The sequence below is a fragment of the Flavobacterium sp. PLA-1-15 genome (assembly GCF_049060005.1).
In the GTDB taxonomy this organism is placed as follows: domain Bacteria; phylum Bacteroidota; class Bacteroidia; order Flavobacteriales; family Flavobacteriaceae; genus Flavobacterium.
Window position 1 is genome coordinate 1 of the sequence record NZ_JBMGQS010000008.1, and the last position, 110,545, is coordinate 110,545.

109 protein-coding genes and 3 tRNA genes are annotated in these 110,545 nt (G+C 37.4%); 41 read left to right on the top strand and 71 right to left on the bottom strand.

Going from position 1 to position 110,545, the window contains the following annotated elements; all coding sequences use genetic code 11:
- Nucleotides 1-962 (top strand): RQC domain-containing protein (locus tag ACI6PS_RS07060; protein ID WP_421011850.1); only part of this gene is annotated, 962 nt, incomplete at its 5' end.
- Between the two features lie 70 nt (nucleotides 963-1,032).
- On the opposite strand, the gene ACI6PS_RS07065 is transcribed toward ACI6PS_RS07060, so the two are convergent.
- Nucleotides 1,033-1,272, bottom strand: a complete 240-nt coding sequence (locus ACI6PS_RS07065; protein ID WP_421011851.1) for a hypothetical protein — start codon at nucleotides 1,270-1,272, stop codon at nucleotides 1,033-1,035.
- Nucleotides 1,273-1,377: 105 nt separating this feature from the next.
- Here ACI6PS_RS07065 and ACI6PS_RS07070 point away from each other — a divergent pair, with 105 nt between their 5' ends.
- Together ACI6PS_RS07070 and ACI6PS_RS07075 are read left to right on the top strand one after the other, a co-directional pair.
- Complete coding sequence (locus ACI6PS_RS07070; RefSeq protein ID WP_421011852.1) at nucleotides 1,378-2,430, top strand: DUF2891 domain-containing protein; 1,053 nt, start codon at nucleotides 1,378-1,380, stop codon at nucleotides 2,428-2,430.
- 51 nt (nucleotides 2,431-2,481) lie between these two features.
- Nucleotides 2,482-4,041 carry an NAD(P)/FAD-dependent oxidoreductase gene (locus ACI6PS_RS07075; protein ID WP_421011853.1) on the top strand — a complete coding sequence of 520 codons (1,560 nt, stop codon included), beginning with the start codon at nucleotides 2,482-2,484 and terminating at the stop codon, nucleotides 4,039-4,041.
- Between the two features lie 17 nt (nucleotides 4,042-4,058).
- Here ACI6PS_RS07075 and ACI6PS_RS07080 read toward each other — a convergent pair whose 3' ends face one another.
- The gene (locus ACI6PS_RS07080) at nucleotides 4,059-4,847 is read right to left on the bottom strand and encodes a hypothetical protein (RefSeq protein ID WP_421011854.1); all 789 of its coding nucleotides are present in this window, start codon (nucleotides 4,845-4,847) and stop codon (nucleotides 4,059-4,061) included.
- 167 nt (nucleotides 4,848-5,014) lie between these two features.
- Here ACI6PS_RS07080 and idi point away from each other — a divergent pair, with 167 nt between their 5' ends.
- From idi to ACI6PS_RS07110, 6 genes are all read left to right on the top strand, one after another.
- Nucleotides 5,015-5,542, top strand: coding sequence for an isopentenyl-diphosphate Delta-isomerase (idi, locus tag ACI6PS_RS07085; RefSeq protein WP_421011855.1), 528 nt, complete (start codon nucleotides 5,015-5,017; stop codon nucleotides 5,540-5,542).
- Nucleotides 5,543-5,545: 3 nt separating this feature from the next.
- On the top strand, nucleotides 5,546-5,956 hold the full coding sequence (locus ACI6PS_RS07090) for a 6-pyruvoyl trahydropterin synthase family protein (protein WP_421011856.1): 411 nt from the start codon (nucleotides 5,546-5,548) through the stop codon (nucleotides 5,954-5,956).
- A 235-nt stretch (nucleotides 5,957-6,191) separates the two neighbouring features.
- Nucleotides 6,192-7,160 carry a type I phosphomannose isomerase catalytic subunit gene (locus tag ACI6PS_RS07095; protein ID WP_421011857.1) on the top strand — a complete coding sequence of 323 codons (969 nt, stop codon included), beginning with the start codon at nucleotides 6,192-6,194 and terminating at the stop codon, nucleotides 7,158-7,160.
- A gap of 57 nt (nucleotides 7,161-7,217) precedes the next feature.
- Nucleotides 7,218-7,487, top strand: coding sequence for a hypothetical protein (locus ACI6PS_RS07100; RefSeq protein WP_421011858.1), 270 nt, complete (start codon nucleotides 7,218-7,220; stop codon nucleotides 7,485-7,487).
- Nucleotides 7,488-7,563: 76 nt separating this feature from the next.
- Nucleotides 7,564-7,637, top strand: a tRNA-Thr gene (locus tag ACI6PS_RS07105).
- 145 nt (nucleotides 7,638-7,782) lie between these two features.
- Nucleotides 7,783-7,856 (top strand) — tRNA-Thr (locus ACI6PS_RS07110).
- A 117-nt stretch (nucleotides 7,857-7,973) separates the two neighbouring features.
- Here ACI6PS_RS07110 and ACI6PS_RS07115 read toward each other — a convergent pair.
- The 12 genes from ACI6PS_RS07115 to ACI6PS_RS07170 all read right to left on the bottom strand — a co-directional run bounded on the left by ACI6PS_RS07115 (nucleotide 7,974) and on the right by ACI6PS_RS07170 (nucleotide 18,876).
- Nucleotides 7,974-8,696 carry a DUF4369 domain-containing protein gene (locus ACI6PS_RS07115; RefSeq protein WP_421011859.1) on the bottom strand — a complete coding sequence of 241 codons (723 nt, stop codon included), beginning with the start codon at nucleotides 8,694-8,696 and terminating at the stop codon, nucleotides 7,974-7,976.
- A gap of 233 nt (nucleotides 8,697-8,929) precedes the next feature.
- On the bottom strand, nucleotides 8,930-10,789 hold the full coding sequence (locus ACI6PS_RS07120) for a peptidase M61 (protein WP_421011860.1): 1,860 nt from the start codon (nucleotides 10,787-10,789) through the stop codon (nucleotides 8,930-8,932).
- Between the two features lie 179 nt (nucleotides 10,790-10,968).
- Complete coding sequence (locus ACI6PS_RS07125) at nucleotides 10,969-12,345, bottom strand: alpha/beta hydrolase family protein (protein WP_421011861.1); 1,377 nt, start codon at nucleotides 12,343-12,345, stop codon at nucleotides 10,969-10,971.
- A gap of 6 nt (nucleotides 12,346-12,351) precedes the next feature.
- The gene (locus ACI6PS_RS07130) at nucleotides 12,352-12,939 is read right to left on the bottom strand and encodes a hypothetical protein (protein ID WP_421011862.1); all 588 of its coding nucleotides are present in this window, start codon (nucleotides 12,937-12,939) and stop codon (nucleotides 12,352-12,354) included.
- A complete protein-coding gene (locus tag ACI6PS_RS07135) occupies nucleotides 12,920-13,216 on the bottom strand; it encodes a DUF2089 family protein (protein ID WP_421011863.1) in 297 nt (98 codons plus the stop codon). Before ACI6PS_RS07135 ends, ACI6PS_RS07130 begins: the two co-directional genes overlap by 20 nt.
- A 168-nt stretch (nucleotides 13,217-13,384) precedes the next feature.
- The gene (locus ACI6PS_RS07140) at nucleotides 13,385-13,663 is read right to left on the bottom strand and encodes a DUF2805 domain-containing protein (RefSeq protein WP_421011864.1); all 279 of its coding nucleotides are present in this window, start codon (nucleotides 13,661-13,663) and stop codon (nucleotides 13,385-13,387) included.
- Between the two features lie 117 nt (nucleotides 13,664-13,780).
- Nucleotides 13,781-14,602, bottom strand: a complete 822-nt coding sequence (locus ACI6PS_RS07145) for a sterol desaturase family protein (RefSeq protein WP_421011865.1) — start codon at nucleotides 14,600-14,602, stop codon at nucleotides 13,781-13,783.
- 12 nt (nucleotides 14,603-14,614) lie between these two features.
- Nucleotides 14,615-15,955, bottom strand: a complete 1,341-nt coding sequence (locus ACI6PS_RS07150; protein WP_421011866.1) for a CHASE3 domain-containing protein — start codon at nucleotides 15,953-15,955, stop codon at nucleotides 14,615-14,617.
- A gap of 89 nt (nucleotides 15,956-16,044) precedes the next feature.
- The gene (locus tag ACI6PS_RS07155) at nucleotides 16,045-16,647 is read right to left on the bottom strand and encodes an alpha-ketoglutarate-dependent dioxygenase AlkB family protein (protein WP_421011867.1); all 603 of its coding nucleotides are present in this window, start codon (nucleotides 16,645-16,647) and stop codon (nucleotides 16,045-16,047) included.
- Between the two features lie 74 nt (nucleotides 16,648-16,721).
- Entirely contained in the window at nucleotides 16,722-17,438 is a 717-nt protein-coding gene (aqpZ, locus tag ACI6PS_RS07160) for an aquaporin Z (protein ID WP_421011868.1), read from the bottom strand.
- A 41-nt stretch (nucleotides 17,439-17,479) separates the two neighbouring features.
- Nucleotides 17,480-17,842, bottom strand: a complete 363-nt coding sequence (locus tag ACI6PS_RS07165) for a DoxX family membrane protein (protein ID WP_421011869.1) — start codon at nucleotides 17,840-17,842, stop codon at nucleotides 17,480-17,482.
- Between the two features lie 77 nt (nucleotides 17,843-17,919).
- Nucleotides 17,920-18,876: an EamA family transporter gene (locus tag ACI6PS_RS07170; RefSeq protein WP_421011870.1), complete on the bottom strand. Its 957-nt coding sequence runs from the start codon at nucleotides 18,874-18,876 to the stop codon at nucleotides 17,920-17,922.
- A 161-nt stretch (nucleotides 18,877-19,037) separates the two neighbouring features.
- On the opposite strand from ACI6PS_RS07170, the gene ACI6PS_RS07175 reads away from it, so the two are divergent.
- Complete coding sequence (locus ACI6PS_RS07175) at nucleotides 19,038-19,655, top strand: murein L,D-transpeptidase catalytic domain-containing protein (RefSeq protein WP_421011871.1); 618 nt, start codon at nucleotides 19,038-19,040, stop codon at nucleotides 19,653-19,655.
- A gap of 2 nt (nucleotides 19,656-19,657) precedes the next feature.
- Here ACI6PS_RS07175 and ACI6PS_RS07180 read toward each other — a convergent pair whose 3' ends face one another.
- Complete coding sequence (locus ACI6PS_RS07180) at nucleotides 19,658-20,068, bottom strand: response regulator (RefSeq protein WP_421011872.1); 411 nt, start codon at nucleotides 20,066-20,068, stop codon at nucleotides 19,658-19,660.
- A 195-nt stretch (nucleotides 20,069-20,263) separates the two neighbouring features.
- Between ACI6PS_RS07180 and ACI6PS_RS07185 the strand changes: the two genes are divergently transcribed.
- Nucleotides 20,264-23,434, top strand: a complete 3,171-nt coding sequence (locus tag ACI6PS_RS07185; RefSeq protein WP_421011873.1) for a PAS domain-containing protein — start codon at nucleotides 20,264-20,266, stop codon at nucleotides 23,432-23,434.
- Here ACI6PS_RS07185 and ACI6PS_RS07190 read toward each other — a convergent pair.
- Nucleotides 23,431-23,865 (bottom strand): response regulator, encoded by a 435-nt coding sequence (locus ACI6PS_RS07190; protein ID WP_421011874.1) that lies wholly within the window; start codon nucleotides 23,863-23,865, stop codon nucleotides 23,431-23,433. The genes ACI6PS_RS07185 and ACI6PS_RS07190 overlap by 4 nt on opposite strands.
- Before the next feature lie 166 nt (nucleotides 23,866-24,031).
- Here ACI6PS_RS07190 and ACI6PS_RS07195 point away from each other — a divergent pair, with 166 nt between their 5' ends.
- Complete coding sequence (locus tag ACI6PS_RS07195; protein WP_421011875.1) at nucleotides 24,032-24,328, top strand: SemiSWEET family sugar transporter; 297 nt, start codon at nucleotides 24,032-24,034, stop codon at nucleotides 24,326-24,328.
- A gap of 7 nt (nucleotides 24,329-24,335) precedes the next feature.
- Here ACI6PS_RS07195 and ACI6PS_RS07200 read toward each other — a convergent pair whose 3' ends face one another.
- The 5 genes from ACI6PS_RS07200 to htpG form a co-directional block, all read right to left on the bottom strand.
- Nucleotides 24,336-24,947 (bottom strand): response regulator, encoded by a 612-nt coding sequence (locus ACI6PS_RS07200; protein ID WP_421011876.1) that lies wholly within the window; start codon nucleotides 24,945-24,947, stop codon nucleotides 24,336-24,338.
- Nucleotides 24,944-26,728, bottom strand: coding sequence for a tetratricopeptide repeat-containing sensor histidine kinase (locus ACI6PS_RS07205; protein ID WP_421011877.1), 1,785 nt, complete (start codon nucleotides 26,726-26,728; stop codon nucleotides 24,944-24,946). Before ACI6PS_RS07205 ends, ACI6PS_RS07200 begins: the two co-directional genes overlap by 4 nt.
- Nucleotides 26,728-27,198, bottom strand: a complete 471-nt coding sequence (locus tag ACI6PS_RS07210; RefSeq protein WP_421011878.1) for a hypothetical protein — start codon at nucleotides 27,196-27,198, stop codon at nucleotides 26,728-26,730. Before ACI6PS_RS07210 ends, ACI6PS_RS07205 begins: the two co-directional genes overlap by 1 nt.
- Before the next feature lie 88 nt (nucleotides 27,199-27,286).
- The gene (locus ACI6PS_RS07215) at nucleotides 27,287-27,679 is read right to left on the bottom strand and encodes a DUF2721 domain-containing protein (protein WP_421011879.1); all 393 of its coding nucleotides are present in this window, start codon (nucleotides 27,677-27,679) and stop codon (nucleotides 27,287-27,289) included.
- A gap of 149 nt (nucleotides 27,680-27,828) precedes the next feature.
- Complete coding sequence (htpG, locus tag ACI6PS_RS07220; RefSeq protein WP_421011880.1) at nucleotides 27,829-29,715, bottom strand: molecular chaperone HtpG; 1,887 nt, start codon at nucleotides 29,713-29,715, stop codon at nucleotides 27,829-27,831.
- Between the two features lie 176 nt (nucleotides 29,716-29,891).
- On the opposite strand from htpG, the gene ACI6PS_RS07225 reads away from it, so the two are divergent.
- The 7 genes from ACI6PS_RS07225 (at nucleotide 29,892) to ACI6PS_RS07255 (ending at nucleotide 41,438) form a co-directional block, all read left to right on the top strand.
- On the top strand, nucleotides 29,892-30,368 hold the full coding sequence (locus tag ACI6PS_RS07225) for a lipocalin family protein (protein ID WP_421011881.1): 477 nt from the start codon (nucleotides 29,892-29,894) through the stop codon (nucleotides 30,366-30,368).
- Nucleotides 30,369-30,385: 17 nt separating this feature from the next.
- A complete protein-coding gene (locus tag ACI6PS_RS07230) occupies nucleotides 30,386-31,081 on the top strand; it encodes an OmpA family protein (RefSeq protein ID WP_421011882.1) in 696 nt (231 codons plus the stop codon).
- Between the two features lie 254 nt (nucleotides 31,082-31,335).
- On the top strand, nucleotides 31,336-32,007 hold the full coding sequence (locus tag ACI6PS_RS07235) for a TetR family transcriptional regulator C-terminal domain-containing protein (RefSeq protein ID WP_421011883.1): 672 nt from the start codon (nucleotides 31,336-31,338) through the stop codon (nucleotides 32,005-32,007).
- Nucleotides 32,008-32,113: 106 nt separating this feature from the next.
- Nucleotides 32,114-33,421, top strand: a complete 1,308-nt coding sequence (locus ACI6PS_RS07240; RefSeq protein WP_421011884.1) for an ABC1 kinase family protein — start codon at nucleotides 32,114-32,116, stop codon at nucleotides 33,419-33,421.
- Between the two features lie 333 nt (nucleotides 33,422-33,754).
- Nucleotides 33,755-37,417 (top strand): hypothetical protein, encoded by a 3,663-nt coding sequence (locus ACI6PS_RS07245; protein ID WP_421011885.1) that lies wholly within the window; start codon nucleotides 33,755-33,757, stop codon nucleotides 37,415-37,417.
- 216 nt (nucleotides 37,418-37,633) lie between these two features.
- Nucleotides 37,634-40,072, top strand: coding sequence for a T9SS sorting signal type C domain-containing protein (locus tag ACI6PS_RS07250; protein ID WP_421011886.1), 2,439 nt, complete (start codon nucleotides 37,634-37,636; stop codon nucleotides 40,070-40,072).
- Nucleotides 40,073-40,469: 397 nt separating this feature from the next.
- Nucleotides 40,470-41,438, top strand: a complete 969-nt coding sequence (locus ACI6PS_RS07255) for an ABC transporter ATP-binding protein (protein ID WP_421011887.1) — start codon at nucleotides 40,470-40,472, stop codon at nucleotides 41,436-41,438.
- Nucleotides 41,439-41,587: 149 nt separating this feature from the next.
- Here the strand turns inward: ACI6PS_RS07255 and ACI6PS_RS07260 are convergent, their stop codons facing one another.
- Complete coding sequence (locus ACI6PS_RS07260) at nucleotides 41,588-43,999, bottom strand: prolyl oligopeptidase family serine peptidase (protein WP_421011888.1); 2,412 nt, start codon at nucleotides 43,997-43,999, stop codon at nucleotides 41,588-41,590.
- Nucleotides 44,000-44,331: 332 nt separating this feature from the next.
- On the opposite strand from ACI6PS_RS07260, the gene ACI6PS_RS07265 reads away from it, so the two are divergent.
- On the top strand, nucleotides 44,332-45,342 hold the full coding sequence (locus ACI6PS_RS07265) for a 3-oxoacyl-ACP synthase III family protein (protein WP_421011889.1): 1,011 nt from the start codon (nucleotides 44,332-44,334) through the stop codon (nucleotides 45,340-45,342).
- A gap of 87 nt (nucleotides 45,343-45,429) precedes the next feature.
- On the opposite strand, the gene ACI6PS_RS07270 is transcribed toward ACI6PS_RS07265, so the two are convergent.
- The 9 genes from ACI6PS_RS07270 to ACI6PS_RS07310 all read right to left on the bottom strand — a co-directional run bounded on the left by ACI6PS_RS07270 (nucleotide 45,430) and on the right by ACI6PS_RS07310 (nucleotide 53,676).
- Nucleotides 45,430-47,079 carry an aryl-sulfate sulfotransferase gene (locus ACI6PS_RS07270; protein WP_421011890.1) on the bottom strand — a complete coding sequence of 550 codons (1,650 nt, stop codon included), beginning with the start codon at nucleotides 47,077-47,079 and terminating at the stop codon, nucleotides 45,430-45,432.
- Between the two features lie 144 nt (nucleotides 47,080-47,223).
- Nucleotides 47,224-47,763: a hypothetical protein gene (locus ACI6PS_RS07275; RefSeq protein ID WP_421011891.1), complete on the bottom strand. Its 540-nt coding sequence runs from the start codon at nucleotides 47,761-47,763 to the stop codon at nucleotides 47,224-47,226.
- Nucleotides 47,764-47,956: 193 nt separating this feature from the next.
- The gene (locus ACI6PS_RS07280) at nucleotides 47,957-48,535 is read right to left on the bottom strand and encodes a DUF6705 family protein (RefSeq protein WP_421011892.1); all 579 of its coding nucleotides are present in this window, start codon (nucleotides 48,533-48,535) and stop codon (nucleotides 47,957-47,959) included.
- A gap of 19 nt (nucleotides 48,536-48,554) precedes the next feature.
- Nucleotides 48,555-50,228 carry a hypothetical protein gene (locus ACI6PS_RS07285; protein WP_421011893.1) on the bottom strand — a complete coding sequence of 558 codons (1,674 nt, stop codon included), beginning with the start codon at nucleotides 50,226-50,228 and terminating at the stop codon, nucleotides 48,555-48,557.
- 260 nt (nucleotides 50,229-50,488) lie between these two features.
- Nucleotides 50,489-51,175, bottom strand: a complete 687-nt coding sequence (locus ACI6PS_RS07290) for a hypothetical protein (RefSeq protein ID WP_421011894.1) — start codon at nucleotides 51,173-51,175, stop codon at nucleotides 50,489-50,491.
- Between the two features lie 682 nt (nucleotides 51,176-51,857).
- Complete coding sequence (locus tag ACI6PS_RS07295; RefSeq protein ID WP_421011895.1) at nucleotides 51,858-52,259, bottom strand: hypothetical protein; 402 nt, start codon at nucleotides 52,257-52,259, stop codon at nucleotides 51,858-51,860.
- A 23-nt stretch (nucleotides 52,260-52,282) separates the two neighbouring features.
- Nucleotides 52,283-52,693: an SRPBCC domain-containing protein gene (locus ACI6PS_RS07300; protein WP_421011896.1), complete on the bottom strand. Its 411-nt coding sequence runs from the start codon at nucleotides 52,691-52,693 to the stop codon at nucleotides 52,283-52,285.
- A 66-nt stretch (nucleotides 52,694-52,759) separates the two neighbouring features.
- The gene (locus ACI6PS_RS07305; protein ID WP_421011897.1) at nucleotides 52,760-53,299 is read right to left on the bottom strand and encodes a YceI family protein; all 540 of its coding nucleotides are present in this window, start codon (nucleotides 53,297-53,299) and stop codon (nucleotides 52,760-52,762) included.
- Between the two features lie 14 nt (nucleotides 53,300-53,313).
- On the bottom strand, nucleotides 53,314-53,676 hold the full coding sequence (locus tag ACI6PS_RS07310; protein ID WP_421011898.1) for a hypothetical protein: 363 nt from the start codon (nucleotides 53,674-53,676) through the stop codon (nucleotides 53,314-53,316).
- Between the two features lie 94 nt (nucleotides 53,677-53,770).
- Here ACI6PS_RS07310 and ACI6PS_RS07315 point away from each other — a divergent pair, with 94 nt between their 5' ends.
- Both ACI6PS_RS07315 and ACI6PS_RS07320 read left to right on the top strand, forming a co-directional pair.
- On the top strand, nucleotides 53,771-54,160 hold the full coding sequence (locus ACI6PS_RS07315; RefSeq protein WP_421011899.1) for an OB-fold protein: 390 nt from the start codon (nucleotides 53,771-53,773) through the stop codon (nucleotides 54,158-54,160).
- 52 nt (nucleotides 54,161-54,212) lie between these two features.
- Complete coding sequence (locus tag ACI6PS_RS07320; protein WP_421011900.1) at nucleotides 54,213-55,052, top strand: DUF5777 family beta-barrel protein; 840 nt, start codon at nucleotides 54,213-54,215, stop codon at nucleotides 55,050-55,052.
- Nucleotides 55,053-55,118: 66 nt separating this feature from the next.
- On the opposite strand, the gene ACI6PS_RS07325 is transcribed toward ACI6PS_RS07320, so the two are convergent.
- The 5 genes from ACI6PS_RS07325 to ACI6PS_RS07345 all read right to left on the bottom strand — a co-directional run bounded on the left by ACI6PS_RS07325 (nucleotide 55,119) and on the right by ACI6PS_RS07345 (nucleotide 60,716).
- Nucleotides 55,119-57,125, bottom strand: a complete 2,007-nt coding sequence (locus ACI6PS_RS07325; RefSeq protein ID WP_421011901.1) for an FG-GAP-like repeat-containing protein — start codon at nucleotides 57,123-57,125, stop codon at nucleotides 55,119-55,121.
- Between the two features lie 30 nt (nucleotides 57,126-57,155).
- A complete protein-coding gene (locus ACI6PS_RS07330; protein WP_421011902.1) occupies nucleotides 57,156-58,265 on the bottom strand; it encodes a hypothetical protein in 1,110 nt (369 codons plus the stop codon).
- 126 nt (nucleotides 58,266-58,391) lie between these two features.
- Entirely contained in the window at nucleotides 58,392-58,937 is a 546-nt protein-coding gene (locus ACI6PS_RS07335; RefSeq protein ID WP_421011903.1) for an acyl-CoA thioesterase, read from the bottom strand.
- A gap of 11 nt (nucleotides 58,938-58,948) precedes the next feature.
- Nucleotides 58,949-60,322: a DNA recombination protein RmuC gene (rmuC, locus tag ACI6PS_RS07340; RefSeq protein ID WP_421011904.1), complete on the bottom strand. Its 1,374-nt coding sequence runs from the start codon at nucleotides 60,320-60,322 to the stop codon at nucleotides 58,949-58,951.
- 124 nt (nucleotides 60,323-60,446) lie between these two features.
- The gene (locus ACI6PS_RS07345) at nucleotides 60,447-60,716 is read right to left on the bottom strand and encodes a hypothetical protein (RefSeq protein WP_421011905.1); all 270 of its coding nucleotides are present in this window, start codon (nucleotides 60,714-60,716) and stop codon (nucleotides 60,447-60,449) included.
- Nucleotides 60,717-60,902: 186 nt separating this feature from the next.
- Between ACI6PS_RS07345 and ACI6PS_RS07350 the strand changes: the two genes are divergently transcribed.
- Nucleotides 60,903-63,290, top strand: coding sequence for a DUF5686 family protein (locus ACI6PS_RS07350; RefSeq protein WP_421011906.1), 2,388 nt, complete (start codon nucleotides 60,903-60,905; stop codon nucleotides 63,288-63,290).
- A 30-nt stretch (nucleotides 63,291-63,320) separates the two neighbouring features.
- Here ACI6PS_RS07350 and ACI6PS_RS07355 read toward each other — a convergent pair whose 3' ends face one another.
- The 4 genes from ACI6PS_RS07355 to ACI6PS_RS07370 form a co-directional block, all read right to left on the bottom strand.
- Nucleotides 63,321-63,782 carry a hypothetical protein gene (locus ACI6PS_RS07355; RefSeq protein WP_421011907.1) on the bottom strand — a complete coding sequence of 154 codons (462 nt, stop codon included), beginning with the start codon at nucleotides 63,780-63,782 and terminating at the stop codon, nucleotides 63,321-63,323.
- 3 nt (nucleotides 63,783-63,785) lie between these two features.
- Nucleotides 63,786-63,980: a hypothetical protein gene (locus tag ACI6PS_RS07360; RefSeq protein WP_421011908.1), complete on the bottom strand. Its 195-nt coding sequence runs from the start codon at nucleotides 63,978-63,980 to the stop codon at nucleotides 63,786-63,788.
- An 11-nt stretch (nucleotides 63,981-63,991) separates the two neighbouring features.
- On the bottom strand, nucleotides 63,992-64,555 hold the full coding sequence (locus tag ACI6PS_RS07365; protein ID WP_421011909.1) for a tetratricopeptide repeat protein: 564 nt from the start codon (nucleotides 64,553-64,555) through the stop codon (nucleotides 63,992-63,994).
- 258 nt (nucleotides 64,556-64,813) lie between these two features.
- Entirely contained in the window at nucleotides 64,814-65,242 is a 429-nt protein-coding gene (locus ACI6PS_RS07370; RefSeq protein ID WP_421011910.1) for a hypothetical protein, read from the bottom strand.
- 298 nt (nucleotides 65,243-65,540) lie between these two features.
- Between ACI6PS_RS07370 and ACI6PS_RS07375 the strand changes: the two genes are divergently transcribed.
- Nucleotides 65,541-66,206: a hypothetical protein gene (locus ACI6PS_RS07375; protein WP_421011911.1), complete on the top strand. Its 666-nt coding sequence runs from the start codon at nucleotides 65,541-65,543 to the stop codon at nucleotides 66,204-66,206.
- A gap of 399 nt (nucleotides 66,207-66,605) precedes the next feature.
- Here ACI6PS_RS07375 and ACI6PS_RS07380 read toward each other — a convergent pair whose 3' ends face one another.
- Nucleotides 66,606-68,030, bottom strand: a complete 1,425-nt coding sequence (locus tag ACI6PS_RS07380) for an MATE family efflux transporter (protein ID WP_421011912.1) — start codon at nucleotides 68,028-68,030, stop codon at nucleotides 66,606-66,608.
- A gap of 268 nt (nucleotides 68,031-68,298) precedes the next feature.
- On the opposite strand from ACI6PS_RS07380, the gene ACI6PS_RS07385 reads away from it, so the two are divergent.
- Nucleotides 68,299-69,708 (top strand): APC family permease, encoded by a 1,410-nt coding sequence (locus tag ACI6PS_RS07385; RefSeq protein WP_421011913.1) that lies wholly within the window; start codon nucleotides 68,299-68,301, stop codon nucleotides 69,706-69,708.
- Nucleotides 69,709-69,755: 47 nt separating this feature from the next.
- On the opposite strand, the gene ACI6PS_RS07390 is transcribed toward ACI6PS_RS07385, so the two are convergent.
- The 3 genes from ACI6PS_RS07390 to ACI6PS_RS07400 form a co-directional block, all read right to left on the bottom strand.
- On the bottom strand, nucleotides 69,756-70,118 hold the full coding sequence (locus ACI6PS_RS07390; protein ID WP_421011914.1) for a hypothetical protein: 363 nt from the start codon (nucleotides 70,116-70,118) through the stop codon (nucleotides 69,756-69,758).
- A 142-nt stretch (nucleotides 70,119-70,260) separates the two neighbouring features.
- Nucleotides 70,261-71,712 (bottom strand): glyceraldehyde-3-phosphate dehydrogenase, encoded by a 1,452-nt coding sequence (locus tag ACI6PS_RS07395; RefSeq protein WP_421011915.1) that lies wholly within the window; start codon nucleotides 71,710-71,712, stop codon nucleotides 70,261-70,263.
- 220 nt (nucleotides 71,713-71,932) lie between these two features.
- Nucleotides 71,933-73,327, bottom strand: a complete 1,395-nt coding sequence (locus ACI6PS_RS07400; protein WP_421011916.1) for a trypsin-like peptidase domain-containing protein — start codon at nucleotides 73,325-73,327, stop codon at nucleotides 71,933-71,935.
- 309 nt (nucleotides 73,328-73,636) lie between these two features.
- Here ACI6PS_RS07400 and dapF point away from each other — a divergent pair, with 309 nt between their 5' ends.
- The 5 genes from dapF (at nucleotide 73,637) to ACI6PS_RS07425 (ending at nucleotide 77,668) form a co-directional block, all read left to right on the top strand.
- Entirely contained in the window at nucleotides 73,637-74,419 is a 783-nt protein-coding gene (dapF, locus tag ACI6PS_RS07405) for a diaminopimelate epimerase (protein WP_421011917.1), read from the top strand.
- A 7-nt stretch (nucleotides 74,420-74,426) separates the two neighbouring features.
- The gene (locus ACI6PS_RS07410) at nucleotides 74,427-74,960 is read left to right on the top strand and encodes a GNAT family N-acetyltransferase (RefSeq protein WP_421011918.1); all 534 of its coding nucleotides are present in this window, start codon (nucleotides 74,427-74,429) and stop codon (nucleotides 74,958-74,960) included.
- 12 nt (nucleotides 74,961-74,972) lie between these two features.
- The gene (gene mltG, locus ACI6PS_RS07415) at nucleotides 74,973-76,013 is read left to right on the top strand and encodes an endolytic transglycosylase MltG (protein WP_421011919.1); all 1,041 of its coding nucleotides are present in this window, start codon (nucleotides 74,973-74,975) and stop codon (nucleotides 76,011-76,013) included.
- 1 nt (nucleotide 76,014) lies between these two features.
- On the top strand, nucleotides 76,015-76,932 hold the full coding sequence (locus tag ACI6PS_RS07420; RefSeq protein ID WP_421011920.1) for a DUF2279 domain-containing protein: 918 nt from the start codon (nucleotides 76,015-76,017) through the stop codon (nucleotides 76,930-76,932).
- Nucleotides 76,933-77,029: 97 nt separating this feature from the next.
- On the top strand, nucleotides 77,030-77,668 hold the full coding sequence (locus ACI6PS_RS07425) for a peptidoglycan-binding protein LysM (RefSeq protein ID WP_421011921.1): 639 nt from the start codon (nucleotides 77,030-77,032) through the stop codon (nucleotides 77,666-77,668).
- Between the two features lie 338 nt (nucleotides 77,669-78,006).
- On the opposite strand, the gene ACI6PS_RS07430 is transcribed toward ACI6PS_RS07425, so the two are convergent.
- From ACI6PS_RS07430 to dnaA, 4 genes are read right to left on the bottom strand one after another with little or no spacing between them, the layout of a single operon-like run.
- The gene (locus ACI6PS_RS07430) at nucleotides 78,007-78,243 is read right to left on the bottom strand and encodes an addiction module protein (protein WP_421011922.1); all 237 of its coding nucleotides are present in this window, start codon (nucleotides 78,241-78,243) and stop codon (nucleotides 78,007-78,009) included.
- Between the two features lie 45 nt (nucleotides 78,244-78,288).
- Nucleotides 78,289-79,038 carry an SAM-dependent methyltransferase gene (locus ACI6PS_RS07435; protein WP_421011923.1) on the bottom strand — a complete coding sequence of 250 codons (750 nt, stop codon included), beginning with the start codon at nucleotides 79,036-79,038 and terminating at the stop codon, nucleotides 78,289-78,291.
- Nucleotides 79,039-79,064: 26 nt separating this feature from the next.
- Entirely contained in the window at nucleotides 79,065-79,538 is a 474-nt protein-coding gene (locus ACI6PS_RS07440; protein WP_421011924.1) for a low molecular weight protein-tyrosine-phosphatase, read from the bottom strand.
- A 1-nt stretch (nucleotide 79,539) separates the two neighbouring features.
- A complete protein-coding gene (dnaA, locus tag ACI6PS_RS07445) occupies nucleotides 79,540-80,967 on the bottom strand; it encodes a chromosomal replication initiator protein DnaA (protein ID WP_421011925.1) in 1,428 nt (475 codons plus the stop codon).
- Nucleotides 80,968-81,154: 187 nt separating this feature from the next.
- On the opposite strand from dnaA, the gene ACI6PS_RS07450 reads away from it, so the two are divergent.
- Complete coding sequence (locus tag ACI6PS_RS07450; protein ID WP_421011926.1) at nucleotides 81,155-81,562, top strand: acyl-CoA thioesterase; 408 nt, start codon at nucleotides 81,155-81,157, stop codon at nucleotides 81,560-81,562.
- A 16-nt stretch (nucleotides 81,563-81,578) separates the two neighbouring features.
- On the opposite strand, the gene ACI6PS_RS07455 is transcribed toward ACI6PS_RS07450, so the two are convergent.
- Genes ACI6PS_RS07455 through ribD form a run of 3 tightly spaced genes read right to left on the bottom strand, consistent with a single transcriptional unit; the run spans nucleotide 81,579 to nucleotide 83,838 of the window.
- A complete protein-coding gene (locus ACI6PS_RS07455) occupies nucleotides 81,579-82,190 on the bottom strand; it encodes an IMPACT family protein (RefSeq protein WP_421011927.1) in 612 nt (203 codons plus the stop codon).
- A gap of 9 nt (nucleotides 82,191-82,199) precedes the next feature.
- Nucleotides 82,200-82,802, bottom strand: a complete 603-nt coding sequence (locus ACI6PS_RS07460) for an HAD family hydrolase (RefSeq protein WP_421011928.1) — start codon at nucleotides 82,800-82,802, stop codon at nucleotides 82,200-82,202.
- Nucleotides 82,795-83,838, bottom strand: coding sequence for a bifunctional diaminohydroxyphosphoribosylaminopyrimidine deaminase/5-amino-6-(5-phosphoribosylamino)uracil reductase RibD (gene ribD / locus ACI6PS_RS07465; RefSeq protein WP_421011957.1), 1,044 nt, complete (start codon nucleotides 83,836-83,838; stop codon nucleotides 82,795-82,797). The genes ACI6PS_RS07460 and ribD overlap by 8 nt, the downstream gene beginning before the upstream one ends.
- A gap of 27 nt (nucleotides 83,839-83,865) precedes the next feature.
- On the opposite strand from ribD, the gene ACI6PS_RS07470 reads away from it, so the two are divergent.
- From ACI6PS_RS07470 to ACI6PS_RS07485, 4 genes are all read left to right on the top strand, one after another.
- Nucleotides 83,866-84,351, top strand: coding sequence for a GNAT family N-acetyltransferase (locus ACI6PS_RS07470; RefSeq protein WP_421011929.1), 486 nt, complete (start codon nucleotides 83,866-83,868; stop codon nucleotides 84,349-84,351).
- Nucleotides 84,352-84,354: 3 nt separating this feature from the next.
- Nucleotides 84,355-85,221 (top strand): peptide chain release factor N(5)-glutamine methyltransferase, encoded by an 867-nt coding sequence (gene prmC, locus ACI6PS_RS07475; protein WP_421011930.1) that lies wholly within the window; start codon nucleotides 84,355-84,357, stop codon nucleotides 85,219-85,221.
- 110 nt (nucleotides 85,222-85,331) lie between these two features.
- Nucleotides 85,332-86,696, top strand: a complete 1,365-nt coding sequence (gene hisS, locus ACI6PS_RS07480; protein ID WP_421011931.1) for a histidine--tRNA ligase — start codon at nucleotides 85,332-85,334, stop codon at nucleotides 86,694-86,696.
- Between the two features lie 445 nt (nucleotides 86,697-87,141).
- Nucleotides 87,142-88,086, top strand: coding sequence for a hypothetical protein (locus ACI6PS_RS07485; protein ID WP_421011932.1), 945 nt, complete (start codon nucleotides 87,142-87,144; stop codon nucleotides 88,084-88,086).
- Here ACI6PS_RS07485 and ACI6PS_RS07490 read toward each other — a convergent pair.
- The 7 genes from ACI6PS_RS07490 to ACI6PS_RS07520 form a co-directional block, all read right to left on the bottom strand.
- The gene (locus ACI6PS_RS07490; RefSeq protein ID WP_421011933.1) at nucleotides 88,071-89,150 is read right to left on the bottom strand and encodes a hypothetical protein; all 1,080 of its coding nucleotides are present in this window, start codon (nucleotides 89,148-89,150) and stop codon (nucleotides 88,071-88,073) included. The two genes, ACI6PS_RS07485 and ACI6PS_RS07490, sit on opposite strands and share 16 nt — an antisense overlap.
- Entirely contained in the window at nucleotides 89,137-89,817 is a 681-nt protein-coding gene (locus tag ACI6PS_RS07495) for a hypothetical protein (protein WP_421011934.1), read from the bottom strand. Before ACI6PS_RS07495 ends, ACI6PS_RS07490 begins: the two co-directional genes overlap by 14 nt.
- Before the next feature lie 97 nt (nucleotides 89,818-89,914).
- Nucleotides 89,915-90,115 carry a hypothetical protein gene (locus ACI6PS_RS07500; protein ID WP_421011935.1) on the bottom strand — a complete coding sequence of 67 codons (201 nt, stop codon included), beginning with the start codon at nucleotides 90,113-90,115 and terminating at the stop codon, nucleotides 89,915-89,917.
- A gap of 16 nt (nucleotides 90,116-90,131) precedes the next feature.
- The gene (locus ACI6PS_RS07505) at nucleotides 90,132-90,740 is read right to left on the bottom strand and encodes a recombinase family protein (protein WP_421011936.1); all 609 of its coding nucleotides are present in this window, start codon (nucleotides 90,738-90,740) and stop codon (nucleotides 90,132-90,134) included.
- A 351-nt stretch (nucleotides 90,741-91,091) separates the two neighbouring features.
- Nucleotides 91,092-91,391, bottom strand: a complete 300-nt coding sequence (locus tag ACI6PS_RS07510) for a hypothetical protein (protein WP_421011937.1) — start codon at nucleotides 91,389-91,391, stop codon at nucleotides 91,092-91,094.
- Nucleotide 91,392: 1 nt separating this feature from the next.
- A complete protein-coding gene (locus tag ACI6PS_RS07515) occupies nucleotides 91,393-91,545 on the bottom strand; it encodes a hypothetical protein (RefSeq protein ID WP_421011938.1) in 153 nt (50 codons plus the stop codon).
- A gap of 2 nt (nucleotides 91,546-91,547) precedes the next feature.
- Nucleotides 91,548-92,324, bottom strand: coding sequence for a lipocalin family protein (locus ACI6PS_RS07520; RefSeq protein WP_421011939.1), 777 nt, complete (start codon nucleotides 92,322-92,324; stop codon nucleotides 91,548-91,550).
- Nucleotides 92,325-92,439: 115 nt separating this feature from the next.
- On the opposite strand from ACI6PS_RS07520, the gene ACI6PS_RS07525 reads away from it, so the two are divergent.
- Nucleotides 92,440-92,694, top strand: coding sequence for a helix-turn-helix domain-containing protein (locus tag ACI6PS_RS07525; protein WP_421011940.1), 255 nt, complete (start codon nucleotides 92,440-92,442; stop codon nucleotides 92,692-92,694).
- Nucleotides 92,695-92,732: 38 nt separating this feature from the next.
- Here ACI6PS_RS07525 and ACI6PS_RS07530 read toward each other — a convergent pair whose 3' ends face one another.
- Nucleotides 92,733-92,879 (bottom strand): hypothetical protein, encoded by a 147-nt coding sequence (locus ACI6PS_RS07530; protein WP_421011941.1) that lies wholly within the window; start codon nucleotides 92,877-92,879, stop codon nucleotides 92,733-92,735.
- A gap of 774 nt (nucleotides 92,880-93,653) precedes the next feature.
- Here ACI6PS_RS07530 and ACI6PS_RS07535 point away from each other — a divergent pair.
- Nucleotides 93,654-95,147 (top strand): hypothetical protein, encoded by a 1,494-nt coding sequence (locus ACI6PS_RS07535; RefSeq protein ID WP_421011942.1) that lies wholly within the window; start codon nucleotides 93,654-93,656, stop codon nucleotides 95,145-95,147.
- A 43-nt stretch (nucleotides 95,148-95,190) separates the two neighbouring features.
- Here the strand turns inward: ACI6PS_RS07535 and arsB are convergent, their stop codons facing one another.
- The 5 genes from arsB to ACI6PS_RS07560 form a co-directional block, all read right to left on the bottom strand.
- Nucleotides 95,191-96,249, bottom strand: a complete 1,059-nt coding sequence (arsB, locus tag ACI6PS_RS07540) for an ACR3 family arsenite efflux transporter (RefSeq protein ID WP_421011943.1) — start codon at nucleotides 96,247-96,249, stop codon at nucleotides 95,191-95,193.
- Nucleotides 96,242-96,661: an arsenate reductase ArsC gene (locus ACI6PS_RS07545; protein ID WP_421011944.1), complete on the bottom strand. Its 420-nt coding sequence runs from the start codon at nucleotides 96,659-96,661 to the stop codon at nucleotides 96,242-96,244. The genes arsB and ACI6PS_RS07545 overlap by 8 nt, the downstream gene beginning before the upstream one ends.
- A 30-nt stretch (nucleotides 96,662-96,691) precedes the next feature.
- Nucleotides 96,692-97,159: a DUF6428 family protein gene (locus ACI6PS_RS07550; protein WP_421011945.1), complete on the bottom strand. Its 468-nt coding sequence runs from the start codon at nucleotides 97,157-97,159 to the stop codon at nucleotides 96,692-96,694.
- 13 nt (nucleotides 97,160-97,172) lie between these two features.
- Complete coding sequence (locus ACI6PS_RS07555) at nucleotides 97,173-97,505, bottom strand: ArsR/SmtB family transcription factor (RefSeq protein ID WP_421011946.1); 333 nt, start codon at nucleotides 97,503-97,505, stop codon at nucleotides 97,173-97,175.
- A gap of 102 nt (nucleotides 97,506-97,607) precedes the next feature.
- Nucleotides 97,608-99,767: a TonB-dependent receptor gene (locus ACI6PS_RS07560; RefSeq protein ID WP_421011947.1), complete on the bottom strand. Its 2,160-nt coding sequence runs from the start codon at nucleotides 99,765-99,767 to the stop codon at nucleotides 97,608-97,610.
- Between the two features lie 530 nt (nucleotides 99,768-100,297).
- Between ACI6PS_RS07560 and ACI6PS_RS07565 the strand changes: the two genes are divergently transcribed.
- Nucleotides 100,298-100,666 carry a hypothetical protein gene (locus ACI6PS_RS07565; protein WP_421011948.1) on the top strand — a complete coding sequence of 123 codons (369 nt, stop codon included), beginning with the start codon at nucleotides 100,298-100,300 and terminating at the stop codon, nucleotides 100,664-100,666.
- 110 nt (nucleotides 100,667-100,776) lie between these two features.
- Nucleotides 100,777-101,937: a tyrosine-type recombinase/integrase gene (locus ACI6PS_RS07570; protein ID WP_421011949.1), complete on the top strand. Its 1,161-nt coding sequence runs from the start codon at nucleotides 100,777-100,779 to the stop codon at nucleotides 101,935-101,937.
- 89 nt (nucleotides 101,938-102,026) lie between these two features.
- Here the strand turns inward: ACI6PS_RS07570 and ACI6PS_RS07575 are convergent.
- Nucleotides 102,027-102,103: transfer RNA gene (locus ACI6PS_RS07575), tRNA-Met, on the bottom strand.
- A 172-nt stretch (nucleotides 102,104-102,275) separates the two neighbouring features.
- On the opposite strand from ACI6PS_RS07575, the gene ACI6PS_RS07580 reads away from it, so the two are divergent.
- Nucleotides 102,276-102,668: an START-like domain-containing protein gene (locus tag ACI6PS_RS07580; RefSeq protein ID WP_421011950.1), complete on the top strand. Its 393-nt coding sequence runs from the start codon at nucleotides 102,276-102,278 to the stop codon at nucleotides 102,666-102,668.
- A gap of 52 nt (nucleotides 102,669-102,720) precedes the next feature.
- A complete protein-coding gene (locus ACI6PS_RS07585; protein WP_421011951.1) occupies nucleotides 102,721-103,560 on the top strand; it encodes an aminotransferase class IV in 840 nt (279 codons plus the stop codon).
- Here ACI6PS_RS07585 and ACI6PS_RS07590 read toward each other — a convergent pair.
- The 6 genes from ACI6PS_RS07590 to ACI6PS_RS07615 all read right to left on the bottom strand — a co-directional run bounded on the left by ACI6PS_RS07590 (nucleotide 103,557) and on the right by ACI6PS_RS07615 (nucleotide 109,747).
- Nucleotides 103,557-104,117 carry a YqgE/AlgH family protein gene (locus ACI6PS_RS07590; RefSeq protein WP_421011952.1) on the bottom strand — a complete coding sequence of 187 codons (561 nt, stop codon included), beginning with the start codon at nucleotides 104,115-104,117 and terminating at the stop codon, nucleotides 103,557-103,559. The genes ACI6PS_RS07585 and ACI6PS_RS07590 overlap by 4 nt on opposite strands.
- A 120-nt stretch (nucleotides 104,118-104,237) precedes the next feature.
- On the bottom strand, nucleotides 104,238-104,510 hold the full coding sequence (locus tag ACI6PS_RS07595) for an HU family DNA-binding protein (protein WP_026706350.1): 273 nt from the start codon (nucleotides 104,508-104,510) through the stop codon (nucleotides 104,238-104,240).
- A 178-nt stretch (nucleotides 104,511-104,688) separates the two neighbouring features.
- A complete protein-coding gene (gene fmt, locus ACI6PS_RS07600; protein ID WP_421011953.1) occupies nucleotides 104,689-105,636 on the bottom strand; it encodes a methionyl-tRNA formyltransferase in 948 nt (315 codons plus the stop codon).
- Nucleotides 105,636-107,528 (bottom strand): RecQ family ATP-dependent DNA helicase, encoded by a 1,893-nt coding sequence (locus ACI6PS_RS07605; protein ID WP_421011954.1) that lies wholly within the window; start codon nucleotides 107,526-107,528, stop codon nucleotides 105,636-105,638. The genes fmt and ACI6PS_RS07605 overlap by 1 nt, the downstream gene beginning before the upstream one ends.
- A gap of 92 nt (nucleotides 107,529-107,620) precedes the next feature.
- On the bottom strand, nucleotides 107,621-108,166 hold the full coding sequence (locus ACI6PS_RS07610) for an AAA family ATPase (protein ID WP_421011955.1): 546 nt from the start codon (nucleotides 108,164-108,166) through the stop codon (nucleotides 107,621-107,623).
- Nucleotides 108,167-108,610: 444 nt separating this feature from the next.
- Entirely contained in the window at nucleotides 108,611-109,747 is a 1,137-nt protein-coding gene (locus tag ACI6PS_RS07615) for a T9SS type A sorting domain-containing protein (protein ID WP_421011956.1), read from the bottom strand.
- Nucleotides 109,748-110,545: the final 798 nt, after the last annotated feature.

The window sequence follows — 110,545 nt, forward strand, 5'->3', positions numbered from 1 at the left end:
TTGAAGCCAAAGACCAAGTGGTTAAATTGCTCCAAGTGGTTCGCGATACCAAGCATTTGTACAAATCAAAAGAAATTGTTTATACCTTAATTGGCAAAGTAAACGCGACTATAAAAGCACATAGAACCGATTCGCAGTCGTTTTTTGGCTCAGGTGCTTCTTTCGAAGAAAGGCATTGGATGGCATTGATCCGCCAGGTGCTTGTAGAAGGCTATTTATCAAAAGATATTGAAACGTATGGCATTTTAAAGATAACGGACAAAGGTTTGGATTTTATCCAAAACCCTACTTCGTTTATGATGTCAGAAGACCATGAATATAATGAAACTGAAGACGAAGCCATTGTAACTGCTTCAAAATCATCTGGTACTGCCGATGAGGTTTTGATGGGGATGTTAAAGGATTTGCGTAAAAAAGTGGCCAAGAAATTGGGAGTTCCGCCGTTTGTTGTTTTCCAAGACCCATCGTTGGAAGATATGGCCTTGAAATATCCCATTTCGATATCAGAATTAGGGAATATTCACGGAGTTGGTGAAGGAAAAGCCAAGAAATACGGTAAAGATTTTGCGGAATTGATCAATCGTTATGTGGAAGATAATGACATCATCCGACCTGACGATTTGGTGGTAAAATCTACCGGAGCCAATTCTGCCAATAAATTATACATCATTCAAAACATTGATAGAAAATTATCCTTGAAAGATATTGCTTCTGCCAAAGGCTTGGATATGGATGCCTTGTTAAAGGAAATGGAGATGATTGTCTATTCTGGTACCAAGCTGAACATTAAGTATTGGATAGATGATATTCTTGATGATGATCAGCAGGAAGAAATCTTCGATTATTTTATGGAAGCCGAATCGGATAATATTAAGAATGCCTTGAAGGAATTTGACGGCGATTATGATACCGAAGAACTTCGATTGATGCGTATTAAGTTTATCAGTGAAGTGGCGAATTAATTTCAAGTCAAAAGTTTAAAAGTCGAAAGTCTGAAAGTATGTTTGCCTTTCAGACTTTCGATTTTTTATTTTATGGCTCATAAAGTTCTCCGCGATGTGGTTTTAAAGCATCTCGAACCGGAATCATAAAATCATCGGTCACTACCATAAATGCGATGGCATGCATTTCGTTGAAAACTTCAAAACCTGTAATATTTAAGGGGAGTTTTTCAATCTGGATATATTCTTTAAGGTGAATTTCGTGGTGCTCTGCGGTTTTTGCGGAAGCTGGTCCACGGAAATCCCAAATCAGTTTTATTTGTCTGGACATTGTTTTGTTTTTTTTGCAAAGATATTGAATTGAAAGACTAAAAGATTTAAGGATAGAAGGATTTAAAGATTTGCTTTTACTATTTTTGGAAGTAAATATTTTTCTATGAAATACCTTCGCTATACTTTGTTTCTTTTTTCTTCTGTTGTTTTTTCTCAGGAACTTACGCTCGAAAAAGCCAATCATTTGGCAACATTACCTGTGAAATGTCTTCAGCAGGAATATCCGAATAAATTAAGTCAATTATTGATTGACAGTTCTGAAATCCAATCTCCAAAATCGCTTCATCCGGCTTTTTACGGCTGTTTCGATTGGCATTCTTCGGTTCACGGACATTGGAGTTTGGTGTATCTGTTGAATCATTATCCCAATCTTGACAAGAAAAAGGAAATCATCGATAAACTGAAAATCAATCTTTCAAAGGAAAATATTCAAGTTGAAGTAGCCTATCTCTCCAAAGCACACGAAAAGTCGTTCGAAAGGACGTATGGCTGGGTTTGGTTATTGAAATTGCAGTTGGAACTGGAAACTTCAAACGAGCCTTTTGCAAAAGAATTGGCTCAAAATTTAAAGCCGTTATCGGATTTGGTCATAGAAAGGTACATTGAATTCTTGCCAAAATTATTATATCCAATTCGTGTGGGAACCCATTCCAATACCGCATTCGGATTGACATTTGCTTGGGATTATGCTGTCTATTCCAAAAATATTCCATTTCAGAAAAGTATAAAAGAAAACGCTGTTCGATTGTTTCAAAACGATGAAAATTGTCCGTTCAATTGGGAGCCAAGCGGAACCGATTTCCTTTCTCCCTGTATGGAAGAAATCGGAATCATGAAGAGAGTTTTGCCTGAAAAGGAATTTTTAAATTGGTTGCGAAAATTTGCTCCTTCGCTTTTCGACAAGAAATTTTCGTGGGAAGTTGCCAAAGTTTCCGATAGAACCGATGGCCATTTGGTGCATCTCGACGGATTGAATTTCAGTCGGGCCTGGAATTTATATTTTCTAATCAATCAATATCCAAAACAATTTTCACACTTGAAGCCATTGGCGGATACACATTTGAATTTTTCGTTGCCTTCGGTTGTGGATGGAAATTATGAAGGGGAACATTGGTTGGCATCGTTTGCTTTACGAGCTTATGAGGTTAGAAAATAGCGATATGCTGTTTTATGATTTCAAATCCTTATTTTTGCCAAAAATTCCACTATGTCAAAAGAATTCCTTATTCAAGTTTCACCCGAAGTAGCTGTTAACGAACAATTGCTGAAGGAACATATTGGGAAATTAATTCAGACTTCTGTCAAGGAAATCCAGCACATCACGATTCTGAAACGCTCAATTGATGCACGACAAAAAGCTATCAAAATCAATCTCAAAGTTTTGATTTTCTTCCAAGGAGAAGAAATTGTACAGCGCAAAATTGAGCTACCCGATTATAAAGATGTTTCCAAAGCCCAAGAAGTATTGGTGGTTGGAGCCGGACCTGCCGGACTTTTCGCAGCCCTTCAGTTAATAGAGTTAGGCTTAAAGCCAATTGTACTCGAACGCGGAAAAGATGTTCAGGAACGACGACGCGACTTGAAAGCCATCAACCGCGACCATATTGTTGATGAAGATTCTAATTATTGCTATGGCGAAGGTGGGGCAGGAACTTATTCTGATGGAAAATTATATACCCGTTCTAAAAAACGTGGAGATGTGGACAGGATTCTCGAACTTTTCGTGGCTTTCGGAGCTTCCGAAGATATCTTGATAGAAGCTCATCCTCATATCGGAACCAATAAATTACCCAAAATCATAAAATCCATTCGGGAGAAAATCATTGAATTTGGTGGTCAGGTTTTGTTTGAAACCCGAGTCGTTGATATTCTCATAAAGAATAATGAAGTTCAAGGTGTTGTCACTCAAAAAGGTGAAACCATCAATGCCAGCAAATTAATACTTGCCACTGGACATTCTGCCCGAGATATCTTTGAATTATTGGATAGAAAAAAAATATTCATAGAAGCCAAGCCATTTGCTTTGGGAGTCCGAGCGGAGCATCCTCAAGAACTGATTGATAAGATACAATATTCGTGTGATTATCGAGGAGAATATCTTCCTCCAGCGCCTTATTCCATCGTCAAGCAAGTAAATGGACGTGGGATGTATTCCTTTTGTATGTGTCCTGGTGGAGTAATTGCTCCTTGTGCGACAAGTCCGGGTGAAGTGGTAACCAATGGATGGTCGCCGTCAAAAAGAGACCAAGTTACTGCCAATTCAGGAATTGTAGTGGAGTTGAAGCTGGAAGATTTCAAACCCTTTGCAAAATTCGGAGCCTTGGCCGGAATGGAATTCCAAAAAAGCATCGAACAGAAAGCGTGGCATCTTGCAGGACAAACCCAAAGAGTTCCCGCTCAACGAATGGTCGATTTTACACAGACAAAATTTTCGGCTGATATTCCAAAAACATCTTACGTTCCAGGAACAACTTCTGTGGAATTAGGGCAAGTTTTTCCGGGATTTCTTACTCAGATTTTACGTCAAGGATTTACTGAATTTGGCAAATCCATGCGAGGTTACCATACCAACGAAGCCATACTTCACGCTCCAGAATCGAGAACTTCATCACCTGTCCGAATTCCAAGAGACCCATTTTCATTGGAGCATGTTCAAATCAAGGGACTGTATCCTTGTGCAGAAGGTGCGGGTTATGCTGGTGGAATTATTTCTGCCGCAATTGATGGTGAAAAATGTGCCTTGAAGATTGGGGAAAGCTTGAACTGAGTTGTTTGAATCGTAAATTAATTGCAAGACTCAATAAATTCGTCCATAAAAATGGAAATGTCATTATAGGCAATTTTTAATGCATTGTCTATTGTCCTGTAGTTGTTTGAGTTTTGATAATAATTATAATGTTGGGCTTCCGATCTGAATCGCTCTTTTTTTTCTTCCATTGTAAAATCATTATAAATAACCTTTCTAAATCTTTCAGTATTACTTTCATAAAATTCAGGACAAGAGCTAAATAAATAATGATAAAATGCAGTTTGAATTCTATTGTTTGCTTTTCTGTTGAAAATGGTCGTTTTCTCGTAAGGTAAAATGGCGAATTCATCATTTTGATTTTGAAAATAAAATCGTGAGTGGTGAATAGTACCCATAACACCTTTGTGGCGTACAAAATACTGAAAGCCATATAAATTAATTTTGCCTCTTTTGACCAAAGGGAGCCAAAGAATCATCTTTAAATCTATAATCTCTCCTTTTTTATTAAACGTTTTTATAGACAAGGGAACATATATTGCCCTTGTACCATCTGTGTAATCAAAACGTACTTCCTTTATATCGGTAATTTTGTAGCTTATTGATTCTCCATTTTCAGTTAGCTTAAATTTTATAGTTTCATCATCCATGTTGAACTTCTTTTCAATCTTTGACGAAAGGTTAAGATCAATAATATCCTTTTCCATGAATGATTTTATGAATCCTTCTTGAACTCGGCCATCTTTGAATGTTATTGTTCCAAACATGTACTTAGCATTGCAATTAAAACTTACAAAAAGGATAATAAGAAGAAATTTAAGTTTCATTTTTTTTTAGTTTATTTAGTACGCAAAATTAAATTTTAATTTATATAAAGTAAGCTAAAAAAGATTAATCATTCTATGTTGAACACTCGTTAAACTTTCCGAAAATCTAAAATTCATTCGGAAAAAGCTAAGTTTTTAGTACCTTTGAGCGAGCTATACCCACTTAAATGACCAAAGAAAAAGTAATATTAGTAAACGAAAATGACGAGCAAATTGGTTTGATGCCAAAACTTGAAGCACACGAGAAAGCGGTATTGCACCGTGCCTTTTCTGTTTTTATCCTTAACGAAAAAAACGAAATAATGCTCCAGCAAAGAGCCTCGCATAAATATCATTCTCCATTATTGTGGACCAATACTTGTTGCAGTCACCAGCGCGAAGGCGAAACCAATATCCAAGCCGGAACCCGCCGTTTGTTTGAAGAAATGGGTTTCAAAACTGAGTTGAAAGAACTTTTTCATTTTATTTATAAAGCGCCTTTCGATAATGGTTTGACCGAGCATGAACTCGACCACGTTATGATTGGGTACTACAATGAAGCTCCAGAAATCAATCCAGAAGAGGTCGAAAGTTGGAAATGGATGTGCATCGAAGACGTAAAAAACGACATGCAACTTCATCCCGAAATCTATACGGTTTGGTTCAAGATTATTTTTGACGAATTTTATCACTACCTTGAGGATCACAAATTATAAGCTATGAAAGTCACTATCTCCAGAAAAGCCCATTTCAATGCCGCACACCGATTGTACAGAAAAGATTGGTCGTTTGAAAAGAACGATGCCGTTTTCGGAAAATGCAACAGTCCCAACTTTCACGGTCATAATTATGACCTGACCGTTAGTGTGACCGGAAAAATTGATGAGGAAACCGGTTATGTGATGGATATAAAAGATTTGAGTGATTTGATTTATTCAGAAGTCGAAGTGCCATTCGACCATAAAAATCTAAATCTTGATGTTCCAGAATTCGAAAATCTAAACCCCACTGCCGAAAATATCGTGGTGGTAATCTGGAACAAGCTCCGTAAAAAAATCAATACCGATTTCGATTTGGAAGTGGTGCTTTACGAAACACCAAGAAATTTCGTTACCTATCGCGGAGAATAACTAGGAGCGAAACGCTTGGGTATTTTTGGAAACCATTTTCCCGCTGCAGCAACTCGCTTTAAAACTGTTGGTCACAGTTTTAAGAGCTCAAACAATTGCAGCATCGGGGCTATATGAAAATCCATATACTTTTTGAATCTTCAGTACCAAAAATGCGAATTAGTGTAAACAATTGACAAAATAGTGTAATGAAAAAAGGCAGTAATTTCCCAACTTTGTAGAAACAAAACTCACTATGAACGCATCATTATATCCACTACAGTTCAACCCAATTTTGAAAGAAAGAATCTGGGGAGGCGAAAAATTAAAAACAGTTTTACATAAAGACATCACTTCAAAAATCACAGGCGAAAGTTGGGAACTTTCTACAGTTCCGGGCGATGTGAGTATCATTTCAAATGGCGAACATAAAGGCATCTCATTACAAGCATTCATCGACAAATATCCCGATGAAGTTTTGGGAACAGAAGTGCATAAACGTTTCGGAAAACAATTCCCATTGCTATTCAAATTCATCGATGCCAGGGAAGATCTTTCGATACAAGTCCATCCAAATGATGAATTGGCTAAAGAGCGCCACAATTCTTTCGGTAAGACAGAAATGTGGTACATCATGCAAGCCGACCCAGGCTCAAGAATCATTGTAGGTTTCAAAGAAAAATCCAATCAGGAAGAATACCTTGAAAGTTTAAAGAATAAAAATCTGCTTTCGATTTTGGAACAAGTTCCAACAAAAGCGGGAGATGTTTTCTTTTTAGAAACCGGAACCGTTCATGCCATCGGAGCCGGAGTTTTGTTGGCGGAAATTCAGCAAACTTCTGATATCACCTATAGAATCTATGATTTTGACAGGGTAGATGCTGCCGGGAACACTAGGGAATTGCACGTAGATTTGGCTTTGGATGCCATCAATTATGATGTTGTAGAAACTCAAAAAAAATACAAAACCCAAGAAAATGTGTTCAATGATGTAGTTGATTGTCCGTATTTTACAACCAACTTGCTTCCGCTTCAAGGTACAATAGAAATTGATAAAACATTTGAGTCTTTTACAGTTTATATGTGTGTGGAAGGATATTTTGAAATTGAATATTACAATGAAAAATTCACTTACGAAAAAGGGGCCACTGTTTTGATTCCAGCAGGGATGAACATGTTTAAAATCAGCGGAAATGCTTCAATTTTAGAAATTTACATTTCATAGTGGGTTATAAGAAGAATATGTGTACTTTTGCAAGCGCAAATTAAAATTAAAAATAAAATGGCAAACATTAAGAATTTAAAGAAAGACATCAACTACGTTTTAGGAGATATTATTGAAGCGGTTTACTTATATGAACTTACAAGTACAGGACAACCAACTGCTGAAACGAATGCATTGATTGACGAAGCGATTGCTGCTTTTGATGGTTTGATTGCAAAAGTGAACGCTAAAAACGTTGAAAACAAAAAAGCACACTTCAAACAAATAAATGTGGAATTAGAACAAGTTGCGAATCAATTGGTTACTAAAATCAATGATTTTCAATAAAAAAAATCAATAAAAAAGTGCCAATTTAGTTTGGAAAATTAAATTTCAAGCTTATATTTGCACCCGTATTGAAGTCGCCAGCGTAGCTCAGTTGGCTAGAGCAGCTGATTTGTAATCAGCAGGTCGTGGGTTCGAGTCCCTCCGCCGGCTCAATAAAAAAACCATCACAGTAATGTGGTGGTTTTTTGGTTTTAGGATATTTGTCTGCTATACTTTGTATGTTATGGCTAAAATATCAATCATTTTTTTTTGGAAAATAAAAATACAGTCTTATATTTGCACCCGTATTGAAGTCGCCAGCGTAGCTCAGTTGGCTAGAGCAGCTGATTTGTAATCAGCAGGTCGTGGGTTCGAGTCCCTCCGCCGGCTCAATAAAAAAACCATCACAGTAATGTGGTGGTTTTTTGGTTTATAGTGTTTTCTAAAATTAGGGTATAAAAAAACCATCCGTTGAGGCGAATGGTTTTTTGTGTTTTATATTGATTCTTATTGGTTATTGGCTTCCAATTTTTTTGTGTCTTCAATATGTTTGGAAAGTAGCTTGCCGTATTTTGCTTTTGCTATTTTCTCAGGCAATGAATTGTTGATCGTGTCGAGATACTTCACGTTGGCATTACTGATCTCGGATAATGCGATGAAAGGTGCCACATCGAAATCTTTGTTTGTGATGGCAAAGTTAATGGCATAAAGGTATTTTCTCTTTAGATTGTTTGCTATCTTTTCTTCAATAGCTGGAATATCTGCAGGGCGGTTGAAGCGTATGGCATCAAAACGTTCTTTTGAGAGTTCGAGGTTTCTGTTTATAAATCCTGTATTTACTTTTTTGAAGTCTTCGTAGCGTTTATGGTTTTCAGAACCTGTAATCTTGGCATCGGCGAAGAAACGTTTTAAATCGGTTTCGATGTTGATGGTTCCTGGTTCTGCAAAGATAGGGAGGTTGCTGTCTACGGAGTTGGTTACGCCTCGGTCCAGGAAGAGGTAGAACATTTCTGGAGATTCGATGTCGAGGTGCCACTCGAAAGTGGATTTTCCGTCGAGAATTACTGAGTCGATGGCGACAAGGTTTGTGTCTACAATTTTTTGAAGGTATAGTTTTCCTTCCTGCAATCCTTTGATGTTTCCTGTTATGTGAAGGTTTTTGTCGGCTTCTTTTTTGCTACAGCTTGTGATGAGGAGTACAGAGAAGAGTGCAATGACTGCGTTTTTCATATTGATTTTGATTGTTTTTTTACGTGTGGCAAAATAATAAAAAAATCCCCAATTTAGATTTTAAATTGGGGATTAATATGATTCTTTTCTGCGTCTTGTGGGTTTTATGGTTTTCCTTTTAGCCCTGATGGTTGCAAATATCCTTTTGTTCTGGTGTTCAGAACAAAAGATATTGCATCCAGCAGGAATATGTCCCGAAGCTTCGGGATGAAAATGCCCTAACGATTCGCTCCTTATCCTTTTAGCCAAGCTTCTTTTAGTTTTGCTTTTGATGCATCTGTTGCTTGGTATCCTTCGGCATGTTCTGTTGGGATTTTTGTGGTTCCTTTTAGGATAAGCTCTTTTCCGTCGCGTTTTACTTTGAAGGAGATTGGGTCGCCGTCTTTTAGACCCATGCTCATCATGATGAGGTCGTTTACGTTGTCGAGGTTGTATTTTACTTGGTTTACTTCGAGCAGAACGTCGCCGGCTTTGATGCCGATTGTGTTCATGAACTCGTTTAATTCAGCTCCAGGTATGATGATGAGTTCTTTTGTTGTAGGATCCATAACGGTTAGGACGGGTGCCTGGTTGTGGATGAAGATGTTTGTAGGCACTTCCATTGTTCCTTTTGTTACGCCCATCTTGGCGAAGTATTTCTCATACGGAATTGGTGTTGGTCCGGCAACATAGGTGTTGAGGAATTGTCCTACTTCTGGATAGGTGAGTTGTGTAATTTTGGCAAAGAGGTCCTTGTCGTCGAAGGCTTTCTTGGTTCCGTATTCTTGTGACAATTTTTGCATTAGGTCTAAGATGCCACGTTGTCCGTTGCTTCTTTCGCGTATTTCGATGTCGATGCACATGGCGATCAGGGCTCCTTTTTCGTATACGTTTAGGTATTGGTCTTTATAGGGTTTCTTCAACACTTCGGCGCTCATCTTGGTGAATGGCATGGTGTCGTCCATGGTGAGTGAGTTGGCGATTTTTCCTGACATTCTTTGGTAGAATTCGGTTTCGGTAATCAGGCCTTGGTTGACTTGAAATAAATTAGCGAAATATTCGGTTACGCCTTCGTACATCCAAAGGTGCTGTGACATCTTCGGGCTGTTGTAGTCGAAGTTTTGGATTTCTTTGGAATGGATGGTTAGTGGTGTAACGATGTGGAAGAATTCGTGTGAAACGACGTCTTTTAGTTGTTCTGCCAATTGTTCCTTTGGCATCATCTCTGGCATTACGACTGTTGTAGAGGTTGGATGCTCTAGGGCTCCGAAACCTTTTGCATCGGGTCTGTTGGCGATGTCTGAAAGGTAAAGAAGGACAGCATATTTCTTAGTGGAATTGAATTTTCCTAGGAAATTCTTTTGTGCCGTCATCATGGTTTTCATCTCAGGCGTGATGCTTTGGGCAGTGATTAATCCGTTTGGAGAATATACTGCGATGATGATCTCCATTCCGTCTACGGTAAAGGTTGTGTAGTCTGGTTTGGCATACATTATTGGGTTTTCTACCAATTCGGCATAGCGGGAAGTGGTGAAGGTGTCTTTGGTGTCGCTTGCATTGGTATCGATCATTGCGGTTGCTCCCCAAAGGGTGGCTGGGTGTGTGATGTTTACTTTATACGGAAGTTCTATCAGTCCTGAAAAATAGCCTACGAAAGCGTGGGTGTTGATCATGAAGTTCTTGCCTTCCTCGATGTTGGTTCCTGCGGGAGAGAAGATGTCGTGTTCGTCCTCGATATCATAGGTATCGTTGACCAGATAGGTGATCTTGCTTAGTTTTTTTGCGTCGCGTATGGTCCATGTGTTCTCTTCCATCTTGGCGACTATAAGCGGATTTCCTTTTGCATCGAAGGCTTTTAGGTTGTCTATGAACTTGCCGTAATCGTCTTCAGAATAAGTTCCTGGGATGATTTTGGGGATGTGGTAGGTGACTTCGTTGCTGGTAATTTTTGGTGGGGTAACGGTTACGAGTACCTTATCCTCTTTGATGACATTCAAATCGATGTCGACTTGGATTTGTTTTTCCTTTGATTGTGCATTGGCATTGATGCTTATCATTGACATTGCTACTGCCAAGAAATAAAAAATTTTGATGTTTAGAACCCTTAATTTCATCTTTTTTAGATTTGATTTGAATGTAAGACTGCGGTTTAACCTTTTTGTTACACTATGCAAAGAACGCTAATTATAAAAGTGATGGGAGTTATAGAGTTGTTAATTTATAGGGAAGGATTTACCATAAAAAAGACGACTCTAAAGCCGTCTTTTTGTTTTTTGATATTTTTATAGTATTGTTATTTCACTTGAATTGCTATCCAATCTGAAATTTGCTTTAAAGCGATAGGAGAAAAAGTCTGTTCTATTTTTTCGTATTCATCGATCGTACAAGTGGTGCATTCTTGAAAAAGATGGTTCATGTTTGGAAATTCAACAACTGTTACTTTTTTGTTGCCTCCTTTTTCCAAAGCGTTCTTGATGGCCTGGGTGTTTGCCTTGGAAGGAACTTGAACGTCCTTTTCTCCGTTTAAAACCAGGACAGGGCATTTGACATCTTTTAGGATCAGTGCGGGATCGTAGGTGATAAAATGATGGAACCAGGGTGATGTTGCCATGCCTACTTGCTGGTTGATAACGATATTGATTTCTTCCTGGGAGGGTTTTTGATCGGCTGGAAGCTTGTCAAAGCTTTCTTGAACGATGGCGGTAAGCTTTTGTTTTACGATGTCGGGGTTCTTTTCTGTCTTGATGATGCTGTATACCTTTGTATTTTCATCGGCTGCCTGTTTTAGTTCTTCTTCGCTCATACCACTTGCTTTTCCTATCAGATAGGTCTGCTGCATTAGAAGTTCGTCGCCGGGAATTCCTGTTCCAGCCAATAAAACGATGTAACTGATGTCCTTTGTGCCTGCGGCAACCATCGGGGCAATTACCCCGCCTTCGCTATGGCCGATGAGTCCGATCTTCTTCAGGTTTGTTTCTTTTCTTGTTTTCAGGTATTCTACTGCGGCTGAAACGTCAGTGGCGAAATCCTTGATTGTAGAGGTATTCCTGTCGCCACCAGATTCGCCTACGCCACGGTCGTCAAAACGAAGGACTCCGATTCCTTTCTTGGTCAGATAATCGGCAATCAATAGGAACGGCTTGTGTCCTAAAAGTTCTGAATCCCTGTTTTGTGCGCCGCTTCCGCTGATGAGCACTACAACTGGAAATTTACCTTCCTTGCTCGGAAGGGTGAGTGTTCCGCCTAAAGTGATGTTGTCTTTCTTGTTCTGGAAGGTTACATTTTCTACATAATAATTAAACTCAGTTGGCTCCTGTGGTTTCTTTTTTTTCCTGCTTAAATTAAGTGGAAAAGTAGCGCCTGATTGGCTGAAAGTCCCGATGATTTCATTGAAAGCATTTAGGGTTCCGTTGTATCCAATCCCAGCTACTTCAATAGTCATCTTTACATTTGGCTTTTGAAAGGATACCGTGTTGATTGGTATTCCTTGAACATTCTGCTCCGGACTGTCCATTGTTGCGGTATAGCTTTCGCCTGATTTTTCGATATTGAAAATAAGGTTCAGCTTGTTTCCTTGAATGTCGATTCCGCCGACCCATTGGCCTGTTATGTCTTGGGAAAAAGACGCAAGGGAAACTAATAGCAAAAGAGTAGAGAAAAGTTTTGTCATAGTGTGTTATATCAAGTTGAAAATGATTTTAGAAAGTATCTCGGCCAAAATGATGGCTCCGGCAAAAAGCAGGTTGTTTTTTATTCCTCTGGAATTGCTGGCTATCTTGAAACCGTTGAAAAGCAGGATTACGAACCATATAATGAATAGGATTGTAACTCCGGTGAATAACGCCAGAAAGAATATTTCAGAGGTCTCGAGGTTGAGACCGTTTTGTGGATTGCTTACATCAAATGAAGTTAGTATTTTTTTTCCCAATTCTGAATTGTAGTTCTGGTAATTGGAAAATGTCAGCAAATAAATCGGAATCCTTGCAATCATTACCGTTGTGAGGATGTCTATCAGTCGGGTTTTTGGATTGATGTATTTTCCGAGCAGGAATAAAAGTATTGTCAGTGAAAGGATGTTTACCAGATTGTCCACGAACGGTTGTATCAATTCTACTGCATCTGGAAAATGAAGGTCCATGATGCCGTCGTATCTTCCTTGGAATGCATAGCCAAGGTAGCTTCCGACAAGGGTAAAGGCTAATCCGAAAATCAGCAATTTGTTTTCGTCGTATTTCTCGAAAGGATTAAAGAGGATTGTTTTCATTGGTTTTGGTTTTTAGTTGGTTGATTTTTTCGATGATGTCGTCTAGTTTGTTTCTAACGGTTGGGTAGCTTTTTCCCATTTGATTAGCCATTTCTTTTAAGCTGCCACTGCTGAGGAAAAATTGAAGGATAAAGTTTTGCTCTTCCTCGGGCATCTGAAGTAGGAGTGGCAAGGCATAGTTTCCCGAAACCAAGGTTTTGCAATTTCCGCAGGCAAGTTGTGATACAGCAAGCTGGCTTTCGCAACTTGGACAATTAATGGGAAGTTTTGGATTCATACTTGAATATTGTTTAGTCAAATATAAATAAAATTTAATATAAAATAAATAATGTTTATTATTTTTTAAATAAAATTGAATCTTGGTTTGATGTTGTTTTATTATTTATGGCTATTATTTAATTTTTGTCAAGCGCATAAAAAAAGCTCCTGTAAAGGAGCTTTTGGTTTAATCGAACTTGTTTTTGATGTAGTATTTTCCGTCTAGATCATCATCAAATTCATCTATTTTTGGTGGTTTTGGTTTGGGCTTACTGGCCATGGCTTTCTTTTTCCATAGCTCGAACTTATCGGCAGTGAGTTTCTTCTTCATGATTTCGATTACCTCTTTCTCGGCAAATCCAAATTCTTTCTTGATTATCTCAAACGGGTTTCTTTCTTCCAAAGCCAAAGTAATCAGCTTTTCGTTTTGTTCCCAGGTTAATTCGATACGTTTACTCTTTTTCATTACTTGAAAATTAATTCAGATAAATTTTTGTTTTTTAGGGTTAAAATTATAATTCAATATTAGTAAAAAAAGTAATCACTTTATCGAGAGTAAGAAATTTTTTTAATGAAAATGATACTAATTAAGTTTTTTTGGCTTTTGGAATGGAATTTTCAATAGATTTTTTAGGTTGTTGTTTTCTTCCGGCTTCATGTGGGTATCAACACCATAGACGATTTGATCGTTTTTCAAAGTGGTAAATGTCCCGAAAAGACGGTCCCAAATCGAGAAGATGTTACCGTAATTGGAATCGGTATAAGGCAGGACGTAATGATGGTGCACTTTATGCATGTCGGGCGAAACAATAACATAGCTTATGAGTGTGTCGAGTTTTTTGGGCAATGAAATATTGGCGTGGTTGAACTGCGAAAATACAACCGACATGGATTGGTAGAGAAAAACGAGCCACATTGGGCTTCCTACAATCAAAACTCCGAGGGTTGTGAAGATAAAGCGAATGACACTTTCTCCGGGATGGTGACGGTTTGCAGTTGTAGTATCAATCCAAGTATCAGTGTGGTGGATGAGGTGAAAACGCCACATCCATTTGGTCCTGTGCTGTACGAGATGCGCCAGATAGGCACCGATCAAATCAAGCAGTAATAATCCGATAATGGTGAAAACCCAAATATTGATTTGGGGCAGCCATTGGAGGACTCCGAATTTATTTTGAACGGCCCATTGGGCTGCCATCAGTAAGATAAAAGCCATTACAAAGTTTACAATGATGGTTGTAATGGTAAAAAAGATGTTTATTCCAGCATGGTTCCATTTTTTATAGTCAAACACAAATAAAGGCTTGACACTTTCCAAGAGCCAAAAAAAGGCAATTCCACCTGCTAGAATCAAACCTCTGTGAAGAGATGGAATTGTAGTGAAATAATCAATTATTGCCTCCATAATTTATTAAGTTTAATTGAATACTACTGTAAATGTGGTACCAGAATCGACTTCACTTTTAACGGTTATTTTTCCGCCCAGGCTTTCGATCTGAGCCTTTGTCATGAAAAGCCCTATACCATTTGCATCGGGATGCTTGTGGAAAACCTTATGCATGCCAAACATCTTGCTGCCGTGCTTGACCAGGTCTATTCCGAGTCCGTTGTCTTTAACACTCAACAAAATCTGATTTTCCTTAACTTCCGTTCTTACCGTGATTTTTGGTTTTCTGTCAGGAGAACGGTATTTTAAGGCATTGCTGATGAGGTTGTGGAAAATACTTTCGATGTAGATCCTTGGAAATTCAATCTGAGGAGCTGTTTTAAAATCGGCCTCTATTTCTGCTTCAGAAATTAAAATTTCACCCTGTAATGTTTCAGTAGTTTTTATAAAAATTTCATCTAATATAATTATTTCCTTTTCAATAATTTTGTTCTTTTTGATGCTTAGAATTTCCAATAGATGGTTCAGCGTTTCATTTAGATTGATGGACACTTTCTTGAGCATTTCAAAAATCTTCTTGTAGTCTTCGAGCTTGCTGTTTTCATCTACCATAGAAACAAGTGAGGTGATATTTGCCGCTGGCGAACGTAAGTTGTGTGATGTGATGCTCGCAAAATCGTTCATTTGATTGTTCTGTATGCTCAATTCCGTAATCAAATCGGCTTGGATTTCTTCTTTTTGAATGGTCTTATCGGCTGTTTTTCGGATGACTTTGTAAGCGACAAAGATGATCACTACGGTCAAAAATACAAATACAAGAAAAACAAAGTTTCGCTTTTTTATATTTTCATCTGTTTCTATTAATTTCTGCGAAAGCAGGTTGATTTGTGTCTGTTGGAAATCGGCTACAATCTTTCGAATTGAATCCATGACTTCTTTTCCGCGGCCTATTTCTACGAGTTTTGAGGCTTCGACCAGACCGAGATTCTTTCTCGTGTCAATCGTGAGCTGGCTGATTCTCTTCTTTGAATTAATGAGATGCTCAATGGAGTCCAATTTTTTTAATTGTTCCTGATTTGTATCGTTCATGGAGCGCAAGGAATCCATCCATACATCGATTTTCTTGGAGCCACTTGTAAATGCTTCCAGATAGTTCTCCTTTCCGGTAATGGCATAGCCACGGGTTCCTGTTTCAATGTCGATAGAGCTGGTTAAAACTTTCTCGAGAATATTGTTTACACTACTTGTGTGGTAGATAATTTCCCGGTTTTCCTTTACCAGCTGTGCCCTGGTGTAGGTGGAATAGATTAAGAATATAAAAACGAGACTCACGACAAAAAACGCAATATCTATTTTATTTCTCAGGGTCATTTTTTTTGATGTTCTCACTAAGGGGGTGGTTTTTGAGGTAAAAAACAGTTTTCCAGCAATTTACTTAATTTCTGTTAACTTTTATCTTTTTATTTGATAATCCTAAAGGTCAGGTTTATTCGGGGTTCAATGGGTTTTGCTGTTTTGGGGATCTGGTGCAACCAGTGGTGCTGGGTGGTGCCTTTCATGATTAAAAGGCTTCCATTTTGCAACAGTATTTTTTGTTTTAAATTGTTGTCGGATTTATGCCTTAAATGGAAATACCTTTCTGCGCCAAAACTCAACGATGCAATAATTGGATTTTGTCCTAATTCCTTTTCATCATCGGCATGCCAGCCGTTACTGTCTTTCCCGTCACGGTAGAGGTTCAATAGTACTGTTGAAAAGTTGGCTTCTACAATTTCTTCAACCTTAAATTTTATTTTCTGAAGTAAAATGTTCCAAGGATGGGGATGCATAGTAATATTGGAATAGGAGTAGGATTTTCCGTCGTTTCCATAAAGTGCAGTCAATCGGGGTTGCTGGTGCATTTTTCCGTAGACTTTTATTTCATCCTGTTGCCACGGAATTGTCATTAAAAGCTCCTTAAAGATGGCATCTGATTCTACGGCGTCAAAAAAAGACGGATAGTAACTGATATCTGCATCCGGCAAATTGAAAATAATTTTGTCCTGAGGAAAAAGAGAATTCATCGTACAAAAATAAAGAGAAAAACTATAAATCAATGTTATAGTTTTTCTCTTTGAAGTGTAAAAAAGTATTAAAACTAGGCTATTTCAGCGGTTTCTCTTTTTTGTAATAACGTTTTGTAGATATATCCTGCTGCAATTGCTCCTGAGATTGGTGCAGCCCAAAACATCCAAAGCTGTGTCAATGGTTCACCCAAAGCAATCAAGGCTTGTGATGTTGATCTTGCGGGATTGACTGAGGTATTGGTAATGGGAATACTGATCAGGTGAATCAAAGTCAGCCCCAATCCTATTGCAATTCCGGCAAATTTTCCGTTTGCAAATTTATCTGTTGCACCCAGGATGATCAGAAGGAAAAACATAGTCAGTAAAAACTCAACCGCAAAGGCGGCTTCCAAGGAATATCCATTTGGAGAGAATTCCCCGTATCCATTTGATGCGAATGCTCCTGCCTCGGTATTATCGATTATAAAATCGCTGTTCCCGGAAGCAATAAAATACAAAGCGGCACCAGCGACTATTGCACCAATGGTTTGTGATACGATATAAGGTAAAAGATCCTTAGCGGGAAATCGGCCACCTGCCCAAAGTCCGAAAGAAACGGCGGGATTAAAATGTCCCCCCGAAATATGTCCGACGGCATAGGCCATTGTCAATACAGTTAGACCAAAAGCTAGAGCAACTCCAGCGAATCCAATTCCTAAGTCGGGAATTCCGGCTGCAAAAATAGCACTTCCGCAACCTCCGAAAACGAGCCAAAAGGTCCCGAAAAATTCTGCGAATAATTTTTTCATGATGAATGTGTTTGTTCAGTAAATGGTTTAAATTTTTCATTTTAGCGTATATATAAACAGGCCCAAATCATTAGAAGTGCTTGGAGGGGTAGCCTTAAGAAGAGCATATACTTAGGGAGTCCAAAACCCGCTTTTGGGTTTTGGTACATATATAAATTGGCTGGGAACACTGCGATTAACAACACAATTATTCCACAAGCAGCAAATTTAGTAAAGGCTGGTAAGCATAAAAGAATGCCTAAAATAATCTCTGCAAAGCCAGAAATTTTATTCAATAATGCTGGTTTTGGGAAACTAGGAGGTATGATTTTTATATACATTCGAGGCTTTACAAAATGATTGACTCCTGCCAGTATGTATAGCAGGGCCATCAAATACAGATGCCAAGGAAGCGGTAAAATCATTTTCGAACTTTATAAAAGCTAATGTAGTTTTAAAATATAAAAATTCAAAGGCTAAAAGTTGTATTTCAAAAAAAATATTATGCCTTGTTCGATTTGAATCGGATATTCATAATGACTATTGCCAGAATAATGAGCACGATTCCGATCCATTGAACCAAGATTACTTTTTCGTTCAAAAGGAAGAAAGCCATCAATACTGAAACGGGCAGTTCAAGTGAAGAAACAATACTTCCTAATCCGATTCCCGTATGTGGAAAACCAGCATTCAAAAGCATTGGCGGAATTATGGTTCCGAAAAGTGAAAGTACAATTCCCCATTTTAAGAATATTGTAAAATTGAAATCTTGGGCGGTTGAAAAAACACCCAGGGCATCTGCCATTGTTTCGGATTGATTGGGAAGAATTTGTGTAATTAGGGCAAAAAGTAACACCATCGTTCCGCCTCCCAAGAGCATGTATAGGCTTCGTTGGGCCGAAGAAATTTCTGTTGCCACACTGTTTGCAGTGAACATTGTGGTTGTAAATGAAGCGGCAGCGAGCATTCCGAAAAAGATTCCCAACGGATTCAGGTTTACTTCTGAGTTCATTAGGTTTGTAGCAAGGGCAGTTCCAATCAAAACAATTACAACGGCCACAACCTTGATTAATGAAGGAAGTTTTTTCTCCAGAAACATTTCCAATAGCACACCCATCCAGACTGTCTGCATTAAAAGCACGATTGCAATAGATACTGGAATATCAAACTTGACAGCGAGATAATAAAAAATACTGGTCAGTCCGGTAGAAGTTCCAGCAACCATCAGTTGTGTGATGTTTTTTCGAGATGCCTTAACAGCTGTATTGTTGTTTTTCTTTCTTTGGAAAGCATTTATGAGCAATATTCCGATGATGCCAAAAAGGAATTGAGATACAGTAACTTCGGCAGTTGTAAAGCCTTCTCCATAGGCCATCTTTACAAAAGTAGCCAACATTCCATAACTTGTAGCGCCAAGACCTACTAAAACAACTCCCTTTAAAACATTATTATTTGTCATTTTTTCAAAATTAAAAAGCCGGCAAATATAGGCTTTAGTTGTTTCTTAATCATCTTCAAATTGAAAAAATTTAAATATTTTCGATGTTTAACATACTTTTTTTAACAAGATTAAAGTTATTGTTAGAACAAAAAACATTTTTACCCAATTCTTATAACTGTATGAAGATGATTCAAAAATTGATGCTTCTTTTTGTCTTGATTTTTTGGAGCTGTACTATAAATGGAAAAAAATCTGATGTTGAAGCTGAAGAAAAGAGGGATTATCAGCACTTCCATAAAGAAGCAAGAGCATTCTGCAAGGCTCAGAATTTTAATGAGGACTATTATTTCTTGGTTGATTTTAATGTACATTCGGGCAAGGATCGTTTTTTTATTTACGATTTTAAAACCAATAAAATAAGTAATACCAACTTGGTTACTCATGGAAGCTGTGATAAATTTGAAGCCAATGAAACAAAATGGGAGAAGGTAAAATTCAGCAACGAGAACAACAGCCATTGTTCTTCAAAAGGGAAATATAAAATCGGAAAGAGGGATTATAGTTCCTGGGGAATCAAAATCAAGTACTGGCTTCACGGTTTGGAAGCTACCAATTCAAATGCTGTTGAAAGAGTGGTGGTACTGCACTCTTGGGAAGCTGTCGGAAATAAAGAAATCTACCCAGAATACAGTCCGTTGAGCTGGGGTTGTCCTGCTGTTTCAGATGCGTTCATGGAGCTATTGGATGCTAAATTAAGGCAAACGCAAAAACCAGTTTTGTTATGGATTATAGAATAGGTCTAGGTTTGTAAAGAGTTTATTACTTCCATGATTTTATACGGGATTCTTTCGAATTCACCAATCACTCCCGGCTTTATGATAAAAGCTTTAGCTCCATACTGCAAGCATTTTTTTTGATACAATATGTTTATAGAAGTCGAATAGGCAAAAGAGATGATTTGGCTCATTTCTGAATTTCTAGAAATTTCTTTCAAAGCCTCAATCCCATTGACAACCGGCATGTTGATATCCGTAAGGATTACATCAGGTTTTTCTTCGTCGCTATTGAGGAAATCAATGAGTTCCTTACCGTTTTTTACGAGGCTGATTTTCGTAAATGAAGAATGTCTGGAAAATGATTCCAGAATTATTTCAGTATCGTCAGTATCATCTTCGGCAATAACTATATGTAAATTATTGGTTCTTATCATTTTTATACTTTTCGTATATCAGGAGACTTCCAGATATATCAAGGGGTAAGGTTTCTGGATAGGGCTTGTAAAATTAAGCAAAAATTATCTTCACAAGGTAATGATAAAATAGATTGCAACATATTTGAAATGTTATAACATTTCGGTCCGCATTTATAACTAAAATTGAGTAACTTTCAGCTCAAATTTAGTTAAATGAATTCTTCAGATTTTTTGTCCGATGGTGGAGAAATGGGAACTATTATTCGTTCCTATGATTGGTCTTCGACACCTTTAGGCTCTATAGATACCTGGCCACAAAGTTTGCTTACTACGTTAAGTATAATCTTAAATTCAAACTTCCCGATGTTTCTCTTTTGGGGCGAACACCATATTTGCTTTTACAACAGTGCCTATCGTCCAAGTCTTGGAAACAATGGTAAACATCCCTCGGCTGTAGGGAAGCCTGGTAAAGAGGTTTTTCCAGAAATTTGGAACGATATTGTTCCTTTGATCGATGAGGTAATGGCTGGAGGAAAGGCAAGCTGGAGTGAAGACCAATTGCTTCCTAGTTACAGGAACGGTCTTTTAGACGATATTTATTGGACTTACAGCTATAGTCCGGTTAAGGCAGAATCGGGAAAAGTGGGAGGCGTTTTCGTTACCTGTATCGAGACTACCGAAAAAGTGAAGAGCTTTCAGACCCTCGAAGAAAAAGAAAATCTTTTGCGATTTGCCATCGATGCTACAGAACTAGGGACTTGGGATTATAATCCGAAAACGGATAAGTTTACTGGAAACGATCGACTCAAAGAATGGTTTGGGCTTCCGCCAGAATCAGAAATTGCACTTTCATTAGCGATTGATGTCATTGCAGATAACGATAAGTTTAAAATTGCAAATGCTATTCAAGAAGCTTTGGAGTATGAATCAGGAGGAAATTATGACGTGGAATATACCATTATTCATCCCATTACAAAAGTACAAAGAATAGTTAGGGCAAAAGGAAAAGCGTGGTTTAATGATCAAAAAGTAGCCTATAGATTTAATGGAACGCTACAAGACATTACTCAGCAATCTATTGGAAGGAAAGAATTAGAAAGCAGTAAAAACCGTCTCAATCTCCTGATAGATGAATCTCCTGTAAGGATCATATTTTTAACAGGCAGGGATATGAGAATCGAGCTTGCCAACGATGTTGTTTTGAAAAGCTGGCAAAAAGACAAATCCGTAATCGGTAAAACCATAAAGGAAGTTCTGCCTGAAATGGAAGGCCAGCCGTTTTTAGAATTGTTGGATAAAGTATATACCAGCGGTGAAAATCTCTCAATGAAAGGAGCACCAGTAAAGTATTGGAACAATGGTGAGTTGGTGCAGTATTATTATGATTTTTGGTACAAGCCGATGATCAATTCTGCTGGTGAAGTTTACGGAATCCTTTCTACGGCAGTAGATGTTACCGAAAAAATTATTGCCCAGCAACGAATAGAGCAAAGCCAAAGAAAATTGAGAAGCGTGGTAGAAAGCGCTCCTTTTCCTATTGGCGTTTATGTAGGTAGGGAAATGAAAATTCAGTTGGCCAATCAATCCATAATAGATGTTTGGGGAAAAGGAAACGACGTGATAGGAAAATTATATTCCAACATTTTGCCCGAACTGGAAAACCAAAAGATATTTGAACAGTTGAGGGAAGTTTACGATACAGGAATTCCTTTCCATAGCAAAAACACGAAGCTTCTCCTGGTTATGAACGGCAAAAAGAAAAGCTTTTATTTCAATTACAGTTTTACACCACTTTTTGATGCCGATGGAAAGGTTTACGGTGTAATGAACACCGCTGCCGATGTAACGGAACTAAATGTTGCCAAGGACAAATTACAGAAAAGGGAGCAAAACCTTCGAAATGTGATACTCCAAGCTCCTGTTGCTATGTGTATTTTCAGAGGTACAGATTATACGGTAGAAATTGCAAACGATTTGATGCTTGAATTTTGGGGCAGACCTTATGAGCAAATCGTGGGCAAACCGATATTTGAAGGCCTTCCTGAAGTAAAAGAGCAAGGATTTGAAGATTTATTGAACAAGGTTTATCAAACTGGAAAAACCCAAAAAGCATTGGAAGTTCCTATTTCGGTGCCACGAAACGGCGGCATTGAAACGGTTTTCATTGATTTTGTTTATGAAGCTTTCCGGGACGAAAATGGTGCAATTTCAGGCGTAATGGCTGTTGTGATAGATGTTACAGAACAAGTTTTAAGCAGAAAAGAAATCGAAGAAGCACAGCAAAAGGCAAATCTTGCAGTAGAATCGGCAGATTTAGGGCCTTATGAGGTAGATTTGATTTCTAATAATATCAAGACAAGCGACAGATTCAATGAAATTTGGGGAGTAAAAGGCAATGTAACACGTGAAAAACTTATAAAATTTATTCATAAAGATGATCTGGAGCTAAGGGATAATGCGCATCGTGAATCTTTGATAACTGGAAATCTCCATTATGAGACCCGAATTATTCAAGACGATCATTCAGAACATTGGGTTAAAATCAAAGGTAGGGTCATTTTTGATGAAAATCATAAACCAATAACGTTATTAGGTGTTATACAGGATATTACCGAGCAAAAACGTTTTGCAGAAGAACTTACCCGGCAGGTTAGAGAACGAACTCAACAACTTCAACGTTCAAATGATGATTTGTTGCAGTTTGCCCACGTTGCGAGTCATGATTTGAAAGAGCCTATTCGTAAAATTAAGATTTTTACCAACATGATCGAAAACGAATATGCCGAAAATATCCCACCAAAAGGGATGGTATATTTGGAAAAAGTGCAAAATGCTACCGACCGGATGTTCTCAATGGTGGAGGGTGTCTTGGCGTACTCTACTATAAATTCTGCCGAAAGGCCAATCGAAACAGTAGATTTGAATACCATTTTTGATCATATAGAAACTGATTTGGAAGTGGTAATGGCGCAAAAGCAAGCCGTTATTGAAAGGTCAGTACTTCCAGAAATACAAGGCGCATCTGTTTTACTGCATCAATTGTTTTATAATTTGATCAATAATGCTTTGAAGTTTTCGAAGAAAGAAGAATTGCCTCGTATAAAAATCACTTCCAAGTCTGTAAACAGGGACGGCATTGAATTCTTAAAAGTAGAGATCAGCGATAATGGAATTGGATTTGATCCTGATTTTTTAGACAAAATATTCGATGCGTTCACACGTCTTAATGCAAAGGACAAGTATGAAGGCACCGGGTTAGGACTGGCTTTGTGCAAGAAGATTGTAGAACGTCATCATGGCAGCATATCTGCAATAGGCGAACTACAAAAAGGGGCAACTTTTACAATTGAATTGCCTTTTAAACAAAATCAGGAAATCATCTAGCAGCTGTAGCAGAAACTCTCTAATGAAGGTTTAAATACATCCCAATTGATGCTCAAGGTGTGCTCGATTGATTTTCTGAATTTGGCAAATGAATTTGGCTTTGTGATGTAAAGATTGGCTCCCAATTCCTTACTTCGTAGGATATTTTTCTGATCGTTAGAAGTTGAAAATATCACTACTGGAATATTTTTATATTCTTCGGAAGTCTTTAATTCTCTTAAAACTTCAAAACCATCTTTTCCCGGCATATTCAAATCCAAAAAAATGATATGAGGAGAAGGTGGAGGATTTTTTACCGCAACCAATAATTGATTGCCATTATCATGGGTAAATACCTCAATGTTTTTGTCGATTGCCTCTGTTACATCTCTGAAAAAGTCCAGATCATCAGCATCATCATCAGCATAAAAAAGAGTAACGTTTTTTTTCATATTTGCAGGAACCCGGGGTTGAGTTTTGGGAAATCAAAATTACAAATTATATTGGATGAACAAGCTTTTTTATTTAGTATTCGATTGTTTGTATTTTATAAAAAAATAAAATCAGAATATAAGTTGGTAGCTAGCCAATTAGCTACTTTAATGCAAAAATATATTTATGGATACTATTCAAATCATCGGACTTTTGGCAGCAGTTTTAACAACAGCGGCGAATATTCCTCAAACTTATAAAATTATTAAAACCAGATCAACGAAAGACATTTCCATAGTAACGTATTCCATGCTTATGATTGGCTTTGTTCTATGGGTTGTGTATGGCTTTAGTCGCAATGATTATCCGGTTTTAATTGCAAATAGCATCTCGGCCCTAGTGTGTGCAACTATTTTATTCTTAAAACTGATTCCTAAGAAAGCATTGAATAAAATCAACGAAAAAGTAACACCAGATAAGTAGTATTTTTCTAAAAGTCATATTTCCGTTCTACGGCAAATCGAATGAGATCTGTTTTTCCATGAATGTTAAGCTTGCGAAGAATATTTTTTCGGTGTGTATCTACTGTAGTTTTGCCAATAAACAAGAGTTCGGAGATTTCCAAGGAAGACTTGCCTTCTCCAATTAATCGCAAGATTTCTTTTTCGCGCGAACTCAAGACAATTTCCTCTTTTGTCTCTCCATCTTTTGATGTGATAGCGTCATCAAAAAATAATTCATTTTTTGCAACAATCCTGATAGCATCCAAGACTTTCTTGAGTGATGAATTTTTCATTATGTATCCCGAAGCGCCTGCCGTTTTCATCTGCTCTACTGCTTCTCCTTGGTCAAACATGCTGAATGCAATTACCTTTATTTGAGGAAATTCCTTTTTGATGATTCGCGTTGCGGAAATCCCGTCGCATTTTGGCATTCTTATATCGGTGATGACCACATCGGGTTGCTTTTTTCGAACTAATTCTACCAGCATTTCGCCATCATTGGCTTCGCCTATGACTTGTATGTCGTCTTCATATTCAATCGAAAGTTTGATGCCGTCTATCAATGCCTGATGGTCTTCGGCTATAATTACTGTAATCATAATGGTAAGTCTATGATGATGGTTGTTCCTTTTGTAGGTATAGAATCGATTGTAAAAGTGCCTCCCATCTGTTCTACTTTTTTCTCAATATTTTTTAACCCGATGCCACTTTTGGGTTTTACTTTTTTTGTATCAAATCCGTTTCCATTGTCTTCGATGATAATGTTTATTTCTTTTGGATTAGGTTGCGTCAAGTAAATATTCACTTCGTTTGCTGCAGAATGCTTAATGATATTAGTGCACAATTCCTGTATCATCCTGAAAAGCGAAACCTCAGTCTGATTGTCGAGTCTTTCGGTCAAGCCAAATGGAATGACGTTGATTTTTAGCCGATCAAGGACGCTCATTTTCTCAGCCATTTTTTTTACGGCTACAAGCAATCCCTGACTTCCTACGACTCCAAGGTTTTTTAAATGCGAAATATTTCGAACTTTCTGATAGGCTTCTTCAATCAAATTGTCTGTCTTGTCAAACAAGTTTATTTCATTTTTCTCCGAATTTGCATTTCGTTTCAAGTTTTGAAAATTCAATTTCAGTGTTGCCAGCATACTTCCTAGCTCGTCATGAAGCTCGTTAGCAATTTGCTGTCTTTCTTTTTCCTGACTTTCTAGCATTAAATCGATGTCGCGAAGCTCTTGGTCTTTCAAGGTTTTTTCGAGTTTCTGGGTCTCGATAAGCTTTTCCTGTTCAGCTATCTTTTTCTTTTTAGAAATGTTTTTATAAGCCAAAATTCCGATAGTTAAAATCACAAGTAGTAATCCTATAAAAGCATAAACAATGATTTTGTTGGTTTGCAGTTTGTTTTTTAGGTTGAGGTTTTCAATTTCTTTTTCCTGGCTTTTGTATTTGGTGTGAAAATCCAAAATTTTTATATTCTGTTTTTCCAAATCAAGTTCTTCTTGTACCGTTACATACTCGCTCAAGTACTTATAAGCGCTTTTATGATCGCCAAGTGCTTCATAATTTAGGGAAAGAAAATTATTGATATAGCTTTTTATGTTTTTGCTATTCTTTGTTATTTTGATGGTGTTGGCTTCATTTAAAAGCGCAATGGCTTTTTGGAATTCTTCTTTATAATAATAGCATCCTGCTTTGTTGATGAGATTTAAGCAAAGGTCATTGATGTTATTGTTCTTTTTTGCAATCTGGGTTGATCTTTCAATGTAAACCAAGGCAGAGTCGGGTTGGTGCAACTTTTCGTTAAACAAAACTGCCAGATTACTGTATATTTGGGAATAAATCTTCTCGTCCTTGACTTGACTGTTATAACGCATTGCTTCTCGGAAATACTTCAAGCTTTGTTCCGGATTGTCATTGATGAGGAGTGATGCCCAACTGCTGTAGCCTTTTGCGGTAAGACTGCTTTTGTTGTTTTTCTTCGTAAATGCTAAATATTCCTTGATATAGCTTTCGGCCGATTTCTGATTGTTTTGTTGCATGCTCAATAGATAAGCAATATCTAAATTGATGCTCATTGCTTTGTCTATACTGTCTACTGCCAAAAAAGCTTTTTTTGATTGTATGTATAGTTCAAATGCTTGGTTGCTCGAATTTTCATTATCATAGGCTTTTGCTTTATAGAGGTAAATCTGAGCCAATTGGTTTTTGGGAGGTTTTTGGGCTTCTAATGAATCAAGGATTTTTAGTGCGCCATTATTCCTTCCTTCTCCAATATACTCCTCAACTTTTTTATTGTTTGTATTTTGTGCAAAACACAAACCACCCGTAAGCAATAGTAGGAGTGGGATAATTTTTAAGATATTGATTTTGACAGTAAGCATTACTTTCTTATGATGCTTACTCCTAATCGCCTTGGATTTTTGTCGGAACTTTTCTCTAGCTCACCACGTCGCGGACAATCACCCTCATTCAATTTGTCAATCAGTTCTAGTAATCTATCATAAGCTTCCTTTACTGCTTTCATTTTGAATTCATCATTGTGATACAGCAAAATATAAGTATCTCGGCTTTTGTCGAAAGGTATTTCTCCCAGACCAGGTTGTATTAATGATTGAATTTCAAAATTGTGACCAAATGTTTGGTTTGCATCTTCTGGCAAAGAATCATTTTTACCCTCAGTTTGCATAAAAACAAAAACGGCGTTTACTTCATTCAGCTCTCCACCAACGTTTTTAGAAATATTTATTCCTGTACTAAATTTATACGTTTTGTTTGATAGTACGGGTAAGTGAATCTTTAAATTGATATTTGCACTATCAAAATTTCCAGTAACTAAGTAAGTTTTGCTCATTTTGTTTTGTTTTTAAGGTTAGGGTAAAATTCGGACATTAAAGTATAAAAAAAATCCCTAACAATAGGGATTTGAAATTTTCAATATTTTAATTTTCAGCTAAATCGCTCAAATGAAGTTGCAATGCCTTAACTGAAATGCTGATTTCCCAAAATGAAATTCCCAACGAAATTAATAAGGAAAGCAAGCTCAAACCAAAAAGATAAATGCCGATGATTTCCTGTTCTACAAATAACAACAGCATTGCAAAAACAGAGAGGAACAAGCTCAAAACGCCAAAAAGTTGCATATACCGTATGAGTGTGATGCGCAAGTTTAGGTTTTTAATCTGCAGTAAAATTGTCTTACTGCTTTGCTCTTCATAATTTTTCTTTAAGCCTCTCACAATTTGTGCAATGGTCAAAAAACGATTAGTGTAGGCCAATAAAATCAAAGAAGTTGCAGAGAAAAGTAAAGCGGGAGTTTCTATATTTAGGGTCATTTCAGATTTTTTAATTTTTAATTTTTAATTTTTTTCAATCTCAAAGTTCGTGAATGTAAAGTGATTTTCAATTTTTTGCATAAAAAAACCTGCAAGTTAAACTTACAGGTTTCTTTTGAATTAACGGTTAACCAAATAACCAAATCAACTTATTTAATCAATTCGAAGCTTCTTTTTACAAAAGCCGTCAAGTCTTCTCCTTTTAATAGATTTTGAGACAATTTTGCCAAGTCCAACGCTTGTTTTACCAAATGTTCTTGGTGCGTTTTATCGGATGTATTTAAAATGTTGGTTGCCAATTCAGAATTGGTATTTACCACCAAATTGTACATTTCCGGCATATTGCCCATTCCGAACATTCCGCCACCTCCGGATTGGCTCATTTCCTTCATTCTTCGCATAAATTCAGGTTGCGTGATGATAAAAGGCGAAGCAGTGCTGTCCATCGCTTCCAATTGAACCGAATACGTCTGCTTCGGAACAAAACCTTCCAAAACCGTTTTCAAGCTTTCTTTTTCTTCATCTGATAATTTAGAAATCGTGTTTTCGTCTTTCTTGATTAAATTATCGATATGATCTGAGTCCACTCGGACGAAAGTCAAATTTTGATTGTCGGACTCTAATTTCTGAATCAAGTGCGAAATAATTGGCGAATCCAGCAACAAGACTTCATAACCTTTATCTTTTGCGGTTTGGATATAAGAATGTTGCGCATCCTTGTTTCCAGCATATAGGATAACCTGTTTTCCGTCTTTATCGGTTTGATTTTCTTTTGTTTTTTCTTTTAATTCTTCCAGTGTAAAATACTTGCCATCAACGGTTGGATACAAAACAAAAGCTCCTGCCTTTTCGTAGAATTTATCTTCAGAAAGCATTCCGTATTCCAAAACAATTTTGATATCGTTCCATTTTTGTTCGAAATCTTCACGGTTTTCTGTAAACAATGCTTTCAATTTATCAGCAACCTTACGTGTGATGTAGTTGGAGATTTTTTTCACAGCACCATCAGCCTGCAAGCCAGAACGCGAAACGTTCAACGGAATATCCGGAGAATCAATCACACCTTTTAACATCGTCAAAAATTCAGGTACAATTCCTTCTACATTATCGGTAACGTAAACCTGATTTTGGTACAATTGAATTTTGTCTTTTTGAATCTGTAAATCAGCACCCAATTTAGGGAAGTATAAAATTCCAGTCAGGTTGAACGGATAATCCACATTCAAATGGATGTTGAAAAGCGGTTCTTCGAATTGCATCGGATACAATTCTCTGTAAAACGACTTGTAATCTTCTTCTTTTAATTCAGTTGGAGCCTTTGTCCAAGCCGGATTTGGATTGTTGATGATCTTGTCAACCTCTGTATATTCTGTTTTATAGTCTTCTGGAGCATCCTCTGGTTTTGGCAAGGCTTCTTGCTTAGTTCCGAATTTAATCGGAATAGGCATGAACTTGTTGTATTTTTGAAGCAAGCCAGAAATTTTGCTTTCCTCTAAAAACTCCAAAGAATCTTCTGCAATGTGCAAGATGATTTCAGTTCCTCTCGTCGTTTTGTCAGATGGAACCAATGTAAATTCAGGGCTTCCATCACACGTCCAATGTGCGGCAGGTTCGTCTTTGAATGATTTTGTGATGATTTCCACCTTTTCCGCCACCATAAAAGCAGAGTAGAATCCTAAACCAAAATGACCGATAATTCCTGAATCTTTAGCTGAATCCTTGTATTTTTCAAGGAATTCTTCGGCTCCAGAAAAAGCGACTTGGTTGATGTATTTCTCAACTTCATCCGCCGTCATTCCCAAACCTTGATCGATGATGTGGAGTTTTTTACCTTCTTTATCGATTTTTACTTCAATAATCGGATTGCCATATTCTGTTTTGGCTTCGCCGATACTAATTAGGTGTTTTAATTTAAGTGTTGCATCAGTCCCGTTTGAAACCAATTCGCGCAAGAAAATCTCGTGGTCGCTGTATAAAAATTTCTTAATTAAGGGAAAGATGTTTTCTACTGAAACATTGATTTTTCCTGTTGTCATAATTATTTGGGTTTATTTATGTTAAATTATTCCTGCTCACGTTTCTTCAAATAGAGTACCAAAAACAACAAAATGACAAATTGTCGGAATTGTTAATTTTAAGATAAAGAAGAAAAAAATTTTAACATTTAAAACCGAATGATTGTATATTTGTACTTAAATTAAAATACCAAACTATGAAAAAATTATTTTTAATGGCTGTACTTGCGGTAACGTTTACGTCTTGCAAGTCAACATCAGCAACAAACACAAAGGTTGACAACAAAACCGAGCGTTTGATGAAAGGAAACTGGGTGATCAGTTCAGTTTCTTATCCGGGTTCAGAGGTTATCAAAGTAACTTCGTTCCAATTGGCAGATTCTAAATGCTTTGAAGGAAGTACTTGGAAATTTGTATCCAACAACAACAAAGGCGATATGGCCTTGACAAATCCTAGTTGTGCTGGTTTCAGTTCTCCAATCACTTGGTTTGTCAACAAAGATGGACAATTCGTTTTGAAAGTGTTAAGTGCTGGAGAAAAAGCGAAAAAAGTTAGAGACGGTTATGTGTTGAATGTAGCCAATCAAACTGAAAGTTCTTTTCAATTGGTTGATAAAATCAACGTTGGAGGGAAAATGACAGACGTTGTGTATCAATTCCAAAAAGTAGACTAATTCAAAACTAAAACAAGATGAAAAAAATTTCAATAGTAGCCTTGGCTGCATTAATGATGATAGGTTCGGTTCTTACAGGTTGTGAGGCTGCGAAAAATACAAACAAAACGCAAAGAGGTGCTGGTATCGGTGCCGCTGCAGGTGCAATTATCGGTGGAGTTTTAGGTAACAATATCGGAAAAGGCGGAAACACTGCTCTTGGAGCTGTAATTGGTGGAGTTGTTGGTGGAGTTGCCGGTGGTGTTATCGGAAACAAAATGGACAAACAAGCGAGAGAAATTGACCAAGCCATTCCAGGTGCCGACGTCGAAAGAGTTGGAGAAGGTATCAAATTGGTGTTGAATGAAAATGCAGTGCGTTTTGATACAAGCAAATCTACTTTGACAGCTACAGCTAAAGGAAACTTGGATAAATTGGTTACGGTTTTCAATCAATATCCTGATACTGATATCGTAATCTTTGGTTACACAGACAGTACTGGTAAAGTTGAATTCAACCAAACTTTGTCTGAGCAAAGAGCAGCTTCAGTAAAATCATATTTAGTTTCTAAAGGGATTTCTGCCGCACGTTTTACGACAAAGGGTATGGGAATTGCTGATCCAATTGCATCTAACGAAACTGTTGAAGGTAGAAGCCAAAACAGAAGAGTTGAGTTCGCTATTACGGCTAACCAAAAAATGATTCAGGATGCTGAAAAAGAAGCTAAGCAATAAGCTTTAAGGCAACAATATTTAAAAGCCGTTTTGAAAGAAACGGCTTTTTTTTGCTCTGTTGTTAGTTTTGACCACAGATTCACAGATTAAATTGCTTTGATAATCTGTGAATCTGTGGCTTTTTTTTAAACTTAAAATATGTTATTGAATTGACTTCAAGAAGCCTACATTTTTTTTGAAAGACTTTTAACAAATGTTTTTATGTTTCAGAAATATTTGAAAGTAAATTTACATAAGATTTAAAACCACTCGTTATGGCAACAACAAAAAGACCGAATGCTAAGAAGAAATTACTCGATGACAATCAAATCATTACTTTGTATATGAACGATGTTCTGGAGCAAAACAAAGCTCCTGAGAGCGTTTATCAGTTTTGTAAACGACACGGAATTGAGGAATCGGAATTCTATACTTTTTTTGGTTCTCTTGATGCCATCAAGGAGGATATCTGGGTGAAGTTTTTTGAGAATGCAATCGTTACGATTAACCTTGAAGAAGCGTATGCAGGTTATTCAGAGAAGAATAAAATGCTAACGTTGTATTTTACCTTGTTTGAGATTTTTATCTTAAACAGAAGCTACATTGTTTATTCATTGAAAGAAAATAAGGAAGGTTTGAAGAATCTGCAAGCCTTGAAAACATTCCGCAAACAGTTCAAGGATTTTGTGGGCGGAATAATGAACCCGAATACGGAAGAGAAAGAAAATAAGGTGAAGAAAATCACCAAGCCTGTTTTTTCGGAAGGTGCTTGGATTCAGTTTTTGTTTATCTTGAAATTCTGGTTGGACGACACTTCGAAAGGTTTTGAAAAGACGGATATCTTGATTGAGAAATCAGTAAACACTTCTGCAGACTTGATGAATACCAAGCCTTTGGAAAGCTTGTTGGACTTGGGGAAGTTCATTTGGAAAGAAAAATTTAATTAGAAGCACAGACTGCGTTAGGGATAGGAGTGGAAATCCTTTTTCTCGCTTCTTTAGCGAGGAAAAGATTGGAGTGGATAGCCCGTTAAAACGCCCAAAAAAATGTAACATGAAAACTTTAGATAAAATTCCGACTACGAAGATTGAACGTGCTGGCCAATTGGTGAAAACGGGTTTCAAGATTGGAGGAAATTATATGGCGTATTATGGCGAGAAAATAGTGAATCCGTCGCTTTCGAAGGACAAGCTGAACGAAAATAATGCGGAGGATATTTATGATGGTTTGAAGAATTTGAAGGGTAGTGCCTTGAAAGTGGCACAGATGTTGAGTATGGACAAGAACATTATGCCGAGAGCTTACGTTGAGAAGTTTTCGCTGGCACAATTTTCGGTTCCGCCTTTGTCGGCGCCTTTGGTTCGAAAAACGTTCAAAAAATATCTGGGAGAATTCCCTGAAGCCATATACGATTCGTTCACTCCGGACTCCGTTAACGCTGCTAGTATTGGTCAGGTGCACCAGGCTAGCAAAGATGGGAAAAAACTTGCTGTGAAAATCCAATATCCCGGAGTGGCCGAAAGTATAAGTTCTGATTTGGCGATTGTAAAGCCTTTTGCCATCAAGATGTTTAATCTGCAAGGCAAAGATTCTGAAAAGTATTTCAAGGAAGTAGAGCATAAATTGCTCGAAGAAACCGATTATGATTTAGAGTTGAAGCAGGGAACTGAAATTGCTGAGGCTTGTAGCAAGATTCCAAATTTAAAATTTCCAAAATATTACCCTGAATTGTCTTCCAAAAAAATCCTGACGATGGATTGGATGGATGGTGAGCATTTGTCTGAGTTTACCGCTCTTAATACCGATAGAGCAAAAGGCGACAAACTCGGTCAGGCCTTGTGGGATTTTTATATGTTTCAAATCCACGAGCTCCGACAAGTGCACGCCGACCCACATCCTGGAAATTTCTTGATTGATACAGAAGCGAATTTGATTGCGATTGATTTTGGTTGCATCAAGCAGGTTCCAGAAGATTTTTATATTCCTTATTTTGAATTGGCTAGCCCATCCATTATTGACAATTCGAAACTTTTCAATGAAAAATTATACGAGCTTGAAATATTGAGAACGGATGATACAAAGGAAGAAGTGGAATATTTTACAGCATTGTTTCATCAATTGTTGAGCTTGTTTACATTACCTTTTCATGGGGATAGTTTTGATTTTTCGGATGAAGAATTCTTCGGAAATATTGCCAAGATGGGAGAGGAGTTTTCCAAAGACACCCAGCTTAGAAAAATGAATGGGAATAGGGGTTCGAAGCACTTTCTATACATTAACCGAACCTTCTTCGGATTGTATAATTTACTACACGACTTAAAAGCGAGGATTGAAACAAAATCCTACGAAAAATATAGATAGATCATAGTTTTGGTTTTTTGGTTGGTGAGAGCACGTTTTTTTAAATAAAAGCGTGCTCTTATTTTTTTTAAGTTTTTCACAGCTATATTAGTTTGATTTCGGAGGATGATATTGCGCCTTTTAAATCAAGTCATTATTAAAAACCCAATAAACAGAAAAAAAAATAAATTATTTTTATTTTTTTAAGATAAATACATTTACATAATTATTGGGTTTTTGCGGTTAGTCGATTTTTTTGAACATTTTGTCGAAAACACGTATAAAAGTCTTGTAAATTATTTTTCAAATTCGCTGGTTATCATAAGTTTGGAGAAACAAAACCGCCCCCAAATTATGAAAAACCCTACAACTGCACTAGGCACGTCCATGTGCCTGCAAATTCGTTTTGCTAATTTTCAACTAGAGAATTTTGTACAATTTCTTAAGATTTTTCTCTTTTTGCTCCTTGCTTGTCCATTAAGTGCCTATTCTCAAACTTCTGTTCTTTTACCCAATAATTCCACTACTTGGACTGTGCCTTGTGGTGTTACTTCTATTACCGTCGAGGTATGGGGTGCTGGAGGTGGAGGTGCCAGGGTTGCTGGAAACCCGTCTGCTGGAGGTGGAGGATCAGGAGGTGGCTATGTGAGGAATTCTTTTGCAGTAACACCCAATCAAAGTATATCTTATTCTGTTGGAGTTGGTGGATCTGGTGGAACAGCAACCAAATCAGGTGGTTCTTCTTGGTTCATGTCCAACACGACGCTTTTGGCAGTTGGTGGTAATGGAGCTGCCAATTTGACTTCAAATAATAGTTATGGACAGGGAGCTAATGCTCCTACCGCAGGAAATATTGGAGGTACAATCAGTACATATGGAGGTAATGGAGCTGCCGCAAGTAATAATATTAGCGGTGGAGGAGGCTCTAGTGCCGGTACGACTGTTGCAGGAAATGCTAATGGTATGGCAGGAGGAATTGCTCCTACAAATGGTTATGCTGGAGCAATTGGTAGAAATGCTACTAATGATGGTGTCGCTGGAGGCATTGGTGCTGGAGGTTCTGGAGGAAGGGCTGGAAATGGTAACGACAGGATTGGAGGTAATGGAGGTGCTGGTCAAATCCGTATTACCTACACTGTTGGCGATGTTCCAGCCTCTTCGCTTGCCTATGGTGATAATGTCTGGAACGTATATGCCTGGAATGGTGGCGATATCTCTGGTGGTTCCGGAGCTTGGAGTGCAGAGTACAGAGGTTATTATGTAAACTCAAACCTTGATTTTAATGCCACTACACATTGGGCCGCAGGAGGTTCTCCAAGTTCTGCAACAGGTTGGATAGGTTGCTCCGTAGATGCAAATGATAGTTCTTTGTCGGCTAAACGACAAGGTTTTCCTTGCGGATTGTATCGTATTGATGTAGTTAGAAATGATGACCTTGCCCAATTATATGTAAACGATGTGATGGTTTGGTCCAGAGCCGATTGGAGTGGAGAAGGAGCCACCCCTCCTGAAAATTTAAATGCATGGCAAGGGACATTGGGGGCTAATGATCGTGTTGAATTTAGGGTAAGTGAAGGTCCTGGTGACTGGTACGGACATATTACATTTACAATAGTTGCTCCAACTGCGCCAACGGTTGCAGGTCCTCCTTCAAATATTATTTGTTCGGGTACTAGTGCTACTCTGACTGCTTCAGGAAGCAATGTATCGACAGACACATCAACGCTTTGGTTTCTGGGCGCAAATTGCCCAACAGTTGGGTTTGTTCATGAGTTTCAAACATTTCCTTACAGTACAATACAAACAACTGTCAATAGCGTTAGTTCTGGAATTCTTAATGTAACTTCTGCAAATATCAATCCCGCTGATGCTAGTTTCAGTATGGAGAATATATTTTCTTCCATAACACCTTCAGTTCAGCGCTATATTTCAATGCGTTACAGGGTTGTTTCAGGAACAGCAATAATGACGGAGGTTTATTTTAAGAAAGGAGCATTAGCTCTAGCTGAAGATAAAGTTGTAAGAGGAAATTTGATCAGTGATGGGAATTGGCACGTACTTTCAATAGATATGTTAACGAATTCAAATTGGAACAATACAGGCGGTAACATAACAGGTTGGCGTTTTGATTACACCACTGGAGCCAATGTAAGAATGGAAATAGATTACATTGTCCTGGCTTCTGCACCGGTAATCGAAAATACGGCAGCCAATGATTCGAGTATAGTTGTTAGTCCTACAGTTAGTCCAACCAGCTACACGGTCTTGAAAGTTACCGAATCTCCTTGCCATACCATAAGTGCTTGCGCAACCACTCAAATATATGTGAATAAAACGTGGATTGGTGGCACGGGTAACTGGAATGTAGCCTCGAATTGGTCGCCATCAGGAGTTCCTACAAGCGAACATTGTGTTGTTGGTACATCAGGGACTATTACAGTCAATGCTAACGGAAACGCAAAAAGCGTAAATCTTACGAATACCTCCGGAATAAATATTCCTTCAAATAATACCTTAACTGTAGAAAATGCAGTCACCGTTGGAGCTAATGCAAGTTTTACTATTCAAAATAATGGTAGTTTACTTCAAACAAATAACGTTGCAAATACAGGAAGCATTACAATGATTCGTAATGCAAAGCCAATGAAACGCTATGATTTTACCTATTGGTCTTCGCCAGTAGCCAAGCAAAATTTGGATGCCGTTTCTCCAATGACTTTGTTTGATAAATATTTCAGCTGGAATCCAACCGCCGGAACCTGGATCACACACTCTGTGGATACAATAACAATGAAAGTAGGAAGGGGATACATCATCCGAGCGCCTCAAAATTTTTCGGTAACCACTCCGGCAAATTTTACAACTAGTTTTATTGGTACGCCAAACAATGGCGAAATATCATATACTGATTTTGAAGGCAGTAACACTTCACAGATGTGGAATCTAATAGGAAACCCTTATCCTTCGGCTATCGATATTGATTTGTTCATCAATGATCCGGATAATACAGAAGTAGGCGGTTCCATCTATTTGTGGACACATAATACTCCTGCGCTAGACAACGGTTCGGGAACTATCAGTTATACGTCAAATGATTACGCGGTTTACAATAGTACCGGAGGCACTGCAACCGCGGCACCAAGCGATCCGAATGATACAACTGATGCTGATGACAACAATAATGCGCCTGTAAATGGTCACGTAGCCGCCGGACAATCGTTTTTTATAAGAGGCCTTGCTACCGGAACGGTTAAGTTTAAAAACTCCATGCGTATCGCAGGAAACAATTCTAATTTCTACCGTCCAGGACCACAAGATCCGTCAGAGAATTGGGAAACCACAGGAAAGCACCGTTATTGGTTGAATCTTAGCAATAGCCAAGGAGCCTTTAACCAAGCCTTGATTGGTTATATACAAGGAGCCACAAATGATATGGATCGTTTGTATGATGCCGAGCTTTTAGGAGGTAATTACGTTACCATTTATTCCTTGATTAATCAGCATAAAATGACCATCCAAGGAAAAGCGTTACCTTTTAATAATACAGATGTCGTGCCGTTGGGATATAAAGTAACAATTGTCGGAACATTCAATATAGGTTTGGGAAGTTTTGATGGATTGTTTGAAGGTCAGGATGTGTTCCTTAAAGATAAACTACTGAATACAATCCATAATCTAAAGGATGGTGCTTATAGTTTTACTTCAGCCATCGGAACATTTGACAACCGATTTGAAATCGTTTATCAAAATGAAACTCTAAGTGTCGAAACTCCAGGAATCAATCCAGAGAGCATAATTATCTATAAGAATACAAATTCCACAATAGCAGTGAATGCAGGTTTCTTAGTCATAAAAGAAGTAAAAGTATATGACATAGCAGGAAGAATGCTTTCGCATACAAAAGACATTGATAGTAGTGATGTGATCATCAAAAATATTCCAGAAACGCATCAAGTAATAATCGTAGAGGTATTAACTGTCGAAGGTTGTAAACTGGTCAAAAAGATTGTTTTTTAAGCAATCATAATTATCGTTTTTTTATTAAAACCATCTGTTTTGCAGATGGTTTTTTATTTTTTTAAAGTTGCAGCAAAAATGAGTGAATACTTTTATCTTTTGGGAACTTTTACACTAGGACTACAAAAAAAATGTTTTAATAATAGTTAAAATGCTGTTTTTGTGGGTATTGTGTTTTTATATTTAGTAAATTTATGTTATTAAATCTTACAAAATATGAAAGAAAATCACCCAAGACAAGCTTCCAACTGGTTAGTTGGGACTTGTGCGAGCAAGGTTGTATTTTTTTGTTGCTTAATCTTAGGCACAGAAGATGCAATACATGCTCAAGAGACAGTTATTACTTTTACAACATCAACCACTTTTACGGTCCCTAATGGCGTTTCTTCCCTCAAGATCGAATGTTGGGGCGCTGGAGGAAAAGGCAGTAATGTGTCTTCAACAGCAACCGGTACAAGTGGTGGCGGTGGCGGTGGTGCCTATGCAAGCTCTCAGTTATGTGTCACAGCTGGACAAAATTTTGCCATCAGTATTGGAGCTGGAGGAGCCGGATCAACCCTTGATGGTGGCGATACTTTTTTTGGAAATGCAACTACTGTTATGGCCAAAGGTGGTAAAGGCCTAGCGGGTGATGTAATTACCGGTGGTGTTGGTGGTTCGTCCGCTGCTTCCGTTGGGACAATCAAGTACAATGGCGGTAATGGTGGCAATAGAACCACGTATAATATTGCTGTAGCATTGGGCTATCGTTCCGGTGGCGGGGGCGGCGGTGCCGGTAGTACAGGTGCAGGAAATAATGCCAACGGTCTAACACCAGGCGCTGCAAGGATAGATAACGGAGGAGCAGGTGGAGCAGGTCAAGATGGTTTTCTGTTAAGTGCTTTAGCAGGATTTTCAGGAAACCCAGGCAATAATTATGGAGCTGGTGGAAGTGGTGCAGGAAAAGGTCTCCTCTTTTCACAGCCCACTTATCTGGGCGGAAACGGTGCTCCGGGAATTGTCCGCATCACTTATGAGGCCTATTCGTGTAACGCTTCTGCAAACACCACTTGGAACGGAACCTCATGGTCTAACGGAATACCAGATAATTGTAAAAAAGCCATCATCAATGGTAATTATAATACAGCAATTCATGGAAGTATCTCTATGTGTTCGCTTCAAATAAATGCAGGACACACAGTAACCATTGCCGGGTCAACATATATCAAGACCTTTAATGAAATCATCAATAACGGAACATTAGTTGTAGCTAACAATGCAAGTCTTGTTCAGGAATACAGTTCCAAACCAAATGTAGGAATGGCAAGCATTTACCGCAATACACAGCCCATGTACCGCTATGACTTTACCTATTGGTCCTCACCCGTAGCCGAAACCACCCTCGATGACCTCTCACCCGGCACTTTTTTCGACAAATATGCTTCTTGGGATGCCACAACGCAAACATGGGTCTATAATCCTTACGGAACCGAAACGATGATCCCCGGAAAAGGCTACATCATCAGAGCGCCTCAAAGCTATTCTGTCAATCCTGCCATAAAAACCATATTCGAAGGAGTATTCGTAGGAACTCCAAACAACGGAACCATCACCTATCCTGTCTCGGGAGATTCCACTGGAAACAAATACAATCTCATCGGAAATCCCTATCCTTCTGCGATCAATGCCTTGAGCTTTTTGACGGCAAACAATACCACACTCGATGGTACCATCTATTTATGGACACATGATGCAACCCCCGTAAATTCTGGTGGCACCCTCAGCTACCTCCAGTCGGATTATGCCACCTACAATTTCTCAGGCGGTACAGCTCCCGGTTCCAGCCCAATACCCGGAAATAAGATCGGTTCAGGTCAATCCTTTTTTGTAGCAGGAATTGCCAACGGAAACGCAACCTTCAACAACTCCATGCGCCTCCTCAACGACAACAGCCAATTCTACCGACCTGCAGGCGGGGAAGGAGTAGAATCAGTAACCGATGAAAAGCACCGCTTTTGGCTCAATTTCTCAGGCGCAGAAGGAGTTTTCAGTCAAATTCTTTTGGGATATTTAGAAAACGCAACCAATGGCCTTGATTGGGGATACGACGGAAAAACGCTAAGCAGCAACCAAATAAGCCTATACTCACTTCTTGATCAGGAAAAGCTTGCCATACAGGCAAAAGCACTTCCTTTTTCAGATACTGATGCAATCCCTTTAGGGTATAAAACCACAAAAGCAGGCACCTTCAGCATAAGCCTCGACCAATTCGAGGGGTTGTTTTATGATCAGGATATTTTCCTAAAAGACAATCTCCTGGATGATGTTCATAATCTAAAAGAAGAAGCCTACACCTTTACTTCCACCATCGGAACATTTCACAACAGGTTTGAAATCATCTACAACAATTCAATGCCGAGCCTCAAAAAGAACCATAACCTGTCGGATAACATCATCATCTACAAAACCACCGATGATGTACTTGTAATAAATACCAATTCAGAAATTATACACCAAATAAAACTCTATGACATAGCCGGCCGATTGATTCATCTGGAAGATGGCATAAACAACTCAGAAGCATACGTTCAGAACTTGCCACAACAACAGCAACTACTTATCATAGAGATTCTAACCAACAGCAATCAAAAGACCATAAAAAAAATAATCCACTAACAAAATTTCAAACCACCCTATGAATTTTATAATAAGCCCAACAAAATAACTTTTACAGTACGGACACAAAATCAAAAATCCTTACTGTAAAAGTTATTATCATTTTAATACAACTGCAAAATTCCCCATCCTATTCCACTGAAATCCCGCATAATTACCTTTCAGATTACTATTTATTTATGTTAATGATAAGTTTTTATAGAGTAATAATAATTTAATGTAGTGTAATCAGAAATATACTTAGTGTAATCATACATTTTAGTATTCCTAAGATATCCTAATAATCATCTTCAAAGGATAATTATACAATAAGCGGCAACATTCAAGTCCTCAAATTGATTGTATTGTTTTCATCCCATCATCATTCTTCGTAAGTTTGCGACTCATAAAACGCATAATGCTTCAAGTCAATAACATCTCATTTTCATACGACACACAAACGGTCATCAACAACGTTTCGTTCCAACTCCAAAAAGGACAAAACCTCTCCATCATCGGCGAAAGCGGTTGCGGAAAAAGCACGCTCCTCAAACTCATTTATGGTCTTTATGATCTCAATGAAGGCGAAATATTTTGGAGCCAAAACCAAATCCTAGGTCCAAAATTCCATCTTGTTCCCGGAGCAGATGAAATGAAATACCTTGCCCAGGATTTCGACTTGATGCCCTATACAACCGTCGAAGAAAACGTAGGCAAGTACCTGTCTAATATTTATCAGGACGAAAAAAAAGCAAGGGTAAACGAGCTTCTCGAAATGGTAGAGATGAAGGCTTTCGCCAATACTAAAGCAAAATATCTAAGCGGAGGACAGCAACAGCGTGTAGCCTTGGCAAGGGTTTTGGCGCTAGAGCCCGAAGTTTTGTTGCTTGATGAACCCTTCAGTAATATCGATAGTTTTAGGAAAGGTGCCTTGCGCAGAAATCTATTTGCCTATCTAAAACACAAAGGAATCACCTGCATTATCGCCACACACGACAGCATCGACGCACTTTCTTTTTCAGACGATACAATTGTAATGAAAAACGGTGAAATCGTCCGAAATGATTTGTCCAAAAAGGTCTATCTTGAACCTAAAGATAAATATGTAGCTTCGCTTTTTGGAGAAGTAAACGAAGTAAAGTTGCACAACCTTATCGAAACCGAAGACAAGGAAAAAACAATCCTTCTTTACGCCAGCGAGTTATTCCTAACCGATATTTCAGACTTGATTGTCACCATAAAACATTGCTATTTCAAAGGCGATGGTTATCTTATAAAAGCTGTTTTCGACCGAAAAGTTATCTTTTTCGAGAATCCCTTCGTGCTACCAGAAAACGAAGTGGTCTGCATTACAGCCGATGAGGAAATTATTTCGATTAGAAGATAGAGAAAAGAAGCAAGAAGAAAGAAGCAAGAAGAAAGAAGAAAGAAACAAGAAGAAAGAGACAATAAGCAATAAATACATAAAAAAAGAGGAAAGACATTCAGCATATCTTTCCTCTTCCTTCTTGCTTCTTTCTTCATTTCTCTAGAAACTTAGTTCTTCAAATGCTTCTCTAAAAACTGATCTTGTTCCCAAAGCAGATGCAAGATGTTTTCCTTAGCTACATAACCGTGGCTTTCCTTTGGCAGAATTACCATTCTAACTGGAGCTCCCAAACCTTTCAAAGCTTGGAAATAACGTTCCGTTTGAAGTGTGAAAGTTCCCGGATTGTTATCGGCTTCACCGTGTGTCAATAGAAGAGGCGTTTTCATTTTTTCCGCATTCATAAACGGCGACATAGTGTTGTAAATCTGTGGCGATTCCCAATAGTTTCTTTGCTCGCTTTGGAAACCAAAAGGTGTCAACGTTCTGTTATAAGCACCGCTTCTTGCAATTCCGCATGCAAATAAGTTAGAATGCGTCAACAAGTTTGCCGTCATAAAAGCACCATAAGAATGTCCTCCAACAGCCACTTTCTTTGGGTTGATATATCCCAATTTATCTACCGCATTGATGGCCGCTTCAGCATTGTCCACCAACTGTTGGATAAAAGTATCGTTAGGTTCCGTTTCGCCTTCACCCACAATTGGGAACGAAGCATCATCTAAAACCGCATATCCTTTTGCCGCCCAGTAAATAAACGATCCGTAGTAAGGAAACGTAAATTCGTTTGCGTTTTGAGAGCTTTGTCCCGCACTGTTCTTATCCTTGTATTCTTCTGGATACGCCCAAATCAACAAAGGCAATTTCTCTTTCTTTGTTTTGTCGTAAGCCGCTGGCAAATACAAAGTTCCAGAAAGCTCCACGCCGTCTTTTCTTTTGTATTTAATCACTTCCTTCTGCACATTCTTGAAGCTTTCAAAAGGATTCTTGAAGTTGGTAATCTGCTTCAAGCTGTTTTTCTTCTTGATGTTTCTGAAATAGTAGTTAGGATATTCTGTTTTTGATTGAATCTGAACCAAAACATCGCCTTTTTTGAAATCTTCAATAGAGAAAATATTTTCTATCTTATCCTTGTAAGTCGATTGGTACAATCTTTTTGTTTTCAAAGTCTTGATGTTGAACTCGTCCACAAACGGAAACTGTCCGTCCTTTGTGTGTCCTTCGCCAAGCAAAAAGGCATTGTCTCCTTCAAGTGCCAAAACCTGTCTTCCGTATTGGTTTTTTACGGTTTCAAAACCTCCTGGATCGGAATAAATGTCCTGCGAATTTCTGTCCCAAACCAATCTCGGTTTTTCATTCGGTTTTGATGGATTGATTAAGAAAGTCCTTTCGTTTCTAGTATCATACCATTGATCGTATAAAAAGGCTGTAGTGGCATTACCCCAAGTAATACCTCCATAGCGCTGACCCGTTTTTACCAAAGAAGTCGGATTGCCAGAAAAAGGCGCTTCCCACAAGAAAACCTCGTCTCTGAATTCTACCTTGTTTGCAGGATCACCTTCGTCCAAAGCTTCAACAAACGATAGCGTAGCAGGCACATCGGCTCTCCAACCCATGCTTCTTTTTCCTTTTCTAACGGCCATAAATCCTTTTGGCATGATTTCGTTCAAAGGTACTTCGTTCACTGTTTTTATTGCTTTTCCGTTCAAATCATAAACGATAGTTTTAGAGGGAAAACGGTTCAAGGGAACGATATATGAGAATGGTTTTTGAATAGTCGAAACCATCAAATAATTTCCGTCTGGCGAAAAGCTTTCTCCTGCATATAAGTCGGCTGGCATGAACAATGTCTTTGTTCCATTCAACGTCACTTTGTATAATTCAGAACTCACAAGCGATTCAAAATTGGCTTCATCGGTTTTGTTTTTCAACAAATCCTGATACGTTCTGTTTTGCGATTTCGATCCGTCGGCAGTAGAAATAATCGGACCTGTCGGAATATCTTTTGCAGCGTTGATCAAGGCTGGACGGTTCTTTGGAAGCATCTTTACCAAGATTGTTTCGTTGTCCTTGAACCAGCTGAACGGGCTTCCCAAGTTTGCGTTTACCGTAGCGTCCGTTAATTTTGTGGCTTTCGCCGAAGCGATGTCAAGCACCCAAAGTTCAACTCCTGTGGCGGTTGTGTTCGAGAACGACATTTTCTTTTCGTTTGGCGACCAAGAAATGTTGCTGATCTTTGCATTTGCAGGCAATCCGGAAACCTGAATTTCCTCCTTGCCCGAAATCTTTCTAACTTTTAGATTGTTGATGTACGTCACCGTACTCGAAATGTTCGTAATCGGGTTGATGCGCAATCCTCCCAATTTCATTTCCTCCTGATTCAAATCGTCAAGTGTCTTGTAAGTATTTCTATAGGAAAGCAGCATGTATTCCTTTTTGGTATCCATTGATACTGTAGGTGCTCTTTCATAATCCACCAAGTCCAAAATTTCTTTGGAAGGCTTCTGATAGGTAACGTTTTCCTGGGCAATTCCAGAAAAACCGATGAGCAAGAACGAAAAAAGTGTGAATTTCAATTTCATTGTTCGTTTGTTTTGATTAATATAATTGTATGTCGAAGATAAGGGTAGGTTGTTACAATTGAAAGCTAAAACTTGATTTTAACGCAATTCCCTAGCCCAGATAGCAGCGGAAAACCCGGAAACCAAGAAAGCTAGTTATTCCTGCCAGAAAAGAGCGACCGAAGGAAGCTCCTTTTATGGCTTGGAAAAACAGCTTTCTTGGTTGAGGATTTGTAGCGGATAGCTGGAAAAAGCTTCTAAAAATTGCTAATTAGCAAAAAAGCACTAACTTGTCGTAGCTTTTTTAAAGCATCAGCAATTTAGATAATTCATTTTTAACGAACTACCAAAATATGTACAATTCGAAGATAACGGGATTGGGTTATTATGTCCCAGATAATATTGTGACGAATGATGATTTGAGCAAGATCATCGATACGAATGACGAATGGATTCAGGAACGAACGGGGATTCAGGAGCGAAGACACATCATTAGGGGAGAAGATACCACGACAAGCATGGGCGTGAAGGCGGCGAAGATTGCTATCGAACGTTCGGGAGTGTCAAAGGAAGATATCGATTTTATCATATTTGCTACGCTTAGTCCAGATTATTATTTTCCAGGGCCGGGTGTTTTGGTGCAAAGGGATTTGGGATTGAAAACCGTTGGTGCACTCGATGTCCGCAACCAATGTTCGGGGTTTGTGTATGCCGTTTCAATTGCCGACCAATACATCAAAACCGGAATGTACAAGAATGTTTTGGTGATAGGTTCCGAAGTGCATTCGGTAGGGTTGGACATGACCACGCGTGGCCGAGGCGTTTCGGTTATTTTTGGTGATGGAGCAGGGGCGGCGGTTTTGAGCCGTGAAGAGGATAATACAAAAGGCATCCTTTCGACCCATTTGCATTCGGAAGGACAGCATGCTGAGGAACTTATTGTAAAGGCGCCCGGTATGGGAGGCCGATGGGTGACGGATATTTTGGAAGATAAAGACCCGGAAAACGACGAAAGCTACTTGCCGTATATGAACGGGCAATTTGTTTTTAAGAATGCGGTAGTCCGATTTGCAGAAGTCATCAACGAAGGGCTTCAGGCGAATAACCTGCAAGTATCGGACATTGATATGCTGATTCCGCATCAGGCGAATTTGAGGATATCGCAATTCATCCAACAGAAATTCAAACTTACGGATGATAAGGTATATAACAATATCCAGAAATATGGCAACACTACGGCGGCGTCTATTCCGATTGCCTTGACCGAAGCTTGGGAACAAGGAAAAATCAAATCGGGCGATACGGTAGTTTTGGCGGCTTTTGGTAGTGGCTTTACTTGGGGCAGTGTGATTATGAAGTGGTAAGGTTTTAAAATTATAAAATCCACATTCCAAATAAATGCTTATTTGGAATGTGGATTTTTTGTTTTTGGACCTTTCTAATTTAGTTATCTATTGTTTGATGACTTTCTTAGTCACCACTGCTTCCTCAGAAAACATTTTAATCAAATAAATGCCACTCTCAAGACCAGACAAGTCCACAGTTTTAGAATTTATAATGGTGTTCATTTTTGATCCTAGAATGTTATATACTTCTATTTTGTGAATTTCCGATTTGGTTTCAATTCTTACAATACTTGAAGTTGGGTTTGGGCTTAATTTAAAATCACTTAATGTATGTTCAATAGTATTTAAATCTGAACAGGCTACGTTTGCAGCCGAGTTTAATTCTATCGGACTTCCCGCAATTAGATTCTTGCCTTCAAGACCAATATAATCAGGAGCATATTTTGTAGCTCTAAACACCTGCGGTCCTGCGGGAGGGTTGCCTCCTTGGCTTGCAATAGTTCCGTTGATGCTGTTTACTGGCGACAAATATCTCCAAACAATATTTTCTTCACTGTCAATTTCAAAGAAATTTCCCTTAATTCCTTCACATATTAAAATATTTCCGTTCGGCAATCGTTGTGCACTGCTTAAAATACTTGAATTGAAAACCGAAGGATTACTGCTTGTGTCAGAATAGATATAATCTGGAGCAACCGGTCCGTAGGTAGTTGTGGTTCCAGGCTCTAAAATATATTCACCAGGAGCAGTACTTGGCGGTGTCATGATGTATACTTCAGAAAATTGGGGCTCCCTGCCGTTTCCGTTATTAAAAAGGATGATCTTCCCTTCATCCTGCAAACCTTGATCTATCCAATCTACATAGTGCTGACCGAACAATTTTCGATCGGCTTCTGTGCCTCGTTTATATGCCTGCGGATTTCCCCATCGGTATAATATATCCCCACCTTTGTTGTAATTACCGCCCGCTGAAGTTGCTGCTTCCGCTGTAGTGGTAGAATGATCGATGATCCAAAACTCACTCAAGTTGCGGGAGCTTAAAACAATCTGATCCAAAACGGGATTGTATTGAATAGAATTGACATGCAACCAATTTGAATTTCCCGCCATACCATTGGTAAAATTAATGTCTAGCTTGTTTGGATTATCGGAGACAATCCCATAATTACTTTTAGATGCGTCAAAATCCTGCACAAGATGATTCTTGATGTCCCAAGACCATACTATGTTGCCAGTACTTGTTCCCGTAGGTTCAATTTCAAAAACTTCCTCAGAATATAAGGTTCCCTGAAGCAACATTGCCGGATTTCTACCTGCCTGAATTGCCTCTGCATTTGACATTACTTTTGCGGCAAGAATCAGGATGTTTCCATTTGGCATCGGATAGATGTCGTGGTGCTGGCGGTATTGTGGTGTGTCATAGAAAAACTGCCAAATCAGATTTCCTTCCCAGTTAAATATTTCTACAACACCGCCCTGTCCTCCAAAAAAAATGTCGGTAGTTCCTGTATTTCCAGCCCTTAAGAGGTTTCCGTTTTCTAATAAGTAAACTGAATTGCCATAAGTATAGGCGCTGTTCCATTGCTTGATGACTTCGCCGCAATTGTTTATCAAAAAAGTTTTGGTGTGTGCCGTAAAAAGGGTGTAGCCTTCTGCGGCATATTCTGAGTTGAGCATTACCCCTACGGTATTTTGTGCTTTTACTGTCAGCGAAAACAAAAATAGGCAACTATAAAGTAGTAGTTTTTTAATCATTATTTTTTTCTTTCAAAACTACTATAATATTTATTGTTTGCTTTACTAAACTATTATTTTAACAAAAAATGTACAGTGATTTTTGTGCGTATTGAGCTCTTGAAATGAATCTAAATCTGGAGGAATATTCAATAAATGAGGTTTCTATTCATGATCATAAATAAGCGATTTAAGTTTGTATGTTTTTGTTGTTCCAGGGATAATTCCATACGTTCTAAAGCAATTAATGTAAACATCAATTTTGTAGTGTTGAGCAGTTTCCAATACCAGCTTTTCAGAATAATTGATTTTTAGTCTCAGCGGAAATCTGTCGGGAGTGATGGTTTGAGAAAAAAAATCTTCAAAAACAGAGAAAAGTACAACGGTGTTGTTTTCATCGGTAGCAGTAATATCAATTCCACCAGCAGCCTTATAATTATAATGCTTTTCAAGTGTCAGGTTAACTGAATCACTAATCTTCTCACTTGGTAAAACACTTACAATTATACTGTCAATTTGTGAAGCCGATCGGGGGTTATTAAAAGTAAGGATTAAAGAATCATTTTGTATTTTATAGATGCCTGATCCATTTTCATTTACAGCAAATCCTCTAATGCCACACTGGTTTTTTGCAATAACATCATCTTTATGCAAATAGGGAGAATCATTTATATATCGAGTATATCCAAAAGTATTGTTTTTCATAATGTAAATACTTTCTAACTTGTTTTCAGAAACATACATACCCTTTGTAATCTCATCTTGAGCATAAATGAAATGAAAGGAAAAAAAGCCTAAAACAATAAATAAAAATTTTTTATACATTTCATTGCGGTATTAGTTTGTTCAGAATAATAAAACGGCTGATTTTATTATTTAAAACCAGCCGTTTCAATTTCTAAGGCTGTCGTGTCAAAGTCAAAGTCACTTTTGGTAAAAACATAGGAATGTTTTGTTGTTGATAAGGACAAGTATCGGCTTCAAGGAGCTGATAGTACTCAAATCCTGTGTAGGTAATTTGGTTGGAGTTGGAAGAACTTTTCAATAATACGAACCCTGTAAAGTTATCACAATGTGCTTCATCGTCGCGGTAATAAAAACGATACCCAATGTTGGTGCCATAAGCTGATAGTCCAATCTTATAATCCTCAAAATTGGTTACCATCATATCATTATATAAAACCTGATTGGTTGTTAGATCGACTACTTTGAATTTGCCTTTAAGCTCGTCAATATAATAATAGTCTCCATTTGAAAAAGAGTTTAAATGATGTGGAAAGCTGGTAAACTGAAAGGTATATTCTCTGTTCCCAGAAACACCTTTCCAAGTCCCCACCCAATACGGTAGTTCATTATCTAGGTCTTTTAAGTACGCTCCGGTTGAAATATCAAAACTGGGAGTTAATAAAGGTAATGTCTGGCAACTGGCTTCCAATGTTAGTAGAAGCAAGCAAATTATTTTAAATAGATTTTTCATATCTCTAAATTTTTAATGATTAATTACATGGTTCTGATATTACATTATATCCAAAAGTCACCGATTTTAAAGTCTTCCTGGTCCAATTTATTTTATAGTTGTTAATGTTTGTATCTGTTCCAGTTTCAACTACTCCTTCAAATAAGCCTATCTTGTTGTTCAAGCCAGCATCTTTCAGACCTTTCAGGAACAATTTTGTCAGGAAGTTTTTTCTAGAAGTAGCATTATAACCATTATAATTAGTTATAAAAAGATCAACATCTTTTTTATAATTTTTCTCAAAAGTTTCTAATTTTTTTCTTAGTTCTGGATTCCATTCAATTGGTTCTAAAATTGTTATGGCAAATATCCCCTCATTTGACAGCATAGCCACAAAGGTATCCTTGGCATCAGCGTTTTGTGGTTGCATGGTTCTAATCATTGAGCGTAAATCAATAATAGAAAGCATTTTTATTGCACCATCATAAGCTTGACCATTACTAATATACGTTTTTGGCTGGTTATTATGAACATGTGTTCCATTTTTTGCATTTTGAGGAATTATTATAGAATGATTTGTAGGATTTGGTACACCATCAACATAGGAACTGCCTACCTTGAAAAAACCTGTTTCGTGATTCTTATTATAATTTGCAGGTGTGTTCAAGGCCCTAAATTTCTGTTTGTAGGTTACATCGTCACTCGTGTTTTTCTTAAGAGTGATACACGGAGGCGAAGAGCTTGGTGTTGTATTGTTTGGCGGTATAGGAGCCGTCAAAGAAGGATTGTTTCCAGCCGGTGAAGTTGTAGAAGGTGGGTTGCCAGCAGAACCACCACTACTAGGAGGAGTAGGAGTGCTTGGAACACCTCCTGGAGGATTTGTAAATGGATTGCCATTAGGTGGTGGGGAGTTTGGAATACATTCATAAACAAATTTATAGTCATAGTAGGGGAAATAAGGAGGGATATTACATCCAGTACAATTGTCTGCCATACCATCTCCGCAGCCACATCGAACTTCTTCTATTACAAGAGTCGCTACAACTGTTCCATCGCAATCAGTAGGATAGGTCATCATGCCTCCACCTTCGGTACCACTCATAATGGGCGTGTCAATCCTGTCGAGAGCAGTTTGCAAATCATTAATCCTGAAAGTGGTAATTTGTCCTTCAAAGCGCATGTTGTTGTTTTGAAGCCAAGCATCAGTAGGGTCGTATTTAGTGATAAACAGTTTGGTAACACCCTTTTCCTCCTCGATAGTCAGGTTATAGAAGATATTGCTTGCTATATCCTTTGGTTCAATCAGCATGGTATAGGAGGTATAGTCGCCTCGTTTTATTTCTTTTACTTCTTCAGAAATAATGACAATACCGCCAGAGGAATTGCTTTTTTCGATACCTGCATAAGAAAATAACTTTTTATGGCTTTCTAAGTTATGGCTTCTTGCAATTTGGTTAAATTTCTCTCCTGCTTCTGCAAATGTAGTGTTCACTACTGTTATGTCAAGCTCTTGGCTAATGACGGGTGTTGTTTTTTCTTCAATCAAAATTTCATCATTCTCGCAGGAGAAAATAAATGTTCCGAAGAGAAACATCATCAACAGTAATAAGTGTTTTTGTAATTGTTTTGGTTTTTTTGTCATGTCATAATACCGCTCTACTTTATGTGATTCCTCCTTCGTCGGAATGACAATAGGACCGTTAGTAGAGATCACAGCACAATAGTTTGGATGCTTATTTTACCGCTCTACTTTATGTGATTCCTCCTTCGTCGGAATGACGATAGGACCGTTAGTAGAGATCACAGCACAATAGTTTGGATGTTTATTTTACCGCTCTACTTTATGTGATTCCTCCTTCGTCGGAATGACAATAGGATGGTTGCAAACTTGACATTCTTTTTTTGTTTGAAAGATAAAAGAAGCGGGTTTTAGCAAGGATTAAAATAAAAAAGCCCTTTCGGGCTTTTTTAAAATCAATACTTTTCTTTCTGGAAACCCCAACTGCGAAGTTCATGCTTGTAGGTATCGGGATAATTGGATTTGATTACGCCAATAAGCGCGTTCAATACTTTTTTTACCTCCTTTTTCAAGATGTTTTTGTCGCCTACTTTCAAGGAAACGGTTCCGTCTGTACTGGAAGCCAGTTCCAAAAGGCTGTCAAATCTGTCTTTTACGTCTTCCCAATAGCCGGTTCCATACTCCTTGGATTTAAAATCGTTTTCAACACACGCCTCAATCATCATCTTCAATGCTTTCGAACGGCTGTTCTGGTCCCTCGGCAGGATATAGCCTTTTCCCTTGACCACCATCCCAAAAGAAGGAAAATAACTTTTTGCGGTTTCTTTCTTGTGCTTTTCAATGATATAATTCTTGACATAGGTCAAAGAATCTTCTATCTCACGGTTAAGAAGCCTCAAGGACTTGGTAATTTGCGGACGTGTAGAGCCTGTAACTCTACGCGAATCTACCGTTGTTTCAAACAAGGCCACCTTAGTGGCAAAGTCTGGAGCCTTCATCCAAAGCAGGGTGAGCCACGGTGAGTCGAGCCATTTTTTGCTAGCGCTACTGGCAACAGTGCCTAAATCAATCTCCGTAGTAGGCAATACAGCCGTTTTTTTGTGGTTTACATTTTCGTTTTGTTCTGTTTTTGAATTTTCCATGTCAATTTTTTTTAAAATTTATTAAGATGAAATTAATAAAAAAAACATTATATACTTAAAATAGATATTAAAATATTTTTATATCAACATTTAATTTCAATAATGCTTTTTTGGTTTTTATAAAACGGATTCAACGGTATTGTTTTTAAATGCAACATAAAATATATAAACGATAATATAGGTTGTGTTTGAATATTTATTTAAAGGTACTGCCTTGTTTTTTTAAATAATTATTTTAAAAAGGAAGCTTGAAAAGGTTTTGAATCTTTACATCTAAAAAAGTGAATACAGATAATTTGTTTTTGAGTATTTGAAAAATGAATCAAGCACTGGAAAAGTTCCAACGTTCATTTTGAAAAAAATATAAGCTTTGGAACTGTTCCAATGTCCATTCTGAAAAAATTATGAATAATGGAACAGTTCCTGCATCCATTATTGAAAAAATATAAGCATTGGAATAGTTCCAACGTTCATTCTAAAAAAAATATAGGCATTGGAACAGTTCCGTTATTTTTTTAAATGATGAAGAGAATGAAGAAAAAAAACCAAAATGAGGAATGATGAAAATAAAAAAAAGACAAAAAAAATAACGCAGTGCTTTTGATGTTTATAAAAACTGCCGTTATTCTATTTGTCTTTTCTATAAAGCCTTACATGCGTAGAAAAATAAGACGATGATAGGCTATGCTTTTTTAGAAGCCAATCGATGTCCTAAATGTGCCAAAGGTATCCAGAGCAAGAGTGCTATTATCCAGAACCAAATTGGTGTCTCGATCATGGATAGGTTGATTATTGTGGATATAATAAACAAGGACGCGCAGATGGTAGCATAGATTTTCTTTCCATCTTTCGCAATAATTGTTGCAACGAAGCCCGCTGTAATGGCGCCAAGCGCATATCCCACTAGGATTGCAATTTGTGCCGAAAGGGGAGCCTTGCTGGCGTGCTCTGCCAATGCGGCAAAGTCGTCCATTTTTATTCCTTCTGGAAACGGGTGCAGCTGTCGGGCAACCATTTCTACCAATGTAATCACTATACCGCCTGCAACGAGTCCGCCAATAACGGCCAGAATTTTTCTAATCATGTCTTTGGTTTTAGGGGTGAGTATTAAATGCTTTCGGCATGATTTTTAAAGCTGTCCATGATGGCCTGCCATCCTGCCTTTTGCATCTCGATTGGGTTTATGCCTTCTGGATCAAAGGTTTCGGTTATCTTGACGCGGTCGCCCAAATCATCAAACCAGATGGTCACTTCACGTCCGTCGGCTATTTTATAGGCAATTTTTTCCAGTGTATCTATAGCGGTATAAACACCTTCAAAATCAAAACTCATGCTACCGTCCTTGGCCGCCATAGTCGATTTGAATTGTCCGCCCACAGTCAAATTATTTTCGGCAAAGGTAGTGTGCCAATCTTCCGACGGTGTGTTCCAGACGATAATGTGCTCGGGATTTGTCCAAATGTTCCAAACCTTTTCTATTGAGGCATTGACCGTAGTGCTAACAGTAATTTTTTCCATGTTTTTTAATTTGGTTTATAATGATTGTAAAAGCGAAACATTGCTGTTTGCAATATGCTTTGAGTATTATTTAACGGTAAATTCCGATTTGATATCGATCTTGTTTGATACTTTATTTTTGACCACATTTGGAATGCTTATGTCAAAATCGCTCGCATTTACGCTAAAGTTCGAAATGATTTCAATTCCGGCATCGGTCTTTCTGATCTTGGCGGTTGAAGTAATATCTTTAGATTTTCCGTGTAATTCCAGCTTTCCCTTTATGGTAAAATCCTTTGGCTTGTCCGTAAGTAATTTTACATCAAAGTTCTCAATTTTTCCTTTAAAAGTAGCTTTTGGAAACTTGTCGCTCTCCACATAATTTTCATTAAAGTGCTCCTCCATCAAGGCAATTTTGAACCTAAAACCCTTCATTAGGGCAAGACTCGCCACCTCTCCCGTTTTTGCATTTAATATAAAAGTTGCACCGTCGTTCTTGGCTTTTACTTCTTCAAACGATGGGACAGTGGCCTCAAAGGTGATTTTCCCCGTTTTGGTAATCATTTTTTCCTGTGCAAAGAGGGTTGTTGCACACAATAGGAAACTAAGTAATACTATTTTTTTCATGATGTGTTTGTTTATTATTCTTGAAACCCGTCTGCTTGCCATTTGATGACCAAGTCAATTGTAGTTTGAGGCAGTCTTGGTCCGCCTTCCGGCATAAGGCCATCGCCACCATTCTCTACAGACATTCTTCCTATTAAGTCGCTTTCGAGTATGGCAGTCTTTACATCGTTATAGGTAACAAGTGAGTTAGGAGCACCACTAGTAGGTGTCGCGCCGTGGCAAGAGGTGCAATTTGACTGCATAATGGTTCTTACTCTGCTAAAAGTTATGGTTTCATCGGCAGGAATTGCTTCGGTCAAATCACTGGTGCTGTCGTTTGTGCAACTTGTGAAAACCAAAGCAAGCGAAACGAGAAGCAGGGGGTTTTTTAAATTCATATAGGTATTATTTTTCCTCAAAATTAGATAATAAACTTAAGATAATAAGCATAGGTAAATAATTTAATTAAATTTGTGCCAAAAAAATAATAAAATGAAAAACAAGATATTGATCTTCATTGGAATTGTTCTCGTTGCAAGTGCCGCCGTATATTTTTATGCCTATAAAGGCCATCGAGATATTGCTTCGGAAAGTGCTGATTTTAAGATGTCTGTTTCTGGTTTGTCAAAAGAGTTTTCTGAAAACGATAGTTTGGCAAATTCAAAATATGCAGACAAGACTGTTGAGATATACGGGAAAGTGAGCAATTTGGATGCTTCGTCGCATACGATCATTGTTGATGAAAAATTATCGGTAGTTTTTTTAGATTCGATCCTTCCAAAAATAAATGCCAATGATTCCATAAAAGTAAAAGGAAGATTTGTAGGTTATGATGACTTGTTGGAAGAATTTAAAGTAGATCAGGCCACACTTTCTAACTAAACCCAAATCCAAATTATTACGTAAGTTTTACAAAAACCATTAATTTCTATTTATGAAAAAACATTTACTACTACTGTTGCTTTTTCCAATGATGTCATTTGCTCAGGACGATCTTTTGGCCGAAATCGATTCAACAACTACCAATGAAAAAGTGGAATCGGCTTTTAAAGCTTTAAAAATAATCAACCTCGAATCAACGAAGTTGGCGGCAAAGGGCGATATGTATTTTATAGTAGCCCACCGTTTTGGTTCGGTAAAGGATGGATTTGAAGGTTTTTATGGTTTGGACAATGCCAATACGCAAATTAAGTTTTTATATGGAGTAAAGGAATGGCTAACGTTGAGCGCCGCAAGAAGCGAATTGGCCTATGACTTTTCAGTAAAATACAGGTTGCAGAACCAGATCAAGGATGGTTTTCCGTTTACAATCGTAGGGTTTAATAGTGTTGCCATCAATAATACGTTAAAGGAAAGCAATTATCCAAACATGTCATTTGAAAACAGGCTGACCTATGTAACGCAGGTATTGGTGTCCCGAAAATTCTCAGATAAGTTATCGTTAGAATTGGCGCCTACTTATTTCCATGAAAATTTTGTAGAGAATGATTTGCAGGACAACAGCCAATACGCAATAGGAATAGGAGGAAGATACAAGGTTGCCAGCAGATGGTCCATCAATGTAGATTATGCGGCACACTTAAATAGGACAAGCAGTTCCATATATAAAAACCCTCTTTCAATTGGTGTAGATTTAGAAACAGGGGGCCACGTTTTTCAAATGCATTTCACGAGTTCGCAAGGCATACATGAAGCAGGATATCTAGGTCAAACTACTGGAGATTGGACAAAAGGAGATGTTTTCTTTGGATTTAATTTATCAAGAGTTTTCTAAAAGCAAATCATAGCACAAAAAAAAGAGTCCCGTTGAGGACTCTTTTTTTATGAAAGATTATATCATTTAGTTCTTAATGAATTTCTGAGTATGGCTTTTGCCTTCAGTATCCGTCAACGAAAGGATGTATGTTCCCGCAGCTAATGTGTGAACATCAATGCTATTGTTGTTTGCTTTCGAAATGATCACGATCCTTCCCGTAATGTCATAAACCGTTGCCGATTTAATTTCAAATAGATCCGATTGAATGTTCAGGATATTCTTTGTTGGGTTTGGATATATCGAGAATTTGCTATCCATAGAAGGATTAATTCCAAGAGTGCTGCTTTCTACAACCAAAATCCTTTCGTTGATGTTGGGATTCAAAATTTCATCAATTATTCCAGAAGGCCATTTGATTACAAGTTTTGTAATTGCATCGGCTTCGCCAATACCAAAATGAGTGTTCAACGTGCTCATGTGTCTAAAACCATCACCGCTTCTTACATCACGGATTTGTTTTCCCCAAGCTCCGTATAGCTCCACTCGTGCTCCAATTCCGTTTCTGTTACTTGTTACTCCTTCTAGGTTTACAGTCAGCCAGTTGTTGTCATTACCGTTATTGAAGTAAATATTGTCTCCTAATTGAATGTCAAGAAAACCATCATTATTCAAATCTCCAATAGATCCTACATCTGTATTGATAGGATTTGGAGTAAAGGTCATATTTCCATTATTGATCATGATTGTGTTTCCGCCCATAAAAAGATCTACCCAGCCATCATTGTTGAAGTCATGTGCTACGTTTTCGATATTTGTTGGGGTAAAAACATCAAGTCCAGAACCTAAAGTGATGTCGGTAAATGTTCCATCACCGTTGTTGCGTCTCAATTTGTGTCCGCCGCTAAAATTATTACTGGCTCCAATCATTGCATCCATATCTCCATCGTTATCAAAATCGGCCCATGCAGACGACCATGATTGAGAAGGTTCTGCCATTCCTGCTGCGATACTCACATCTGTAAAAGTTCCATCGCCGTTGTTTCGGTGAAGCTCGTCAATAGGTCCGCTACCACATTTGGCAATAAATAAATCCATATCGCCATCGTTGTCATAATCTACAAAGATAGAACCATAATTTCCTCCAGGCTCATAGTCACCCATTCCTCCTTGAAAGAATGTGAAATTGCCATTTCCGTCATTCATGTATCTAACATTTGGATCTACGTCATGGCATACAAATGCATCTAAATGTCCGTCGTTGTTGATGTCTACAAAATTCGAACGTTGAGAGAAAACATATTCAGGTGTTGACTGCATGTTGAAACCTGTCTGAGTGCTGTTTTGCAACATAAATGCCACTCCTTGACCTGCTCCATATAATAAATCATTAAATCCGTCTTTGTTAATATCGCCCGCGGCAATACTCCAGGATGGTTGAAAATTAGTTGTAGGAGTAGTACGGTTTATAGATTGGAATGTGCCACTTGTTGTTTGAAGCAACATATGGACCTGACCATTGCTAACCGAAACGATATCGTCTAGGTAGTCTCCATTCATGTCAACCACACAGTCTTTGTAGAAACCTTGAATTGAAATAGGCTGTTGTGTGAATGAAACTACAGAAAGTGGCTGTGGGATGTATTCGTTTTCGATTAATTTAAAAGTGATTCCGTTTGAATCCCATTTGTCGTCAAAGGCGATGTAGTATGAGTTTCCGGATAAAGCATCAAATGTTACAACACAAAGTGCATCAGGATTTCCAAGAATTCCGCTGTCATCATCACCTGTAACACAAATAAGATTTTCGCAAGATCCTTTGTATATGTGCACGCGTGGATCATCACCGATATTGATATTCAGATCAGTAGTTACGGTTACTGTATGATTTCCAACAGGAGTATAAACATACCATTCTCCTGCTGTGGCAACAGTTCCGCCACTTATGCATACTGGAGAAGGCGCTTGACTGCCGTTTATAGCATCAATAACAGTAATACCTGCTGTTACCGGCAATGCAGTGGCGCAGGTATTTTGTCCGTTAACGACAAAAGAGGTTATTGATAATAAAAATAAAAGTAAAATTTTTTTCATATTGACATTTGATTTTAGGGATTAAAAGTGTTATTCACAACCTTCAAGTTGTGTGATCCATTGATTTATCATTTCTGCGGCTTCTTCGTGCACTAATGTTCTGCCTAATAAAGGCATTCTTGTAGCCTCATCGGTAGAATTAATTCTATAATCTAAAACAGATCGCTGAGGTCTTCCAGGAAAAACGATCTGGGTTAAACCGTTACCAAGATTTTGATCTGGCGTAATACAGATTCCTAGATTTGCAGGGTTTGTCGTTTCGCTAAAAGCAAATCGCATAGGCCTGTAATCGCAGTAGCTTCCTTCCTGATGGCAATGTGCACAGTTTATATCAAGGTAGGAACGTACTCTTAATCCTATATCCAAAGAAGTGTCTTTCCAGTTTACTACTGTAGTGATGTCGGCAGGATAGTCACTGTTCAAGTAACCCATTTCAACCCATTTAGCTAATTGGTTTTTAACGCCATCAGCGAAAGCAAAAGTGCTGTTTAAGTTTTGTGGTTTTGTACCAATAGGAACAATATTTAATCCCGATTTGTGGCAAGTAAAACATTCGGCTTCAGAAGGTATTCTATAAGTTGTACTTTTCTGAATATTGCCTTCCATCCATTCTAAGTCAACATAGCTTCCTGTTGTTTGTAGGGTAGCTTCTGTCTGGTTTTCATTCCAAACATATTCGCCAAAAACCCATCCATCTGCTTTTTTTATCAGCAAACGGGTTTCAATTATTTTTGTGGTATTGGAAGGAAGAACATTATCATAGTAAAACGTTTTTACTAAAACAGTTCCAGTAGGGAAATCAAGAATTTTTCCATCGCTAGTATAGGTGGCTTTTACATCTTTTGGCATCCAAACAAAGCGTTTCTTATGGGCATAATCTGTAAAAAGCTGGCTGATGGGTTCGTAAGGCAAAACCCCAAGCGAAGGATCTTGATTTTTCATTTCTCCTTCAAAAAGCTTGTATTCTGACAATGTTTGATAAGGAACTCTTGATAAATCAAGAACTACAGGAGATTCTTCAATTGGCTCTTCTTCAATAGGTTCTTCAATTGGAGTGTATTCGTCGTCTTTATCTGAACAAGAAGTTAGACCAATAGCGAATAAAAAAAAGATAGAAATAATTAGGTAATTATGTTTCATTGGAAATTTTAATAATCCCACCAAAAATAATAATTATTTCGTAACATTAATAAAAAATAGCTACTATATGCTCAATAGTTTTCAGAATATAGTAAGGTATCAATGAATATAAGGTCTTGCGAAGGTTTATTCCTTTATTTGAAGCTTAACATTATAATTCTCAAGCCCTTTAAGAGCTCTATCTGATTTGTAATCAAATACTTCCTCATGATGATTTTTTCGTTTTTTGAGTGAGATTTGCTTGATGCAATTATAAAAGCGCCTAATTTCCTCATCGTCGGAAAGTATAAGTCCGGGAACCGCCGCCGTTTTACCTTCGTTGTCTTTTGCGACCATTGTAAAATAGGACGAATTGCAATGCTTCACTTTTCCGGTTTGGATATTCTCTGAATCTACCCGAATGCCCACAATCATTGAACTTCTTCCCACATAATTCACAGTTGCTTTCAACGTGACCAACTCGCCAATTTCTATCGGATTCAAAAAATCAACCGTATCAACAGAAGCCGTAACACAATAAAAACCAGAATATTTGGAAGCGCTTGCAAACGCAATTTGGTCCATCAAAGACAAAATATAACCGCCGTGAATTTTTCCACTGAAGTTGGAATGCGAAGGCAGCATCAATTCCGAGAGCGTAACTTTTGAGGATTCTACCGTTTTGAATTCCATAAGCAAAGGATTTAGTTTTCTAGAAGTTCGTTTTCGTCGTCCGAAGCTCTTTTTAAGATATTTTCGGGTAAGGCTTTCTTGGCTTTTGCCCCCATTTTCTTAAGCTTTTCGACACTTGTAATCAGGTTTCCTTTTCCGTCCACAAGCTTGTTCATTGCGTTGCCATATTCGGTTTTGGCCTCTTCCATTTTCTTGCCGATTTTCACTAAATCAGATATAAAACCTTCAAATTTATCATACAACGCTCCCGCCTGACGCGCAATTTCATAAGCGTTTTCCTGTTGCTTTTGGTTGGCCCACATGCTGTCGATTGTTCTCAAGGTTGCCAATAGGGTGGAAGGGGTCACAATCACTACATTCTTTTCGAAAGCACGGTTGTATAATGTCGTGTCTTCGTTCAATGCACTCGCAAAAGCCGGCTCAATCGGGATAAAAAGCAACACAAAATCCGGGCTTTCTATCTGGTATAGGTCGTGGTAATTTTTTTCGCCCAATTGCTCCACGTGGCGTTTTATAGAACTTACATGTTCTTTCAAATAGGTAATTTTCAACAAGTCACTTTCTTCATTGATGTATTTTTCATACGCCGTGAGCGAAACTTTTGAGTCGATAATCATCTTTTTGCCATCTGGGAGATTCACCACTACATCTGGAAAAACACGCTGTCCATCAGTATTGGTGAAACTTTGCTGTACATCGTATTCGCGTCCTTTCTCCAATCCCGATTTTTCCAAAACGCGTTCCAAAACAAGTTCGCCCCAGTTTCCCTGCATCTTGCTGTCTCCTTTCAAAGCCTTGGTAAGGTTGATGGTTTCCTTGCTCATCTGCTCGTTCATTTCGCGTAAGCCTAAAATCTGCTGACGCAAAGCCGCATGATAATCGATGCTTTCCTTGTGGGTGTCTTCTACTTTTTTCTCAAACAAATGAATCTTGTCCTGCAAAGGCGAAAGGATATTTTTCATATTCTCACGATTCTGTTCGGTAAACTTATTGGTTTTTTCTTCCAGTATCTTGTTCGCAAGGTTTTCAAATTCCTTGGTAAATTTCTCCTGAAGTTTTTCTACTTCCTGCTTCTGCTCAGCATTTCGTTCCCACAGATTTTCAAAATCGACTTCTTTTTTAGATAATTGAATGGCTAAGGAATCTTTTTCGGTACGGATGTTTTCTTTCTCTTCGGCCAATTGCAACAATTGTTTTTCAGCCGAAATCTTTTCGTTTACCAATTGTTCTTTCAGGATATTATGTTGGGCGGTCAAGCCGATAAGTTTCTCTTCCAAACCAATTTTCTCCGATTGAAAGCGTGCTGAAAATAATAGTTTTCCAAGGTAGATGCCTATAGCCAAGGCAATAATAAAAACGATAATCGTAAGGATGGTGCTGTTCATTCTGGCTTATTTTAAGGAAAGTAAAAGTAAGCAAACTGTACAAATCAGCATAAAAAAAACGGCCCAAATAATAGAGCCGTTTTTTCAATCAAGTTGGTCAAAGGTTGGTTTAGTGATATTATGGTTAAGAAATTCCGAACTGTCGGTCGAACTCTCTGTTTTGGATTCTTTTCTTAGAGTAGCTGTTGTAAATCAGTACTTTCATTTTGCGTCTTTCTCTCAAAATCATCGGCAGATTGATCAATACGCCTACCACGCAGATCAACATTAGGATGACAAGAAGCGCCATATAAATTAAATAATTCGTTTCGGTTGAGGCAGTAAAGTCAACAACAAAAAAGTAACCGGATGCAAAGAATACAACGATTGATAATATTAGAGATAGGGTTTTCATAGCTTTCGATTTTTGGGGTTATTAATCTGATACTAAATTACTCTAACTCATTCTCAACGGCTTATGTAATTTTATAATTATTTTATAGAATTTCATTATGATTATTTTAACGTATTAAAATTCTTAAAAAATACCCAAATCAATTTTTCTTTTATATTTGTAAAACCAAAAAACAAACCCCTACAAATGAATAACTTATTACGAATTTTGTTCGTTTTGCTCTTGTGCATGCAGGTTTCCTATGCCCAAACCATTTCAGGAAAAGTGCTCGATGCCGAAACGAAAGAACCGCTTGCCTTTGCCAATTTTATTTTCAACAACAACCAGAAGCTCTACGCATCTTCGGATATCGACGGTAGGTTCAGCTTTACTTCCACGCAGGAATTAACCACTGCGACGGTTACCTACATCGGGTACGAAACCCAAACGTTAAAACTTCAAAAAGGCAAGAGTCTTACCGTTTATCTTAAGGCTTCCGCCGATGCATTAGACGAAGTAGTCATCAGGCCGGGCGAAAATCCTGCCAACCGCATCATCCGAAACGTCATTGCCAACAAATACAAAAACAATCCCGAGAACATCGCCACCTTCAAATATACTTCCTATAATAAGGTAGTGTACGATATCAAAACCGATGGCACGACCAAAAGCGACAGCCTCAACAGAAAGATGAAAGGAAAACTCCTCAAGGACAGTCCGCTTTTTATGATGGAATCCGTTTCCGAACGCAAATTCATCGCGCCCGATATCAGTGAGGAAATCGTCACAGCCACCAAAGTATCGGGCTTTCAAAATCCGTCGTTTGCTTCCCTGGCAACCGATTTGCAACCGTTTTCTTTTTACAAGGACAACATCAAACTCTTCGACATCCAATACCTGAATCCCATCAGCAAGGGAAGTTTGAACAAATACCGCTTCAAGATCGAAGATACGATTTATCAAAACCGCGATACGGTGTATGTGATTTCGTTCCAACCCCAAAAGAACAAGAACTTCGAAGGATTAAAAGGAACGCTGTCCATCAATACGAATCAATATGCGGTGCAGAATGTCATCGCAACTCCTTTCGAAAAAGGAAAGATCGAAATCAAGATCCAGCAGCAATACAACTTTGTCAACAACAAATACTGGTTTCCAGAACAGCTCAATTATGCCCTCATTTTTCCAGAACTAAAAATGGTCGTGGACGGAAGAAGCTACATCAGCGAAGTGCAAACCGACATCCCGTTGCGCAGGAAAGAATTTGCAATAGAATCCGTAAGTATCGACAAGTTGGCCACCAAACGCGACAGCCTTTTTTGGGAGAAGTACCGCATCGAAAAGCTGTCGGATACCGAAAAGATAACCTACCGCGTGGTCGATAGTGTAGGGAAGAAGCACAATTTTGACAGGATACTCACCACGATGGAAAAACTCACCCAGTTCAAATTAGGTGTCGGGATTTTCGACCTCGATCTTGCCAAGACCATCGTCTATAACAAATACGAAGGCTACCGTTTGGGACTTGGCGTTTATACCAACGAAAAGCTCTTTGAAAACCTTACCCTCGGCGGATTCTTTGGCTACGGAACCAAAGACTACGAATGGAAATACGGCGGAGAAGTCCTCTATACCTTTTCTAAGAAATACGAATTCAAGATGGGCGCAAAATACCAGGACAATCTTGTGGAAGCAGGCAATTACGGGCTGAATTATTCCATCCAGAACATGCTCAACTTTCGGAATTTTCAGGCCTTTTTGATGGACAACATCAGGCAGGCGAGTTTCAACATCGAAGCCCGATCGTTCCGCTATTTGAAGTGGAAAGTCACCTTTGCTCAATCTGAAACGACACCTACTTACCTCACAGAATTCCACGATAACGGACAAATCTATACTGATTACAAGGACAGTAATGTGCGTGTTGATTTGCGTTTTGCCTTTAGGGAAAAGCTCGTCACGTCCTTCAACCAGCGCCTTTCGCTGGGCACTACCTATCCTGTCCTGTCGCTTTCCTACTCAAAGGGAATCAAGGACGTTATGAACAGTGATTTCAATTACGACAAGATCGAAGCCCGAATCGAGCAAACGTTCTTTACCAAGAATTTCGGAAACACAAAATACCGCCTGGACCTTGGTTACATCGACAATCCGTTGCCATACGGACTGCTCTTCACGGGCGAAGGAAGCTATGACAAGGAGTATCCGTACATGATTCCGAATTATTTCCAAACGATGCGTCCCTACGAATTCCTTTCCGATCGATATGCCAACCTGTTCCTCTCGCACAACTTTGGTGGATTGCTCATCAAGACCGGAAAGTTCCAGCCGGGTATCACGCTCCATAACAATTTTGGCTGGGGCGATCTATCCGATAAAAACAAAATCAGCAACCAGCTGACGCCCTATAAAACCAAAAACAAGATCTTTATGGAAAGCGGTCTCCAAGTAGACAATCTTCTAAAGATGAATTATATGAACGTAGGCTATATTGGTCTTGGTGCCGGAATCTATTACCGTTATGGAGAATATGAATTGCCAGAATCAAAGGATAATTTGGTGTATAAATTGAGTTTGAGCTTTTCGGTTAAATAAAAAAAAACACTGTCGAAAGGCAGTGTTTTTTTATACAGATGTATTTCTCACATCCAGTAAATAATTGAAAAGAAAGGCAAAACTAATAAGGACAGGAAGCGCAAGCCATCCATTAAAAACCAATTCCAATCCATTTTGGCCATCACTGCCATGACAAAGCATTTTTACGTCTGAAGAAAAATGACCAAGACCTATTTGTATAAAAAAATATTCCAAAGCATTGAATAGGATGATTTTCAAGAGCAGTCCATTTTTATGAGGCAGATGTTTTATATGAAGGCAAAAAAGTACAGGTAGAAGAATTGCCAACAGACCCGAAAACAAAAAAGAGTTGTACCAAAAAGCAGTACAGCCAACACCACTTCTCTCTAGAGCAATTTGAAGTAAAATCATAAAGAAAAGTGTAAAACCGGACATAAATAAGCCGGCAATAGAAAAGTATAAGGTAGGTTTTACAAAGTTAAAATCAATGTGTTCGTCTGTTGTAGCCATTTTTTAGATTCTAAAATTGATTAGGGAAGTGGTTATGATGATTTCATTTTGATTTATGTTTTTATTTTGCCCACGCGAAGGGATTCGCGCGGGAGCGGGGGGGGTCTGATTAATTTCATTACGTGCTTCCTTCATTTCTTTCAAGCTGATAGAATTTTGCATTTTTTGAATGAGATCTTCTATTTTTTGTTTCTCCATAATTGATTTATTTATTCGTAAGAATTTTTATTTGTACAAAATTTAGCAACACCTTCACAAGCTTTTGGATCTCCTAAGTTACAAGCCTGATGTAGATAGTAGCAAGATGAAAATTTAGTCTCAGTTTTGCTTGCAAGAATTGCACATTTCATAATTGCATCAATATGATTAGGATTAAGTTCAATAGCACGTGTATAACTTTTATATGCTTCGTCATATTTAACCATTTTTTCTTCTATGTTTCCTAAAATATAAAGAGCATCTGCATCTTGAGGATTATACATTATCGATTGATATATTTTGCTTTGCGCATTACGTAGGTTGCCGTTGTTTATTAAAAGATCCAGTGCAGTATTTTTGAGTTCAATAGCTTTGACTGTATCACGCTCATAGATAATTGGTTTTACAACCATTCCTCTATTTTCAATAACTGTGTCTGTGATTGGTTTTTCTTTTGGTAAGTTTTCTAAACTATCAGTTTCTACATATATATCATTTATATCATAGTCAGGCTTTACGGAATTCTGACAAGAAGTAAAAGAGAAAAAAACAATAAAGGCAAATAAAATTTTCATAATAAATTTTTTTTGAGATTTTTAATAACCGTTAGTTCAAGTCAACAGTTTGAAACTTCCCGCAATGTAATAATAATTTCAAATGCAAAATTATGGTTTTCCGTAACTCGATAGCATGGATTTACAATCCGTGCCCATCATCAAAATCACAATTACTATTAATTTCTTTGTCGGCACGGATTGTAAATCCACGCTAACTGTTGGGTGTTCAATTTGCCGAAAAATCCACAATTTCAGTACTGGCTGTTAGCACAAGCTTTAATGGTTCTTAGTTGAAATCTCTTTTGGAATAACTCCTCGATAGCCTATATTCGAAATTTCATATTCATTATTACATGTATAACTTGACTTTTTATTGATATTTTGGATAGGTTGTAATTCAAATATAATGCAACTTTCAATATCTTCAATCATGTGTCTAGTAACAGGTTTTCCAATAGGAAATTCTCCAAAACGGATATACTTTTCTCCACGATAATTTCCCATCCAGTTTTTGTGATGTTGAAGAACTCTATTAATGAAGTTTTGATTTAAAGTTAATCCAATGTAAAGGAGGGTTTCTTTGTTGCCAAACTTTCTGCTAATGTAATAGATTCCAAAACTTTGTATGCATCTTTCTTTTGTCAATGCGGAATCAACTTTAATTGGATAACTCCATTCAATTTGGATTTTTCTTGTTCTTCCCATTTATTTAATCGTTGAGTGTGATTTTAAAAAGTTCCTGCTAAATTTTTTAGTTTCCCAAATATACCAAAAAAACCTACAAAACATCTCAAAATAAATAATTCTTAAACTATAATTTTAACACAAATCTCCATTATCAAAAAAAAATTAAAAAAAAATAAAAACAATCCGTAATCATAAAGTTAAATTTATTATTTTCGAATTAGTAGATGAAACAATAGAAAAGAGAAAAAAACAGAAACAAGAGCGCTTTCACACCCCTTAACAAAGCCATAAAAATAAATTTTAAAACCATTAAATTATGTATTACAGATTGAGGAATGATGAAGTTGCCACGGGGGCGGCTTTTGTGAAGATTAGATTTGCTAGCGACCGAGAGGCTATTGCAGCGGTTTTTGAGGAGTTTGACAAGGAGTTTTTGAAGGATTTTGTTGATCAGATTGTAATTGTGGAACAGCTTGACAGGAAGTATCCGAAGACGCTGGAGCAGATGGATGCGACGAAGAGGCTTTATCTTTGTGCGGATGAAACGAATACTGAGATGAACACGTTGTCGTTTAAGTTTAAAAGTGCTGGTGTTGATGCATCACTGATTACGAAGGTGAAATCTAAGTTGAACAAGCTTGATATTGAAGGGGCCCGTGAGGGTTTGAAAGATTTGGCGGTTGTGACGAAGAATAATCTTGCGACTCTTGCTGTTAAGGGTGTGAAGGCTGAGTATCCGGATTCTTTAGTGGATACTGCTGAAAAGCTTCATTTTCTTAATGAAAGACAGAATGAGTTGATGGATGATGGTGTGAAACTGACGGCGGCTAATGAGAAGGAATATAAGAAGCTTCGAAAAATGGTACAGCATATTATGAAGGCGGGCAAGATTGTTTTTGCGAAGGAGAAAAGAAAAGATTTGTATTCGATGCCGAAGCTGATTATGAGAATGAGATCGGGTAATCAGGGTGGGGAGGATTAATATAAAATGAAAAAGGTCTGGCTGTAGAGCTGGACCTTTTTTTTGAGTTGTACTGTACTTTATTTTAATTCCAGTAAAGGGATTTTAGGATTACTGTTTGGAATTTCAATTTCAGTAACGGTGTTTTAGTTTCGGTAACGGTATTTTAGGATTACGATTTGGCATTTCAGAGCCAGTAACGGTGTTTTAGTTCCAGTAACAGCATTTTAGGATTACTATTTGGTATTTCAGATTCAGTAACGGTGTTTCAATTCCAGTAACGGCGTTTCAAATTCAGTAACGGCATTTCAATCCCAGTAGCGGTATTTTAATTCCAGTAATGATGTTTCAAATTCAGTAATGGCATTTCAATTCCAGTAACGGCATTTCAATTTTTTAGAAAACACTTTTTTAGTGTTTCTAAACCTGCACCTTCTTCCATTTCCCTCTCTTAAACAAAATAAAACTCGCAATGGTAATCGCTGTTTCTGCTACCGGAATCGCCACAAAAACCCCCATCGGGCCCATCTTTAAATATTTTGCCAAGAAATAAGCAAGCGGAATCTGGAACAGCCAAAACCCGATAAAGTTTACCCACGTAGGCGTCCAGGTATCGCCGGCACCATTAAACGCATTGATCAAAACCATCCCGATTCCGTAGAAAATATAACCCAGTGCGATTACCCGAACCGCTTTCACGGCATAGACCTGCACTTCAGGATCGTTGGTGAAAAACGCCACCAAGAGTTCTGCACCCAAAAGCGAAATCAGCATCACGCTTGCCATATAAATCACGTTGTATTTTACAGTTTTCAGCACCGCCTCTTCGGCACGCTGTACTTGGTTGGCACCCAGATTCTGCCCCACCAAAGTCGCCGCCGCATTGCTCAAACCCCATGCCGGTAGAAGGAAAAACATCATCAGTCGCATTGCCGTTTGATACCCCGCCGAACCGTTGTCGCCTCCTGTTGTGGCGACCAACTGTGCGAGGAAAATCCAACTGCAGGATGCAATTACAAACTGCAAAACCGCCGGAGAAGCAATCTTTACCAAGGCTTTTATTTGTTCCCAATTCGGTTTTAAATACGCCAGCGTAATCTTCAACAGGTTCTTTCCGTTAAACAGATGATACAGCTGGTAGGTCACCCCAATGCTTCGCCCGATGGTAGTGGCAATCGCCGCACCAGTCAAGCCAAAGGCAGGAACAGGCCCGAAACCATTAATCAAAACCGGACAAAGAATGATATTGGCAATATTTGCAATCCAAAGACTCTTCATCGCAATGGCCGCGTTTCCGGCACCCCTAAAGATTCCGTTGATCAAGAACAGTAGCATAATCACGATACTGCCGCCCATCATGATGCGGATAAAAGGCGTTCCGTGTTCGGCCGCTTCTTGCGAAGCCCCCATCAGCAATAATATCTCCGTTCCGAAAATAACACCTAATACACTAATGACCGACGTGATGGAAAACGCAATCAAGATGGCCTGCATACCAGCTTTTGCAGCGGCAACAGGATCTTTCTCGCCAATTCTTCGCGCCACGACAGCCGTTGCCGCCATACTGATCCCGATGGCGAGCGAGTAGATAATCGTCAATACCGATTCGGTCAAGCCAACGGTTTGAATCGCAAAACTGCTGTTCTCCAAATGACCGACGAAATACAAATCGACCAACGCAAAAACCGATTCCATTGCCATTTCGAGCATCATCGGTATGGCCAATAAAATTACCGAAAGCCTGATGCTTCCTGTTGTATAATCGAGTTCTTCCCCTTTGAGGGATTTTTTAATAACCGATAAAATAGTAGAAAATATATTCCTAGGTTGTCCTGTTTTCGACATAGTAAATAAATGTAGAGTAATGAAATAAGGGAAGCCTGTTTAGAGAAACGGTCCCAGTTTGTTGTTTTCTAGAAGTAATTGTCCTGTTTTAGAAAGTGAGGACGGCTGAAACAATCATATTTCCTGAAGTTTAGTGAGGCAAATATATTCTTTTTTGAAATAAATTCAGCCAATTGCAGTATTATTAAGGATTAAAGCCAAGTTTAAATAATAAAGAATCAAAAAAATAGCGAAATAATAATATCTTTAACCAACCAAAAACCAAATTATGGAAAACCACGACCAAGAACATTTTAAAAGAGAACTCGGATTACTAGACGGCACCATGCTCGTGGTTGGCTCTATGATCGGATCTGGAATATTCATCGTAAGCTCAGATATTGCAAGACAAGTAGGATCGGCCGGATGGCTCACCCTTATCTGGGTCATCTCCGGATTGATCACCGTGATTGCGGCAGTAAGTTACGGCGAACTTAGTGCGATGTTTCCAAAAGCCGGCGGACAATACGTCTATCTTAAGGAAGCCTACGGAAAGTTGATTGCTTTTTTATACGGTTGGAGCTTCTTTGCCGTTATCCAAACAGGCACTATTGCGGCAGTGGGAGTCGCCTTTTCAAAGTTTGCCGCCTACCTCTACGAACCTTTTAGTGATCAAAACATATTGTTGGAACTGGGATTCTTTACTTTAAATGCGGCCCAAATTGTTTCCATCATTACCATTGTTTTCCTGACTTACCTTAATAGTAGAGGGGTCAAGAACAGCAAGATTCTGCAAACGGTGCTCACCATCATCAAGATTGCTTCTTTATTGGGACTGATTATCTTCGGATTTCTACTTGCTGCCAAAGGCGAAGTCTGGGATGCGAATTGGGTAGATGCTTGGAATCCGAAAGTGTTCAATACTGTTGACGGTTCGTGGTTGCCTATCGGTGGAACTGCTTTGATCACTGGAATTTCTGCAGCTATGGTAGGTTCATTATTTTCAAGCGATGCTTGGAATGGCGTTACCTTTATAGCTGGAGAAATCAAAAAGCCAGAGCGCAATGTAGGATTGAGTTTGTTTCTAGGAACGTTGATTGTTACGGTAATTTATATCTTGGCCAATTTGATGTACTTGGCCGTTATTCCGCTTGACGAAATTGCAACCGCAAAATCCGATAGGGTAGCAGTAGTGGCTTCAGAATATATTTTCGGAAACATTGGTACGCTGATTATTGCGATCATGATCATGATTTCCACCTTTGCCTGTAACAACGGATTGATCATGGCGGGAGCAAGGGTATATTATACGATGGCAAAGGACGGATTGTTCTTTAAGAAAGCAGCAAATTTAAATATGGCAAGTGTGCCGGCTTGGGCGTTATGGGCACAATGCATCTGGGCTTCGGCTTTATGCCTAACAGGAAAATACGGCGCTCTTTTGGATTTTGTAATGATCATCGTCATCATTTTTTACATCCTTACCATCTACGGAATCTTTATCCTAAGGAAAAAACGCCCTGACGCTGACAGACCTTATAAAGCTTTTGGATATCCAGTTTTACCTTTTATGTATATAATAGTAGCATCGGCATTTTGTGTGTCGTTGCTTTTTACCCGATTGTCCACTTGCGGCTGGGGTGTAGCGATAATGTTATTGGGAATTCCAATCTATTATTTGACTAAGCCAAAAGAATAAAGTAGATATAAAAAAAAAAGAGCCATAAATACTATGGCTCTATTTTTTTATGGTTTTTTATAGACTTCTGTCAATCCGGAATTCCATTCCACTTTTTCATAATAGAAATTAACAGAAGTTAGCTTGTCTTTCTTCTGGATAATGATTTTGCCATTTACTTTTGCTTCATCTCCAATGACCGTAATATCTGTATCGGTAATCAAGCCATTAGCGTTGTATAAATCGAGTAATTTCTCGGCAATATCTTCGCGGATGGTCATCTTTGCATTAAAGTTATTGATGATGACGGTCTCGTTGCTTTTTGTGGCAACTAATTCCATTCCGTTATGACCGTAGTCGTAGGTTGCTGTGTTCTGTTGTGAAAACATTGAACCATAGCTAAATAGAAGTAGGGTAATGATTTTGGACATAATAACAGATTTTGGGGAAAATTATTATACCATGTAAAAATATAAAATTATTTTATAAAATTATTTTTTTTATAAAATAAAAAAACCGTCCTGAATCCAGGACGGTTTTTCGTTGGTTTGGTTGGTTTTTGGTGTTTATCTATTAATAGTAAGCAAATCTTCTTACTTTAGAAATATATTTTGCAAGTCGGATAACTTGGTGGCTGTAGCCATATTCGTTATCATACCAGATATATAGTACAATGTTTTTTCCATCTGCAGAAACGATAGTTGCGTTGCTGTCATAAATCGATGGAGCAGAAGTTCCTACAATATCCGAAGAAACCAATTCATTATTGATTGAATATTTAATTTGTTCTACCAATTCGCCTTCTAATGCATATTTTTTCATAATCGCATTGATTTCGGCAACAGAAGTTTCTTTGTTAACCTCAAGATTTAAAACTACAAGAGAACCGTTTGGCACCGGAACACGGATAGCGTTTGAAGTCAATTTACCAGCCAAAGAAGGCAATGCTTTTGCAACCGCACTTCCAGCACCTGTTTCAGTAATAACCATGTTCAAGGCAGCTGCTCTACCACGACGGTATTTCTTGTGCATATTATCCACAAGATTTTGGTCGTTTGTATAAGCGTGGATGGTTTCCAAGTGGCCTTTTACAACGCCCAATGTATCTTCGATTGCTTTCAAAACCGGTGTGATTGCATTTGTTGTACAAGAAGCGGCAGAGAAAATATTCACTTCGTCTGGATTGTATTCGGTGTGGTTTACACCGTGAACGATGTTTGGGATACCTTTTCCTGGAGCAGTCAATAAAACTTTGTCAACGCCTTTGCAAGTCAAGTGTCTTGCCAAAGCTTCTTGCGTTGTGAAAACACCTGTGTTGTCTATAACTAAGGCATCGTCGATACCAAATGCAGTATAGTCAATTTCTTCTGGAGCATTTGCTGTAATGATATGAACGGTTGTCCCGTTGATAATCAAGGCATTGTTTTCTGGATCAGCAATTACCGAACCTTGGAAATCTCCATGGATCGAGTCATAACGCAACAATGAAGCTCTTTTCTCTAAAGTAGTAGCATCATTTTTGTCACGTGTTACAATCGCTCGCAAACGCAATTGATCTCCTTTTCCAGCTTTTGACATCAACTCACGCGCCAATAAACGTCCGATACGTCCAAAACCGTACAATACTACGTTTTTAGGATTGATGTTCTTGAACTCTTTTGCGTTTTTAAGCTTGTCAATTACGAATGATTTAGAATCGTTGTATTTGTCGTCTTCCAAGTGAAACTCATACGTAAGTTTTCCGATATCCAATTTTGAAGGCGGTAAATCAAGGGAAAGGATTGCTCTTGCGATTTCAACAGAATCAAAAACAGAGATAGGTTTTTCTACAAATCCACCAGCATATTCGTGTAGGTTGATGATTTCGCTTACGTTTCTGTCGATCAATTGGTTTCTAAAAAAAACCAATTCAATTGATTTGTCATACCATAAATCGCTGATGATTTTAATAAATTCTACACCAGCACGTCTTCTGTCTGCCTGAAAAGAAAGCTCTTTTTCGTAGGATGCCCTTTTGTTGTCCATTCGTTTAAATTATAAATAGTTAGTGTTGTCGATTTTTAATTCGGTGCAAAAGTAATCAACTATAACGTTTTCGTGAAATGTTTTAAGGAATTATTTTTACAAATGTTTTGAATCAGTTATTTAGAACTATGAAATGCTTTTCTAAATACATAAAACAGATCTTTATAAAATAAAAAGCCGATAGAAACTATCGGCTTGATCTAAAAATTTGGGAAACATATTATATAATCATTCGAACAATCTGTCCTGAAGTTGTGATCAATTCAATCTGAACTCCTTCTTCTTCCTCTTTGTTCGACATAATTTTAGAAACGGTTTCAACATCAACAGCTTTGATGTTGTCTACTTTAAGGATGATAGCACCAGAAAGCTCATCAGCATAACGCGCCAATCTTGGATTTTCAATTTCTTGGATTTTTACACCATATCCAATTCTGAATTTCTTCTTGTCGGCAGTACCAATATTTTCAATCTTAATACCTTTAAATTCGGTGTTGATGATGTCATTTTTCGATAATGAAACAGAAGTCGTCATCAATTTTTCATCTCTTAAAAAAGTAACTTGCACCTTATCGTTAGGTCGTTTCGTATTGATGTAACTGTTCAAATCCGCCGCAGACGAGATATTTTGGTTGTCTAATTTTACGATGATATCACCTTTGGTCAACCCCGATTTTTCAGCACCGGAATTTTTGTTCACACGGTTTATAAAGAAACCTTCTGTCTGATTTATACCAAATTCCTTCGACATTGTTGCATTCAATTCAGCACCTTCAACACCAAGCATACCACGTTGAACATTTCCAAACTCCATGATATCTTCAATAATTTTTCGGGTAATATTAGAAGGAACCGCAAAAGAATAACCCACATACGAACCTGTCATCGACGAAATCATCGTATTGATTCCCACCAATTCGCCTCTAGTATTTACCAAAGCACCACCACTGTTTCCAGGATTTACAGCGGCATCGGTTTGGATAAAGGATTGGATTCCGTTCGTATCTAAATTTCTGGCTTTCGCCGAAACGATACCCGCCGTAACAGTCGAAGTCAAGTTATAAGGATTTCCAACCGCTAAAACCCATTCTCCAACTTTTACGTTATCAGAATCAGCAAAAGTAGAATAGGATAGTTTGACATCGGCATCAATTTTCAACAACGCGATGTCCATTTTAGCATCCGTTCCTATCAATTTTGCCTTGTATGATTTTCTGTTGTTTAGCGTAATTTCAATGTCCTGGGCATCTTTAATCACGTGATTGTTCGTCACGATATAACCATCTTCCGAAATAATCACACCAGAACCTGTACCCACTTGTTCTTGCTGTTGACCACCTTTGTAGCCGTAAAAAAACTCCATAATCGGGTTTGAAACCGTTCGGTACGAAACGTTCTTCACGTGAACCACCGAATGAACCGCCTTGTCCGCCGCATCCGTAAAATCAACCGTTTCGGCTCCAAGCCCTACATTTCTTGAAAAATTATTGGGCGCCATCGTCACAACCGATTTCGATTCTAACACGCCACCGTCATCAAACAGCACTTTATAAGCACCAAGAGTCGTCGCCCCACTTAACAAGGCCACCAAGAATAAATTTCCAAATCTTTTCATTGTTTGATAATAATTAAGTTATTTAACAGTAAAATTAATTGATTGATTCCTCACCTAAAATCAGTTTAACGCTCGATTAACAATGATTAACTTTTCATTAATATTCGTAACTTTGTGTTGCTATTTTTTATTAGGAGCAAGTCGCTCGGGCATTTGTTTAAACCCTATTCCCGCCTTCCTTCCAAATCTTTTTGTTTTTAAAGAAAAAACAAAAAGGATTTTCCCTCCAGTCGGGGCTATATAAAAACGAATAGCATCCTTTAAACGCCATATCCAAAACCTTAAATCCAGAACCTTAAACCCAAAAAAGTGCAAATCAAATTCTACAAATACCAAGGAACGGGCAACGATTTTGTGATGATAGACAATCGTGATGACCAATTTCCCAAAAATAATACCAAATTAATCGAGCAATTATGCGATCGAAGATTTGGCATTGGAGCCGATGGTTTGATCCTTTTAGAAAATGACAATTCGACAGATTTCCGAATGGTGTATTATAATTCCGATGGAAACCAGAGCTCTATGTGCGGAAACGGCGGAAGATGCTTGGTCGCTTTCGCAAAAAGTTTAGAGGTCATCGAAAAAGAAACCACTTTCATCGCAACCGATGGTTTGCACCACGCTACAATCTTCGAGGACGGAATTGTTTCCCTTCAAATGAAAGATGTTGCCGATATAAAAATCACACCAGAATATGTTTTCCTCGATACCGGTTCGCCTCATCACGTCGAAATCGTAGACGATTTGAAAAATTTGGATGTAAAATCCAGAGGTTCACAAATTCGTTACGGAGCATTGTATGGCGAAAAAGGAAGCAACGTCAATTTTGTAAAACAAGTGGACGATTCTACGTTTTCACTTCGAACGTATGAAAGAGGAGTAGAGGATGAAACTTTTTCTTGCGGAACCGGTGCAACGGCAACTGCAATCGCAATGAAAGTGCTAGGAAAAACAAATTCCGATACAATTCAATTAAATGTAGAAGGCGGAAAATTGGAAGTTTCTTTTCATTCAAATGACAACAAGTTTACAGACGTTTTCTTAAAAGGACCGGCTACATTTGTTTTCTCTGGAACAATCGAAATATAAATTCCAAATGATAACATTAAAAGGACAAAACATTTATCTAAGAGCAATCGAACCCGAAGACCTCGAGTTTGTGTATGCCATAGAAAATGACGAATCCATTTGGAATGTCAGCAATACCCAAACACCTTACAGTCGTTTTCTGATTCGTCAGTACTTGGAAAATGCCCATCAGGATATTTACGAAGCCAAGCAATTGCGATTGGCCATTTGCCAAAATGACAATTTTTCAGCCATCGGTTTGATTGATTTATTCGATTATGACCCAAGAAATAACCGTGCTGGAATTGGTATTCTGATTCAAAATAAAGAAAATAGAGGCAATGGTAATGGTTCAGAAGCTTTGCAACTCTTAATCAGCTATGCTTTTACGCATTTAAATTTACACCAGCTTTATGCAAATATTGATGGCAATAATGAAGCAAGTTTAAAGCTTTTTACTAATTTTGGATTTCAATTAATCGGAACAAAAAAGCAATGGAATTTGGTCAACGGCCAATATCTTGATGAATCCCTTTTTCAATTAATCAATCAATCATTTTAAAATATAAATACTTTGAAAGTAAAAAAAATCCTCGTTTATTTTTCGCTTGTTGTAGTGGTAATCGCTTCGATTTACGGTTATCTTACGTATAGAAAAATCTTTTCTGCCAATACAAAATTTAGCGAAAAAGAAGTTTTTGTTTATATTCCAACCGATGCGAATTACAATCAGGTTGTGGAAATCATCAAGCCTTATGTAGAAGATATTGGTAAGTTTAATATGGTTGCCGAGAAGAAATCGTATGTGGCGAACGTAAAATCGGGTAAATTTTTGTTGAAAAACGGAATGAACAGCAACGATATCGTGAACAGCCTTCGTCAGGAAGTTCCGGTAAATCTTGCCTTCAACAATCAAGAACGATTGGAAGATTTCGCTGGAAGAATTGCAACCCAAATTGAAGCCGATAGCTTGAGTTTGCTGAATGCTTTCAAAGATGAAAAATTCTTAAAAGATAACGGTTTTACAGAGGAAAATGTTTTGAGCATGTTCATTCCAAATTCGTATGAATTTTTCTGGGACGTTAATGCCGAGAAATTCCGCGAAAGAATGGCAAAGGAATACCGTAAATTCTGGACACCGGAAAGACTAGCAAAAGCCGAAGCTCAAAATTTAACACCGCTTCAAGTTTCTGCTTTAGCTTCTATTGTACACAAAGAAACCGTAAAAAAGGATGAACGTCCAAGAGTAGCAGGAGTTTACTTGAACAGATTAAACACTGGAATGAAACTCGAAGCTGATCCAACGGTTATTTATGCGGTAAAGAAAACTTCAGGAGATTGGGACCAAGTTATCAAACGTGTTTTGTATAAAGATTTGGAAACCGTTTCTCCTTATAATACCTATAGAAATGAAGGTCTGCCTCCCGGACCGATCGCTATGCCTGATATTACGGCTCTTGATGCAGTTTTGAATCCAGAAAAGCACAACTATATTTATTTCTGTGCAAGCGTGACGAACTTTGGTTACCACGAATTTGCGCTAACGCCAGCCCAACACGAAGTAAATCGTCAAAAATATGTGGCTTGGGTAAGCAAACAAGGTATAAAACGATAGTTTGAAATTTTCGAAGCACATACTTTTACTTTTTTTAATCGGCTCTTTTTCGAATTTTTTCGGACAAAGCAAATTGGATAGTTTCCTCAAGCCCGCTGATACTTTAAATGTTCAACGAAGAAATGCGGTTGTCATTTCGGAAGCTGTTGTATTAACGGGAACCTTAGTTGCTTTGAACCAAGTTTGGTACAGCGATTATGCAAAATCCAGTTTTCATCTAAAAAATGACAATGCCCAATGGCTTCAAATGGACAAGGCTGGACATGTATTTTCCTCCTATCAGATGGGAAGATTTGGAGCGGAATTGCTCGAATGGAGTGGAGCCAGTCAGAAAAGCCAACTGATTTATGGCTCAACACTTGGACTGGGTTTTCTTACAGCCGTTGAGATCTTCGACGGACATTCGTCTGAATGGGGTTTTTCCTGGGGCGACATGGTGGCAAATGCTTCCGGAACGGCTTTATATGTTTCGCAAGAATTGCTTTGGAACGAACAACGTATTGTTCCGAAATTTTCATTCCACACCACACCTTATGCTTCTGCTCGTCCGAATGTTTTAGGAGAATCGCTAAACGAACAGATTTTAAAAGATTACAACGGTCAAACCTATTGGCTTTCGGGTAATATCCATTCTTTTTTTAAAGATTCAAAAATTCCAAAATGGTTGAACGTTGCCGTTGGTTATGGAGCCGAAGGCATGATTACGGGAGATGATGTCTTGGTAAACACCGTTTTCTTTCCAGAGAAGACCAGAATACGTCAATTTTACCTGAGTTTGGATGTTGATTTGACTAGAGTTGAAACAAAATCACATACTTTAAAAACACTTTTTTCCATTTTCAACACCATCAAAATTCCCGCTCCGACGTTTGAAATCAATAGCTTAGGAAAGTCAAAATTCCATGTTCTTTACTTTTAGAAAATATTAACATGCTGATTTTCAGCTTTATATTTTTTGTCGTATATTTGCCCCGTAGAAATTTCTCGGTGTGACAGGTTGAGAAGAAAAACAAAGTATGACTAAAAAATGGATCTATTACACTAGTATTGCAATTGTTGTAGCTTTTATAAGCTTAAGTTTTAAACCATCTGAACAACAAAATAAAGATTGGTTTTATGTTTCAGAAAATGAAGAATTACTTCATTTATTTCCCTCACTTGAGGAAGAAGAATACTCAGATTTTAATTTTCCATTCACAGGAAAATCCTTCACAGGCTTCAAAGAAGCACTCGCATTCAAAGAATCACAAGGAAGATATCGCTTAATCAATACCCTAGGTTATATGGGTAAATACCAATTTGGTGTTGCTGCCTTGCGAGCCATCGGAATTCACAATACCTCTGAATTTTTAAACAATCCTCGTTTGCAAGAAAAAGCATTCAAAGCATTGCTTGCCAAAAATAAATGGGAATTGAGGGAAGAAATCGAACAATACGAAGGTAAGGTCGTAAACGGAATCAAAGTTACCGAATCGGGAATTTTAGCGGCTGCTCATCTGGGTGGAGCTGGTTCTGTGAAAAAGTATTTCAGAAATGAAGGGAAGAAGTCAATCAAGGATAATTACGGAACTTCATTAAAAAGCTATATGAAAGCATTTGGTGGCTTTGATACTTCTTTTATTGTAGCCGATAGTAATGCTAAAGTGAAAAGGTAATCACCTTTCCTTCATTTATAAAATAAAAAAAAACTGCTGGAAGGCAGTTTTTTTGTTTTTATAGATGAAGTGGTTTTCTGCTTGTGTGAAGTATTGCTAAAATTAAAACCGTATTAGTTTCTTCGAAAATAATGTAGTAAATGGCAAACGGAAAAATCTTCAAATAGGAAACTTTGGTTGATTTGTATTTATTAGCAAATAGATAAGGATTTTTAGAAATAATTGAAATCTGATTCTGATGGTTTTTATAAAATCGGAAACCTAAACCTTTTGAGGTAGAATTGTACCAATCAATTTGGTCGGTTATTTCTAAATTTACGTTTGGCTCAAATATAATATTATAAGCGATATTTCTTTTTAATTTCTTCTTGAACTGTATCCCAAGTAGTTATGTTTTCAGGATATTTTTGAATATTTTCAAGTCGCTGGTCAAGAATTTCTTTATGCCATGTCGGTATATCATCTGTAATCTCTTCAATATCAGGAAAAGAGTTTTTAATGGTTTCCCAATCTTTTAAAGATAAAACGACATCAGTAGTTTTGCCTTTTTGATCTTTGATATATTTTATCTTCATTGCAATTTATTTAGTATCTCAAATATAGCAATTTTCAAGAAGTCCTTACATCCTATGAATGATAAAAATAGTCGGTCGGTTATGCAAATCAATCTTTGCTTTTTTCCAATCCGAAGCCCGCATTGTTTTGATGTATTCTGTTGGTAAAGTGATGTCACAAGCAATACATAAATAAGTCGTAGGATTAATCGCTTGCAAAATATCTTCCAACATTTTATTGTTCCGATAAGGTGTTTCTATAAAAATCTGTGACTGATTTTTATCACCCGAAAGTTTTTCCAAATTTTTTAAAGCCGATTTTTTTTCTGATTTATCAATTGGCAAATATCCATTAAATGCAAAACTCTGACCGTTCATTCCTGAAGCCATGATTGCCAATAAAATTGAAGATGGACCAACCAAAGGAACGACTTGGATTCCGTTTTCATGAGCCAATTTTACAATTACTGCTCCTGGATCGGCAACTCCGGGACAACCCGCTTCTGACATCAAACCCACATTATGGCCATCTAGACAAGGCTTTATCATCGAAAAATGCTCTGATTTTTCGGTATGTTTGTTTAAAGCGCTGAGTTTTAAACTGGATTGCACCTTTTCAGGATGAATGCTTTTAATAAACCTCCTTGCTGTTTTTTCGTTTTCAACAATATAAGTGTCAATGAAATCAATTGCTCTTTTTACCGTTTGCGGTAATACATCCATAGGTTCAGTTTGCTTCGACAAGTCGCTATTGTTTGTGTCGCCTAAGGTTGTTGGAATTAAATACAATTTTCCTTTGAGTAAGGTTGGTTTCATGAAATTTTATATTAGAAAAGAGAAAATTATGAAGTAGTATGTTCTTTGATGAGCTTTTCAGCAATCACATCACAAACTTCATCGAGCATTTCATAAACAGTTGCAAAGCCATTCTCTAGCCCAAAATAAGGGTCTGGAACATCTACATTTTCGTTGGGAAAAAGCTCGTTTAAAATTAGGGAAACTTTTTTCTTCGAATTTTCATCGGGAGCCAAATCAATTACGTTGCTGTAATTGGAACCATCCATCACATAAATATAATCGTATTCCTTGTAATCTCGTGCAGTAAATTGTCTAGCTTTCTGACAAGAAATATCAATTCCTTTGCGTTTTGCAATGCCAATAGAACGATTATCAGGCTTTTTGCCAATATGGTAATTGCCTGTTCCTGCAGAATCTACAAAGAATTTATCTTTTGGAAGTTTCGATGCCAAGATGCCTTCTGCCAAAGGAGAACGGCAAATATTGCCAAGGCACACCATCAAAATCCTCACTGGCATTTTAAAGGGAAAGTTTCTTGTGGATGTCTTCCACAAATTTCTTGAATTGTTTATCGGTAGAAACCAAGTTGTCAACCGTTTTGCAAGCGTGCAAAACCGTAGCGTGATCGCGGTCTCCAATTTGCGAACCAATATTTGCCAATGAGGCTTTTGTAAATTTCTTCGCAAAAAACATTGCCAATTGCCTTGCTTGAACCACGTGGCGTTTTCTAGTTTTAGATTGCAAAGTATCTACATCCAATTGAAAATAATCCGAAACCACTTTCTGGATGTAATCAATGGATATTTCACGTTTTACATTCTTAACAAACTTCTCAACTACTTGTTTAGCCAAATCAATAGTCACTTCTTTTTTATTGAAAGAAGATTGTGCGATTAGAGAGATGATGGCACCCTCAAGTTCACGAACATTTGATTTGATGTTTCTGGCCACATATTCGATGATTTCTTCTGGCATTTCAACACCATCACGATACAAGATGTTCTTTAAGATGGAAATCCTTGTTTCGTAATCCGGTTGGTGCAATTCGGCAGAAAGTCCCCATTTGAAACGGGATAACAATCTTTGCTCTATGTCCTGCATGTCAACTGGAGCCTTATCAGAAGTCAGTATTACCTGTTTACCGTTTTGGTGCAAATAGTTGAAAATGTGAAAGAATACGTCTTGAGTACCTGTTTTTCCTGAAAGAAATTGAACGTCATCGATAATCAAAATATCAATCAATTGATAGAAATGAATGAAATCGTTACGGTTGTTTTTCTTTACAGAATCAATATATTGTTGTGTGAAAATTTCGGCAGAGATGTACAAAACCGTTTTTTCAGGATATTTATCTTTAATTTCAACCCCAATAGCGTGGGCCAAATGGGTTTTTCCTAAACCAACTCCACCAAAAATCAACAGAGGATTAAAGGAAGTTCCTCCAGGTTTGTTGGCAACAGCCATACCTGCAGAACGCGCCAATCTATTAGAATCTCCCTCCAAGAAATTGTCAAAGCTGTAATTAGCATTAAGCTGAGATTCAATCTTAAGGTTTCTGATTCCCGGAATTACAAAAGGATTTTTAAGTTCTGGATTCAAATTCTTGAACGGAGCATCCACTTCTTGAGCTTTCATCGGAGCTCTGTGAGCACTCGGCAATTGTTCCGTAAAAGGTTGTTTGTTTCCGTAAGTGTTCTCCATTTTAATTTTATAGAGTAACTTTGCGTTTTTCCCAAGTTCTTTGGTAAGGGCAACTTTTAATAATTTCACATAGTGTTCCTCGAGCCATTCGTAGAAGAATTTACTTGGAACTTGAATATACAAAGCATTGTCGGTTAGCTCAACTGACTTAATCGGTTCGAACCAAGTTTTATAAGCTTGATCCTGGATATTATCTTTTATAAATAGAAGACAGTTTTCCCATACTGATTGAGCAGTTTTGTTCATATATTCTATTAGTTTTGCTTTTGTTATTAATGGTTTATCTTACTAAAAATGTAGTGGTTTTTCCGCTTTTATTCGGGAGAACAAATATGTGAACAAATTTCTTTAAAAAAAAATAAATAGGGTTTGAATTTGTAAAAATAAAGTTGTAAGTAATAGAAAATTTAATATTTAATAACCTAAAATATATATGAGAGAACACGAATTTACAGTACGTGTACGATATGCCGAAACCGACCAAATGGGGGTAGTTTATCACGGAAATTACGCACAATATTTTGAGATGGGTCGCGTGGAATGGCTAAGAAATATGGGGGTTTCTTATAAATGGATGGAACAAAACGGAATTATGCTTCCCGTGGTTTCATTAAGTATGAACTACAAAAAGCCAGCACGTTACGACGACCTTTTAAGGGTAAAAACTATTTATAAAAATCAGACTTCTGTTAAGATTGAATTCGATTATGAAATTTATAACGAAGCAGATGAGTTATTAACAATTGGCAACTCAATTTTAGTTTTTGTGGATATGAAAACGGGTCGTCCGACACTTCCTCCAGAGTATATAAAAGTCAAACTTTTAGAAATTGACAGTTAAACAAATTGGATGTTGATTATTCTTTAATTTTGATGTCAATTTCAAACATAGAATTGAAAATGTCGAATACCATTTCGGCATTTTTTTTTCGTGTCGAAATCACAATCTCACAACTCATTTCCATTTTTTGAGAAATGATGTCGAGATTTTTTTCTTTTATAACACGCATCACTTTGTTCATGTTTTTATAATCGAATGAAACAATATATTGGACGTCAATCGTTTTTTCGGTAATATCTGATGCTTCCAAGCTCATTTGAGCAGAAGTTCGATAAGCAGAAATCAATCCTCCAACACCTAATTTGACACCTCCATAATACCGAATAACTACAATCAATACATTCGTAAGTCCAAAAGATTGAATTTGTCCATAAATGGGCATTCCAGCCGAATTGCTTGGCTCGCCATCATCATTGGCACGAAAAGAAATTTTATCGGTTCCAATTTGATACGCATAACAAAAATGTCCCGCTCCAGAATGTTGTTTTTTTAAAGTTTCCAGAATTTCCTTGACTTCTTCTTCGCTTTCAATCGGAAAAGCATAGCCAAAGAACTTGCTGTTTTTTTCTTTCAGTAATGTTTCTTCAGATGGCTCGGCTAATGTTTTATAAGTGTCCTTGATTTCCAAAAGTAAAATTTAAAGTAGTTTTTTGTCGAATAAATCTACGACATCTTCTTTTCCAACTTGCAAATTCCAAACTTGAATGCCCAATTTTGAAGCCGAATCTGTGTTTTCGGTTTTATCATCTACAAATAAAGTGCGTTTTGGAGAAAGATTGTTTTGCTCTAAAACATATTTATAAATTTCGTCATCAGGTTTTCGCATTCCCAATTCAAACGAAAAATAAACCTTTTCAAAACACTGATAAAATGTGCTGTAAAACGATTCGCCGACTGTTTCTTGAAAATGTTGAATGTGAATGGCATCGGTATTACTCAAAAGGAACAGTCGGTATTTCTGCGAAAGCAGTTGCAAGAATTCCAATCGATAGAGCGGAAAGTCCATTAAAATCGTGTTCCAATTTTCCTTGATAATTTTAAGAGATGCATTCGGAACGTGTTTTTGCATTCCAGAAAGAAATTCGGTTTCTGAAATTTTTCCAACTTCAAAACTCTTGTTCAATTTCCGTATATCATCGTTCCATTCTTCGAGTTCCAAAGTATGGAAGGCGTTTTTCATCGCATCTTTGTTCAGATTGATGAAAATATCTCCAAAATCAAAAATTATGGCATCAATCATGGTTTCGAAAAATTAAAAGTTCGTCGTCAAGAATAGTTTGCTTTCCTATTAATTTGGAATGCAAACTTGGTGCTTTTATTCCCTCTCCAAAGGAAATAGAACCTTTAAAAACGCGGGCTTCATCCCAAATATAGGCACCAATAAAAGTTTGAAGCATTTGTCTTCCGCCTTCAATTATTACCGATTGGATGTTGTGTTTGAATAAAACCTTTGTAATTTCTTCAGCAATATTTCCATCAAAATCAATCGTTTCAAAAATCAAATTAGAATCTTCAGAAGTATTTTTTTCTTCAGAAATCACAATCGTTTTGGCATCGTTATTAAAGACAGAACTTTCTTTTGGAATTCTATTTTTTTTATCTAAAACAATTCGAATTGGATTATTTCCAGTCCAATCCCGAACATTCAAAGTAGGATTGTCGTCAATTACCGTTTGGGTTCCCACCAAAATAGCATGTTCTTCGCTTCTCCATTTATGCACCAATTGTCTGGAATATTGATTGGTGATCCAAACTGGTTTCTGTTCAGTTCTTTTTTCTGGAGCGATAAAACCATCGGCACTTTCAGCCCATTTCAGAATAATGTAAGGTCGTTGTTTTTGATGAAAAGTAAAAAATCGCTTGTTGAGTTCGTTACATTCCTCTTCCAAGATGCCGACTGTGACGTTCTTCCCAGCTTCAATCAATTTTTTGATGCCTTTTCCTGCTACTTTCTCATTTGGGTCAACCGTCCCAATTACTACATTTGGAATATTATTAGCAATAATCAAATCGCAACACGGTGGCGTTTTTCCGAAATGACTGCAAGGTTCCAAACTCACATAAATCGTTGATTTTGAAAGCAAGGATTTGTCTTTTACGGAATTTACAGCGTTCACTTCCGCATGGGCTTTGCCTGATTTTTTATGCCAGCCTTCACCAATAATTTCATTATTATACACAATTACACTCCCCACCAAAGGGTTAGGATAGGTGGTTCCTAGTCCATTTTTGGCCAGCTCGATGCAACGTTTTATGTATTTTTCGTGTATCTTCACCTCACAAAAATAAGACATTGTTTCGGAATGCAACACATAAATATACGACCAATACAACCCGAAGACAACCAGGCAATTGAACAAGTTATAAGGGATGTTTTTATTGAATTGGATATCCCAAAAGTAGGAACTGCTTATGCTGACCCTCAATTAAAGCTGATGTTTGAAGCTTATGACAAGTCAAGAGCAATTTATTTTGTAGTGGAAAATAATGGCAAAATAGTAGGTGGAGCAGGAGTGAGCCAGCTTGAAAATGAAGATGAAAGCATTTGCGAATTGCAGAAAATGTATTTCCTGCCCGAAGCCAGAGGTTTGGGATTGGGGATTGCCTTGATGGAGAAATGTTTGGCGAAAGCCACGGAATTCGGATTTGAAAGTTGCTACTTGGAAACGATGCCTTATATGGAATCGGCTCAAAAGCTTTACAAAAAAATGGGTTTTGAATATTTAGATAAACCTTTGGGAAATACAGGACATACTTCTTGTCCGGTTTGGATGTTGAAAAAATTTTAATTTATGAAAGCCAAAGAATATAGAACCTATTTTATCGAACAACTTCAATCTATTTATGATGTGATGGAAGCCGAAAGTTTTTTTCATTTGATTTTGGAAGAAAAGCATCAGATGAAAAGGATTGATTTGGCTTTGAATCCTGATTTTTCTTTTTCTGAAGAGCAAATTGAAGATTGGGATTTGATTTTAGCCGAATTGAAAAAGGAAATACCTATTCAATATATATTAGGAAATACCGAATTTTTTGGATTGAAATTCAAGGTTAATGGGAACGTGCTGATTCCTAGGCCTGAAACCGAAGAATTGGTCGAGTGGATTATTCAGGAAGATTTAAAGATTCAAAGATTTAAAGATTTAAAGATTTTGGATATCGGAACAGGAAGCGGTTGTATTGCAATTTCATTGGCTAAAAATATCCCAAATGCTAAAGTGTATGCGATTGATGTTTCTCCGAACGCATTGAAAACAGCCACAGAAAATGCTGAAATCAATCAGGTAGAAGTTGTTTTTTTAGAGAAAAATATTCTAGAAACCAATGATTTGGAAATGCAATTTGATATTATTGTTTCCAATCCGCCTTACGTGCGAAATTTAGAAAAGGAAGAAATCAAGAAGAATGTCTTGGATAATGAACCGCATCTGGCACTTTTTGTAGAAGATAGCGATGCATTGATTTTCTACCGAAAAATTGCGGAATTGGCGACTAAAAACCTCAATGAAGAGGGAAGATTGTATTTTGAAATCAACCAATATTTAGGAGAAGAAATGATAGAATTGCTTCACAACAAAGGTTTTCAGGATATCGAACTCAGAAAGGATATCTATGATAACGACCGAATGACAAAGGCGACCTTTAGAATTACGAATTGAAAATTACGAATTACGATTGGGCAAAGACGCAATAAAGTCAGATATTTGCAAAGAATTACGAACTATGGGAAAACTCATAATTCCTAATTCATAACTCATAATTTTAAAGAATGAAACCAAGCATACCAAAAGGAACAAGAGATTTTTCGCCTACGGAAGTGGCCAAAAGACAATACATTATCCAAATCATCAAAACCAATTTCGAAAAATTTGGCTTCCAACCGATTGAAACGCCTTCGTTTGAAAATTCAGAAACGTTGATGGGAAAATATGGCGAAGAAGGCGACCGATTGATTTTTAAGATATTGAATTCTGGAGATTATTTGGCGAAAGCCGATGGAACTTTATTGGAAAACAGAGACAGTTTAAAATTAACGAGTTCTATTTCCGAAAAAGCCCTTCGCTACGATTTAACCGTTCCTTTTGCAAGATATGTGGTGCAACATCAAAATGATATTGAGTTTCCCTTTAAAAGATATCAAATCCAACCGGTTTGGAGAGCCGATCGTCCTCAAAAAGGGCGTTTCAGAGAGTTTTATCAATGTGATGCCGATGTCGTAGGTTCTACTTCATTATGGCAGGAAGTGGAGTTGGTACAATTGTATGATGGTGTTTTTTCAGATTTAGGTCTGGAAGGTGTGAAGATTAAAATCAACAACCGAAAAATACTATCCGGAATAGCAGAAGTGATTGGTGCAAAGGACAAACTGATTGATTTTACGGTGGCTTTGGACAAGCTGGATAAAATAGGCGAGGATGGCGTAAAGAAAGAAATGCTTGAGAAAGGTATTTCGGAAACGGCAATCGAAAAAGTACAGCCGTTGTTCAATTTTACAGGAACAATTACTGAAAAGATAGAAAAATTAGCAACACTTTTGGCATCTTCAGAAGAAGGATTGAAAGGTGTGGAAGAATTGAAATTCATATGTGAGAACGTTGTAAATCTAGGAATGCAGAAATCGATTTTAGATTTGGATGTGACGCTTGCACGAGGATTGAATTATTATACAGGTGCTATTTTTGAAGTGGCTCCACCAGCTTCCGTTTCGATGGGGTCTATCGGTGGTGGCGGTAGATATGATGATTTGACTGGTATTTTCGGACTCAAAAATATGAGCGGTGTTGGAATTTCTTTTGGATTGGATCGAATTTATTTGGTTGTCGAAGAGTTAAATTTATTTCCCGAAACCGTTACTACCACTACAAAAGCATTGTTCATCAATTACGGAAATACCGAAGCTTTTTATGCTATGAAAGCTATTGCAGAGTTGCGAAAAGCAGGAATCAAAGTAGAATTGTATCCTGATAATGTAAAAGTAGGAAAGCAATTTACCCACGCCGATAAAAGAAACATCCCTTTTGCGGTGATTATTGGAGAAACAGAAATGAAAGAAAATAAATTTGCTTTGAAAAATCTTGTGTCGGGAGAGCAAGTGCTTTTAAGTTTTGACGGATTGAAAGAAGCTTTGGTCTAAACAATACGTTTTAATAAATGCAAAAGGACAATCTTTACTTCAAGATTGTCCTTTTTTTATTTAGTTAGGGGTAAAAAAATCATAACTACCTATTTGATTTCCATCAAATGAATCCCGGCTAAGTTATATTATTTAAAGTTGTGTGAAGTTTTTTATCGTTTAACTGATTGATTTTTACGATGTAGAGCGTAAAAAGGTATTTTCTATAGCGAGCAAAAAAAAACGGACTAATTAATTAGTCCGTTTTGTGGTAGCGAAGACGGGAGTTGAACCCGTGACCTCAGGGTTATGAATCTTTAAATAAATCTGGAATCATCAGTAAATCCAGCATTGTAAAATTTAGTCTTTCGGTTTTCGACCGCTTTTAACAGGTATTCCCGACAACTTTCCCGACACTTGTACCCGACAACAATTTGTTGAGGTTTTTTAGATTATATTTGTTTTTATGAAAGCGCAAAACATTACCGAGATTATTAATCTATTATCCGACGACAGTCAATCACTGGTTAGTGCATTCTTGAAAGCTCAAATATTTGCTAAACGTATCGGAAACGAAGGACTCTACAATTGGGTAATTCAAGAACTCAATGGATATGATACGGGAGCTGTACTTCCAATGTATAGATATGCAAAGTGCACAAATTTCGCTATCTTAAAACAACGAGGGAATTTTTTGCCTGAACAAACATTACCATTTCAATCTTTTTCAGAAGTTGTGCGAGAAATACTTCTTAAATACCGAGTATTTAGCAGTATAAGAGCATTAGAGGAAATAATTGTGACCGACCCAAAAGGTTCTGTGGTTCAACCTCATTCTGCTGATTTTTGCCAAATGTTGACCGAAGACCTCAGGCAACAAGGTCGTACCTTTGGAGTCCATTCGTTAAGAACCAATATTCAGGTATTTGAATTCACCGAGGTGCTTATGAATATCCGTTCAAAGTTGTTGGAACTTATGCTCGAATTGGAAGAAGACTTTCCCAACATTGACGCGGAAATGGAAACTCGTGTTATAGATAAACAAGCAGTTAATCAAACAATAAACTATTATATGAATAAGATTAAAATAACAACGACAGGAGACGGTAATACGATTAATACAGGAGACAATTCTACGGTTACAAATAATGCCGTTATCACAAAAGGGAATAAAGAGGAATTGAAGAAATTCCTTAACGAAAAAGGAGTTTCAGATGAAGACGTGGCGCAATTAGTGGAGATAATTGATGACGAAGTTTCTTTGACAACACCAACAAAATTTGGTCCTCAAGTGGGTGGGTGGATTCAAATGATGATGGGAAAAGTCGTGTCTGGTGTTTGGGAAATTGGAATTGGAGCCGCTGGTTCTGTTCTTGCTCAAGGCATTTTAAAATACTATGGTTTAGCCTGAATTTGAATAACCGCATTATCACCAAGGTTGATGATGTTTTCGTTACCTTCATTTTTTACTGAAATGTTATTTGTTACCATTGGAAGGGGATGAAGGACTGAGTTTAATTCATGGAAATAGTCTTTTTCATTTTTTAGCCAAATGTTTAGAATCTTAATATATTTCATTTCCTTTTTACTGTAAGTTTGAAGTAGTGAAACTTGTTTAATCCTATGTGATTCGTTAATTATTTCCAGTTGGTGTTTTTGGGCATCAGCAACTTTTGTCGAATCAATTTGTAATAAAAAGGATTTTGTTGTATTTATCAAAATTTCGATAAATTCTCCATTAGTACGAGTTTTATACTTTGTAAGTTGAGTAAATCTGTTGTAATGTGGCGAATGTATCAATACACCCAATGGAAAAATTTGTTCCAATTTCTCTTTCTCCTTAATTACACTTGGAAGAGCTTTTACCCATTTTTGATAGGTTCCATGTAAAATATTAATATCTGTCTTGGCTTTAATTTCCGTATTTTTCTTGACGTTTAAACTTTCGTTTATAAATTCAATTAATAATTTCCGTTTCCAAAGAGGAAAGTTTTCTTTAAAATGGTTATTTTTTAAGTAGTGATACATATGGCCAATAAAATCACTTATGCCGACAGTAGGTGTGCCAAAGCTATCAAAAACATAATCGAAATAATCTGTAATTTCTCTATACCAGTCATCTTTTTCAATATGTTCATCCATGAAGCACTCCAAGAAAATCCATTGTTTAACTATTTTTTCAGGCACATGGTTATAGAGCTCTTTTTTAAACCAATCTTTCTTGACTAATTTTCGATGGAAATCACAACAATGAGGGAATTTTTCGAATTTTTTTATAGCATTTTCTTTTATCGATTTATGAAAGTCACAGCAATTGGGATAGTTTTTCGGTTTGTTAACTGTACAATGTGGTAAAGTATCAAATCCTAAATCCCATATATATTCACCATCAATTGTAGTAAATTTTTTAGTAACTAAATCTTCAATAAATTTATTACCATCTTTGATTTCTATATTAAAATTACGATTTCCCATTTCCAGTTAAATTGCTATTGTTGCCAGTATTAATGATATTTTGGCTTCCTAAGGTATAGATATTATTCAGGACATTGTAAATTATTTTGTTAGCTTCTGTTTTTGAACTAATCAGCTTGTCATATTCGATTTCATATCCAAATTCCTGTTCTAACATCAACATTAGGTCCAAGGCTTTATTTCTGATTATTGAAATGGCTTGTTCTAAACCACCTTTTCCAAGCTCTCTCCATGCTTCATATACATGAGCATTGTGGTTACCATTTTTTTGAAGTTGCCTCGAGAAATATTGATGTAATTGAAGTGGTAAGGAATTGTATAATCTGTCGGTTGATTTATCTGCCAATAACTTTTCCATACCCGATAGGCTGTGGTATAATTCGAAGGTTTCAATTTTTTCTTTCAAATCTGAATCGAATCCGTCCAGTGGTAAAAAATGATTTGTTAAATTCCAATTTCCGTTTTGAATATTACCAACTACATTACAAGAGTACTTTCTATATATAGGTAGCGGACTTCCATCAGTATATCCTTCGATTTCATTGTTGGTCCAATTGACCAGCTCTTGATTGTTTAATCTTACCCCTAAGACTTTAATTTTTAAAAGGGATGAAGCTAAAGAACTTTCTGTATCTGTCAGTTCATTGATGATATTGGTGATATTCATAATTTATACTTTATTTTATCCAATATGCCGAACTAAGACATTAAACACGTTTTGGAAATTTGAACTTAGTAAGCATTCATTTTTTTTGAAATATACATTATAGATTTAATCCTATTTCAAGTAAGGCGGCAGCAAATTGTTTTTGATTGTGATAAGAAGGAAATTCGTATTCAATATAAGTACCATCTTTAGTTTTCTCTCTTGCAATAACTTGTCCACTTAATTCATTCGCGAGTTTTTCAATTGTTGGTAGCAAAAGCTTATCGATGTCGTTTATTGTGATTGCGTAAACATTCATATTTTTTAGTTTTTAATTAAAGTACTTTTTCTTGTTGTTTAATGATTTGGTGAACTTTTTGTACAGTTCCCAATGCAACATTACAAAGCTTGGCAGTATTACGTAGGGATTGTTTACGATTTAAAAATTTTACTACTTCCTTATATTTTTTCAGAACTTCAGCGTTTGATTCAACTGAACCTTTCATCCTTCCTTTGTAAGTTCCATTAGCTTTTGCAATTGCAATTCCTTCGCGCTGACGTTCTAAAAGTGTATTTCTTTCCATTTCTGCAACATTCATCATTACACTTACGATTAATTTGAAAGTGGGATTAGGCTTTCCATCTATTCGAGATTCAAGACCTAAATTATCCACTCTCAACGTTACACCGAGGTTTTCAAAGTCTTCTAAAGTGTTTATAAGGTCTTGTAAGTTTCTTCCTAAACGGTCTATGGCTGACACCGAAACCCAGTTAATGCGTCCCGCTTTGATTTCTTGTATAAGAGTTTTCCCCATCTCACGTTCAGCAAATTTTACTGAACCGCTTACTATATCATTAAAAAGTTTCTCATCTGGATTTTGCTTGGCGATTTGACGTTCCATTTTCTGATTTGGTGTTGAAATACGGTTGTAGCGGGCTTTCATGTTTAGGAGGATTGAAATTAATTACACAAATATAAAATAATATTTTAACTGTGTCAAATTTAGGATAGTTTTATTTGATACATTTTTAAGACAGTGTTTTGTTATTTACCACCAGTAGAAATGTGTTACTGATAGACTATAATCTATTTTTGGAACATAAAAAAAACGAGGCTTTCGCCCCGTTAGTTACTTGCCAATCACAAGCTGTTTTTTATATGAAGTGCTGCCACAAGTACAGCCAGTAAAACTGCATTTCTGGCATGTGATTTTACTGCATTTTGAGCATTGCTTTGCACGGTCCCCACTATGGCTGTTACCGCAATTTGGACATGAAGTTATTTTATCCATAATTTATAAGTTTTTGAAGAATAAGAAAATTAAACCAACAGTAATTAAGAGATGAAACCATGCGATATAAACCGTTGCGTCATTTTTCTTCCGCTCTAAAGCATCTTTAGTGTCTATCTGGGCAATAACATCGTATTTATTCTCAATATATGGTAAAAGAAATTTAGCATATATTAGAAAGGAAACGAAACAGAATAAACCAGTAAAGAAGGTAAATGGTTGCTCGTCCTTGAAGACTGCTTTTGCAATGCCAGCAGCTACAAATGGCCAAATGGTATAAATGATTTTTTGAGTTGTATTCATGTTAGGGATTAGCAGGTTTTACATTACCTGTATTATAGTTTGGATTCATTTTTCTGGCGGTAACAAGTGCCGCCGACTGATTTGCCGCAAATACGCGTGTAGCTGTCTTAAAACCACCTCCTTTTGGATAAAGGTCAACAATCCATTCTTTCATGGCTATTCAGCTTTTTTATAATACTTCTTATAGCCCCAATCTTGCCACCCATCCAATAGTAATTCATTACCATTTATAGAGACGGTCCATACAGAATCTGAGTTTTCAAATCCCATTTTGAATACTGAACCGCTTGACCACCAATCCCAACCTGTACCGACACCGTTGTTGCAATTTGAATCAATATAAATCATTTCAAAAGCTTCTTTATTTGCAAAGAATTCTAAGACTTCTTTACCGCAATCGCCATTTATATCATACATGGTAGGCTGTGATTCACCTTCATAGATTGCCTTATATAAAATCCATTTTCCTAAAAGGGTTGATACATTCGGATTATTGTTACCCGTTGGACTCCGAGAAAATTGAACATAGAGTTCATCATTTTCGCCGTCCTGATTAAAATCTACTTGACGATTCGAAAAAAGTATTAGTGTTTCGTTATCAAGTTGCACTATCTCATATTGTCTGCCAGAGTTAGATAAGGTAATAATATCTTCTTCAATTGAAAATACGTTCTCGTTTCCTTTATGCTCAATACATTCACCAGTAATATTATCAAAATAGTATGATGTTAACGAATTTGAAGTAAAAAAGGAGTAGTTGTATTCACATCCGTCAGCATGGAGTGCTGGTGTTACTTCTCCATTTAAAGTCGAACTTATCTCGTACCATTTTCCTTCAATTGATATTGGAGAAGATTCATCTCCATCCTCGCCAGAGCAAGATGCTAATAAGCCGAATGATAGTAACAAGAGTAATTTAAAAACATTTTTCATTGATTGGATTTATTTGTTAGTAATACAAAAATAGAAATAAATTTTCAAATAATGAGACATGTGTCATGATTGATGAATCATTGATTGCAATTCTTGATGGTTTTACCTTTATCCTATGCGAGTAAGAAAAACCCAAATACCAGAAAACGTGAAGACTGTTGCCCAAAATATCAAGGATTTGATAAAAAAAAAGGGTTTAAAAACGAGTGAATTAGCGGTTAAAGCACAAATTGATGTTGAAACGTTTAGGCGATATGTAGGTGGCCCAAATGGACCATCAATTATTATGGGAACGGATAAATTAATCAAGATTGCATTGGCTTTGGACTTGGAAGATTATAATGATTTATTTAAAGACGTAAAATTATAGCTGTAAGAATACCTTGTGTATATAACAAAAAAAGAAGGCTAAGCCTTCTTTTTAAGCAAATCGACCAGTTCTTTTAGGTCGGTCTTTGAAACTTTTTTCAAATCTATCGTTATCGGATATTTTGGTTTAATGCTCGGGTTAGAAAGCAAACGTTTAAATTGTGCTGTAGTAATAGTCAGTTTCATAAATGTTTTTATTATAAATATCACAACAAACATTAATCTCTTTTTTTGGCTCCAAAATTTTTCCAGGATTTCTGAAGACATCTATATGGGAATGTACATAGAGTTCCAAAAAGTCGATTCAAAGAGCGGGTTTTTGAACAGTATTTTAAAGAAATGACCATTGGGAGGGGAGGATATGACCACCACACTAATATTTAAGGTTTTTAGATGCTTTAAATTGTTTTAAATCAGCAAATTGTCTTTATATGGAACGTGATAACTATTGGTGTTTTATGCCATAGTATGTATATCTATTTGTTTGTATTTATGTCATTAAGAATGTATTTTAAACTTTAAGTAGCTCTACTATTTACATTAATCTACGCTACTTTATATTCTATTATATAATTCTATTACTTCATATATGTTACTTTATATATAGAGAAATTATATAAAGGAAATCCTTATGAATAGTACTATTGTTCCAAGATTGGTAAATATGATTATGCTTGTTTTGCGCTATTGTAAGTTTCTAAATAAAAGGATTTGACAATGTAAAATTAAATGTGTATACTTATGAAAAACAAAGAGAGTAAACTCTAAAAATCCTTGGTTATTGGGAGGTCATGGACCCAATTTCTTCTACCAAGTTAAAACAAGAAGTCATAATCCTTGTCATGTATGAGGAATAGGTAATTAGAAGATGCCTTGCAACAATTTAATTTTGATTTAATCGCCAATGAAGGCGATACAGAGGACCTAAGTGTCTTATCCAATGACATTCTTTTTAAAGAAATGTCATTATTATTTCCGAATGTTAACAGCATTCTTATACCTAAAAAGGTGGCTTATGCGCTTCAGAAATACGTGCCTAAGAAATCTCTGAAAACCATTGACTCAAACCCATTCATAGCGGTCGAAAAGTGTCTTGTTTTCTTATCCAATCTCGCAAGTACGATTTACACGGATGAAAAATGGAAAGCTTTGTATTCGCCTCTATTGCACGAACAAACAAAGGATAAGGATAATACTTTCCTTTATAAAAAGATTGTTGAGGTCTTGGTTAATGGAACTAATAACGGTCCAATATTGGAAGTGGATACACGCTACCATGATGGAAGCAGTATGAAATATAAGTTAGCCGACCCGTATTTAAAAGCTGGACTTACCGAATATATTCTGAGGACTCCAAAGATTATTCAGGTTCGAAACAAGCTATATTACAGACAGCTATCCAAGGCCTTAAACAATCCAATTGCATTAAATCTTGTCAAGATTTATTCTAAACTGGATTTGCCAACATCGGAGGAGCTTTTAGAAATTGGAAAAGGTTTAGTTAAGAACGGTTACATGACAAAAAAAGGTAAAAAGCTAACCGTTAGAAATAAACATCAGAATCACTATTGGACGGACCATAATGAGAGAAGCTTTGTTGAGGATAACATAAAGCTTTTTGAATATCTAACACATCGTGGTTTCATGATTCCAATTCAAGGTGATGATAAGAGCGGTGGCCGTGTTGTTGATAGTTTTACGCTGATGCCGTCATGGATTCGTAACCAGATTACAATTGAAGGAATGCCTTTGAAGGAAGCCGATTTTGTGGCTTTGCATCCTAATATTGCAATGACTTTGTACGGAGGAAAAGGTGAATACCTAAACCATGAAAAAATTGCTGATGCAATTGGTGAAGATATAAAAGTTGTCAAGGTGGAGCATCTTAGTTTCTTCAATAAGAGAATTGGACAAATGAAAAAATCAACACTTTATGACTATTATCAGATGAATGAGCCAGATGCTTTAAGGAATATCGAGGAAGATAAACGTAAGCATGGTTACAAGATAACATCACGTAAATTTTTCAAAACTGAAGTAGAAATTATGACAAAAGCAATAACGGAACTCAATGCTGAAGGGATTCATGTGTTATACGTTTATGATGCGCTTTTATGTGAGGAAAAGGATTTGAGTAGAGTTCAGGGAATTATGAATGCAGCAACTCTTGAATTTGGAGTTAAGACAAGCGTAAAAGAAGTTAATCCAATTGTCCAATCTCAAAAATATCATTTGACTGATGAGGTTGACTTGTATGAGATTCTTCCAAACATGGGATTAACCGTTAAAGAAAGTATGATGGTTATTCACGATTTTAACTGTTCAAAGATAAGAGTGAAAGACTTGGTCCTATACATTGGTAAGCAAAGAAAAGAGCAAGTTTACAATGATTATAAAGGTGTTTCAATTACTCAGACTCTTGTGAACAGACTGAAAAATATGGTTGTTAACTAATAGAATCATGGTCATTTCCCGGGGGAAATGACCATGATTTTTATCATTTAAGAAGTAATTTATTTTTTAGATAGTAGGCAAGATTGACCAAGCCAATTAGTGCGGGAACTTCAACCAAAGGGCCGATGACTCCTGTGAAAGCTTGGCCGCTATTGATTCCGAAAACACCAATAGATACAGCGATAGCTAACTCAAAATTATTTCCTGTAGCCGTAAATGCAATCGCTGTACTTCGAGAGTAATCTACTCCCATTTTTTTTGCGAGAACGAAACTTACAATAAACATAATCACAAAATAAATGACCAATGGAATTGCTATTCTAACAACATCAAAAGGAATTTGGACAATCGTTTCACCTTTGAGGCTAAACATAACCAATATTGTAAAGAGTAATGCGATAAGCGTAATTGGAGAAATAAAAGAGACGAATTTATTGTAAAACCACTCTTTTCCCTTCAAATGTATCAGTCCATAATGAGTTATCAAGCCGAGAGCAAAAGGTATGCCTAAATAGATGCCTACACTTTGTGCAATTTGGCTCATTGAAATATCAATTCCAATACTTTCTAATCCGAGTAGTGGAGGTAGAATTGTTAAGAAAAAATATGCATAGATACTATAAAGAAGAATCTGAAAGATACTATTTAATGCGATAAGTCCAGCTGCATATTCTCTATTGCCATTTGCTAAATCATTCCAGACCACAACCATTGCAATGCATCTTGCAAGGCCAATTAAAATGAGCCCAGCCATATATTCTGGTTTGTCATGAAGAAAAATGATTGCGAGTGCAAACATTAAGAACGGTCCTACTATCCAGTTAAGAAAAAGAGAAACCGTCAACACTTTTTTGTTGGAGAAGACTTCTCTCATTTTGCTATACTGCACCTTGGCTAAAGGGGGATACATCATAAGGATTAGACCGATAGCTAATGGAATATTTGTAGTTCCGTATGATAACGAATTAATGAGGTTGGTAGCATCAGGTAAATAATGACCTATTCCAACACCAATGACCATAGCGAGGAATATCCAAAGCGTTAAATAGCGGTCGAGAAACCCCAATCTTTCCCGTTTATAGGTGGGTGTGCAGTCAGTCATTGAAATTGGTAGTAAAGAATGATTTTGAATACTCTTTTATCTGGTTACGAACCTTTCGGAATTCTTCCATAACTTCATCATCAGTTCCTGTGGATTTAGCGGGGTCAGAAAAATTTTGGTGAAGTTTCTTTGCTTTTGAAGGGAAAAATGGGCAGCGTTCTTTGGCATTGTCGCAGACCGTTATAACGAAATCAAAATCGATATCGGTATATTCATCAACATTGTTGGATGTATGATGGGAAATATCTATCCCGTCTTCTGCCATGATTGATATAGCTTTAGGATTTACACCATGGGTTTCAACACCAGCACTGTAAATTTCGGCCGTACCGTTAGCATAATAATTTAAATAGCCGTGTGCTATTTGGCTTCTACAACTATTGCCTGTGCAAAGTACTAAGATTCGTTTCATATTGAATTGTTATTAATTGTTTGTAATTAGTTAAATGCAGCAGTTTCCTTCTGGGTTGCAACATGGCTCTGATGAATTTACATCGCTCAATCTAACCTTCTGTTTTGGAGTTTCACAATTTTCTTCAGCCAAACATGCGGTTTGTTTATCCAATAGTAAAAAATTCTGACCATCAAATCCTAAATCGTATTTACCAATTGTTTCCGATTGGTATTCAACTTCTATTTCAAGGTCCTCTAAGCCGAGAACTCTTTCAGAGAGATTAATAATATTTAGGAGTTTAGTTGGTTTAAGGCGATGTTCAAAGTCGTTAGCATCCCAGAGTTGGAAATTTGCAACTTTCTCATGGCGTACGGTACCACCACAATCAATAAAATCTTTGGTTATCATTCCAACTTCTGTAACATGGAAGTTTTCAGGGACATAAGAACCGTTAGAAAGTTTGAAATTGACTGCTTCCGCAGTTTTGAGGTGGTGTTTAATTTCAGATAATTTCATAATATAGATTTAATTAACAACATTGATTTTTCTTGTCTGAGATTAGAGAAAAAAGTTCTCCAAAATACATTTGCAGTTTTTCTAAGCCATCTTCGTTTATGCAGTAACAAATTGCATTACCCTCTACATTTCCTTTGATTAGGCCTGCGTTTTTAAGTTCTTTTAAGTGCTGTGAAACGGTTGGTTGTGCTAATGGTAATTCGTTTACAATATCACCGCATATACAGGTGTTAACTTTGGCTAAATAGTCTAAGATAGCGACCCGTGCAGGATGTCCAATTGCTTTTGCAAGAATTGCAATTTCATTTTGTCGTTCGGTAAAGTGGTCTGTTTTAGTGGCTCCCATGGTTTATTTTTATATTGCAATATTACGATAATTAATGAATTATACAATCTTCATTATTAAATATTCGGCACTTTAGTACCGAATATTTAAATTTCATCCATTTTAAAGCATTATTTTTATTCCAGCATTTACAACAAAGCCATCAAGAGGTGCATAAATGTCCTTAAAAACAGGATTTGTTGCAGGACCAGTATAAATACTGTCAAACTTGGTTTGTCTGGTATCGGTAAAATTTTCAAAATTGATGTAAATAGAAAAATTCTCCCATAGCTTTTCAACCATTGCACCGCAAGTCCAATATGAGCGTCCAGTAGTTCCGTCTGTTAATTGTTGTTTGCTATAATAGTAAGCTTCAAGTCCGATTTTCCAACTCTCTTCAACCTCATACATCAATACATTATTTAATCGATGTTTAGCAGTAAGAGGGTTTTGTTTTGAAATTCCATTTTCTTCAATTGTAGCATCTACATAAGTATAGCCAAGGAATAATTTAAAATCATCGTATTCGAGTTTTACATTGGTTTCAGCTCCTTTGGAAGTGATGTGGCCAAAACTATTTATGAATTGGTAATTTCCGTTTTGAAGCATTTCTAATAACAACGGACGATTAAGTTTCGTGAAAAAGAATAGTTGATTTATGCTAATGGAAAGTTCATCTAAATTCGTTTTATAGTTACCGTCAATATTAACACCGTAGCTCTTTTCAAGTACATTCTGTGATGTCGAAATAGGTAATACATTCCTAAACTGGATACGTTCGCTTTCATCGGTAAAAATAGTCGGAGTTTTATATCCTAAGCCTCCACCAAAACGTGATGTGAACTTAGTGGACCATTTGAATAATAGTGAGGCACGGGGTAATAAGGCAAAACCATAATCTTTAACGTAATCTCCTCGCAAACCAGTTTCAATGTGTAACCAATCTTTTGCTTTGAATGTATTTTGAATAAAGCCACCGAAAGTTATTTGGTTGTAATTACGTAGCGGGAAGCTGTTTGAACCTCGCTCATCAAATTCATCAGTCAAGAGAGTGGTTCCTGTTATCCATTCAGAAATTTCACCAGTATAAGAGTAAGTAAGCTCAGAAAATGAATTAACCTGAGAGCCGTTAAAAGTGAAATCTGGAATTTCAATTATACGGTCAAAATAACCAATACTGTTGCGAAATGTTAATTGTTGGTTTTCTCCTAAGCGATGAGTTAGGGTTGTTTGGCTACTAATTCTCTGGGTGGTGTTCTTCTCGAAATAGCGTGCGATTTGGTCTTTATTATCAATGTAAGCCATATCACCACCTAAGCGTGTTTCAAAAGCTGTATTAACTCCTACAATAAGTTTTGTGTTTTCGCTGAGGTCAGCAAAAATTTTAGGATTGAAATTATATCGTTCAAATTTTGGAATGGCTGTAAAATTGTTATCAGCAGGGTCGTACGCTTTATTGCTGTTTCTGGATGCAAAAACGGTTAATCCTATCTTCTCAAATTTTTGTGAATAAAAACCGTTCAAATCTAAACCAAGTGCCGAAGTACCGTTGATTAGAAAACGTAGTTCTCTTTCATCAGATGGAGTTTTTGATATAAGGTTTACGAGACCTGCAATAGCTCCACCACCATATAAAGTCGATGCAGAACCCTTAATTATCTCTACTTGTTTTAAATCCAACGGAGGCGTTTGTAGTAATCCTAAACCGCTTGCGGCTCCAGAATAAAGAGGAAAGCCGTCTTTGAGTATTTGGGTGTATCTCCCGTCAAGCCCTTGGATGCGAATAGAGGAGTTTGCGGACGTTGCAGAGGTTTGTTGGGTCTGAATACCAGTGCTTTCATTTAAAAGCATCCTGATGTCTCCAGGCTTCATATTTCCTTTTTCTTCCAATTCCTCACCAGCAATAAATTCTACTCTCGTTGGAATATCTCTTATTGTTCTGGTGCTTCTGGTTGATGTTATTGTAACTTCTTCCATTTCTTCCATCTCTGGTATAAGACTTATGATTATAGGCTGCGGTTGTGTATATGGTAATGTCAAGTTTATTGTTTGCTCTTGATAGCCTACCGAACTGACAGATAAATTATGTTCGCCAGTTGAAATATTAAGTACAATACTTCCAGATTCGTCTGTAATGCCTTGAGGAATTTCGTCAATAAATATAGATATGCCAAGCAAACTTTCGCCTGTAATGGAATCTTTGACAGTTATTTTTACGGTGTTTTGAGCAAATACATTGCTTATAGCAAAAAATGCTAATATGGTAATCAAATACTTTTGCATATTTAAATCTTAATGTTCGTGAATTTTTATGGATGGTCCATAATCTAAAGCCGATAAACATTAAACGATTTTGGGAGGTTGCCAGATTGAACCGCAAAAACTTGGAAAGAAAACTTTAAAGTAAGAATCCGCTTTTTCCGATTTGAAGTTATCTGGAAGAAAATTCATTAAAATTAAAGGGTTTTGCGGAATAGCTATAAATCCGACACAAGTACCACATGAGTAGAAAGGCGAACAAGTACCTTTACAATTACGCTCGCATTCTTGCGATTCATTACAATGCTTTTCGTTTACTTCATCATTGTTAAGATGGTAAGCGGAGCAAGGTACAGTTGAAAGTACCATTATAATACAACATAATAAAGTTGAAAGCCATTTCATTTGGTAAAAATACAATTATTTTGGTAAAATTAAATTTTTAGAGTCATACAGGTTGCATCTACAGGTTATTTTCGGTATTTTTGCAATATGAATAAATAATTCTCAAACCTGTCACTAAAAATAAGAGAATGACGACAGGTTTATAGCTTTTGATTACAAAATTTAACGCTCTTGATGTTGTAACGATGTCAGAGGTCGGCGAAAGAATCAAACTTCGAGATTCAGAGGCCGTAAAGAAATGGTGTGTTACTAATGATGTGACAGTCCACAAAATTTCCAACCGTGATTATGTTTATAGAATCGATTTGGAATATACCATCGGTAAACCTTTTGTTTCCGATTTAAAAAAGAAGCATCCTGAACAATGGAAATTTTTACTCAAAGAAATTTTGTGTAATGATGCTTTGTATTATCTTTTTCTCGCTAACTTAGGCGAAGCCAGGAATGACAAGGCTTTGACTGCTGTTAAGCCTGCAAATGAGAAAGAAAAAGAACTATATAAAAAACTCATAGCATGAGCGGAAAATTAAAATTGCCTAAAAAAACCATCATAGGATTAAAGGTTTTTTGTACCACATGTAAAATAAAAAATCCTAAGTGTAAGCATTACGATAAACATCGTTACCGTATGCACGTCCACATACCAAACACGAAAAGAGGCGAAAGGTCCAAAGTTTTAAAATCGCAAATTTATGCGGAAGCCTTGGATGAAGCACTTCTGTTTAGTAAGGAAATGATTTCGAATAACTATGAGACTGTAAAACCTACGACAGAAGGAAATAATTACAGTTTGGCGGATGCAATAATGAAATACTATCAGTATCTCGGTGGAATTCATGAACATGCACATAAACGGAAGGATGTTAGTTCAGATTACCAGAAGGAATGTTACCGATATTGTAAATTTTTTGCTGATATTGTTAAGAAAGGAAAGGACATTACCAAAATGCTTGCGTCGCAGACCTCCCAAGATGATGTGTCAGCATTTTATGTATGGGCAAATGGTCATTATAGTGGCAAAACGTTTAACAAGGCAATGGCAGCTTTAAAAGCATTCTACGATTTCCTTATTAATGTGGAAAAAGTAGAGATGGAGAATCCTTTTGAAGTATATGTTACACAAAAGGTAGACAAGAAGAATCCACGTGCATTGACATTTGAAGAGTTTAATAAAATTTTGCATGCAGTCGATACGGCGGACCCGATACAACATCTTAATGGTCGTGGCGAGAACAAGAATATGTATCGTCCGTATCTCAAAGAAGCTTTTAAGCTATTTCTTTTGACTGGAGGAAGAAGAGAAGAGGTGGTAACCTTGAAATGGAATCAAATTTTGTTGACTATGTCAGGAGTGAAGTTTTTCCAGTTTAGCAATCTCAAAGTTTTACGTCAAAAGAAATCTAAGAATATTAAAAGTGAGACTTCAGATAAATATGTTCCAATCAATCACGATTTGATAGCATTACTGAATGAGTTGGGATATGAGAAATTTAAAGGAACTGATAATTATGTCATTTGTCCTGAGAGAGATGTTACCTATAAGACTATGATGGACCATGTCAGTAAAGCTTTTACACATTATCGAATTGCAGCGGGTATTGAAACGGAAATAAGTCTAAGTGATTTACGAAAGACCTATCTTACATGGGTAAATGCGGTGCTTAACAAGGATACTAAGATTTTATCTTCTCATGCTTCTAATGCAGTTCTTGAAAATAATTATCTGGATAGAACCGTTCTCTCAGCTATCGAAAAAGGTGCGCTTGAAATTAAGATTTTTGGCACTTAGAATCGACTTATTTAACATTTGTCCCGACACCATGTCCCGACACCTAAAATGAATAAAGCCCTTACAATTACGTAAGGGCTTTATTTTTGTGGTAGCGAGGACGGGAGTTGAACCCGTGACCTCAGGGTTATGAATCCTGCGCTCTAACCAACTGAGCTACCTCGCCATTTATTTGGTTACTGGCATCCTTGAATGCGGGTGCAAATATAAAACTAAATCCGTATGTTGCAAATTAAAATTGAAGAAAAAATTTTATTTTTCAAAATGCTTTTTTATTGAATTAATATTCTATATATTTCCAAAAAAAAACACCCATATCTAAAAAAGCGCTAGTATCTATGGACGTCAAAATAAAATACGAACTCGAATTTCCTATAAATTCATCACCACAATTATTATATCAGTATATATCAACACCTTCGGGCTTATCAGAGTGGTTTGCCGACAATGTAAACTCGAGAGGAGAGTATTTTACTTTCATTTGGGATGATTCTGAAGAAAAAGCACGAGTAGCTTCTAAAAAAAGTGGTGAAAAAATTAAATTCAGATGGATTGATGAAAATAATGTAGACACCGATTATTTCTTTGAGTTGAGAATTTTAGAAGACGAAATTACAAAAGACGTTTCCTTGATGGTTGTTGATTATGCAGAAGAAGATGAGGTAAGTGAAGCAAAATTGTTATGGGAAAATCAAATTTCCGACCTAAAACACGTCATCGGATCAGTATAAAAATATTTATTACCCGTATATTTGTCACGCTTTTTAGCGTGACTTTTTTTATATGATCAATTTTAATGGAAACATCGTTTCCCCCGAAGAAAACTTACTGGTAAACAACCGCGCTTTCCTTTATGGCGACGGTGTATTTGAAACTTTAAAAATTGTAGACAACAAGATACTTTTTTTAGAAGACCATTATTTCCGCCTGATGTCGTCGATGCGTGTCGTAAGGATGGAAATCCCGATGAATTTTACGATGGAATATCTTGAAGAGCAAATTCTGTCTTTGGCGAAAGCCAACAATTGCGAGGCTTCAGCCAGAGCAAGAATAACGGTTTACAGGAACGATGGCGGTTATTATCTTCCAAAGGATAAAACTATTTCGTTTTTAGTAAACGTAGTTCCGTTAGAGAATGCCATTTATAAAATAGAAAAATCAACCTACGAAGTAGATTTATACAAGGATTTCTACGTTACCAAGCAATTGCTTTCTACCATAAAATCGACCAATAAATTAATCAATATCACCGGAAGTATTTTTGCGGAAGAAAATGGCTTGGAAAATTGTTTGCTGTTGAATGATAGTAAAAATGTGATTGAGGCTTTAAACGGCAATATTTTTATGCTGATGGGCAACAAACTGACGACTCCTCCAGTTTCAGAAGGCTGTCATAATGGTGTGATGAAAAGACAGGTTATCGCTTTAGCGAAAAAGATAGAAGGTTTAGAAGTTGTCGAAGAAGCAATTTCTCCATTTGATTTGCAAAGAGCAGATGAGTTGTTCGTGACTAACATTATTACAGGAATCCAACCGATAACAAAATACCGCAAGAAAGACTTCGGAAGTAAATTGGCTAGCGATTTAATCGTCAAACTAAATACTTTGGTGCGATTTGGTTAATTCAGAAGAGGATTTTCAGGAGCGTTCGACCAAATAAGATAATCTCCACCCAATTCCATAATTTTTTCCTTCCAGAAATGAGTTGTCGATTTTCCGATGATTTTATTCTCGTACACGTTTTTTGTAATGATCCAAGAGTTGGATGACATTTCATCCTCCAGCTGATGGGCTTCCCAGCCTGTGTAGCCAAGAAAAAAACGAATATTGTTTTTGTTTACTTTTCCCTGATTTATCAAATCCCGGGTTGATTCAAAATCGCCTCCCCAATAAATTCCGTTGGAAATTTCAATACTGTTCGGAATCAAATCTGGAATGTTGTGAATGAAATACAGATTGTCTTGTTCCACAGGTCCTCCATTGTAGATTTTGAAGGTGGCGTCAATTTCAGGAACAAGGTCGTGTATGGTATATTTTAACGGCTTGTTGATGATGAAACCAACCGATCCTTCATCGTTGTGGTCAGCCAGTAAAATTACCGATCTGTTAAATGAAAGATCACCTATTATCGAAGGTTCTGCTATAAGCAAATGTCCTTTTTTTAGTTTGTCTGATATCATTTTCACTGAAATTTTATTAAATTTAACTATAAAAAACTGAACTGCCCAAAAAAAGTGTAGTATTTTTCAAAAAAAAAGTCCTCCTTTTGGGAAGACTTTGATTTTATATCTGGTAATGAATTAGTTCATACCACCTTCTAATTCAGCTCCTGCTTTAAATTTAACTACTTTTTTAGCAGCAATTTTAATTGTAGCACCTGTTTGTGGGTTTCTTCCGTCTCTTGCAGCTCTGTCTGATACTGACCAAGATCCAAAACCTACTAGAGAAACTCTACCACCTTTTTTCAAAGTAGCTCCTACGTTGTTTAAAAATGACTCTAAAGCTAATTTCGCAGCAGCTTTTGAAATTCCTGCGTCAGCAGCGATAGCATCGATTAATTCTGATTTGTTCATAATAATAGTTATTAATTGTTGGTTAAACTTTATGTTACTTATAACAAATTTAATAGGAATTCCTTACTGTGCAAGACTTTTGACGTGTTTTTCATCGATTTGTTGATAACTCGGCTATTTTGTTGATAAACTAAGTTGTTTTTTTCAAAATTCCGCTCAAATCAGTGTTGACGCAACCTTAGCATGCTTTGGCATTTTCAGAAAACGTCATTCCATTCAGAAATTCCTGAGCCATCATTTTCTTCTTTCCAGGAAACTGTAAACTCAAAATCTGGATGAATCCACCGTCAACTGCAACTTTCAGTTCCTTTTTGCTTGCAATGATTTTTCCGATGGTGAAATCATGAGCTTCAAGAATAATTTTACTTTCATAAATCTTCACGTTCCATTCCTGATCGTTGTCTTTAAAGAAACACCAAGCCGCAGGATAGGGCGAAAGCCCTCTTATAAGGTTGTGGATTTCCTCAATAGAAACCTCCCAATCAATTTGGCAATTGTCGCGGTCCAGTTTATACGCAGTTTTGATATCTGGAGTATCCGTTTGAATGGTTGTCTTCACATCTCCTTTTTCAATCAAAGCAAGTGTTTCTACAACAGTCCCACTTCCCAAGTGCATCAAGCGATCGTGTAACTCTCCAGCAGTTTCATTTTCAGAAATTTCAATTTCCGAATTCAAAATCATCGCACCCGTATCAATCTTATCATCGATAAAGAAAGTTGTAACACCTGTTTTTGTTTCTCCATTGATAATGGCCCAATTAATCGGAGCCGCACCACGATAATTTGGTAGGAGCGAAGCATGAAGATTGAAGGTGCCCAGTTCCGGCATTTCCCAAACCACTTTTGGCAACATTCTAAAAGCAACAATCACTTGCAAATTTGCATTCAAAGCTTTCAATTCTGAAAGGAAATCCTCATTCTTTAAATTTGTGGGTTGCAAAAGCGTGAGGTTATGTTCCAAGGCATATTCCTTCACAGCCGAATATTTGATCTTCTGTCCACGTCCCGCAGGTTTGTCAGGAGCCGTAATCACCCCAACCACTTCATAATTATTCTTGATAATGGTATCCAAAATGCCAACGGCAAATTCCGGCGTTCCCATAAAAACGATTCTTAGCTTGTTCATTATATATTTAAACTGTATTTGTTGTTGGATTCTATTTTGATGATGTTGTTGTCGAGAAGTTCTCGAAGCGCAAAGATAACATCGTCCGACGAATCTTGCGTGCTAATTTGAATCTCCCTCGAACTTAACGATTGATTCCGCAAAAGAAATTTTATTTTCTCGGCCAAAGTCAAAACATCAACTTGTTTTTTGTTCAAGGTAATGCAATACGAACAAATCCCGCAATTATCGGTTTTCGTTTCTCCGAAATACTCCAAGATAATTTTCGATTTGCACTTTTTGTTTTCTGTAGCATACAAAATCACCGATTCTAGTTGCTCTTTTTTAAGATTGTTCTGGTTCTCCAAGTATTTCGAAACACGATTAATCGTCAGGTCGTCTTCTCGAACCTCATTAAAAATCAAAGTTGCATCATTGTTTCGGGCGTGATAATCGATAATTTCTTTCTGTTTCAATTTCTGGAGTACCTGCAAAACCACCGCTTCTGTTGTCTTCGATTTTTTTGCGATAAGTGAAATATTCAACGAAGCCGGCACTTCATAAATCCCCGGATAGCTTCGAACCATCGTCAGGATAATCTCTTCATCCGAGGGATTCAAACTCATATACCGTATAATCTCCTTCGACGAAATAATAAACTGTACCGAAATCTTCTCCGAAAACTCCTGCGACAACGAAATAATACCCTGCCTGTCCAGAAATTGCATCGCATTAAAAACCTTCAAAACCGGAAACTGGTATTGTGTACAAAAATGATTCAAGTTGAACGAAAATACCTCGTCAATACCTTCGCCATACGCAATCTGAAAATAATTACAGAGCTTTTTATACATCACTTTCAAAAACTCCTTGTCAGGCAAAACATCAATAAACTGGTTCTTCGCTTGAATGACACTGTACTGACTACTCAATAAAACCGCAAAAGCCTTCTCGCCATTTCTACCAGCCCGTCCTGCTTCTTGATAATAATTCTCCAAATTTTCAGGAAGTTGAATATGAATCACCGTCTTTACATTCGCCTTATCAATTCCCATTCCGAACGCGTTTGTAGCCACAATAACCTGCACTTCTTCGTTCATCCAAAGCTTCATATTCTTGTCCTTTTCCCTCGAATCCAAACCACCGTGATAAAAAGTCGCCTTAAAACCCAGCGTCTGCAATTGTGATGAAATATCCAAACACGATTTCCTGTTGCGTACATATATAATGGAAGGTTCCGGATTCTTCTTCAAGATTTGTTCAATCCGAAACAGTTTATCTTCCACATCAAAAACCATATAGGCAATATTTTCCCTCGCAAAAGATTTTTCAAACACCGTAGGACTTTCCAATCCCAATTGCGTCACGATATCCTCCCGAACCCTCTTGGTTGCCGATGCAGTCAGAGCCAAAAAAGGAATCTTCGGAAAATGCGTCTTCAAGCTCGAAATCTTCAAATAAGCCGGCCTGAAATCGTGACCCCACTGCGATACACAATGTGCTTCATCAATCGCGATAAGGCTAATAGGTAAGTTTTTAATACGCTCCAAGATCCAGTCGGATTGTAAACGTTCAGGTGATAAATAAAGAAATTTATAATTCCCAAACTGACAATTGTCCAAAAGCTCAATCATTTCATCCGATTGGATGCCACCTGTAAGTGCAATGGCTTTGATGTTGCGTTGCTGTAAGTTCGCCACCTGGTCCTTCATCAATGCCACTAGAGGCGAAACCACCAAGCAGATGCCCTCCCTCATCATCCCCGGAACCTGAAAGCAAATCGATTTCCCGCCACCCGTCGGCATCAGCGCAAACGTATCCTTCCCGTCCAAAACAGAAGCAATCACCTCGCCCTGAACCGATCGAAAAGCATCGTGTTTCCAGTATTTTTGAAGAATAGAAAGCGGGGTCATAAAAAAAGATTTGTTGTAGGTTATGAGTTGTAAGTTTTAAATGCTAAAGCTACAAAACTTACGATAATAATGAGCAACCTACAACCCAGAACCTACAACCTAGAACCAATTCGTTCCAAGATAAACTCAATCCTTCCCTCAACCGTATCCTTTGGCACCTCAATCAAGTTGTACCCATATTTTTCATACGTTTCCGTCAGGTGGTTGTAGATGAGTTTTGCCTGTTCGTAGTTCTCATAACGCTCGTCATCACTCGTGTAGATTTCCTCCCAAGGCGGAAGAATAAAGATTTTTGTATAAGTGTTATCACGGCAAGCACTATCAAAATGCGTCGGATAACTATCGCCAATATAATGCATATAAGCCAAAACATCAGGAATCCCGCGGTCAAGAAACACATGCTCGTGCGGTTCGTCGCACGCATTTTTATATTGTTTCACACGGCCTTCCAGCAAAAGCTCGCTAAAAAGCAACGGATTTTCCAAGAACAACTGCTCAATACCCTGTTTTTTAGCCTCCATCGTAACCTCGCGCGAAATCTCCGGATAACAGCAATAACCCCTCGCAATCAATCCATCAATAATAGTAGTCTTGCCCGTCCCGGGTCCGCCGATGATAACAATTATTTCTTTCTGCATTTTTTTGAAATAAGGGGCAAACTTACCCAAATAATTCGAGATATTAAAATCAATTTCCACCCACACCGTTAATTTTTAAGAGCAAATCGCTCGCGCAAAGAATAATCCATATTCCCGCTGTCTTTCCAAAGCTTTTGTGGCGTCCCGAAGCTTCGGGACGCCGCAAAAGGCTTTTCCCTAACATCGGGGCTAATCAACATTCTTTAGGCACCTTGGAACCGCTTGCAACCACAACTTTATAAGCCAATCTTCGTGTCATCCCGAGCATATGAAATATAAAGGAGGACAGCCAGTGGCTGTCAGGTAAATTAGCAAACTCTATATACAGTTCTTTACATCCCAAAACAAAAAAAAGCCTAACAGATTCACATCCATTAGGCCTAATTACCGTCATTGCGAGGAACGAAGCAATCTCATCCCGTATTCCTCGCAATGATATTTTTATTATTTCACAAACTTAAAAACCGTTCCATTCTCCAATTTCACCAAATAAACACCATTACTAAAAGAGCTGATGTCAAAAGAATTCGCGCTAGCCGAAACCTGCTTCGAAACCAACTCCTGTCCAGAGATGTTATAAATAGCAGCCATCTGGTTGCTTTCCAATCCGTTGATGTTCAATTCCGTTCTGGAGTTATAAATAGAAATACCCTTCAAGCTCTCGAAATCTTTAGCAGACAAAGCCGTATCCTGAATCATCATCACCCTGCCTTGGTTCTGCAACGTCATGTACAATTTGTCGCCAATCAAAACCACATCCCTAAAGTTCGCATTAAAAGGAATTCCATTGTTAGAATCCTGAAACGCCGTGTTCACAGCAACCGAAGCCCACGTCGAAGCATTGTCAAACGATCTCGTTCTAATAGAATTCCCCTCAGCCGTAAACAAAGTATTCCCGCTCACAAAAAGCCCCTTGTTAAAGCTAAGCCCAGTCAGCATAGCAGTTGCCGATCCAGAACCACTCGTAATGTCATGGCTATAAACAACACTGTCGCCACCCACAGACATCAGCAAAACATTACCATTAAAATGCATATCGTTCACAGCATTATCCTGCGTCAACTGGTCAACAAAAAGCGAAGGCATTGCAACCTCAGTAGTAGTATCAATCCTTTGTATCTGCACGATAAAATTATCATCCCCAACAGGATCCGTTTCAGAAGCAAAGAAAATAAAAGGTCCCTTAACCGCCAATGCCGAAATATAACGCGTAGTAGTGTAAATCACAACCGGCTCCACAGCCGCCACCGTCAAATCAATCGAAATAATCCTGCCACCAAAAAACTCATCAAGCTCATCATCATAATGCTCTTCCGAAACATACAGCTTGTTGCCATCAACAGCCAAGTTGCTCATATAATAATCAGTTGGCGCAGTATACACCACAGTCGCCGAAGGATTGTCCAGCGCAGTGTCAATCCTGTAAATCTCCTTAGGACCCTGTACATAAAGCACATTCCCTTGGTTCACAATAGCCGAAGGCTCGTTCAAGTCAGTCATAAAGCTTGTAGCTTCCACCTGAGCATAAGAACTAGAAAATAGGGTCAAGCCCAAAAAAGCAATGAGTAATTTTGTTTTCATAAAGGAGGGGTTTTAGGGTAAATTATTTAGAAACAAAGATATACGTTTATTGAAGTAAATCAATACCTACTAATAAGTACTTTTTTAAAGAAACTAAATATGCCTCCCGCAGTCTCCACCTCCAAGGTCTTTTTCCAGACCCTTCTAGTTCTAATCAAAAAGCTTTAGATACCCATTTAACGAAAACAAATCCGTATCAATCCGTTCCATCCGCGAAATCCGCGGTAAAATCTTCATAACAAATCACAAACCACATCCACAATCTTAGTGTCACCCCGAGCGCTCCCGAAGCTTCGGGAGAGGGGCAGTAAAACAATTCCCCAATCCTGTCATCCTAACAGGTTTTCAAAACCTGTTAGGTCTCTAAATTTCCACAATGAACTCCTCAAACTACATCCATAATCTTAGTGTCACCCCGAGCGCTCCCGAAGCTTCGGGAGAGGGGCAGTAAAGCACTTCCGTATCAACATCCCCACATCCCCACAAACTTGTCATCCCGACGAAGGAGGGATCTCCATTAGTGACTCACATTGCAAAGATTGCTTCGCCAGTTTGAAATCGCTCGTGTCCTCCTTGCATCGGAAAGACAACTAACTAATTGATTTTTTGCATTACCAACAAATTCTATTAGCATATTAAAAACTACAAAAAAATCAAAAATCCCTCAAAGAAACTTCCAAATTCTTCGCCCCAAACAATTCATCCATCATAAAGCCACCACAAAAAAAGTAAGAAACAACCCTCACAAACACACATCATTTTTAATTCTTCGATTGTCCGACTCAATTCTTTCACTGT

Excerpts from the sequence above, each read along its gene's own strand:
- ACI6PS_RS07355 (WP_421011907.1), bottom strand. The coding sequence starts at position 63,782 with ATGGCTACAACAGACGAACACATTGATTTTAACTTTGTAAAACCTACC.
- ACI6PS_RS07515 (WP_421011938.1), bottom strand. The coding sequence starts at position 91,545 with ATGAAAGAATGGATTGTTGACCTTTATCCAAAAGGAGGTGGTTTTAAG.
- ACI6PS_RS07190 (WP_421011874.1), bottom strand. The coding sequence starts at position 23,865 with ATGAAAAAAAACGTTACTCTTTTTTATGCTGATGATGATGCTGATGAT.
- ACI6PS_RS07120 (WP_421011860.1), bottom strand. The coding sequence starts at position 10,789 with ATGAAATTAAGGGTTCTAAACATCAAAATTTTTTATTTCTTGGCAGTA.
- ACI6PS_RS07240 (WP_421011884.1), top strand. The coding sequence starts at position 32,114 with ATGAAAACTTTAGATAAAATTCCGACTACGAAGATTGAACGTGCTGGC.
- ACI6PS_RS07310 (WP_421011898.1), bottom strand. The coding sequence starts at position 53,676 with ATGAATTTAAAAAACCCCCTGCTTCTCGTTTCGCTTGCTTTGGTTTTC.
- ACI6PS_RS07180 (WP_421011872.1), bottom strand. The coding sequence starts at position 20,068 with ATGATAAGAACCAATAATTTACATATAGTTATTGCCGAAGATGATACT.
- ACI6PS_RS07205 (WP_421011877.1), bottom strand. The coding sequence starts at position 26,728 with ATGCTTACTGTCAAAATCAATATCTTAAAAATTATCCCACTCCTACTA.
- ACI6PS_RS07275 (WP_421011891.1), bottom strand. The coding sequence starts at position 47,763 with ATGAAAAACAATACTTTTGGATATACTCGATATATAAATGATTCTCCC.
- ACI6PS_RS07485 (WP_421011932.1), top strand. The coding sequence starts at position 87,142 with ATGAAAGCGCAAAACATTACCGAGATTATTAATCTATTATCCGACGAC.
- ACI6PS_RS07195 (WP_421011875.1), top strand. The coding sequence starts at position 24,032 with ATGGATACTATTCAAATCATCGGACTTTTGGCAGCAGTTTTAACAACA.
- ACI6PS_RS07610 (WP_421011955.1), bottom strand. The coding sequence starts at position 108,166 with ATGCAGAAAGAAATAATTGTTATCATCGGCGGACCCGGGACGGGCAAG.
- ACI6PS_RS07305 (WP_421011897.1), bottom strand. The coding sequence starts at position 53,299 with ATGAAAAAAATAGTATTACTTAGTTTCCTATTGTGTGCAACAACCCTC.
- ACI6PS_RS07115 (WP_421011859.1), bottom strand. The coding sequence starts at position 8,696 with ATGAAAAACGCAGTCATTGCACTCTTCTCTGTACTCCTCATCACAAGC.
- ACI6PS_RS07490 (WP_421011933.1), bottom strand. The coding sequence starts at position 89,150 with ATGGGAAATCGTAATTTTAATATAGAAATCAAAGATGGTAATAAATTT.
- ACI6PS_RS07125 (WP_421011861.1), bottom strand. The coding sequence starts at position 12,345 with ATGACAAAACTTTTCTCTACTCTTTTGCTATTAGTTTCCCTTGCGTCT.
- ACI6PS_RS07510 (WP_421011937.1), bottom strand. The coding sequence starts at position 91,391 with ATGAATACAACTCAAAAAATCATTTATACCATTTGGCCATTTGTAGCT.
- ACI6PS_RS07265 (WP_421011889.1), top strand. The coding sequence starts at position 44,332 with ATGTACAATTCGAAGATAACGGGATTGGGTTATTATGTCCCAGATAAT.
- ACI6PS_RS07440 (WP_421011924.1), bottom strand. The coding sequence starts at position 79,538 with ATGCCAGTGAGGATTTTGATGGTGTGCCTTGGCAATATTTGCCGTTCT.
- ACI6PS_RS07260 (WP_421011888.1), bottom strand. The coding sequence starts at position 43,999 with ATGAAATTGAAATTCACACTTTTTTCGTTCTTGCTCATCGGTTTTTCT.
- ACI6PS_RS07380 (WP_421011912.1), bottom strand. The coding sequence starts at position 68,030 with ATGTCGAAAACAGGACAACCTAGGAATATATTTTCTACTATTTTATCG.
- hisS (WP_421011931.1), top strand. The coding sequence starts at position 85,332 with ATGAAACCAAGCATACCAAAAGGAACAAGAGATTTTTCGCCTACGGAA.
- ACI6PS_RS07330 (WP_421011902.1), bottom strand. The coding sequence starts at position 58,265 with ATGAAACATAATTACCTAATTATTTCTATCTTTTTTTTATTCGCTATT.
- ACI6PS_RS07450 (WP_421011926.1), top strand. The coding sequence starts at position 81,155 with ATGAGAGAACACGAATTTACAGTACGTGTACGATATGCCGAAACCGAC.
- ACI6PS_RS07375 (WP_421011911.1), top strand. The coding sequence starts at position 65,541 with ATGTATTACAGATTGAGGAATGATGAAGTTGCCACGGGGGCGGCTTTT.
- ACI6PS_RS07215 (WP_421011879.1), bottom strand. The coding sequence starts at position 27,679 with ATGACCCTAAATATAGAAACTCCCGCTTTACTTTTCTCTGCAACTTCT.
- aqpZ (WP_421011868.1), bottom strand. The coding sequence starts at position 17,438 with ATGAAAAAATTATTCGCAGAATTTTTCGGGACCTTTTGGCTCGTTTTC.
- ACI6PS_RS07550 (WP_421011945.1), bottom strand. The coding sequence starts at position 97,159 with ATGAAATTATCTGAAATTAAACACCACCTCAAAACTGCGGAAGCAGTC.
- ACI6PS_RS07535 (WP_421011942.1), top strand. The coding sequence starts at position 93,654 with ATGTCATTATTATTTCCGAATGTTAACAGCATTCTTATACCTAAAAAG.
- ACI6PS_RS07525 (WP_421011940.1), top strand. The coding sequence starts at position 92,440 with ATGCGAGTAAGAAAAACCCAAATACCAGAAAACGTGAAGACTGTTGCC.
- ACI6PS_RS07580 (WP_421011950.1), top strand. The coding sequence starts at position 102,276 with ATGGACGTCAAAATAAAATACGAACTCGAATTTCCTATAAATTCATCA.
- idi (WP_421011855.1), top strand. The coding sequence starts at position 5,015 with ATGACCAAAGAAAAAGTAATATTAGTAAACGAAAATGACGAGCAAATT.
- ACI6PS_RS07295 (WP_421011895.1), bottom strand. The coding sequence starts at position 52,259 with ATGATTAGAAAAATTCTGGCCGTTATTGGCGGACTCGTTGCAGGCGGT.
- ACI6PS_RS07200 (WP_421011876.1), bottom strand. The coding sequence starts at position 24,947 with ATGATTACAGTAATTATAGCCGAAGACCATCAGGCATTGATAGACGGC.
- ACI6PS_RS07155 (WP_421011867.1), bottom strand. The coding sequence starts at position 16,647 with ATGAATTCTCTTTTTCCTCAGGACAAAATTATTTTCAATTTGCCGGAT.
- ACI6PS_RS07075 (WP_421011853.1), top strand. The coding sequence starts at position 2,482 with ATGTCAAAAGAATTCCTTATTCAAGTTTCACCCGAAGTAGCTGTTAAC.
- ACI6PS_RS07605 (WP_421011954.1), bottom strand. The coding sequence starts at position 107,528 with ATGACCCCGCTTTCTATTCTTCAAAAATACTGGAAACACGATGCTTTT.
- ACI6PS_RS07365 (WP_421011909.1), bottom strand. The coding sequence starts at position 64,555 with ATGAAAATTTTATTTGCCTTTATTGTTTTTTTCTCTTTTACTTCTTGT.
- ACI6PS_RS07555 (WP_421011946.1), bottom strand. The coding sequence starts at position 97,505 with ATGGGAGCCACTAAAACAGACCACTTTACCGAACGACAAAATGAAATT.
- ACI6PS_RS07505 (WP_421011936.1), bottom strand. The coding sequence starts at position 90,740 with ATGAAAGCCCGCTACAACCGTATTTCAACACCAAATCAGAAAATGGAA.
- rmuC (WP_421011904.1), bottom strand. The coding sequence starts at position 60,322 with ATGAACAGCACCATCCTTACGATTATCGTTTTTATTATTGCCTTGGCT.
- ACI6PS_RS07530 (WP_421011941.1), bottom strand. The coding sequence starts at position 92,879 with ATGAAACTGACTATTACTACAGCACAATTTAAACGTTTGCTTTCTAAC.
- ACI6PS_RS07300 (WP_421011896.1), bottom strand. The coding sequence starts at position 52,693 with ATGGAAAAAATTACTGTTAGCACTACGGTCAATGCCTCAATAGAAAAG.
- ACI6PS_RS07150 (WP_421011866.1), bottom strand. The coding sequence starts at position 15,955 with ATGACCCTGAGAAATAAAATAGATATTGCGTTTTTTGTCGTGAGTCTC.
- ACI6PS_RS07590 (WP_421011952.1), bottom strand. The coding sequence starts at position 104,117 with ATGATATCAGACAAACTAAAAAAAGGACATTTGCTTATAGCAGAACCT.
- arsB (WP_421011943.1), bottom strand. The coding sequence starts at position 96,249 with ATGACTGACTGCACACCCACCTATAAACGGGAAAGATTGGGGTTTCTC.
- ACI6PS_RS07400 (WP_421011916.1), bottom strand. The coding sequence starts at position 73,327 with ATGAAAAGATTTGGAAATTTATTCTTGGTGGCCTTGTTAAGTGGGGCG.
- ACI6PS_RS07140 (WP_421011864.1), bottom strand. The coding sequence starts at position 13,663 with ATGAAAAAGAGTAAACGTATCGAATTAACCTGGGAACAAAACGAAAAG.
- ACI6PS_RS07345 (WP_421011905.1), bottom strand. The coding sequence starts at position 60,716 with ATGAAAACCCTATCTCTAATATTATCAATCGTTGTATTCTTTGCATCC.
- ACI6PS_RS07370 (WP_421011910.1), bottom strand. The coding sequence starts at position 65,242 with ATGGGAAGAACAAGAAAAATCCAAATTGAATGGAGTTATCCAATTAAA.
- ACI6PS_RS07100 (WP_421011858.1), top strand. The coding sequence starts at position 7,218 with ATGGCAAACATTAAGAATTTAAAGAAAGACATCAACTACGTTTTAGGA.
- ACI6PS_RS07145 (WP_421011865.1), bottom strand. The coding sequence starts at position 14,602 with ATGGAGGCAATAATTGATTATTTCACTACAATTCCATCTCTTCACAGA.
- ACI6PS_RS07595 (WP_026706350.1), bottom strand. The coding sequence starts at position 104,510 with ATGAACAAATCAGAATTAATCGATGCTATCGCTGCTGACGCAGGAATT.
- ACI6PS_RS07170 (WP_421011870.1), bottom strand. The coding sequence starts at position 18,876 with ATGACAAATAATAATGTTTTAAAGGGAGTTGTTTTAGTAGGTCTTGGC.
- fmt (WP_421011953.1), bottom strand. The coding sequence starts at position 105,636 with ATGAACAAGCTAAGAATCGTTTTTATGGGAACGCCGGAATTTGCCGTT.
- ACI6PS_RS07280 (WP_421011892.1), bottom strand. The coding sequence starts at position 48,535 with ATGAAAAATCTATTTAAAATAATTTGCTTGCTTCTACTAACATTGGAA.
- htpG (WP_421011880.1), bottom strand. The coding sequence starts at position 29,715 with ATGACAACAGGAAAAATCAATGTTTCAGTAGAAAACATCTTTCCCTTA.
- ACI6PS_RS07460 (WP_421011928.1), bottom strand. The coding sequence starts at position 82,802 with ATGATTGATGCCATAATTTTTGATTTTGGAGATATTTTCATCAATCTG.
- ACI6PS_RS07315 (WP_421011899.1), top strand. The coding sequence starts at position 53,771 with ATGAAAAACAAGATATTGATCTTCATTGGAATTGTTCTCGTTGCAAGT.
- ACI6PS_RS07130 (WP_421011862.1), bottom strand. The coding sequence starts at position 12,939 with ATGAAAACAATCCTCTTTAATCCTTTCGAGAAATACGACGAAAACAAA.
- ACI6PS_RS07425 (WP_421011921.1), top strand. The coding sequence starts at position 77,030 with ATGACTAAAAAATGGATCTATTACACTAGTATTGCAATTGTTGTAGCT.
- ACI6PS_RS07210 (WP_421011878.1), bottom strand. The coding sequence starts at position 27,198 with ATGAGCAAAACTTACTTAGTTACTGGAAATTTTGATAGTGCAAATATC.
- ACI6PS_RS07360 (WP_421011908.1), bottom strand. The coding sequence starts at position 63,980 with ATGGAGAAACAAAAAATAGAAGATCTCATTCAAAAAATGCAAAATTCT.
- ACI6PS_RS07585 (WP_421011951.1), top strand. The coding sequence starts at position 102,721 with ATGATCAATTTTAATGGAAACATCGTTTCCCCCGAAGAAAACTTACTG.
- ACI6PS_RS07325 (WP_421011901.1), bottom strand. The coding sequence starts at position 57,125 with ATGAAAAAAATTTTACTTTTATTTTTATTATCAATAACCTCTTTTGTC.
- dnaA (WP_421011925.1), bottom strand. The coding sequence starts at position 80,967 with ATGAACAAAACTGCTCAATCAGTATGGGAAAACTGTCTTCTATTTATA.
- ACI6PS_RS07230 (WP_421011882.1), top strand. The coding sequence starts at position 30,386 with ATGAAAAAAATTTCAATAGTAGCCTTGGCTGCATTAATGATGATAGGT.
- ACI6PS_RS07335 (WP_421011903.1), bottom strand. The coding sequence starts at position 58,937 with ATGGAATTCAAAACGGTAGAATCCTCAAAAGTTACGCTCTCGGAATTG.
- ACI6PS_RS07165 (WP_421011869.1), bottom strand. The coding sequence starts at position 17,842 with ATGATTTTACCGCTTCCTTGGCATCTGTATTTGATGGCCCTGCTATAC.
- ACI6PS_RS07520 (WP_421011939.1), bottom strand. The coding sequence starts at position 92,324 with ATGAAAAATGTTTTTAAATTACTCTTGTTACTATCATTCGGCTTATTA.
- ACI6PS_RS07225 (WP_421011881.1), top strand. The coding sequence starts at position 29,892 with ATGAAAAAATTATTTTTAATGGCTGTACTTGCGGTAACGTTTACGTCT.
- ACI6PS_RS07385 (WP_421011913.1), top strand. The coding sequence starts at position 68,299 with ATGGAAAACCACGACCAAGAACATTTTAAAAGAGAACTCGGATTACTA.
- ACI6PS_RS07500 (WP_421011935.1), bottom strand. The coding sequence starts at position 90,115 with ATGAATGTTTACGCAATCACAATAAACGACATCGATAAGCTTTTGCTA.
- ACI6PS_RS07080 (WP_421011854.1), bottom strand. The coding sequence starts at position 4,847 with ATGAAACTTAAATTTCTTCTTATTATCCTTTTTGTAAGTTTTAATTGC.
- ACI6PS_RS07270 (WP_421011890.1), bottom strand. The coding sequence starts at position 47,079 with ATGATTAAAAAACTACTACTTTATAGTTGCCTATTTTTGTTTTCGCTG.
- ACI6PS_RS07615 (WP_421011956.1), bottom strand. The coding sequence starts at position 109,747 with ATGAAAACAAAATTACTCATTGCTTTTTTGGGCTTGACCCTATTTTCT.
- ACI6PS_RS07560 (WP_421011947.1), bottom strand. The coding sequence starts at position 99,767 with ATGCAAAAGTATTTGATTACCATATTAGCATTTTTTGCTATAAGCAAT.
- ACI6PS_RS07065 (WP_421011851.1), bottom strand. The coding sequence starts at position 1,272 with ATGTCCAGACAAATAAAACTGATTTGGGATTTCCGTGGACCAGCTTCC.
- ACI6PS_RS07430 (WP_421011922.1), bottom strand. The coding sequence starts at position 78,243 with ATGAAGATAAAATATATCAAAGATCAAAAAGGCAAAACTACTGATGTC.
- prmC (WP_421011930.1), top strand. The coding sequence starts at position 84,355 with ATGAAAGCCAAAGAATATAGAACCTATTTTATCGAACAACTTCAATCT.
- ACI6PS_RS07250 (WP_421011886.1), top strand. The coding sequence starts at position 37,634 with ATGAAAGAAAATCACCCAAGACAAGCTTCCAACTGGTTAGTTGGGACT.
- ACI6PS_RS07320 (WP_421011900.1), top strand. The coding sequence starts at position 54,213 with ATGAAAAAACATTTACTACTACTGTTGCTTTTTCCAATGATGTCATTT.
- ACI6PS_RS07235 (WP_421011883.1), top strand. The coding sequence starts at position 31,336 with ATGGCAACAACAAAAAGACCGAATGCTAAGAAGAAATTACTCGATGAC.
- ACI6PS_RS07470 (WP_421011929.1), top strand. The coding sequence starts at position 83,866 with ATGCAACACATAAATATACGACCAATACAACCCGAAGACAACCAGGCA.
- ACI6PS_RS07090 (WP_421011856.1), top strand. The coding sequence starts at position 5,546 with ATGAAAGTCACTATCTCCAGAAAAGCCCATTTCAATGCCGCACACCGA.
- ACI6PS_RS07070 (WP_421011852.1), top strand. The coding sequence starts at position 1,378 with ATGAAATACCTTCGCTATACTTTGTTTCTTTTTTCTTCTGTTGTTTTT.
- ACI6PS_RS07390 (WP_421011914.1), bottom strand. The coding sequence starts at position 70,118 with ATGTCCAAAATCATTACCCTACTTCTATTTAGCTATGGTTCAATGTTT.
- ACI6PS_RS07545 (WP_421011944.1), bottom strand. The coding sequence starts at position 96,661 with ATGAAACGAATCTTAGTACTTTGCACAGGCAATAGTTGTAGAAGCCAA.
- ACI6PS_RS07245 (WP_421011885.1), top strand. The coding sequence starts at position 33,755 with ATGAAAAACCCTACAACTGCACTAGGCACGTCCATGTGCCTGCAAATT.
- ACI6PS_RS07185 (WP_421011873.1), top strand. The coding sequence starts at position 20,264 with ATGAATTCTTCAGATTTTTTGTCCGATGGTGGAGAAATGGGAACTATT.
- ACI6PS_RS07395 (WP_421011915.1), bottom strand. The coding sequence starts at position 71,712 with ATGGACAACAAAAGGGCATCCTACGAAAAAGAGCTTTCTTTTCAGGCA.
- ACI6PS_RS07350 (WP_421011906.1), top strand. The coding sequence starts at position 60,903 with ATGAATAACTTATTACGAATTTTGTTCGTTTTGCTCTTGTGCATGCAG.
- ACI6PS_RS07435 (WP_421011923.1), bottom strand. The coding sequence starts at position 79,038 with ATGAAACCAACCTTACTCAAAGGAAAATTGTATTTAATTCCAACAACC.
- ACI6PS_RS07175 (WP_421011871.1), top strand. The coding sequence starts at position 19,038 with ATGAAGATGATTCAAAAATTGATGCTTCTTTTTGTCTTGATTTTTTGG.
- ACI6PS_RS07290 (WP_421011894.1), bottom strand. The coding sequence starts at position 51,175 with ATGGAAAATTCAAAAACAGAACAAAACGAAAATGTAAACCACAAAAAA.
- ACI6PS_RS07135 (WP_421011863.1), bottom strand. The coding sequence starts at position 13,216 with ATGAATCCAAAACTTCCCATTAATTGTCCAAGTTGCGAAAGCCAGCTT.
- ACI6PS_RS07495 (WP_421011934.1), bottom strand. The coding sequence starts at position 89,817 with ATGAATATCACCAATATCATCAATGAACTGACAGATACAGAAAGTTCT.
- ACI6PS_RS07095 (WP_421011857.1), top strand. The coding sequence starts at position 6,192 with ATGAACGCATCATTATATCCACTACAGTTCAACCCAATTTTGAAAGAA.
- ACI6PS_RS07255 (WP_421011887.1), top strand. The coding sequence starts at position 40,470 with ATGCTTCAAGTCAATAACATCTCATTTTCATACGACACACAAACGGTC.
- ACI6PS_RS07410 (WP_421011918.1), top strand. The coding sequence starts at position 74,427 with ATGATAACATTAAAAGGACAAAACATTTATCTAAGAGCAATCGAACCC.
- ACI6PS_RS07570 (WP_421011949.1), top strand. The coding sequence starts at position 100,777 with ATGCACGTCCACATACCAAACACGAAAAGAGGCGAAAGGTCCAAAGTT.